Origin of the sequence: Pseudomonas sp. NS1(2017) (genome assembly GCF_002269425.1) — a bacterium.
In the GTDB taxonomy this organism is placed as follows: Bacteria; Pseudomonadota; Gammaproteobacteria; order Pseudomonadales; family Pseudomonadaceae; genus Aquipseudomonas; species Aquipseudomonas reactans.
The window spans coordinates 1099832-1215174 of sequence record NZ_CP022960.1; the positions used below are offsets into that span (position 1 = coordinate 1099832).

Genomic DNA, 115343 nt, shown 5'->3' on the forward strand with positions numbered 1-115343 from the left:
GGTTTTGCAGCAGCAGTTTTGGCAGCTGGCTTGGCGGCTGGTTTTGCAGCAGCAGTTTTGGCAACTGGCTTGGCAACCGCTTTTGCAGGTGTACGAGCGCCCAGCGCTTTAGCCACAGCTTCCTTCACACGACCAACGCCCTGGGCCAGTTTCAGGCTTTCCTGAGCATCTTTTTTCAGCTGGGAAATGTAGGCGCGTGTTTCAGCTTGGCGATCCTTGAGGGCGTCGAGCAAGTCCTCAAGTTCTTTGACAGCGTCTTTGGCTTTGGCTTGTGCCTTGGCCTTGCCGGCAGTGGCGGCGTCTTGCAGTTTGGTACGGGATTTGTGCAGCTTCTCTTGCGCTTTACCGCGTTGTTTTTCCAGCTTGGCGAGCAGTTTTTCTGCATCGGCCAGAGCTTGGGAACAAGCGCTTTCCAGATGTTCGAGCAAGCTGCCCGAGAGTTGTTGGAGTAAATGCAACGGGGTATTAACAGGCTTCTGTTTGGCCGACATGGTTTACCTCCTGGCTGACGTGGGTGCGGCTCATACTAGCCCTCTGCTCTTACCGCCGCTAGGGCATGTTGACAGTATCGTTTGCCTTGCGTTGCACCGTGTGAAAATTCTTATCGATATAACGAAAATGCGCGGCACTTTTTACCCTTTCACACTGGCATAATCCGTCGCACTTTCGGCGGGAGAATGCCCATGTCGCGTTACCTTTTTCTTGTGCTGGGCTTGGCGGTTTCGGTGGCCAATGCGAGCGATCAATCGCCGGCAAAAAACACTGAGCAGAATCAGCACGACCTCGCCTACAGCCTCGGCGCCAGTCTCGGTGAGCGCCTGCGCCAGGAAGTCCCCGACCTGCAGATCCAGGCGTTGATCGATGGTCTCAAGCAAGCCTATCAAGGCAAACCCCTGGCGCTGGACAACGCGCGCATCGAACAAATTCTTGCCCAGCATGAAGCACAAACCGAAACCGACGTGCAGGCCCCTCAAAGCGAAAAAGCGCTCGCGGCCGAACAACAATTCCTGAGCAAAGAAAAAGCGGTAAAAGGCGTGCGTGAATTGGCGGATGGAATCCTCCTCACCGAACTCACCTCTGGCACGGGTGAAAAACCCAAAGCCAGCGACCAGGTTCAAGTGAAATACGTGGGGCGGTTACCCGATGGCACGGTGTTCGACCAGAGCACACAACCGCAATGGTTTCGTCTGAACAGTGTGATCAGCGGTTGGAGCAGCGCCTTGCAGCAGATGCCCGTGGGAGCGAAATGGCGCCTGGTGATTCCATCAGCCCAGGCCTATGGCGCCGACGGCGCTGGCGAATTGATCCCACCTTACACGCCCCTGGTGTTCGAGATCGAGTTGCTCGGCACCCGTCCTTGAACCCATAAAAAACGGTGCGTCATGCGCACCGTTTTTCGTATATCGCTATCGAGGGTCAAGCCTGGGTAGCAGACTCTTCCTTGTGAGCGTTGTGCAGCACTTCAATCAAGCAGTCTTCCAGCTCGAATCGCTCGTGAAGCAACGCGCCCAACTCTTTGAATTTATCCGCCACGCAGTTACCGGCATCACACAGGTCGGTGAACTCAAGCAGTTTCTCGGTGATGACATCGATGCGCGGGTAAAGGGTCTCAGCCAAATCCAGGCCGCGCTGATCGTCGAAGGCCTCTGCCTCCTTGGTCAGTTGTTCGTAGACACCGAAATGGCCGGCTGACACGTAATCCACCAGCACACCACAGAAATCCTGCAACGGTTCACGGTTCTGCGCCAGTGCCTCGGGCTTGGCGCCGAGCGCATCAAAGGCCCGAACCAGTTCATGACGTGCCTTCAGCCAGCTGTCGATCAGCTTGTGCACCCCACCCCAGCGTTCCTGAGCATTCTGACAACTTTCCAGCATGATGATCTCTCTTCCCTATAGGGGCGCTGCCGCCTGGTGCCCGCGCAACACTTCAAGGATAAAGCAGCAGCCGGACAAGGCCGCATCTGACAAACGGTTTCAATCATACGTGCGGGCCAGATTATGCCCGCATGACTGTGGCTTCAAGGTACGCAGGAGAGAAAGTTCATACAAGTGTTTAATCCCGTCCTACGAACCGCAACTGACCTTCAGCGTCTCGCCGGACGCAGGCGGTGGCTTAAAAGCAGTCGTGAAAACTGCATGGCACCGAGGATCAACATCCCGACGAAGAACAACAGGCTCCATTCCGGCAGGCTCAAATCAAACAGCGTCCAGTTGATCTCCACGCAGTCGACGGTACCTTTGACAGTCAATTGCAGGGCCTGCCAAAACGACAGGTTTTCGATCATATAGTGCAGGCTAGGCCAGCAATTAGCCGCCTGCTCCGGTGCGGCGTTTTGTAGCAGCACCTGACGCACAGCGGTAATGGCGCCGAGTAATGCAAAGGCCATGCTTGCCAACCCGTACAGGTAGGTCACGGAGCGTTTGGGGTTATGGATCACGGCGACCAGATTGTTCAATGTAAAGGCAGCCAGGAACCCCCTTTGCATCTGGCATAGAAAGCAAGGGCGCAAGGAGACACCGAACTCGAGATAAAAGGACGCGCCCAATGTCAGCGCACCGGCCAGGAACGCGAGGAAAAACAAGGGGCGTGAAGGGGCCAAAAACATGCTTTATCCGCACCGCGAAAGATAGGTCGCTACGGTAGAGTAAAGGCCTGACCCCTTTCAATACGTGCAGGAGCAGACAATTCCGCGAGAGGGTAAGGACTTTGCGCCTGAACATGGAAGAGATTGCCCCGCAGGGCGTCGGACTTTGCTCACAAACACGCTACCTGCACGCCAGTCCAGCGTCATCAAGGGTTGGCTACAGGGCTTCTGGGCCAACCCTCGTGCATCAAACCCGGGCCGGGACAGGCAGCGGTGATGCCAGCAAACGGTTATCCAGCAACCCCAGCCCCTCTTGGAACAGCTGGTTACTGCGCTCGGTGTCACCCAGTTGCGCCAACAACCGCGCCAACTCGGCACAGGCCTCGGGATTGCGCTGCACCTGCAGGCTGCTTTCCAGATAGTCCCGCGCTTTGCCCCACAGGCTATTTTGCAGGCACAGGCGGCCCAGCGTCAGCAGCAGGCTGGCGTCACCTGGATGGTCCTTGAGCCAACCTTCGGCAAACTTCAATTGCTTGGCGGGGTCGCTGCCACGCAGCAAGCCGTAGAGCCGAATCAGATGGCTGTCGTAACCGCGCTTGATCGCGCCGCGCAGCGCTTCCTCGGCTTTGGCATCGGCGCCCAGCTGGCGCAGTTGCTCGGCGTAAGCCAGTACCAGTTGCGGCTCCTGGCGCTGGGCGGAAGTGAGTTGCTGCCAGGCGCGCTCAAGGGACTGCAAGCCGGCCTCGCCCTGCTCTTCACGCTGGGCCGCGAGGCTCAGGTTCTCACCCCAAGCGCGACGCTCAAGCTCGGCGAGCTCACTGGCGGGCAGCACTTTATCCTTGCGCAGTTCCGGCAGCAGGCGGATCACAGACGACCAATCGCCCCGCTGCTGATGCAGACGCTGCAGTTGACGCAGGACCTGGGCGTTATGGGGATGGCGTTCGTGCATGGCCTGCAAAGTGGTCAGTGCGCCGTCAGTATCGCCGCGATCCTGTTGCAGTTGCGCATGGCTCAAGGCAACCGCCAACTCGGCCTGGGGCTGACGCTCAAGGGCGCGCTCCAACAAACCATCGGACTCTTCGTAACGTCCCTGTTCATTCGCCGCACGGGCCGCGCCGAGGTAATACAGCAGTGGCTGACGTTCCGCTTCGGCAGCACGGTGCAAGTGGCGCTCGGCACTGGCCCAGCGGCCTTCGGCGAGGTCCATCTGGCCCTGCTCGATGGCAATCTGCACGCGACGACTGCGGTTACGCCGCGACCACGGGTTGACCACGCCACCGGAGGTGGTGACCAGGCTCAGCAGCACACGGATCAGGTAGATCGCCAGGCCGATGGCAAACACCGCTACCAGGGTCGCCCACAAGCTCGACTCGTAATGCAGCACATGAGGGTAGGTAATCAGCACGTAGCCAGTGTGTTTCGAAATGCCCACTGCCAGTGCCAGCGCGATGGCAATCGCCAGCACCAGGATCACATAGAAACGTTTCATCGGCTCTACTCCTGCTTCGCCGGCGTGGCCGCCGCCTTGGCTTCGTCGGCAGACAGATGTCGACGTTCAAGGTACGCCTGCACGGCAGCAAGGCTCGCGGCCAGGTCCGGCGTCACCACCGATACCGCCTTGGGCTCAAGCTCGGCGATACGCGCCAGCATCGCCTTGCTCTGCGGGTTGTCCTGGTTGAAGTTGTCCTGTAACACGCTGCGCGCCTCGCCCAGCGAGCGACTGTAGACCGCCGACTCACCGTTGAGCGCTGCCCATTGCGCCTGCTCCAGTGCCAGGCTCAGGGCCAGGCGCACCTGGTTCAGACCTTGGCCGGCCAGCAGCGGACGGATATTGTCGTCCGGGTTGAAGTCGATGCGGAAGTAACGGGAAATCTGCTCCCACCATTGGCTCCAGCGGCTTTCCGTATCGGTGGTCGGACGCCCCTGGGAAGCAGGTTCGGTCAGCTGATATTCAGGTGCGATAGCCGCCAGTTGCACGACCTGATCACGCAAGGCCGCCAATTGCAGGTACAGCCCGGTGCGGTCCGGCTGCTCGGTGCTGCGCAGCGCGGCAAGGCTCTTGGCCAATTGCTCGCGGGCGGCATAGGAGCCCGGATCGCTTTGCTCGCGAAGAATCTCGTCGGCACCCTGGACCAACGCCTGGGCGCTGTTGATATCTTGAAGGGCAGAAAGGCGCAGGCTCGCCAGGCGGATCAAGTGTTCCGCCTCAGCCAGGCGCCAGTCCTTGCGGCTGGACCCCAGCACAGTTTCCAGACGTTGGTTCAGGCGCTGCTGATCACCCTGCAACTGGGCCACCAGGCGACGGCGCTCCTCCAGCTCATCCGCACCCGGCAACTGCGCCAGCCGCGCGGCCAGTTGTTGCTGGCTTTGCTTGAGGGACTGGGATTGGTCATCGAGGGTCTGCACCTGGCCCAGTTGCTGCTGGCTGCTGGCTTGCAGCGCGCGGACCTGCCAGATCCCCCAACCGCCGGCGGCAACACCGGCAGCGCCGAGCAGCAGGGCGACGATGGCCAGGCCATTGCCACGGCGCGGCGCGGAGACCGGTGACTCAACCGGCGCATCAACTGCGGGTTGGGTTTCATCTTTAGGCAAGGCTGTTTCGCTCACGTATCCGTCCTTTGCGTTTCAGAGAGTGGGAACGGGATAGCTCCGTATCGCCACTAACAAAGCCGCGGCACTCGCACCGCGACAATCCACAACTTTTTCTGCGCCAGCGGCCCGCGCCATCTCTTGGACTCGTGGGCTTGGCACGAACAACGGCAGCTGTGCCACCTGGGGCCAATCGGCTCCGGCCAGGGCTTGCAGGTGTAAAAAACCCTGCCCACTGCTGACCACCAGGCCGTTCAAGCGTTCCAACTGGATGCGTTGCATCAGTGCACCGGCCTCATAGGCCGGCAAGAAACGGCGATACAACTCCAGATAGTCGACACTAGCACCTTGTTCACGCAAACGCTCCGCCAGCAGCTCGCGACCGCCCTCACCGCGCAGGATCAACACCTGGGCATCCGGACGGGCGATAGCCTCGCGCAGCGCGGGCAATTGAAGCAAAGCCTCGCTGTCGTCGCCAGTCGGTGGATACTTAACATTCAGGCCCTGTTCGGCCAATACCTGCGCCGTGGCAGCGCCGACACTGAACCACGTCAACTGCGGCCATGCGCGATCCAGCTGCGCCACGGCAAGGCGCGCCGCAGGCTTGCTGACGACGATCACTGCGCAGTAGCGCCCCAGGTCATGGAAGACGGCTTGCTGCTCAGGTGTTACGGGGAGCGGCTCGATATCCAGCAAAGGCAGGCTGCTGCTGAAAATACCCGCTTCGGACAACGAGGCCGCCAAGGCCATCGACTCCTCGGCAGGCCGCGTCAGCAGCACGCGCCATTCGGTCACTGCGGGCCGGCCTCGCCATAGACCTTCTGCAGGATGGCGCCAGCGCCCTTCTCCAGCAGCTCTTCGGCTACCTGGATACCCAAGGCCGTGGCGTCACGCTGCGGGCCTCGCACCTCGGCGGTCAGCAGCGTGCCGCCTTCCGGGTCGCCCACCAGGCCACGCAGCCACAGGTTTTCACCTTCGAGCACGGCGTAGCAGGCGATAGGCACCTGGCAACCACCGTTGAGGTGCTTGTTAAGGGCTCGTTCGGCGGTGACGCGCACTTCGGTGTCGTGGTGATCAAGGGGCTTGAGCAGGGCGTGGATTTCACTGTCCGCAGTGCGGCACTCGATACCCACGGCGCCCTGGCCACCGGCTGGCAAGCTGTCTTCGACGCTGATGGCCGAGGTGATGCGGTCTTCAAAACCCAGGCGAATCAGGCCGGCCGCTGCGAGGATGATCGCGTCATATTCACCGGCGTCCAGCTTGGCCAGGCGAGTGTTGACGTTGCCGCGCAGAAAGCGGATCTGCAAGTCCGGACGACGGGTCAGCAGTTGGGCCTGGCGACGCAGGCTGGACGTGCCAACAATGCTGCCCAAAGGCAATTCGTCCAGGGAAGCGTAGGTGTTGGAAACGAAGGCATCACGCGGGTCTTCGCGCTCGCAGATGCAAAACAGACCCAGGCCTTCAGGGAAGTCCATAGGTACGTCTTTCATCGAATGCACGGCGATGTCGGCTTCGTTTTCCAACAGCGCGGTTTCCAGTTCCTTGACGAACAGGCCCTTGCCGCCGATCTTCGACAGTGGCGAGTCGAGCAGCTTGTCGCCGCGACTGACCATGGGCACCAGGGACACCACGAGGCCTGGGTGGGCCTGTTCAAGGCGTGCTTTGACGTATTCGGCCTGCCACAAGGCCAGGGCGCTTTTACGGGTGGCGATGCGGATTTCGCGAGAGGACATGGATCAATCCGTACTGAATAGATACGGCAGATAATAACAGCTCAGGCAAATACGCTTTGATTTGAATCAGCAAGTGCGGGGCCTCCCTGGCCGCGTCGCACCGGGATATGAATTGCAGGCCTCGCCACAGCCCTCGGGCTAAAGCTGCTGCATCATCTTGCGCACACCGGCCACATGCCGTCGGCTGACGATCAGCGCGTCGCCATTAAGGCCTTTCAGGAACAACTGAAAGTGCCCCAGCGGCGTGCGCTGCAGGCGTTCGATGCGCTCCCGGGCCACCAGTGCATTGCGGTGGATCCGCACGAAGCGGTCGCCGAATTCATCTTCAAGCGCCTTGAGGGGCTCATCGAGCAGCACTTCGCCGCCCTGGTGGCGCAGGGTTACGTACTTGTGATCGGCGATAAAATAGACCACCTCGCCCAAGGGGATCAGTTCGATGCCTTTGCGGGTGCGTGCGCTGATATGGCTGCGCGGCCCGTTACCACTCTGGGCGGCCGGCTGAGTCAGGGCGGCGAGTTGAACGCGGGTTGGGCGTTCGGCCTTTTTCAACGCCTTGAGCAAGGCTTCGCCAGCCACCGGCTTGGTGAGGAAGCTGACTCCGCTGGCTTCCAGCGTCTGCGCGGCAAACTCATCGCCTGTTGCGCAAAACACCACGGCGGGTGGCGACTCTCGCTCGCTCAGTCGGGCGGCAACTTGCAGGCCATCAAGACCCGGCATACGGATATCGAGCAACACCACATCCGGCTTGAGACTGTCGATCAGCGTCAACGCCTCTTCGCCCGTGGTGGCGCTCGGTTCGAGTACTGCGTAACCCTCGAGATCACTGACCAAACGGCTCAGTCGCTCGCGGGCTTGGGGTTCGTCATCAACGATCAGGACATTCATATTGCGCTGGATTCCTGCGTGAGTCTCGCACAAGGATAGCGTAGACAGGTGCGGTGACTTGCGTCACAGCGATCCACGCTAAGACTAGCGCGAGCGGCAAAAAGTGCCCTGAGAGTGGCACCCATATTTACCCGGACCTGTTCAATAGCGCCCAAGACCTGCTGCCTTCGGGCATCGTCGTAGGGTTTGCTGATACACAATCCGAATACCCCCCTTTTTAAATGGATAGTCTGGGCTCTGACCGCAGCACCCGACTTTGGTGCATTCACACACTATCAGTCCAACTGTAGACGCTCACTGAGACGACATTGCTCAATCGTCAAATATCGTTTCAATAAGTACCTGTACCCAGTCTCGTCCTGGACGCGTTCGGCGGCAAGGCACTTAGCCATCCTTTGCGCAAATAAAAATGCCGACGACCCGCAGCACCGCGTCCACGGGCAACCCTGTTATTATCGCCGGCACACTTCCATGCCTCTTTATTAAGCAGATTACGAGCGAATCCATGAGCACCGACAAGACCAACCAGTCCTGGGGCGGCCGCTTCAGTGAACCCGTCGACGCCTTCGTCGCCCGCTTCACCGCCTCCGTCACCTTCGACCAACGCCTGTACCGCCACGACATCATGGGCTCCATCGCCCACGCGACGATGCTGGCCAAGGTCGGCGTGCTGACCGACGCCGAGCGCGACAGCATCATCGACGGCCTGACCACCATCCGTGGCGAGATCGAAGCCGGCACGTTCGACTGGCACGTCGACCTGGAAGACGTGCACATGAACATCGAGGCCCGCCTCACCGACCGCATCGGTGTGACCGGCAAGAAGCTGCACACTGGCCGCAGCCGGAATGACCAGGTGGCCACCGATATCCGCCTGTGGCTGCGTGACGAAATCGACCTGATCCTGGGCGAGATCACCCGCTTGCAAAAAGGTCTGCTGGAACAGGCCGAGCGCGAGTCGGACACCATCATGCCGGGCTTCACTCACCTGCAGACCGCACAGCCTGTGACCTTCGGCCACCACCTGCTGGCCTGGTTCGAAATGCTCAGCCGCGACTACGAGCGTCTGGTTGATTGCCGCAAGCGTGCCAACCGCATGCCTTTGGGCAGCGCTGCACTGGCCGGCACCACCTACCCGATCGATCGCGAATACACCGCGCAGTTGCTGGGCTTTGACGCCGTGGGCGGCAACTCCCTGGATGGCGTGTCGGACCGTGACTTCGCGATCGAATTCTGCGCCGCCGCGAGCATCGCGATGATGCACCTGTCGCGTTTCTCCGAAGAGCTGGTGCTGTGGACCAGCGCGCAATTCCAGTTCATCGACCTGCCGGACCGTTTCTGTACCGGCAGCTCGATCATGCCGCAAAAGAAAAACCCGGACGTGCCTGAGCTGGTGCGTGGCAAGAGTGGCCGCGTGTTCGGCGCCTTGATGGGCCTGCTGACCCTGATGAAAGGCCAGCCCCTGGCCTACAACAAGGACAACCAGGAAGACAAGGAACCGCTGTTCGACGCCGCCGACACCCTGCGCGACTCGCTGCGCGCGTTTGCCGACATGATCCCGGCGATCAAGCCCAAGCACGCGATCATGCGTGAAGCGGCGTTGCGCGGGTTCTCCACCGCGACCGACCTGGCGGACTACCTCGTACGCCGTGGCCTGCCGTTCCGCGACTGCCACGAAATCGTCGGCCACGCGGTTAAGTACGGCGTGGACACCGGCAAGGACCTGGCGGAAATGAGCCTGGAAGAACTGCGTCAGTTCAGCGACCAAATCGAGCAGGACGTGTTTGCCGTGCTGACCCTGGAAGGCTCGGTGAATGCCCGTAACCACGTGGGCGGGACTGCGCCGGCGCAGGTAAAGGCAGCCGTCGCACGCGGCCAGGCCCTCCTCGCCAGTCGCTGATCCCCTTGTAGGAGCCGGCTTGCCGGCGATGAGGCCCTTGAGATCTCACCTGATCGTGAGGACGTCATCGCCGGCAAGCCGGCTCCTACAGGTTTGATTGTCGCTATTTTTTTGCCGCAATCATCGCCATGAAGGCCGGCATCGCCGCTTCCCTGTCCGCTGCCACCTTCTGGGCATTTGGCATGGCATGCAGCTTGTCCAGCAACGCCTTGGCCTTCGGCATTTCAGCCAGCATATCCAGCCCAAACAGCTTCTCGCCCACCGCGCAGGCGAGGTTCACGCTGTACATGAAATACAAATCGGCAATCGTAAAGCTCTCCCCCGCGACATACGGCGCGAACTTGCCGTGCCTGCCCAACGAACCAAAACCCAACAGCAACTCGGCCTTGGACTTCTCCTTGATCGCCTCCGGCACCGGCATGCCAAAGAAGGCTTCTGCAAAACACGCACGGGCAGGTAACTCGATGTACAACTCGATTTCCCGGCACAGCGCCAGCACCTGAGCACGCTGGAACGGCTCGGCCGGCAGCAGCGCGGGTCCTTCCTGGGTATGCTCGATGTACTCAAGGATCACGCTGGTTTCGTTGATGAAACCCTGTTTCACGCCCAGCACCGGCACCTTGCCCCGCGGGCTCACGGCCAGGGCTTCAGGGGTTTGGCCGGCGTAAAAAGCTACCTCTTTGAAAGGCAGCCCTTTCTCCAGCAGCGCCAGCTTGACCATGTTGTAGTAGTTGCTGACCGAAAATCCGTAAAGCTTGAGCATGTCTGTGCCTCCAGGCCGGGAATGGGGTTGGCTGCACTGTTATAGATCCCGGCGCCCACCCTGACCAGCAGCATCACCCACCTGAATGGGGGTAGACTGGCGCCCTTTCCTTGAGGAGCCTGCCATGAGCGAGCCGACCGATATCGACAACGACGAAGAAGCATTCGCCGAAACCACCCTGATCGAAGCGATCGAGAACCAGATCGAGAGCGAAAACCCACCGGCCGCCAAGGCCACGTTCAACAAGCTGACCCTGGTGGGCTACGAGCGTGAAGAAATCCTGCAACTGATGGCCCACGTGCTCGCGGTCGAGATCGACGCGCTGCTGGAAGAGGACCGCGCCTTCAATACCGAATGGTATGAAACTGCACTGCGTGCCCTGCCGGAATTGCCGCCCGAAAAGCAATAAATCCAACACGCGGCAACACACTGGACAGTTCGGCAAAGTGCGTTCACCTTATGGCCTGCTAGCCTCTAATAAATTCTTAGAAAGTCTGGAGTCCTTATGTCGTATACCCCTGAGTTGGTTGCCGAACTGGAAATCCTTGTACTCTTCCCCCTGGACAGCACCAAAGAAGGTCTGAAAGTCCACCAGACCGCTGCGCCTACTGCCATCGCCGCTGCCAAACGCCTTCACGCGAAAGGACTTATCGACCAGCCGGACGGGGGCTACCTGACCAGCCTTGGCCGGGACGCCGCAGAGCAGGCCCAGACCCTGCTGACTATCTTGACCACTGCCACCACCAAAGAAGCCGCCTGATACCGGATACCGCCCATGGAGTCCGCCCTTTGCGGATTCCGAGGGCGTTGCTGTGCACGTGCAAAAATTCTGACGTCAAAAACCATTTCCCTCTAAACCTCCTACGCTACTGGCTGTAAACTCCTACACGGCCGCCCACGTCGGGCCCTGCGAGCCACCGAGTTCGACATGACCCGCACCCATGAAATCCGCCCCGACCTGGACGAAGGCATCGACCGCAAGGTGCTGGCCCAGTTGCGCGCGCGGTTCATGGCCCTCAATGAAGGCCGTATGGCCCGGGCCATCGAGGGGCTGACGCCGCGCCAGCAAAGCGTGCTGAACCTGTTGCCGCTGTTTTTCCACGTCAACCATCCGCTGCTGCCGGGCTATGTGTCAGGCAGTACGCCGGCGGGTCTGTCGAATTACGAACCGGACGCCCAAGCCCTCACCGAAGCCCAGCGCCTGACACGCTCTTTCTCCTACAAGACACGCCACGGCAACCCGCCGCGACCGATCCACGGCCTGTTCCTGATGGGCAGCCTGGGCACCCTGGCCCAGGCCGACCAGAGCGATATGGATGTGTGGGTGTGTCACGCCGCCGACCTGAGCGAGACTGAGCTGGCCGAACTGCGCAAAAAGTGCCAGTTGCTGGAGGCCTGGGCCCTGACCATGGGCGCCGAGGCGCACTTCTTTCTGATCGAGCCGACACGCTTCGTGCTCGGTGAACGCGACACGCAACTGAGCTCCGACGACTGCGGCACCACCCAGCATTACCTGCTGCTGGATGAGTTCTACCGCACCGCCATCTGGCTGGCCGGACGCACACCGATCTGGTGGCTGGTGCCGGTGTATGAAGAAACCCGTTATGCCGAGTTCACCCACACGCTGATTTCCAAACGCTTTATCCGCGCCGATGAAACCCTCGACCTGGGTCACCTGGCGCGCATTCCCCCAGGCGAATTCATTGGTGCCGGGCTGTGGCAACTGTTCAAGGGCATCGAGTCGCCCTACAAGTCCGTGCTCAAGCTATTGCTGACCGAGGTCTACGCCAGCGAACACCCGAACGTGCACTGCCTGAGCCTGCGCTTCAAGCGTGCGGTGTTCGCCAACCAGATGGACCTGGATGAGTTGGACCCGTACATCGTGGTATACCGCCGCATCGAGGAATATCTCAAGGCCCGCAACGAACCCGAGCGCCTGGAACTGGTGCGGCGCGCGCTGTACCTGAAGGTCAACCGCAAGCTCAGCGCGGGCCAGCGCACCACCAGTTGGCAACGCCTGCTGCTGGAGCGCCTGGCTCATGAATGGGGTTGGGACCAGCGCCAATTGGCGTTGCTCGACAGCCGCAGTCAATGGAAAGTGCGCCAGGTCGCTTCCGAACGCCGCGCCTTGGTGAACGAGCTCAATTACAGTTACCGCTTCCTGACCCAATTTACCCGCACCGAACAAACGGTCAGCCTGATCAACAAGCGCGACCTCAATGTACTGGGCCGGCGCCTGTACGCCGCCTTTGAACGCAAGGCCGGCAAGGTCGAGTTCATCAACCCCGGCATTGCCCCGGACTTGGCCGAAGACACCCTGACCCTGGTGCAATCGCCCAACCGCAAGGAGCCGGGCCAGCACCACTGGGGCCTTTACAACGGTAACCTCACGGCGCTGGAATGGGAGCATTTTGCGCCGATCAAGCGCAGCCGCGACCTACTGGAAATGCTCACTTGGTGCCATCGAAACGGCGTGATCGACAGCAGCACGCGCCTGGCGCTGCACCCCGGCACCAGCGACATGACCGAATTCGAGCTGTTCAACCTGCTGGGAAGCCTGCAACAGACCATCGCCCTGCCCCTGGCCAGCGTGGACGAAGAGCGCCTGCTGCGCTCGGCAGTGCCCGAGGAAGTGTTGCTGCTGATCAACGTCGGCGTCGACCCGCTCAAGCATCACCGCGACCTGAATATCCTCATGACTACCGAGCGCACCGACTCCCTGAGCTATGCCGGTGTGCGCGAAAATCTGGTGCTGACGCTGGACCAGGTCACGCTTAACAGCTGGAACGAGGTGATGGTCAGCCGCTACGACGGCCCCCACGCGCTGCTCGACTGCCTGCGCGACTACCTCAACCAGCTGCCGTCGGACCACCTGCCACGCCTGCGGGTGCGCTGCTTCTGTCACAACCGTGCGCAATTTATTGCCCAGCGCGTGGAGGAAATCTTCGACACCGCGCAGAACCTGCTGCTCGGCCAGGGCAATCACCGCTATTTGCTCCAAGTGCAGCAGCATTATCACGTGATGGAGTTGATGCCGGGTCAGGCCAATCATGTATCGCTGGCGACCCAGGATGCGCTGATCGCCTACCTCAGCGAAGAATTGGCCAGCTACAGCCCGTTGCACCTGGATGCCATGGCCCTGGAAGACCACGACCTGGCGTTGCTGCTGCCGATGGGCATGGCCGATTGCGTGCAGGTGTTCTACCGGGCCAACGAAGGCTTCGCCGAGCTGTATGTGCTGGATGAATTCAACGCGCTCTGGCAACAGCGCCTGCCGTTTCACGATGAACAGAGCCTGTTGGCGCCGTTGCAGCGCTTCTTGCAGTCGATCATTTATCGCCGGGACGCGCTGTCGCCGCTGGACCCGCAAGAGCCGCTGGGCGCGGTGCAGGTCTTGTATTACCAGCTATTGCCCTCTGGCAACGGCCGCGCGCGCGGCATCGAACCTCGACCCGCACCGCTGAACCCGGCGAACAAACCGTTTTACGACGTGCAGGCGATTATCGGCAAGGCCGCGCCGGGCCAGGTGGGCATTACCTTGTACTGCAATCAGCGGGAGTTTTCCGAACTGGAATTTGGCGACCAACTGTTTGCAGTGGTCGCCCAGGAAATCGTCGGGCAACGCCGGGAGATCGAGCGTTACCGCTGCTACATCACCGACCTGGACCTGTCCGGCCTGCTCGGCGATGTGCAAAGCCCGAGCAACCTGTACCTGCGTTACAAGGCCGAGCTGGAGCTGTCGCTCAACGTGGCGCTGAGTCAGATTTAGAGAGGGAAGGCGCCGCCGTCTTTAGGTTGTCCTTCAACATTGAGCAGTTCCAGCTTGAGGGTCTTGCCGCCCGGTGCCGGCCAATCGATGTGCTGGCCAACCTGCAAACCGAGCAACGCGCTGCCCACCGGCGCCAGGATCGAGATCTTGCCTTCGTCCGCATTGGCGTCTTTCGGGTAGACCAGCGTCAGATGGTAGTCCTTGCCGCTGCTTTGCTCACGGCAATGCACGCTGGAGTTCATGGTCACGACACCCGCAGGCACTTCATCGTGGCCAACCACGTCTTCGGCGCGGTCGAGTTCGGCTTGCAACGCTTCGACGCCGGGAGATTCGTCGCCCAAGCGGTCGATCAGTTGCTCCAGACGCTGCACGTCAAGACGGGTGAGGATGATGGACGGTGCGGTGGTCATGATTCAGGCAGACTCCTTTTTTCTGCACAAAAAAGCAAAACCCCGCCAGGAAAAGGCGGGGTTCTCACGGGCCTCGATGAGTTGAGGCGTACCCGGACACTACCACAGCGTCACAAATAAACAAGACGACCTCAGGCGCGTGTCCTGCGCTGCTCGGCCTCGGCGCAGATCACCCGGCGGCGGGCATCGTCGGCAGAGCGCCATTCACGGATGTCTTCCACGTGGCGGAAGCAACCGAGGCAGACTTTTTGCTCATCCAGGCGACACAAACTGATACAAGGTGACGGCACCGCCGGGCTGATATTACTGAACAGCGGCTTCGGCGGACGGACAGGTGCAGGCTGGGTCACAGTCAGTTCTCGTCCTGCCCCAACTCATCAAAGTCCAGCGCTTCGCCGGTATATTCCTCGACCAGCCGCGCGAGCATTTCACCCAACAGCTCCTCACTTTTGTCGCACTGCCATTTGCCGCTTTCTTCGTCGTAGTCGAAGTGCACACCACCGGAGCGCGCCGCCAGCCACAGCTGACGCAACGGCTCCTGGCGGCTGAAGATCAGTTGCTGGCCGCTTTCGAACTTGACGGTCAGCACGCCGGCCGAGTTTTCCAGGTCCACGTCCAGGTCGCTGTCGTCGAAAATATCTTCCAGCGCCTGCTGGGTCGAATCCACCAGGTCGTGAAAACGGGCTTCGGTCAAACTCATTGTGGCAACCTCAAAAGTGTCTGGTTTTGCTCAAGCGCCGCACGATACGGGCGAGCCCCGCCGATTGCAAAGGATACCGATTTCAACACGATTGACGGTGTGAAAAATCCTCACGCAGCGTAGTACGCTTCCCAGCTGTGTCGGCAAACCCCCGCCGGACGGGTATTCCAGCGCATAGGCAAGCTGGCGGGTGGTCGGTATACTCGGGCGCAATTAATGCATATTCAAGGATTTCGCCATGAAGCGCCTGATCTCTTCCCTTGCTGCGCTCGTCGCGGTCGCTTGCCTCGTTAGTGCCTGTGGTCAAAAAGGCCCGCTGTACCTGCCCGATGACAGTAAAGACCCGAATGAACAGGCGCAATCGTCGCAAAAGCCTTCCAAAGCGCATAAGCACGACACCTACGAATAAGGGAATCCCATGGACGCTTTTAACTACCGGGACGGCGAGCTGTTCGCGGAAGGCGTGGCGTTGTCCGCGATTGCCCAGCGCTTTGGCACCCCGACCTATGTGTATTCCCGTGCACATATCGAAGCCCAATACCGCTCCTTCACCGACGCCCTCGACGGCGTGCCGCACTTGGTGTGCTACGCGGTCAAGGCCAACTCCAACCTCGGCGTACTGAATGTCCTGGCGCGTCTCGGCGCTGGTTTCGACATCGTGTCCCGTGGCGAGCTGGAACGCGTACTGGCCGCTGGTGGCAAGGCTGACAAGATCGTGTTCTCCGGCGTCGGCAAGACCCGCGATGACATGCGCCGTGCCCTGGAAGTTGGCGTGCATTGCTTCAACATCGAATCCACCGACGAGCTGGAACGCCTGCAGGTCGTGGCCGCCGAGATGGGCGTTCGCGCGCCGATCTCCCTGCGCGTCAACCCTGACGTCGATGCCGGCACCCACCCGTATATTTCCACCGGTCTCAAAGAGAACAAGTTCGGCATCGCCATTGCCGACGCCGAGGACGTATACATCCGCGCCGCGCAACTGCCGAACCTGGAAGTGCTGGGTGTCGACTGCCATATCGGCTCGCAACTGACCACATTGCCGCCGTTCCTGGATGCGCTCGACCGCCTGCTGGCGTTGATCGACCGTCTCGGTGAATGCGGCATCTACCTGCACCACATCGACCTCGGTGGTGGCGTGGGCGTGCGTTATCGCGACGAAGAGCCGCCGCTGATTGCCGACTATATCCAGGCGGTGCGCGAGCGCATCGAAGGCCGTGACCTGACGCTAATGTTCGAGCCTGGCCGCTATATCGTCGCCAATGCCGGCGTGCTGCTGACCCAGGTCGAGTACCTCAAGCACACGGAGCACAAGGATTTCGCCATCGTCGACGCGGCGATGAACGACCTGATCCGCCCGGCGCTGTACCAGGCCTGGATGAATGTCACCGCCGTGACGCCGCGCGCCAGCGAAGCCCGCGCCTACGACATCGTCGGTCCGATCTGCGAGACCGGCGACTTCCTGGCCAAGGACCGTCAGCTGGCCCTGGAAGAAGGCGATCTGCTGGCCGTGCATTCGGCCGGTGCCTACGGGTTTGTCATGAGTTCCAACTACAACACCCGCGGCCGTACCGCCGAGGTGCTGGTGGACGGTGATCAAGCGTTTGAAGTGCGTCGCCGCGAGACGGTAGCCGAGTTGTATGCTGGCGAAAGCCTGCTGCCGGAGTAAGCCATGCTGCTGCGTTTTACCAAGATGCACGGGCTGGGCAATGATTTCATGGTCCTCGACCTGGTCAGCCAGCACGCGCATATCCTGCCCAAGCACGCTAAACAGTGGGGCGACCGTCACACCGGCATTGGTTTCGACCAATTGCTGATCGTCGAAGCGCCTAGCAACCCGGAGGTGGATTTCCGTTATCGGATCTTCAACTCCGACGGTTCCGAAGTGGAGCAGTGCGGCAACGGTGCGCGCTGCTTCGCACGCTTTGTGTTGGACAAGCGCCTGACCGCCAAGCGGCAGATCCGCGTCGAGACCAAGAGCGGCGTGATCGAGCTGGATATCCGCAGCGACGGCCAGATCAGCGTCAACATGGGCGCGCCACGCCTGGTGCCGGCGGACATTCCGTTCCAGGCCACCGAGCAGGCCGTCAGCTATGCGCTGGACGTTGACGGCAAGACCGTCGACATCGCTGCCGTGTCCATGGGCAACCCCCATGCCGTGCTGCGGGTCAATGACATCAACAACGCCCCCGTGCATGAATTGGGGCCGAAGATCGAACACCACCCGCGCTTTCCGGCGCGGGTCAACGTGGGCTTCCTGCAGGTGATCGACCGTACCCGCGCGCAATTGCGCGTGTGGGAACGCGGCGCCGGCGAAACCCAGGCTTGCGGCACCGGTGCTTGCGCCGCTGCCGTAGCCGCGATCAGCCAGGGGTGGATGGATTCGCCGCTGTTGATCGACCTGCCCGGCGGACGCTTGTCCATCGAGTGGGCAGGCCCTGGCCACCCGGTGATGATGACCGGGCCGGCCTCGCGCGTATACGAAGGACAGGTCCGTCTATGAGTGAGCCAATCCAATGACCGATAAGCCTCAAGTACCCGCACAAGCATCCCCGAGCGAAAGTCTGGAGGCCGCTGCCGTCGCGGCGTACCTTGAGGCTAATCCGGACTTCTTCGTCGAGCACGAAGAACTGCTGCCGGGCCTGCGCATCCCCCACCAGCGCGGCGATACCGTGTCGCTGGTGGAGCGGCAGATGAAGATCCTGCGCGAGCGCAACATCGAGATGCGCCACAAGCTCTCGCACCTGATGGACGTCGCCCGCGACAACGACCGCCTGTTCGAGAAAACCCGCCGCCTGATCCTGACCCTGATGGACGCCACCAGCCTGGAAGAAACGGTGATCGCCGTGGAAGACAGCCTGCGCCAGGACTTCCAGGTGCCGTTCGTGAGCCTGATCCTGTTCAGCGACAACCCGATGCCGGTGGGTCGCTGGGTCAGCGGCAGCGACGCACAAACCGCCATCGGCGGCCTGCTATCCGAAGGCAAGACCATCAGTGGCACCTTGCGCGAGCATGAGCTGGACTTCCTGTTTGGTGCCGAACAGCGCCTGCAGATCGGTTCCACGGCGGTGGTCGCGCTCAGCCATCAAGGCCTGCACGGCGTGTTGGCCATCGCCAGCCGTGACCCTCAGCACTACAAGAGTTCAGTCGGCACCCTGTTCTTGACCTACATCGCCGAAGTACTGGGCCGCGTCCTGCCGCGCTTCACTACCGCCCTGCGCGCGGTGCGCTAGCCATGGAACGGCAACTGGACGCTTATTGCGCTCACCTGCGCAACGAGCGCCAGGTGTCGCCCCATACCCTGGAAGCCTACCGGCGGGACTTGAACAAGGTCCTGGCCTATTGCGCGAAACAACAGATCAACAGTTGGAAGGCCCTGGATATCCAGAGCCTGCGCAGCCTGATCGCACGCCTGCACCAGGCGGGTCAATCCTCGCGCAGCCTGTCGCGCCTGCTCTCGGCGGTGCGCGGGCTCTATCACTATTTGAACCGCGAAGGCTTGTGCGATCACGACCCGGCCAACGGCCTGTCACCGCCTAAGGGCGAACGGCGCCTGCCCAAGACCCTGGATACCGACCGCGCCCTGCAATTGCTGGATGGCGCCGTCGAGGATGACTTCCTGGCACATCGCGACCAGGCCATCCTTGAGCTGTTCTATTCATCGGGCCTGCGCCTGTCGGAGCTGACCGGCCTGAATCTCGACCAATTGGACCTGGCGGACGGCCTGGTGCAAGTGCTCGGCAAGGGCAGCAAGACGCGCGTCCTGCCGGTAGGCCGCAAAGCCCGGGAAGCCTTGCAACTGTGGCTGCCGCTGCGCCTGCTGACCAACCCCGCAGATGACGCGGTGTTTGTCAGCCAGCAAGGCCGACGCCTGGGGCCACGGGCGATTCAGGTGCGCGTCAAGGCCGCCGGTGAACGCGAGCTGGGCCAGAACCTGCATCCACACATGCTGCGACACTCCTTTGCCAGCCATATGCTGGAATCGTCCCAGGACCTGCGCGCGGTTCAGGAGCTGCTCGGCCACTCCGACATCAAGACCACACAGATCTACACCCATCTGGACTTCCAACACCTGGCAACGGTGTACGACAGCGCCCATCCACGGGCTAAACGAATCAAGGGCGGCGACTCATGAGTATCAAGCTGATCACCTTCGACCTGGACGACACACTCTGGGACAACGTACCCGTCATCATCAGCGCCGAAGCGTCGATGCGTGAATGGCTGGCGATCAACGCCGCCAAGGTTGGTGACTTGCCGCTGGAGCACTTCGCCAGTCTTCGCCTGCAGGTGCTGGAGCGTTATCCCGAGCTGAAACACCGGATCAGCATCCTGCGCCACCGGGTGTTGATGCATGCATTTGAAGAAGCCGGCTATCCACAGCCTGAAGCTACGGAAATGGCGGATGTGTGCTTCGAAGCGTTCATTCACGCGCGGCACCAACTTACCCCCTTCCCCGAAGCGGAGCCCATGCTCCGGGCGCTGCGCCAGCACTTCCTGCTGGGGGTGATCACCAACGGCAATGCCGACGTGCAGCGTGTGGGCCTGGCGGACTACTTCCACTTTGCCCTGCGCGCTGAAGACATCGGCATCGCCAAGCCGGATGCGCGATTGTTTCAGGAAGCCTTACAACGCGGTGGCGTGGACGCCAGCGCGGCTGTGCACATTGGCGATCATCCCGGGGATGACATTGCCGGGGCACAGCAGGCGGGGCTTCGGGCGGTGTGGTTCAACCCGACGGGTAAGGTGTGGGAAGCCGACAAGCGCCCGGATGCGGAGATTCGCAGCCTGACAGAACTGCCGCCGCTGCTCGCAAGCTGGAACACATAAACCTGTAGGAGCGAACTTGCTCGCGAAGAACGCCCAGGCACTGCATTCATTCATTCAGAATGCCCGCGTTATCGTTGACGTTTTTCGCGAGCAAGCTCGCTCCTACAGACACCCATGAAAAAGCCCGCAGCGACGGCGGGCTTTTTCTTACAAGCGGGTGCTGACCTCAGATAGGTCGGCTGCCGTACTTGTTATCCGGCTTCTTCGGTGGGTCTGCCACCACGTTGGCCTCGACTTCCTGCACTTTGCCGCCTTTAGCGAGGAACTCTTCCATCGCACGGGCCAGGGCATCACGCTCTTTGTTCTTGGCTTCAACGCTTGGCAATTCATCTACCGACACAGCAGCCTTGGCTTTGCCTTTGGCAGCCGGGGCAGGTGCATCATCGCCACCGTCGTCGTCAGCAACGTCTTCCGCCGCCGCTTCCAGACCTTCTTCGGTGTCGTCTTCGTCACCTACTTCGAGTTCGTCGTTTTCCAGATCATCGTCGCTCATGTTCTACCTCATGACTTGCGAAAAGCAGATTAGTTATAGCCCAGCTTCATCCTCTGTCGAGGCCGCCGAGGAAAAATCAACATCCACTGGATAACCAGTGGCTTATGCCCCATCACCGTGCAAAGCGACGAGGACTTTACGAGCACCGCCATGATCACGGTGCTCGCCCAGATAAATACAGTTCTGCGCCCATCGGCGCGCATTCTAGCGCGCTCTGGGAAAAAACAAAGTGTCGAATACGCCTACATGCCTGTAAGACATTCGCACGCTGAAAAGTGCCGTGTGCATCCCATCACAAACCCGGCGTAAAAACCGTTACACATTGGTATGACTGACAAACGCCAGGCAAAAAAATGCCCGGCAAGCCGGGCATCTTTTTTTCACGCTATTACAAGTTGTAGCCGCGTTCGTTGTGTTGCGCCAGGTCGAGGCCGACCGCCTCTTCCTCTTCGGTCACCCGCAGGCCCATGACCATGTCCAGCACCTTGAGGATGATGTAGGTCACGATCGCCGTGTAGATCACAGTGAAGCCAACGCCTTTGCACTGGATCCAGACTTGCGCAGCGATGTCAGTCACCGTGCCGAAGCCGCCCAGCGCAGGGGCTGCGAACACACCGGTGAGGATCGCACCCACGATACCGCCGATACCGTGCACGCCGAAGGCGTCCAGGGAGTCGTCGTAGCCCAGCTTGCGCTTGAGGCTGGTGGCGCAGAAGAAGCAGATCACACCGGCAACCAAGCCGATCACCAGGGCGCCCATCGGGCCCACGGTGCCTGCGGCTGGGGTGATTGCAACCAGGCCAGCGACCACGCCCGAGGCAATGCCCAGTGCGCTTGGCTTACCGTGGGTGATCCACTCGGCGAACATCCAGCCCAGTGCAGCAGCAGCGGTAGCGATCTGGGTGACCAGCATCGCCATGCCCGCAGTGCCGTTGGCCGCAGCCGCGGAGCCGGCGTTGAAGCCGAACCAGCCGATCCACAGCATCGCCGCGCCGATCAGGGTGTAACCCAGGTTATGCGGAGCCATCGGGGTGGTCGGGAAGCCTTTACGCTTGCCGAGCACGATGCACGCCACCAGGCCAGCCACACCGGCGTTGATATGCACCACGGTGCCGCCGGCGAAGTCCAGCACGCCCCAGTCCCACATCAGGCCACCGTTGCCGCTCCACACCATGTGCGCGATCGGCGCGTAGACCAGGGTGAACCAGATCGCCATGAAGATCAGCATCGCAGAGAACTTCATACGCTCGGCAAAGGCACCGACGATCAGCGCCGGGGTGATGATGGCGAAGGTCATCTGGAAGGTGATGAACACGGCTTCCGGGAACAATGCCGCAGGGCCGGTGATGCTGGCCGGGGTCACGCCCGCCAGGAACGCCTTGCCCATGCCGCCGAAGAAGGAGTTGAAGTTGACCACACCCTGTTCCATACCGGTGGTATCGAACGCGATGCTGTAGCCGTAGACGACCCACAGGATGCTGATCAGGCCGGTGATCGCGAAGCACTGCATCATCACCGACAGAATATTCTTGGAACGGACCATGCCGCCGTAGAACAGCGCCAGGCCAGGGATAGTCATGAACAGCACCAAAGCGGTGGCGGTCAGCATCCAGGCGGTGTCGCCGGAATTGAGGACTGGAGCAGCCACTTCGTCTGCCGCCATGGCCAGGCTTGGCATTACGATGGACAACAGGGCTCCGAGCCCTGCGAATTTACGCAGAGTCATATTGTTTTCTCCTGGGGCGTTGGGGTTTGGCGGCTTAGATTGCGTCGGTATCGGTTTCGCCGGTACGGATGCGAATAGCCTGTTCCAGATTGACCACGAAGATCTTGCCGTCACCGATCTTGCCGGTGTTGGCGGCCTTGGTTATCGCCTCGATAACCCGGTCAAGATCCTTGTCGTCAATGGCGACATCAATCTTCACCTTCGGCAGGAAATCGACCACGTATTCCGCGCCGCGATACAGCTCGGTGTGACCCTTCTGCCGACCGAAGCCTTTGACCTCAGTAACGGTAATGCCCTGCACGCCGATCTCGGACAACGACTCGCGTACATCGTCCAACTTGAACGGCTTGATGATGGCAGTGACTAGCTTCATGAAAACTCTCTCCCGAATTGGTGGACTTGCCCCAGGAAAACAAACCCGTCTCAAGTCTAAGCGCAGTGCCTGGCTTTGTAACGCGTCGTCGCCTCGGCATTTGCCTTTGCGACGCCAGCGAACCACTGGTGACGAAACCTGTACCCCTGATCCGTCGGCGCACTGCATTCGTCACAGCGACTGCATCAGTGCATGGGTCATGATCGTCTAAGCAGAAACCTTGCCAGCTCCGTAAAAATCACTGAAATCAGTCCTTTGCCCACTTATGCCCACCTGCGAGCCTCTTCGGCGGTTGCGATGCGCACAAAAACAGTGCGCCGCCGCCCGGCCCTCTGCGCGAAAAGCGTGCGCCCGCTGTCGTGAAAAAGACTATAGACGCTGCGTGATACACTGCCGGCCAACAGTTTTCCGGAATATTTCCCATGCTCGCGCCCAAAGACCTCCTCGACGCCCTGAGCGGCCACGCCTCTCGCCTGTTCAGCGGTGACACGCCGTTGCCCCGCAATGAAATCGAAAGCCAATTCAAGGCATTGCTGCAAAGTGGGTTCAGCAAACTCGACCTGGTGAGCCGGGAAGAGTTTGATAGCCAAATGGTAGTGCTGGCCCGAACGCGTGCGCGGTTGGAAAGCCTGGAGGCCAAAGTGGCCGAGCTGGAAGCGCGGTTGACGCCAGCCGGCGAATAACCGGCATCAATCGGTCCATGTGGGGCTTGCCGGCCCTCGACCGGCGCCTGCTGAAAATACAATTCAGCTTTTTGCTGGTGGTACTCGGTGGCCGCTGCAACCAACTCGCCGTGGCGTGGTGGGCCTTGCAGGAATCCGGTTCCGCCCTCGCCTTCGCCAACATGATCGCCTGCTCCATCGCGGCAGAGGTGCTGGCTCGCCCACTGTTGGGATGGCTGGGCGACAAGTACAACAAGATCCTGATCCTCAGGCTGGCCTCCCTGACCAGCGTGCTGACCGCGCTGTGGATGGTTTTTCTGTCTGCGACGCAGCTGTTCAACCCCTGGAGCGTCGGCGCCCTGATGCTGGTCAGCAGTACCGTCGCCGGTATGCGTGACCCGTTGCAGTCATCGATCATTCCCTTGTTTGCGCGTGACGATCAGGTCTCACTGGCCATGCGCACCAAAAGCATGCTCTCGTCCATTTCCAACCTGCTTGGACCAGTCATGGCCAGCGCGTTGATTTTCAGCTTCGGCACCACGCTGGCGTTTACCGTCGACTTCTTTGCGATGCTTGGCGCGGCAGTGTTGATTGCCTCGATCCCACTCCGGCTCGACGGCAGCGCCCCCGATGAGCAAACCCCGGCTGCCAGCGGCTGGCGCATGATTTACTCGGGCTTCAAGGCGGTCTATCAGGTGAAGGTCGAGTTCTACCTGGCCCTTGTGGCGATGCTCATCAACTTTGCCCTGTTTCCGTTTTTTACCATCCTGCTGCCGCTCTACGTGAAGACGGTTATCCACTTCCCGATCACTTACCTCGGCCTGCTGGATGCGTGCTTCGGCCTGGGCATCCTGGCGGGCAGCTACAAGATCACCGGTTGGTTGACCTATCGGGTGTCCCGCGACCTGTGTGTCGCTGCAGGCTTTGCGCTGTTGGGCGGCAATATGTGGCTGGCCGGCACGCTCTCATCGATAGTCGTCGTGCCCCTGGCGTTTTTCTGCGGTGGGGTGGGCCTGATGCTGATCAACATTCCGACCTCTGCGGTGAGGCTGCTGGCGACCCCCAAGCAACATCGCAACCGGATGTTCGCCACCGTGTCCTTCCTGTCCGCGGCAGCCAGCCCGTTGGGCAGTTTCGCCATGAATGGCTTGATCGCTTACCTCGGCGTCGCCCTGACCATCGCGTCGCTGGGGGCGATGGTGCTGGGGTTGTCACTGCTGGTGTTCCTGATTCCCGATTTCCGCACCTTTATGCGCACCCCAGACACTCAACTCAACAGCGCTTACCTGGATAAGTATCCCGGCGCCTTTGCACGTTGATACGTCCTGTAAAAGTCTGATTCGTTGTACTTCCGTTCCCTCGACTACCTTTGAGAAACCGCAGGAAGCGGTCTCCATTGTTCAAGGAACGAGCATGTCCCTCGCCATCGTCCACAGCCGCGCCCAGATCGGCGTCGAAGCCCCTGCCGTCACCGTCGAGGTGCATATGGCCAATGGTTTGCCGTCCCTGACGTTGGTGGGCCTGCCGGAAACGGCGGTCAAGGAAAGCAAGGACCGGGTGCGCAGCGCCATTCTCAATTCTGCGCTGCAATACCCTGCCCGCCGCATCACGCTGAACCTGGCGCCCGCCGACCTGCCCAAGGACGGCGGGCGTTTTGACCTGGCGATTGCCCTGGGAATCCTGGCGGCCAGCGTGCAGGTGCCGGCGTTGATGCTCGACGACGTGGAATGCCTGGGAGAACTGGCACTGTCCGGTGAAGTGCGGGCAGTGAAAGGCGTGTTGCCGGCGGCCTTGGCGGCACGCAAGGCCGGGCGCACCGTGATAGTGCCGCGGGCGAATGCCGAGGAGGCTTGCCTGGCGTCGGGGTTGAAAGTGATCGCGGTGGATCATTTGCTGCAGGTGGTGGCGCACCTGAATGGGCATCAGCCTATCGAGCCCTACAAATCCGACGGTTTGTTGTACCTGAACAAGCCTTACCCGGACTTGAGCGAAGTACAGGGTCAGCTCGCTGCCAAGCGCGCACTGCTGATTGCGGCGGCGGGGGCGCACAACCTGCTGTTCAGCGGCCCGCCCGGCACCGGCAAGACCTTGCTCGCCAGCCGACTCCCGGGTTTGTTGCCACCGCTGAGTGAACAGGAAGCCCTGGAAGTGGCGGCGATTCAGTCGGTCGTCAGCCTCGCGCCGCTGAGCCATTGGCCGCATCGACCGTTTCGCCAGCCGCATCACTCTGCATCGGGTCCGGCATTAGTAGGCGGAGGGTCGAAGCCGCAACCGGGAGAAATCACCCTGGCCCATCACGGCGTGCTGTTCCTGGATGAGCTACCAGAGTTCGACCGCAAAGTGTTGGAGGTGCTGCGCGAGCCACTGGAATCAGGGCACATCGTGATTTCCCGTGCCCGCGACCGCGTGAGCTTCCCGGCCCGCTTCCAACTGGTCGCCGCCATGAACCCCTGCCCTTGCGGGTACCTGGGTGAACCCAGCGGGCGTTGTCGCTGTACACCGGAGCAGATCCAGCGTTACCGCAACAAGCTATCTGGGCCCTTGTTGGACCGCATCGACTTGCACCTCACTGTGGCACGAGAAACCACCGCGTTGAATCCTGCCCGGCAGGCGGGCGATAACACGGCCGAGGCGTCGGCACGGGTCGCCCAGGCCCGCGATCGCCAACAACAACGCCAAGGCTGTGCGAATGCTTTCCTTGATCTGCCGGGGCTACGCAAGCACTGCACGCTGGCGAAGGTCGACGAATGCTGGCTGGAAAACGCCTGTGAACGGCTGACGCTTTCCCTGCGCGCAGCCCATCGGCTGCTCAAAGTGGCACGCACCCTAGCCGACCTTGAGCACGCCGATAGCATCACCCGGGCGCATCTGGCGGAAGCGTTGCAGTATCGGCCCGCGGCCGTTGGCTAGGGTGATTCGGGGAAGTCCAGCAGCAACCGCGCCACTTCCATCACTTCATCCAAGGCCGCTTCGGCCGACTCCGTGGAGGGCTTTAGCATCAGGTCGTCGGCGTAGCCCATCGCCACGGCAAAGATCTGGCGGGCAGCACGTTGTGGCGAATCACAACGCAGGACATTGGCAGCGACACCTCGCTCGATCACTTCGGCGAGCATGCCTTGCCATTGAGCATTGATTACCAGGTAAGCCTGGGCCATTTGCGGGTCTTGCATCGCTTCGTCCCAGGCATCCAGCCACAGCGCCCAGCCTGCATCGGCTGTACTCGGAAGGCAGTCACGCAAAAAACCCACGAAGGCTTCCAGAGGTGGCGCTTCTGCCAGAGGCGCACGCACTTCGTCCAACTGTTCGTTGGCAAACCGCACAAAGGCTTCGCGGCGCAGCTCTTTCCAGTCGCTGAAGTAGTGATAGACGTGGCTACGGGACAGCCCGGCATGTTCGGCCAGGTCGCGGGTGGACACATCGGCAAACCCCTTGCTGCGAAACAGCTCCAAGGCGGCGGCGATGATCTGGTCTTTGCGGTCGATACGCGACATAGGCAATTCCTTTCGGCGCCAGCAGATAAGCGGCGCTTGCTTTTTGAGCGATCGCTCAAGGATACTTGAGCAGTCGCTCAATAATAGCGTCTATCATCCCTTTGGTGCACCCATGACATCCGTCACCCCTCAAATCCTGATCGAAGAAAGCAAGAAAATCGGCCAGCAATCCGCCGGCCAGACCCTCAAGGCGATCGCCAAAGCCTATCCCGGCAAGCTGTTCAGCACGCTGTCATTGGTCGCACTGGAAAATGCCCTGCTGCTGGCATACCCGTTGTTTGCCGGGTTTGCGGTGGATGCAATCATCCGTGGCGATGCCAGCAACGCGCTGTTCTATGCCGCCGTGGTCCTAGCGTTCTGGGTCGTCGGTGCGGCACGCCGGGCGCTGGATACACGGACTTTTACCCGAATCTACGCGGACCTGGCGGTGCCGGTGATTCTGAACCAGCGCCTACAGAACCACAGCACCTCCAAGTCAGCGGCACGGGTGGTGCTCGCACGGGAATTCGTCGACTTCTTTGAGAAGCACGTGCCGATCATCGCCACGGCGCTGGTATCGATTATTGGCGCGGCGGTGATGCTGATCGTGATCGAGCCCTGGGTCGGCCTCGCGTGCCTGGGCGCACTGCTGCTGTGCATCACGCTGTTGCCGCGCTTTGCCCAACGTAACCAAGCGCTCCATGAGCGCCTGAACAACCGTTTGGAAAAGGAAATCGGCCTGGTGGAAAAAGTCGGTGCGCCGACCTTGCGCCGCCACTATCAGGTGCTGTCGCGCCTGCGAATCTGGCTGTCAGACCGCGAGGCCGCTGCGTACCTGTTTCTCGGTACGCTGGCCGCCTTGCTCTTTGTGGTCGCCATCAGCCAGTTGGCCTTGTCCCCCGCCGTCAAGGCCGGCCATGTGTACGCGGTCATGACTTACCTGTGGACCTTCGTCACCAGCATGGACGAAGCCCCAGGCATGGTCGACCAACTGGCGCGCCTCAAGGACATCGGCAAGCGCGTGGACCCAGGGCTGGGCGACCGCTAGGTCTCAACGAAACCGATCCACCTCATGCCGCAAGCCTGCCGCCAGTGTCTCCAGTTCCTTGGCGGTGATCGCCAGGTTCGACACCACTTCGCGCTGCTCGCTGTTGGCCAGCGCGATGCTTTGCAGGTTGCTGCTGAGCAAGGTCGCGGTGCTGCTCTGCTCTTGGGTGGCGGTGGTGATCGCCGCGAACTGCTGACCGGCCGAGCGGCTTTGCTCGTCGATACGCGCCAGGGCCGACGCCACGTCGGCGTTACGCGACAGGCCTTCCTGCATCAACACATTGCCGCGCTCCATGGTGCTGATGGCGTTGCCGGTTTCCTGCTGGATACTCTGGATCATCCCGGAGATCTCGTCAGTGGCCTCTCGAGTACGCGACGCCAGGTTGCGCACCTCGTCGGCGACCACGGCAAAGCCACGGCCTTGCTCACCCGCGCGTGCAGCCTCGATGGCGGCGTTGAGTGCCAGCAGGTTGGTTTGCTCGGCAATCGAAGTGATCACGCCGACGATCCCGCCGATTTCCTGGGAGCGCTGGCCGAGGGTGTTGATCACCGTGGCTGTACTGTTCAGGGCGGTTGCGATGTGTTCCAGGGACGAAGACGCCTCTTGCATCGAGTTGCGACCGATACGGGTTTGCTGGGCGTTTTCCTGGGCGAGACGTTCGGTGCTGCCCATGTTGTCGGCGATGTTCAGCGAGGTGGCGCTGAACTCTTCTACCGCGCCGGCCATGCTGGTGATCTCGCCGGACTGCTGCTCCATGCCTTCATACGCGCCACCGGACAACCCGGACAACGCCTGGGCGCGGCTGTTGACCTCTTCGGCCGCCTTGCGGATATGCGAGACCATGGTCGACAGCGCTTCACCCATCTGGTTGAAGCTGCGCGCCAGTTGGCCGATTTCGTCATGGCTGGACACATTCAGGCGTGCGCTCAAGTCGCCCGCACCCAGGGCTTCGGCCTGGCGCACCAGGTCGCCCAATGGCGCTAATTTGCTACGCAGCAGCCACACCGTTGCGCCGACCGCCAGCAACATGGCCAGGACGCTGCCGATCACCAGGCGGATGCCGACGTCCCAGGTCACCGAGCGAATCTCGGCCTTGGGCATGCTCGCAACCACCGCCCACGGCCCGCCATCGAAGGGCACCGAGACGCTGTAGAAATCTTCGTTCTTGTCCGCCCAGAAGCGGCCCGCACCTGGCATTTTGGCCAGGTCCAGCATCACTGGGATCGCCTGGTCCAGCGCCTGCACGCCCGCCGGCGGCACCAGCCAGCGCTTCTGCTCGTCCAGCAACGCCAGGGAACCGGTCTGGCCGATACGGAAGCGCTTGAGGTTATCGAACTGGGCATTCTGCGCATCGGTGTAGTCAAACCCGATGAACAGCACGGCGATGAGCTGGCCGCTGCTGTCACGCACCGGACTGTACTGGGTCATGTAGGAGCGGTCGAACAATACTGCACGGCCGATGTAGGTCTGGCCGCTGAGCACGCGTTGATAGGCCGGGCCCTGACGATCCAGCACCGTACCGATGGCACGGTTGCCGTCCTGCTTGGTCAACGAGGTGCTGATGCGGATGAAGTCTTCGCCGCTGCGCACAAACACCGTGGCCACGCCGCCGGACATCTGCTTGAACTCATCCACTTCATCGAAGTTGTTGTTCAACACTTCACTGCCCAGGTACAGGCTAGGGGTCTGTACCCCAGCCACAGTCACCGGCTGGTCTGCATGCACACTCAAGCCCGCGCCGAAGCGCTTTTCAAACAGCCCGCTCAAACGCTGGGTGCTTTCGCGCAAGGTGCTGTGGAAGGTATTGAGTTGGTCGGCGAGCAAGCGCGCCTCACTGGCCAGGTGTTCCTCACGGGTCGCGAGGTTGGCGGAGTCGAGAGAACGCAAGGCAAACACCGTACTGCCGCTGATGACGACAGCCAGAATCACGGCTAACGCGAGGCCTAACTGGGAGGCAATCCGAGCACGAGGTTGAGACATGACAGCTCCTGGCCGAGGCCAGGATCATCCTGATCTCATAGCGCTGCTCGGCAAATTATCTAGTGGGAAGCGTTGGTGCACGATGGTTCCAACACACCTACTTCGGCGGGCCGAGGCAATACTTGAGCGAATCACAGGGGTATCGCGCAAACGATTGCACGAACGGTCTGTCGCCGCTCAGTCGAGACGTTCGACCTGGGGCAATTCCATGGCCTTGACCTCTGCCTGCAGAAACTCCGCCAAACGCCGTAATCGCTCGCCGCCGGGGCGGGTTTTCGGCCACACCAGGTAATAATTTTCGCGACTGGCGACCGCCGTCGGCCAGGGCAGGCTCAGCCGCCCCTGGGCCACATCTTCGGCCACCATCAGCAAGTCGCCCATGGAGACGCCGTAACCTCGCGCGGCGGCGATCATGCCCAGTTCGAGGGTGTCGAACACCTGTCCGCCCTTGAGCGATACCTGGGATGACAAGCCCATGCGCTCCAGCCAGTTGCGCCAGTCACGACGGTCAGGCGTGGGGTGCAGCAACTCGGCGGTGGCCAGGCGCGCGGCATCCCAGGGCCCATCCTCCAGCAGATTTGGCGCACCGACCGGAATCAGCAATTCCGGGAACAGATAACTGGCCTCCCAATCCGCCGGAAAATGCCCGTAGCTCAGCAGCACCGCACAGTCGAACGGCTCCTGGTTGAAGTCCACCTCGTCCACGCTCATCCACGCGCTGGTCAGTTGCACTTCGTTGCCTGGCTGCAACGCCCGGAAGCGGCTGAGCCGCGCCAACAGCCAACGCATGGTCAGGGTGGACGGCGCCTTCATGCGCAGGATGTCGTCTTCGGCATTCAAGGTATGGCAGGCCCGCTCCAGCGCGGCGAAACCCTCGCGCACGCCGGGCAATAGCAGGCGCGCCGCTTCGGTGAGCTGCAAAGTGCGACCACTGCGCTGGAACAGGCGGCAGGCGAAGTGCTCTTCCAACGTGCGGATATGTCGGCTCACCGCACTTTGCGTAATCGACAACTCCTCCGCCGCGCGGGTGAAGGAGTTGTGCCGGGAAGCGGCCTCAAAGGCCCGCAAAGCGTAAAGAGGAGGAAGACGACGAGACATTGGGAAGGCTCCGACAGCGCAATGCGCAAACCCTACCAGAATCGAACCGGCATGAGTTTTAATCATGTGAACGATCGCATTTATCCCTTTGTGCAATCAGCTGAGAGCGCCGAGAATCAACCCTTCCCCAATCCTCCGATTTCTCGAGTGTGATGATCATGCAACATCCAGCACGTACCGAACTCTGGGCCATTCTGCGGCTGTCAGGGCCGTTGATTGCCTCACAGTTGGCGCACATGCTGATGGTGCTGACCGACACCCTGATGATGGCGCGCCTGAGCCCCGAAGCCCTGGCCGGTGGCGGCCTGGGCGCGGCAAGCTATTCGTTCGTGTCGATCTTCTGCATCGGCGTGATTGCCGCCGTGGGCACGCTTGTCGCCATCCGTCACGGCGCCGGTGATATCGAAGGCGCCACCCGCCTGACCCAGGCCGGGCTGTGGCTCGCCTGGCTGATGGCCTTGGCGGCCGGCTTGCTGCTGTGGAACCTCAAGCCGCTGCTGCTGATGTTCGGCCAGACGGAAACCAACGTGCAGTCGGCCGGGCAATTCCTGACGATCCTGCCGTTCGCGCTGCCCGGTTACCTGAGCTTCATGGCCTTGCGCGGCTTTACCAGCGCCATCGGCAAAGCCACTCCGGTGATGGTCATCAGCCTCGGCGGCACAGTACTGAATTATCTGCTCAACCACGCACTGATCGAGGGCATGTTCGGCCTGCCCAAGCTCGGCCTGATGGGCATCGGCTTGGTCACCGCCATCGTCGCGAACGGCATGGCACTGGCGCTGATGTGGTACATCCGCAGCAACCGCGCCTATGCCGCCTACCCACTGGCCCCCGGCCTGATGCGCCTCAATACCCAGTACCTGCGCGAGTTGTGGCGCCTGGGCCTGCCGATTGGCGGCACCTACGCGGTGGAAGTCGGGCTGTTTGCGTTCGCGGCGCTGTGCATGGGCACCATGGGCAGCACGCAGTTGGCGGCGCACCAGATCGCGTTGCAGATTGTGTCGGTGGCGTTCATGGTGCCGGCGGGGATGTCCTACGCGGTGACCATGCGCATCGGCCAGCATTACGGCGCCGGGCAGTTGCTGCAGGCGCGCCTGGCCGGGCGTGTCGGCATAGGATTTGGTGCAGCGGTGATGTTGGGATTTGCCGCCGTGCTGTGGCTTTATTCCGACCCGTTGATCGGACTGCTCATTGACCATAACGACCCGGCGTTCCACGACGTGATCGTCCTGGCCGTCAGCCTGCTGGCCGTGGCGGCGTGGTTCGAGTTGTTCGACGGCGTGCAAACCATCGCCATGGGCTGCATTCGCGGACTCAAGGACGCCAAGACCACCTTCCTGATCGGGGCGGGCTGCTATTGGCTGATTGGGGCACCGTCGGCCTGGCTGATGGCCTTCACCCTAGGCTGGGGGCCGACCGGCGTATGGTGGGGCTTGGCCCTGGGCCTGGCGTGCGCCGCAGTCAGCCTGACCTGGGCGTTTGAAGCGAAGATGAAGCGGATGATTCGGCAGGAAGGCGCCGAGCCCGCAACCCGTGGTGGGTTCCAGGCTGCACAGCCAGATTAAAGGCCCTCGCCCACGCGGGCTTGCTGGCCATTGCCGAAGGTCAGGTATTCCACCAACTCCGGCAACGGCAGCGGCTTGCTGATCAGGTATCCCTGGGCCTGGTCGCAGCCAAACAACCTCAACAACGCCAACTGCTCCGGCGTTTCCACGCCTTCGGCAACCACTTCCAGATTGAGGTTGTGCGCCAGGTTGATCATGGCGTGCACCAGCTTGCGGTTCTCTTCGCGCTCTTCCATGCCACCAACGAAGCTTTTGTCGATCTTCAACAAGGCGATCGGCAGGCTGTTGAGGTGCACGAACGACGAAAAGCCGGTGCCAAAGTCATCCAGGGAAAACCGCACACCCAGGCGGCCGAGGGCGTCCATGGTCTGCTTGACCAGGTCGCTGCGGCGCATCACGGCGGTTTCGGTGAGTTCAAACTCCAGCCACTGCGCCTCCACGCCCCGCTCGGCAATCAGCCGACTGAGGGTGGAGAGCAACTGGCTGTCCTGGAACTGGCGGAACGACAGGTTGACCGCCATGTGCAGCGGCGGCAGGCCGCGTTCGCGCAGGTCCTGCATGTCGCGCAGGGCGCGGGAGATCACCCAGTAACCCAACGGCACGATCAGGCCGCTTTGCTCGGCCAGGGGCACGAACTCACTCGGCGGCAACAGGCCGCGCTCGCCATGCCGCCAGCGCACCAGGGCTTCAAGGCCGACGATATGCCCGTCGTCCAGGTCCAGGCGCGGCTGGTAATGCAGCTCCAGTTCATCACGACGCAGGGCACGGCGCAGCTCACTTTCCAGGTCGGCCAGGCTGCGTGCGTTGCGGTTGATGCGTTCGTTGAAAATATGAAAGGTGCAGCCCTGGGTGCTCTTCGCCTGCTGCATGGCGATATGCGCGTGCCACATCAGCGGGTCGGCGCCAGCACGTGCGCGGGCATGGGCCACGCCCAGGCTGCAGCCGATCAGCAGGCTTTCGCCATCCACCCAGTAGGGTTCGGCCATGACTTCGGTGATGCGCTCGGCCATCCACTCGGCACGCTGAGGTGCGCGACGGGTGTCGATCAATAGCGCGAATTCGTCGCTGCCCAGGCGCGCCAATTGGTCCCCGACCTCAAGCTGGCTCTTGAGCCGCGAGACCACTTGCAGGATCAGCCGGTCGCCGGCCTGGTGGCCGAGGGCATCGTTGGCGTGACGAAAATTGTCGAGGTCCAAATGGCCGAGGGCCAGGCCACGGCCTTCATTCTCGGCCAGGCGCGCGGTCAGCAGGGTCTGGAAGCCCTGGCGGTTGGCGATCCCGGTGAGCGGGTCCTGTTCGGCCAGGCGTTGCAGGGTGTTTTCCAATACACCGCGCTCGCGGACGTGGCGCAGGCAGCGGCGCACTGTATCGGCATCCAATACATCCCGTACCAGCCAATCGCTGACGCCAAGCGGCGAGACCAACGGTTCCTGCTCCAGCAGCAATACACACGGCAGGCTGCAGCGGCCAGGGCCGGGTTGCAGGCTGGGCGTGGTCAACAGCACGGCGCTGTGGTCGTCATCGAACAGACGGCTCACGGACTCCCAATTTGGCGCGCTGATCAGCACAGCCCCATCGCCCATCGGCGCCAGGCACTCGCGCAACAACGCTGCCCACGCCGGCTCATCGGCCAGCAGCAGCAAACGCAAGGGTTCGACAGGCGTAGACAAGCTAGCTCCCTAGACTCTGCAAAATTTCGTGGCGGCGGGCATTATGACGTGCGGCCAGATAATCACCAATGATAGGGGTTATCAAACACGCGAACTGTAAACATTAGTCGCAAATAACCCCGACATCCTGCGGCAAAGTATCAAAACCGGCAAATTTAGATCGAGTGGTACGTCACACTGTCGTTCTGACAGAGCAGAATCCTGCGAGCCTGTTAAAATGCCCGCCCTTTTGAACAACGACTCCTGAAATTCTGTATGTCCCGACTCAATCCCCGGCAGCAAGAAGCCGTGAACTACGTCGGCGGCCCTCTATTGGTGCTCGCCGGTGCAGGCTCCGGCAAGACCAGCGTGATCACCCGCAAGATCGCGCACCTGATCCAGCAGTGCGGCATCCGCGCCCAGTACATCGTCGCCATGACGTTTACCAACAAGGCGGCGCGGGAAATGAAGGAGCGCGTCGGTACCCTGCTCAAGGGTGGCGAAGGCCGCGGCCTCACCGTGTGCACCTTCCACAACCTGGGCCTGAACATCATCCGCAAGGAGCATGTACGCCTTGGCTATAAGCCCGGCTTCTCGATCTTCGACGAAACCGACGTGAAGTCGCTGATGACCGACATCATGCAAAAGGAATACGCAGGCGACGACGGCGTGGACGAGATCAAGAACATGATCGGCGCCTGGAAAAACGACCTGATCCTGCCCGCCCAAGCCCTGGAAAACGCACGCAATCCCAAGGAGCAGACCGCCGCCATCGTCTACACCCACTACCAACGCACGCTCAAGGCGTTCAACGCGGTGGACTTCGACGACCTGATCCTGCTGCCGGTGAAGCTGTTCGAAGAACACGCCGACATCCTCGAAAAATGGCAGAACAAGGTGCGCTACCTGCTGGTAGACGAATACCAGGACACCAACGCCAGCCAATACCTGCTGGTGAAAATGCTGATCGGCAAGCGCAACCAGTTCACCGTGGTCGGCGACGATGACCAGTCGATCTACGCCTGGCGCGGTGCCCGCCCGGAAAACCTGATGCTGCTCAAGGACGATTACCCGTCCCTGAAAGTGGTGATGCTGGAGCAGAACTACCGCTCCACCAGCCGCATCCTGCGCTGCGCCAACGTGCTGATCTCGAACAACCCCCACGAGTTTGAAAAACAACTGTGGAGTGAGATGGGCCACGGCGACGAGATCCGCGTGATCCGCTGCCGCAACGAAGACGCCGAAGCCGAGCGCGTGGCCGTGGAGATCCTCAGCCTGCACTTGCGCACCGACCGCCCCTACAGCGATTTTGCGATCCTGTACCGCGGCAACTACCAGGCCAAGTTGATCGAGCTGAAGTTACAGCATCACCAGGTGCCGTATCGCCTGTCGGGCGGCAACAGCTTTTTCGGACGCCAGGAAGTGAAAGACCTGATGGCCTACTTCCGCCTGATCGTAAACCCGGACGACGACAACGCCTTCCTGCGCGTGATCAACGTGCCGCGCCGCGAGATCGGCTCTACCACCCTGGAAAAACTCGGTAACTACGCCACCGAACGCAAGATCTCGATGTACGCCGCCACCGACGAAATCGGCTTGGGCGAACACCTGGACTCGCGCTTCACCGATCGCCTGTCGCGCTTCAAACGCTTCATGGACAAGGTGCGCGAGCAGTGCGCCGGCGAAGACCCGATCAGCGCCCTGCGCAGCATGGTCATGGACATCGACTACGAAAACTGGCTGCGCACCAACAGTTCCAGCGACAAGGCGGCGGACTACCGCATGAGCAACGTCTGGTTCCTGATCGAAGCACTGAAGAACACCCTGGAAAAAGACGAAGACGGCGAAATGACCGTCGAAGACGCCATCGGCAAGCTGGTGCTGCGCGACATGCTCGAGCGCCAGCAGGAAGAGGAAGACGGCGCCGAAGGCGTGCAGATGATGACCTTGCATGCGTCCAAGGGCCTGGAATTCCCCTACGTGTTCATCATGGGCATGGAAGAGGAAATCCTCCCGCACCGCTCCAGCATCGAAGCCGACACCATCGAAGAAGAACGCCGCCTGGCCTACGTGGGAATTACCCGCGCGCGTCAGACGCTGGCCTTCACCTTTGCCGCCAAGCGCAAGCAATACGGCGAAATCATCGATTGTGCCCCCAGCCGGTTCCTGGATGAACTGCCGCCGGACGACCTGGCCTGGGAAGGCAATGACGACACCCCGACCGAGGTGAAGGCCGTTCGCGGCAACACCGCCTTGGCGGATATACGCGCGATGTTAAAGCGCTAGAATCGACTACTTTTTAATCTACTTTCGGCGCGCACCGCGCCATTAGAGGAAGCTTTCCGTGGAAGCACTGCACAAGAAAATTCGCGAAGAAGGCATCGTGCTTTCCGATCAGGTACTCAAGGTCGACGCCTTTCTGAACCACCAGATCGACCCGGCACTGATGAAACTGATCGGCGACGAATTCGCCGCACTGTTCAAGGATTCGGGCATCACCAAGATCGTCACCATCGAAGCCTCCGGCATCGCCCCAGCGATCATGACCGGCCTGAACCTGGGCGTACCGGTGATCTTTGCACGCAAGCAGCAATCCCTGACCCTCACGGAAAACCTGCTGTCGGCGACGGTGTATTCCTTCACCAAGAAGGTCGAAAGCACCGTGGCGATCTCCCCGCGTCACCTGACCAGCAGCGACCGCGTGCTGGTGATCGATGACTTCCTGGCCAATGGCAAGGCGTCCCAGGCGCTGATCTCGATCATCAAGCAGGCTGGCGCGACCGTCGCCGGTTTGGGGATTGTGATTGAGAAGTCATTCCAGGGTGGCCGTGCAGAGTTGGACGCGCAGGGTTATCGGGTTGAGTCGCTGGCGCGGGTGAAGTCGTTGGAAGGCGGCGTAGTGACCTTCATCGAATAATCAACGCCGCGCCCGTAGGAGCGAGCTTGCTCGCGAAAAACGCCCAGACGACGCGTTCATCCAGAATGCCCGCATCATCGTTGACGTCCTTCGCGAGCAAGCGCGCTCCTACAATGCAGAGGCTTGAAGTCCTGCGAGCAAAAGCCGCTGATACAGATCCTCTTTCAGCCCCTCCGGCTTATCCAACCGCATCCGCTCCAGATGCTTGGGAAACGCCTCCGGCTCCGGCGCATCCAACGCCGCCTTGCCCAGCTCCAGCATCTCCGTCAGCTTGAATTTGCTCTTGAGCCAGTTCAACGCCCGCAACAAATCGCGCTCTTCCTCCGTGAAATCGCTGCCCAGCGGATACTCCGGGAACAGCCGGCGATGCCGCGCTTGAATACCTTGCAGCCGCTCCGGCGTGTTGTCGGCAAAACGCGGATCCAACCGGAAATCCTTCGGCAACTTGCCGGCCTTCTGTGCCTGTTCGATCAAATCGTCCTGGAAGCGTGAGTCGGTGATATTGAGCAACGCCTCGATCACCTTGGCATCTGTCTGCCCGCGCAAATCAGCAATGCCGTACTCGGTAATGACGATATCCCGCAGATGTCGAGGAATCGTGCAGTGGCCATAATCCCAGACGATATTGGAACTCACCTCACCCGCCGACTCGCGCCAGCTGCGCAGGATCAGGATCGAACGCGCACCTTCCAGCGCATGCCCTTGGGCAACAAAGTTGTACTGCCCGCCCACGCCGCTGAGCACGCGACCGTCCTCCAACTGATCGGCCACGCCCGCGCCGAGCAACGTCACCATGATCGCGCTGTTGATAAACCGCGCATCCAGGCGTTGCAGGCGCTTGAGTTCTTCCTGGCCGTACAGTTCGTTGATGTAGCTGATGCGGGTCATGTTGAATTCGAGGCGTTTGGCGTGGGTCATTTCCTGCAGGCGCTGATAGAAACTTCTCGGGCCGAGGAAAAAACCACCGTGGATCGAAATGCCATCCGGCTGTGCGGCGTCATCCAGTAAGCCGGCATTGGCCTGTTCCTGTGTCGCCACGTCGGGGTAGACCTTGCGGCGGATAATCCCTGCGTCCGCCAGCACCAGCAGGCCGTTGACGAACATTTCGCTGCAACCGTAAAGGCCACGGGCGAAGGGGTCGACGCCGCCTTCGTGACTAATCAGCGGCGCCCACTGGTAAACGTCCAAGTCCGTCAGCAGCAATCGGTAGCCCTCGTTATCCGCCTGGCGTGCCAGCAGTGCGGCGGTCAGCGCGTCGCCCATGGAGCCGATGCCGATCTGTAAGGTGCCGCCATCGCGCACCAGGGTGCTGGCATGCAGGCCGATAAAGTGGTCCTGGAAACCGACGGGCATGTTCGGCGTGGAGAACAGCGTGGTGCTGTCTTTTTCATCGATCAGGTAATCGAAGGCGTCCATACCCAGTTCGGCATCGCCGGGCATGTAGGGCAAGTCGCTGTGGACCTGGCCGACGATCAGCACAGTTTCACCGGCATCGCGGCGTTTGGCGATCATTGGCAGCAGGTCGAGGGTGATATCCGGGTTGCAGCTCAGGCTCAGGCGATCCGGATGCTCACTGCTGCTGGCGACCAATTGCGCCACCAGGTTCAAGCCCGCTGCGTTGATATCGCGGGCGGCGTGGCTGTAGTTGCTGCTCACGTAGTCCTGCTGCGCCGACTCGCTGTGCAGCAAGCTGCCAGGCTGCATGAAGAACTGCTGCACATGGATATTTTTCGGAAGGCTGTCTTTGTGCAGGTCGGCCAGGAAATCCAGCTCGGGATAATCGCCAAACACCCGCTCGATAAAGGGTTCGAGAAAGCGCTTCTGCAAACCATCGCCCATCGTCGGCCGGCCCAGGCTCAGCGCGGTGTAGATCGTCAGTGCCCGCTGCGGCAACTTGGCGACGCGCCGGTACAGCGCGTTGGCAAACAGGTTCGGCTTGCCCAAGCCCAACGGCATGCCCATGTGGATATGCGCCGGCAACCGCTCCAGCACATCGTCAACTGCTTGCTCGATTGAACACAACTGCACCATCCGACCCTCCTGAACATTCCATGATTAGGGGTTGGACCGAGCTTGCCGGGTCTTTGCTGCAAAGAACAGCGCTGAAACATAAATCACAGATACAAAAAAGCCGCTCGTAAGCGGCTTTTTGACGAAGATCGGTTTATTTCAACCCGGACATCTTCTCGATCGCACCCTTGAGGTCATCATCCGAGCAATCGGCGCAGGTGCCTTTGGGTGGCATGGCGTTGATACCGGTGATTGCCTTGGCCAGGATGCCATCCAGGCCGCCCTGATGGTCGGCGCGTTCTTTCCAGGCGGCGGTATCGCCGATTTTCGGCGCGCCCAACAGGCCGGTGCCGTGGCAAGCGTTGCAATGCTTGGCGATGATGTCATCCGGCGTCTTCGCAGCGCCACCGCCTGCGGCAACCGCCACTTCCATGCCCTTGCACTCCTGGCCCTGGACACACACCTGGCCGACAGGCTCCAGGCGCTTGGCAATGTCATCATTGGTCGCAGCTTGAGCGCTGACAGCCCATAGGGCCAGTACGGTTGCTGGTGCAGCCAGCATTTTCATAATTAGGTTCACGCGTTCACCCTCAATGGTGGCTATTCACGCCTGCGGCCACGGTTTCGCAGGCGGCGAAAGTATAACGGTTAGCCCGCCCGGCCGAAACAACCCTATTAAATAAAGGGAGATTCGGCTTCACGGATACAGCTACGGGAGTCTCTGCAACGCTGGCAGGACGCCTCTTTTCTTAAAAGTTCGCGGGTGTGGCTGCGCTGATTAGTCGCGCCGGCACGTCGAACGGATTGCGAAAACGATGAGGCTTGGTGCTTTCAAAGTAGTAGCTATCGCCCGCTTCGAGCACAAAAGTTTCAAGACCGACCACCAACTCCAGGCGACCTTCCACCAGAATCCCGGTTTCTTCGCCTTCGTGGGTGAGCATTTCTTCGCCCGTGTCGGCGCCCGGTGGGTAGATTTCGTTGAGAAATGCAATCGCCCGGCTGGGGTGCGCCCGGCCTACCAGTTTCATGGTGACGGCGCCGTCAGAGATGTCGATCAGCTCATTGGCTTTATAGACGATCTGCGTCGGTATTTCCTGGAGGATCTCCTCGGAAAAGAACTCGACCATGGACATGGGGATGCCGCCCAGCACCTTGCGCAAGGAGCTGATCGAGGGGCTGACGCTGTTTTTTTCGATCATCGAAATGGTGCTGTTGGTGACACCCGCGCGCTTGGCGAGCTCGCGCTGGGAAAGACCCTTCAGTTTACGGATGGATTGCAGTCGTTCGCCGACGTCCAATGCAGGAGCCTCCTAGGATTCAGGCTTTGTTGTAATTGAGCGTTATCATGGCGACAGCGTTCAGTATTTACAACACTTGGGCCTAAATCCCGGGCGGTTGTGTTCGTACCGGACGATCAAGCGCCGGAATAGAGCCTTGGCACGCGGCGCAGGTTGCAGAACAGTTGGTAGGGAATGGTCTCGGCGGCCACCGCGACATCACTGGCAAGGATGTTTTTACCCCACAGTTCCACGGTGGAACCGAGCCCGGCCTGCGGCACGTCCGTCAGGTCGATGCACAGCATGTCCATCGACACACGCCCCAACAGTTGGCTGCGCTGCCCCGCCACCAACACCGGCGTGCCGGTCGGCGCGTGACGCGGGTAGCCATCGGCATAACCCATGGCAACCACGCCGACGCGCATCGGCTTGGGCGTGATGAATTTGGCGCCGTAACCCACCGGCTCACCAGCCGGCAGTTCACGCACGCAGATCACCTTGGATTCCAGGGTCATTACGGGCTGCAAACGGGCCGCCACGGCCTGGTCTTCGCCAAACGGCGTGGCACCGTAAAGCATGATGCCGGGGCGCACCCAGTCGCTGGACACATTTGGCCAGCCCATCACCGATGGCGAATTGCGCAGGCTGACCTCAGCCGACAAGCCCTGGCGCGCCGCCTCGAACACCGCTAACTGTTCATCGCTGCGCACACAGTCGAGTTCATCGGCGCGCGCGAAGTGGCTCATCAACACGATCTTGGCGACTTTGCCACTGGCCAGCAGGCGTTGGTACGCCTCGTGATAATCCTTCGGATGCAGGCCAACGCGGTGCATGCCGGAATCGAGTTTGAGCCAGATAGTCAGCGGCTTGCTCAGCTTGGCCTGTTCGATCGCATCCAACTGCCACAGCGAATGCACCACGCACCAGAAGTCATGCTCGATGATCAGCGGCAGCTCGTCGGCTTCAAAAAAACCTTCCAGCAACAGCACCGGCGCACGAATTCCGGCGGCACGCAGCTCCAGGGCTTCCTCGATACACGCCACGGCAAACCCATCTGCTTCGCCTTCCAGCGCCTGGGCCACGCGCACGGCGCCATGTCCGTAGGCATCGGCCTTGATCACGGCAAGGGCCTTGGCCCCCGTGACTTCACGGGCCAATTGGTAGTTGTGGCGCAGGGCTTGGAGGTCGATCAAGGCACGGGCAGGACGCATGGCGGCAGGCTTCTAGGCGGCAGAGTGAAGAAAAACCGGCACCGACCAACAGCATCGGCACCGGGAGAGGGATCGTTGTTTAAGGCAGGGCCGCCACGACGGACAGCTCTACCAGGATTTCCGGTTCGCACAGCTTGGCTTCAACCGTGGCGCGGGCAGGTGCAACACCCTTGGGCAGCCACTTGTCCCACACTGAATTCATGCCAGCGAAATCCGCGTCGATGTCTTTCAGGTAGATCGTCACCGACAGCAGCTTGCTCTTGTCAGTGCCGGCCAGGTCGAGCAAACGCTCGATATTGGCCAGGGTTTCACGGGTCTGCTGTTCAATCCCAGCGTTCATGTCGTCGCCGACTTGCCCGGCCAGATACACGGTACCGCTGTGGACAACGATCTGGCTCATGCGCTCATTGGTGAGCTGGCGCTGGATTGACATGTTGTGCGGACTCCTGGTGGTTGCCATAACGGGAAATATCGAGGCCTTCGGCGCTGATCTGCGGGGTTTTCTTCGCCATCAGGTCGGCGAGCAAGCGGCCGGAGCCACAGGCCATGGTCCAACCGAGGGTGCCGTGGCCGGTATTCAGGAACAGGTTCTTGAACGGCGTGGCACCGACAATCGGCGTGCCGTCGGGGGTGGTCGGGCGCAAGCCGGTCCAGAAACTGGCTTCGGTCAAATCGCCGCCCTGAGGATAAAGGTCGTTGACGATCATCTCCAGGGTTTCGCGCCGACGTGGATTCAGCGATAGGTCAAAACCAGCGATTTCAGCCATGCCACCGACACGGATGCGGTTGTCGAAACGGGTGATCGCGACCTTGTAGGTCTCGTCGAGAATGGTCGAAGTCGGCGCCATCGCTGGGTTGGTGATTGGCACGGTCAACGAGTAACCCTTGAGCGGGTACACCGGCGCCTTGATCCCCAGCGGCTTGAGCAATTTCGGCGAGTAACTCCCAAGGGCCAGCACGTAGCGATCGGCGGTTTCCAGCTTGCCATCGATCCACACGCCGTTGATGCGGTCACCGGCGTAGTCGAGGCGCTGGATGTCTTGTTCGAAGCGGAACTCCACGCCCAGTTGCTTGCACATGTCGACCAGGCGGGTGGTGAACATCTGACAGTCGCCAGTCTGGTCGTTCGGCAGGCGCAGGGCACCGGCGAGGATATCGGTGACGCTGGCCAGGGCCGGCTCAACGCGGGCGATGCCGGCGCGGTCGAGCACTTCAAACGGCACGCCGGACTCCTTCAGCACGGCGATGTCCTTGGCCGCGCCATCCAGTTGTGCCTGGGTACGGAACAGTTGGGTCGTGCCGAGGCTACGGCCTTCGTAGGCAATGCCGGTTTCTGCGCGCAGTTCGTCGAGGCAGTCGCGGCTGTACTCGGACAGGCGCACCATGCGCTCCTTGTTCACCGCATAACGGTTGGCGGTGCAGTTGCGCAGCATCTGCGCCATCCACAGGTATTGGTCGATATCGGCGGTGGCCTTGATCGCCAGCGGCGCGTGGCGCTGCAACAGCCATTTGATGGCCTTGAGCGGCACGCCCGGCGCAGCCCATGGCGACGCATAACCTGGGGACACCTGGCCGGCGTTGGCGAAACTGGTTTCCATGGCAGCGGCGGGCTGACGGTCGACGACCACCACTTCAAAGCCGGCCCGCGCCAAATAGTAGGCACTGGTCACACCAATGACGCCGCTACCCAAGACCAGAACGCGCATTTTTATATCCTCATCGCGGGCATGGCCGCTGACGTGTGTTATTCGAGCAATGATGAGCGCAGTTTAAAAAACAATTGCCAGTGCATTTCACTATATAACTGCCTATATTTGGCGACAATTCTCGGCAAAAACCCTTTTCACAGAGGCGTATCCCCTATGCGAACCAACACCCAGACCAAGCGGGAGCTGGACAAGATCGACCGCAACATCCTGCGCATCCTGCAAACCGACGGGCGTATTTCGTTCACGGAGTTGGGGGAAAAGGTTGGGTTGTCGACTACGCCCTGCACCGAGCGCGTGCGCCGGCTGGAGCGTGAAGGGATCATCATGGGCTACAACGCGCGGCTCAACCCGCAGCATTTGAAGGGCAGTTTGCTGGTATTTGTCGAGATCAGCCTGGATTACAAGTCTGGCGACACCTTTGAGGAGTTCCGCCGCGCGGTGCTGAAACTGCCCCATGTGCTGGAGTGTCACTTGGTCTCAGGCGACTTCGATTACCTGGTAAAGGCACGGATTTCCGAGATGGCGTCGTACCGCAAACTGCTGGGGGATATCCTGCTCAAGCTGCCTCATGTAAGGGAGTCCAAGAGCTATATCGTGATGGAAGAGGTGAAGGAAAGCCTTAACCTGCCGATCCCGGACTGAAGAGCGGGCTAAACCAAAACCTGCCGTGTGCTCGCCATGTACTCATGGATCTGTTTCTCCACCCGCGGATGAATCAGCTCTACCGGGCGCCGCCCATTCGGGCACGGCAAGGTCTTGGTGGTGCCGAACAGCCGGCAGATCAACGGCCGCTCGTCGTAGACCGTGCAGCCGTTGGGCCCCAGGTGCACGCAGTTCAGTTCATCCATGGCCGCATCCTGCTCGGCGGCGGTCTTGCGCGGCAGACGCGACATTTCCTCGGGCGAGGTGGTCACCGGCCCACAGCAGTCGTGGCAACCGGGGACGCACTCGAACGAAGGAATCTGACGACGCAGCGCGCTGATTTTCTGACTGTTGCAACTCATCGAAACACATACCGAACGGCGAATAGGCGTGGATTCTGCCGCAAAGCGCCCTGCGCAGACAGCTTCATCCGACCGCTGTATCCTGCGTCAAATTTTCCAAACAGGGAGGCTCCCCATGACTGCCAGCGCCCGGCACACCACTTCCTATTACGCCGCCAGCAGCGTGCCGCAACCCGATTACCCGGTGCTGACAGGCGAAGTGACAGCCGATGTGTGCGTGGTGGGCGGCGGTTTTTCCGGGCTGAACACGGCGTTGGAGCTGGCCGAGCGGGGGTTCAGCGTGGTGCTGCTGGAGGCACGCAAGATCGCCTGGGGCGCCAGCGGACGTAACGGCGGTCAGTTGATCCGTGGCGTCGGCCATGGCCTGGATCAGTTCACCAATGTGATCGGCACCGATGGCGTGCGCCAGATGAAGCTGATGGGGCTGGAAGCCGTGGAGATCGTGCGTGAGCGCGTCGAACGCTTCCAGATCCCCTGCGACCTGACCTGGGGTTACTGCGACCTCGCCAACAAGCCGCGCGACCTGCAAGGCCTGGCCGAAGATGCCGAAGAGCTGCGTGGCCTGGGTTACCGCCACGAAGTACGCCTGCTGCAAGCTAACCAGATGAGCAGCGTAATCGGTTCGGAGCGCTACGTGGGCGGCATGATCGATATGGGTTCCGGTCACCTGCACCCGCTGAACCTGGCCCTTGGCGAAGCCGCCGCCGCGCAGCAACTGGGCGTGAAGCTGTTCGAGCAGTCTGAAGTCACCCGTATCGACTACGGCCCCGAAGTCAACGTGCACACCGCCCAGGGCAACGTGCGCGCCAAGACCCTGGTGCTGGCGTGCAATGCTTACCTCAATGGCCTCAACCCACACCTGAGCGGCAAAGTGTTGCCCGCCGGCAGCTACATCATCGCCACCGAGCCGTTGAGCGAAGTGCAGGCCGCCCACCTGCTGCCGCAAAACATGGCGGTGTGCGACCAACGCGTCACCGTGGATTACTTCCGGCTGTCCGCCGACCGTCGCCTGCTGTTCGGCGGCGCCTGTCACTACTCCGGGCGCGATCCGAAGGACATCGGCGCCTACATGCGTCCGAAAATGCTCCAGGTTTTCCCGCAATTGGCTGACGTTAAAATCGATTATCAATGGGGCGGCATGATCGGCATCGGCGCCAACCGCTTGCCGCAGATTGGCCGCCTGGCCGACCAACCCAACGTGTATTACGCCCAGGCCTACGCCGGCCATGGCCTCAACGCCACCCACCTGGCGGGCAAGTTGCTGGCCGAAGCTATCAGTGGCCAGCAACAGGGGCGCTTCGACCTGTTCGCCCAGGTGCCGCACATCACCTTCCCCGGCGGCAAGCACCTGCGCTCGCCGCTGTTGGCCCTGGGGATGCTGTGGCATCGCCTCAAAGAGCTGGTGTGATTCAGTCGCGCCAGAAGGGTTTCAGACCTTCCTGGCGCGCCTGTTCGGCGGTCAACCCGACATCGCGCAGTTGTTCGCGGGTCAGATGCAGCAATGCCTTGCGCGTGTGACGACGGTGCCAGAACAGACCCCAGCGGCTGATATCGCGCGGCGCCGTCGCCCGCTCTTGCCCTGCCTGCAGTTCCTGACCGTGTAGCGCCAGCCGCACATCGCTCATGCCGTTCATTTTTCTGCCCCTCATTTGCCTTGTTGCCTTGAGTGACAAGGATGGGCGCAAGGCGAAAACCATTACAGATCCAACCCGACCTTATTAAATCCATACAGATACTGCCTATGGGCGGCTGAATCCTGTATTTTCGGGCTATCTGTAATGGTTTCTCGGGAGCGACCGCCATGACCCTGTACATGAACCTCGCCGAATTACTGGGCACCCGTATCGAACAGGGCTTCTATCGCCCTGGAGACAGGCTGCCTTCTGTACGGGCTTTAAGCGTGGAACACGGGGTCAGCCTGAGCACCGTGCAACAGGCCTATCGCTTGCTGGAAGACAACGGCCTGGCAATGCCGAAGCCGAAATCCGGCTACTTCGTGCCAGTCGGTCGCGAGTTGCCAGCCCTGCCCGAAGTTGGCCGTCCGGCACAGCGGCCTGTGGAGATATCCCAGTGGGACCAGGTACTGGAGCTGGTTCGCGCAGTCCCGCGCAAAGATGTCATACAGATGGGGCGCGGCATGCCGGACGTATTGTCGCCGACCATGAAGCCGCTGCTGCGTAGCCTTGCTCGCGTAAGCCGCCGCCAGGATCTGCCGGGCCTGTATTACGACAACATCCTCGGCTGTATGGAGTTGCGCGAGCAGGTCGCGCGACTGTCACTGGATTCCGGCTGCCAACTGACGGCCGAGGACATCGTGATCACCACCGGTTGCCATGAGGCGCTGTCCGCCAGCATCCATGCGATCTGCGAGCCTGGCGACATCGTCGCGGTGGACTCGCCGAGCTTCCACGGCGCCATGCAGACCCTCAAGGGCCTGGGCATGAAAGCCCTGGAAATCCCCACCGACCCGATCACCGGCATCAGCCTCGAAGCCCTGGAATTGGCGCTGGAACAGTGGCCGATCAAGGCCATCCAGCTGACCCCCAACTGCAACAATCCCCTCGGCTACATCATGCCCGAGGCACGTAAAAAAGCACTGCTGACCCTGGCCCAGCGCTTTGACGTGGCGATCATCGAGGACGATGTGTATGGCGAGCTGGCCTACAGTTACCCACGCCCGCGCACCATCAAGTCCTTCGATGAGGATGGCCGTGTCTTGTTGTGCAGCTCGTTTTCGAAAACCCTGGCGCCGGGTTTGCGCATCGGCTGGGTCGCGCCGGGTCGCTATCTGGAACGGGTGCTGCACATGAAATACATCAGCACCGGCTGCACCGCGACACAACCGCAGATCGCCATTGCCGAATTCCTCAAAGGTGGCCACTTCGAACCGCATTTGCGGCGGATGCGCACCCAATACCAGCGCAATCGTGACTTGATGATCGACTGGGTCAGCCGTTATTTCCCAGCAGGCACCCGCGCCAGTCGCCCCCAAGGCAGTTTCATGCTCTGGGTCGAACTGCCGGAAGGCTTCGATACGCTGAAACTCAACCGAATCCTGATTGAACAAGGCGTACAGGTGGCCGTCGGCAGCATCTTTTCGGCGTCGGGCAAGTACCGGAACTGCCTGCGCATGAACTACGGTGCCAAGCCCACGCCGCAGATTGAAGAAGCCGTGCGCAAGGTGGGTGCTGCCGCCATCAAGATGCTGGCCGAGGCCGCCGACTGACCTTTCGCGGGAATTTGCCGTCATATGCCGACAACCGCCCTGATCTGGAAGCAACTCCCTTGATGACTCAACGGCTATTACCGTTTTTCCTGTTGGGAGCCCTGGCTCTGGGCGGCTGCGCGACGGTGAGTACTCCGCGCATCCCCAGCGACGCCCTGCCCGCCGCGCAATCGTCGTTCGGCCGCTCGATCCAGGCCCAGGCCGCGCCCTATCAAGGCCGCTCCGGCTTTCGCCTGCTGCCCAACAGCAGCGAGGCGTTCATGGCCCGCGCCGAGCTGATCCGCAACGCCCAGACCAGCCTCGACCTGCAGTACTACATCGTGCACGACGGCATCAGCACGCGCATGCTGGTGGACGAACTGCTCAAGGCCGCCGACCGCGGCGTGCGCGTGCGCATCCTGCTGGACGACACCACCAGCGACGGCCTCGACCAGATCATCGCCACCCTTGCCGCCCATCCCAAGATCGAGATCCGTCTGTTCAACCCGTTACACCTAGGGCGCAGCACAGGCGTTACGCGGGCCATGGGCCGGCTGTTCAACCTCTCGCTGCAACACCGGCGCATGCACAACAAGTTGTGGCTGGCGGACAACAGCGTGGCCATCGTCGGCGGGCGCAACCTGGGGGATGAGTATTTCGACGCGGAACCCAACCTGAACTTCACCGACATCGACATGCTCAGCGTGGGCCCGGTGGCCGAACAGCTGGGTCACAGTTTCGACCAGTACTGGAACAGCGCGCTGAGCAAGCCGATTGATGACTTCGTCTCCAATACGCCCTCCAAAGGCGACTTGGCCGCTGCGCGCGTGCGCCTGGAAGCGTCCCTGGCCGAATCACGCCAGCAGAACCACGCGCTGTACAACCGCTTGCGCACCTACCAAACCCAGCCGCGTATGGACACCTGGCGCCGTGAGCTGATCTGGGCCTGGAACCAGGCGCTGTGGGACGCGCCGAGCAAGGTGCTGGCCAAGGCCGACCCGGATCCCCGCCTGTTGCTCACTACCCAACTGGCGCCGGAGCTGGAAGGCGTCAATCACGAGCTGATGATGATTTCGGCTTATTTCGTGCCAGGGCAACCGGGGCTGGTGTACCTGACCGGGCGTGCCGATGCGGGCGTGGCGGTGAGCCTGCTGACCAATTCCCTGGAAGCCACCGACGTGCCTGCCGTGCACGGCGGTTATGCACCCTATCGCAAGGCGCTGCTGGAGCATGGCGTGAAGCTCTATGAGCTGCGCCGCCAACCGGGCGATCCCAGTGGCGGCAGCGGCCCACATTTGTTTCGCCGGGGCACCTTCCGCGGTTCGGATTCGAGCCTGCACAGCAAGGCGATGATCTTTGATCGGGAGAAGTCGTTTATCGGCTCATTCAACTTCGACCCGCGCTCGGTGCTGTGGAACACCGAAGTCGGGGTGCTGGTCGATAGCCCAGAGCTGGCAGAGCACGTGCGCAACCTGGCACTGCAAGGCATGGCGCCGCCCTTGAGCTATGAGGCGAAACTGCAGGATGGCCAAGTGGTGTGGGTGACCGAAGATAATGGCCAACTGCACACCCTGACCCACGAACCGGGCAGTTGGTGGCGACGCTTCAATGCCTGGTTTGCCACCAGCGTCGGCCTGGAGCGCATGTTGTAGGAGCGAGCTCGCTCGCGAAAAACGTTAACGATAACGCCTGCCGTCTGGTTTACCGCGGCGTCCTTGAGTTCTTCGCGAGCAAGCTCGCTCCTACACCGGCTGCGCCGCTCCAAATGCACCCTGGCGCAGCAACAACAGCACAAGCCCCAGCGCCCCGGCCGCCATCAGCAACGGCAATGCATGCCCACTGATCCACTGGCTGCCGGCTCCCGCCACCAGTGGGCCGATCAGGCAACCGATCCCCCACAACTGCGCCACATGCGCATTGGCACGCACCAGCGCATCGTCGCGGTAGCGCTCGCCGATCAGGATCAACGACAGGGTAAACAAGCCTCCAGCACTCGCGCCGAACAACACCCAGATCGGCCAGATCAACAGTGTGTGCATCAACAGCGGAACCGCCAGGCTCGACACCAGCAACAACACCGCACAGCTCAGGAACAGCGTACGTCGCGGCAGGTAGTCGGCCAGCGCACCGATGGGCAACTGCAGCAGTGCATCGCCGACCACCACCGTGCTGACCATGGCCAGGGCGATCTCGGCGGTAAAGCCTTGTTGCAGGCAATACACCGGCAACAACGTCAGAATCATCGCCTCGAAGGCGGCGAATAACGCCACCGCCCAGGCAATCGCCGGCAGGCTCAGGCAGAAGCGCCACAGGTCGGCGAAGGTCACGCTGAAGGACTCGGCGGTCGGCGCGCCGGATCGCCCCAGCAACAGGAATGGCGCCACCACCAACAAGCCCACGCCGACCCAGAAACCGTAGTCATGATCGGTGCCGATCAAGCCCAGCAGCAACGGGCCTGACAGTTGGCTCAAGGCATAACTGCAGCCATACAGCGCCACCAGCCGGCCGCGCCACTGCTCCACCACCAACTGGTTGATCCAGCTTTCGCCGAGGATAAACACGATGGTCAGAATCACCCCGATCATCAGGCGCAGCACCAGCCAGACCGGGTAACTGGGCAGGATCGCCAGCAAGCCGATGGACACCGCGCCCGCCCACAGGCACAGGCGCATGAGGTTGGCGGTGCCCAGCCATGAGGCCATGCGGCTGGAGACCTTCGCGCCGAGCAGTACGCCAAAGGCCGGCATGGCTGCCATCACGCCGATGGCGAAACTGCCGTAGCCCCAGCTTTCGAGGCGCAGGGACACCAGCGGCATGCTGACGCCCAGGGCCAGGCCGACGCTGAGTACCGAGGCCAGGACGGCGAAATAAGTCGCCCAACGCATGTCCACGCTCCTGTGGATAATTTTCAGGGAGTGCAAAACGAACTGTAGGAGCGAGCTTGCTCGCGAAAAACGTTAACGATGACGCGCCTATCCTGGATAAACGCGGCGCCTTCTAGTTCTTCGCGAGCACGCTCGCTCCTACAGGGATCAGCGATGTTGCTTAGAGCTTGATCCAGGTCGCCTTCAGCTCGGTGTACTTGTCGAATGCGTGCAGCGACTTGTCGCGACCGTTGCCCGATTGCTTGAAGCCACCAAACGGCGCGGTCATGTCGCCGCCATCGTACTGGTTGACCCACACACTACCGGCGCGCAGGGCTTTGGCGGTGAGGTGTGCCTTGGAGATATCCGCCGTCCACACCGCTGCGGCCAGGCCGTAGATGGTGTCGTTGGCAATGGCGACCGCTTCTTCGGCGCTGTCGAAGGTGATCACCGACAGGACCGGACCAAAGATCTCTTCTTTGGCGATCTTCATGGCGTTGGTCACGCCATCAAAAATCGTCGGCTCCACATAAGTGCCGCCGGTTTCTTCCAGCGTGCGCTTGCCACCGGCGACCAACTTGGCGCCATCGGCATGGCCGGCTTCGATGTAGGACAGCACGGTGTTCATCTGCTGGGTGTCCACCAGTGCGCCGACGTTGGTGGCTGGGTCCAGTGGGTTGCCAGGCTTCCAGCCCTTGAGGGCTTCGATCACCAGCGGCAGGAATGTGTCCTTGATGGAGCGTTCGACCAGCAGGCGCGAACCGGCGGTGCAGACTTCGCCCTGGTTGAAGGCGATGGCGCCGGCGGCGGATTCGGCGGCGGCTTGCAGGTCGGGCGCATCGGCAAACACAATGTTTGGGCTCTTGCCACCGGCTTCCAGCCACACGCGCTTCATGTTCGATTCGCCGGAGCGGATCAACAGTTGCTTGGCGATCTTGGTCGAACCGGTGAACACCAGGGTGTCGACGTCCATGTGCAGCGCCAGCGCGTTGCCGACCGTGTGGCCATAACCTGGCAGCACGTTGAACACACCTTTTGGAATACCGGCTTCAACGGCCAGGGCCGCGATGCGAATGGCAGTCAGCGGGGATTTTTCGGACGGCTTGAGGATCACCGAGTTACCGGTGGACAGCGCCGGGCCAAGCTTCCAGCAGGCCATCATCAGCGGGAAGTTCCACGGCACGATCGCGCCGACCACACCAACGGGCTCACGAGTCACCAGACCCAGTTGGTCGTGCGGAGTGGCGGCAACTTCGTCGTAGATCTTGTCGATGGCCTCGCCGCTCCAGCTCAGGGCATTCGCCGCGCCGGGTACGTCAATGTTCAGGGAGTCGCTGATCGGCTTGCCCATGTCCAGGGTTTCGAGCAGCGCCAGCTCTTCGGCATTGGCCTTGAGCAATGCTGCGAAACGCAGCATGGCGGATTTGCGTTTGGCCGGCGCCAGGCGCGACCACACACCGGAATTGAAGGTGGCGCGGGCGTTTTCGACGGCGCGCTGGGCGTCGGCCACGTCACAGCTGGCAACGGTGGCCAGCAGGCGGCCGTCGACCGGGCTGATGCATTCGAAGGTGTCACCGGAAACGGCGGCGGTGTACTCGCCATTGATGTAGGCGCGGCCTTCGATCTTCAGATCCTTGGCGCGTTGTTCCCAGTCGGCACGGGTCAGGGTGGTCATGCGAGTGTCCTCCTCTTATTGAATACAAGGGCCAGGGGATGTCCCACGGCAGCCTCAAAGAATTCTTGCCCGCCAGCCAATGGTTCGGCGCAAGGCAGCTGCCACCCTAAACCAGCGGCTGGGGATGTTTCAATATATTTGACATAACGCCGGTAAACGCCCTTGCGATGTTCATTTTAATAAACATAGACTTTGGGCTCTCCAACCGCAGGCCAGACGGGACACGCACATGAGCATCCAGGACATCGTCGACTTCAGCCAAGCCAAGACCGCCGCCGAGCGCTACCGCCCTGCCGCCGAAAAAATCCTCAAGGGTGATCCCCAGCAAACGATCTACAACCACTACAACAGCCCCTGCGGACAGATGAGCGCAGGTGTGTGGGAAGGTGAAGTCGGCCACTGGAAGGTCAACTACACCGAGCATGAATACTGCGAAATTGTGCAGGGCGTTTCAGTACTGCGTGATGCCGATGGCAACGCCAAGACCCTGCGCGCCGGCGACCGCTTCGTGATCCCGGCCGGGTTCAGCGGCACCTGGGAAGTGCTGGAGCCGTGCCGCAAGATCTACGTGGTGTTCGAACAGAAAGCCTGACTGGCAAATCGCAGGCAAAAAAAAGCCCGGATCGTGAGATACGGGCTTTTTTTCACAAGGAGGAAAATCAATTACTTGATTTTGCCTTCTTTGTAGATCACGTGCTTGCGAACGCGCGGGTCGAACATTTTCTTTTCGAGCTTGTCCGGGGTAGTACGCTTGTTCTTGTCGGTAGTGTAGAAGTGACCAGTACCGGCGCTAGAGATCATTCGAATCAATTCACGCATGATATAGCTCCTTAGATTGTGCCAGCGCGGCGCAATTCAGCCAGCACGACAGTGATGCCACGCTTGTCGATGATGCGCATGCCTTTAGCAGATACGCGCAGACGGACGAAACGTTTCTCTTCTTCAACCCAGAAGCGGTGATGCTGCAGGTTCGGCAGGAAACGACGACGGGTTTTGTTATTTGCGTGGGAAATGTTATTCCCAGTCACCGGACCCTTACCGGTAACTTGACAGACTCTCGACATGCCTCAGCCCTCTAAAACCACATGCCCAACCCGGCATGGGTTGGCCGCTTAATCTCTCAGTCATTTGGCGCCAGGCGCCGCGTTTCTTTAGGGTCTTACCGGCTACACCTACAAGCGAAGGAACCGGGCCCCTAGAAAAGAGCGCTGCTTTATACCAGAAAGACCCAGGTGCAACAACAGCCCGAGTGTTTTTACTGGCGTAAATCTTGGCGGCAGACGCCTGAACCGTTGCCAGGAGGGGCCGCTGTCACAGCCGACCGCTCGTCGCACAGAATGATTTACAGCGCCCGCGCGCACGATGCAGTGCTCGGCAAAACGCGCTGAGGTGCCATCAAAACAGCATTTGGGGCAAAAGCACAGGCAAAAATGGGCTAGTCATTTACCAATCAGACCACTACGGTAGGACTTTTCCAGACTGCACTCGCAGATGGGCCTTCGATCTGCAAAGGAAACCGAACATGCGCCTCGCTGCCCTACCGCTATTGCTCGCCCCTCTCTTTATCGCGCCGCTGGCCTCTGCCGCCAGTAACTTGAGCGTCTGCACCGAGGCCAGCCCCGAAGGGTTCGATGTGGTGCAATACAACTCGCTGACCACCACCAACGCCTCGGCCGATGTGCTGATGAACCGCCTGGTGGACTACGACGCGGCCAGCGGGAAACTGGTGCCTAGCCTGGCGGACAGCTGGGAGGTCTCACCAGATGGCCTGACCTATACCTTCAAGCTGCACCCGAATGTGAAATTCCACCGCACCGAATACTTCACCCCCAGCCGCACCCTGACCGCCGAAGACGTGCGCTTCAGCTTCGAGCGCATGCTTGACCCGGCCAACCCCTGGCACAAGATCGCCCAGAGTGGCTTCCCCCATGCGCAATCGTTGCAACTGCCAACGCTGGTCAAGAAAATCGACGCCCTCGACCCGCTGACCGTGCGCTTCACCCTGGATCACGCCGACTCCACCTTCATCGCCGCCCTGAGCATGGGTTTTGCCTCGATCTACCCGGCGGAATACGCCGACAAATTGCTCAAGGCGGGCACGCCGGAGAAGCTCAACAGCCAGCCGATCGGCACTGGGCCGTTCATCTTCAGCCGGTTCCAGAAAGATGCCGTGGTGCGCTACAAGGCCAACCCGGATTACTTTGCCGGCAAACCGTCTGTGGATAACTTGATCTTCGCCATCACTCCCGACGCCAACGTGCGCCTGCAGAAATTGCATCGCGACGAGTGCCAGATTGCCCTGTCACCCAAGCCACTGGATGTGGGCGAAGCCGAAAAAGACCCGGCGCTGAAAGTGGAGAAAACGGCGGCCTTCATGACCGCCTTCGTGGCTATCAACAGCCAGCACCCACCCTTGGACAAGCCGGAAGTGCGCCAGGCGATCAACCTGGCGTTCGACAAGAACAGCTACCTCAAGGCCGTATTTGAAGGCACCGCCGAAGCCGCCAACGGCCCCTACCCGCCTAACACCTGGAGCTACGCCAAGGAACTGCCGGGTTATCCACAGGACCTCGCCAAGGCCAAGGCACTGCTGGACCGCGCCGGGCTCAAGGACGGTTTCAAGACCACTATCTGGACCCGTCCCACCGGCAGCCTGCTGAACCCTAATCCGAACCTTGGCGCACAGCTGTTACAGGCTGACCTGGCCAAGGTCGGCATCCAGGCCGAGATCCGCGTGATCGAATGGGGCGAGCTGATCCGCCGCGCCAAGGCCGGCGAGCACGACCTGCTGTTCATGGGCTGGGCCGGCGACAACGGCGACCCGGATAACTTCCTGACCCCGCAGTTCTCCTGCGCAGCGGTGAAATCCGGCACCAACTTCGCGCGCTACTGCGACCCCGCATTGGACAAGCTGATCAGTGCCGGCAAAACCACCAGCGAGCAAGGCGTGCGCAGCAAGCTCTACCAGCAGGCTCAGGCGCAGATCCAGCAACAGGCGCTGTGGTTGCCGCTCGCGCACCCCACCGCGTTTGCCCTGGCCCGCAAGAGTGTCGAGGGCTACCAAGTGAGCCCGTTCGGGCGCCAGGATTTCTCGAAGGTCAGCGTCAAGCCCTGAGCACCGGCCCGCCCCGATGGGGCGGGCTTACATCCACCCATACTCCGCCATCGACAACGGGTCGCCATCCCCCACGATGATGTGATCCAGCACCCGCACATCCACCACTTCCAAGGCTTTTTGCAGCAGCTTGGTCAATTTTCGATCAGCCGCACTCGGTTCAAGGCTGCCCGAAGGATGGTTGTGGCACAGGATCAGTGCCGCCGCGTTGTACGCGAGGGCGCGCTTGACCACTTGCCGGGGGTAGACCATCGCCGCATCGATGGTGCCCTGGGACAACGCCTCGAAACCCAGCACCCGGTGCTTTGAATCGAGAAACAGACACCCGAAGGTCTCATGAGGCTCATGGCGCAACAACGCCTTGAGATAATCACGCACGGCCACCGGGCTTTCCAGCACCGAGTCTTTGCGCAGGCGCTCGGCCATGTGGCGACGGGCCATTTCCAGCACCGCCTGCAACTGGGCGAACTTCGCCGGCCCCAACCCCAATTGCTGGCTGAACAGCGCCTGGCTGGCCTCCAGCAACGGGCGCAAACCACCAAATTGCGCCAACAGGTGGCGCGCCAGGTCCACCGCGCTGCGACCGGATACCCCGGTACGCAGGAATATCGCGAGCAGTTCGGCATCCGACAGGCTCGCCGCGCCCCCCTCCAAAAGCTTTTCCCGGGGCCGCTCTGCCACCGGCCAATCGCGAATACTCATTCCACCTCCCTCTCCATACGCGCCGTGGCATGTGCGCCGCTGTTGCCCAGCGGACGCTGTGTTATCGTAGGCCCTCTTTTTTGCATGTGATTTCCCCTGGGGAGGGGGCATCGCAGGCGTCACTGAACTGGCATCACTGAACTGGAAAGGCAAACCAATGCAGCGTCTGTATCGGAAACGCATCGTTCTCGGCGTTGGCGGCGGCATTGCCGCCTACAAGAGCGCAGAACTGGTTCGCAGGCTCCTGGACCAAGGCGCCGAAGTGCGCGTGGTCATGACCCGCGGTGGCAGTGAGTTCATCACCCCACTGACCATGCAGGCGCTCTCCGGCCACCCGGTTCACCTGGACCTGTTGGACCCTGCAGCCGAAGCCGCCATGGGCCATATCGAGCTGGCCAAATGGGCCGACCTGGTGCTGATCGCCCCGGCCACCGCCGACCTGATCGCCCGCCTGGCCCAAGGCATTGCCGATGACCTGCTGACCACCCTGGTACTGGCCACCGACGCCACCGTCGCCATCGCTCCGGCCATGAACCAGGCCATGTGGCGCGACCCGGCGACCCAGGCCAACACCCAGCTCCTGCAAAGCCGTGGCCTCAAGGTGTTCGGCCCGGCGTCTGGCAGCCAGGCCTGCGGCGACGTCGGCATGGGGCGCATGCTTGAAGCCACCGACCTGGCGCTGTGCGCCGCCGAGTGTTTCCAGCACCTGGCCCTGACCGGCAAGCACGTGCTGATCACCGCTGGCCCGACCCAGGAAAACATCGACCCGGTGCGCTACATCACCAACCATAGCTCAGGAAAAATGGGCTTTGCCTTGGCTGAAGCGGCGGTCGAGGCAGGCGCACGTGTCACCCTGATCACCGGCCCGGTGCATTTGCCGACCCCGGATCGGGTCACGCGAATCGACGTAGTCAGCGCCCGCGATATGCTGGCGGCCTGTGAGGCGGCCATTCCGTGCGACCTGTTCATCGCCTCGGCAGCGGTTGCGGACTACCGCCCGGAAGTGGTCGCCCCGCAAAAACTCAAGAAAGACCCTACAAGCGGCGACGGCCTGCTCCTGCAAATGGTGCGCAACCCAGACATCCTGGCCACCATCGCCACGCGCCCGGACCGTCCGTTCAGCGTCGGCTTCGCCGCCGAGACCGAGCATTTGCTGGACTACGCCGCACGCAAATTGAAAGACAAAAACCTCGACCTGATCGTTGCCAACGATGTCGCCAACCCGAGCATCGGCTTCAACAGCGAGGAAAACGCCTGCAGCGTGATCGACCGCGACTTGCACGCCACCCTTTTCGCCCAGACCAGCAAGGGCAAGATTGCCCGCCAACTGATCTCTTTTATCGCCCAACGGCTGAACCAGGTTTAATTTCCATGCACGCTTTGCAAGCCAAGATCCTCGACCCACGCATCGGCAACGAATTCCCACTGCCGGCCTACGCCACCCCAGGCTCCGCCGGCCTCGACCTGCGCGCCATGCTCAAGCAAGACACCGTCCTTGAGCCGGGCCAGACCATTCTGATTCCGACCGGCCTGTCGATTTACGTGGGCGACCCTGGCCTGGCAGCGCTGATCCTGCCGCGCTCCGGCCTGGGCCACAAACACGGCATCGTGCTGGGCAACCTGGTGGGCCTGATCGACTCGGACTACCAGGGCGAACTGATGGTGTCGTGCTGGAACCGTGGCCAGACCGCGTTCAACATCGCCGTCGGCGAACGCATTGCCCAGTTGGTACTTGTTCCGGTGGTGCAGGCGCACTTCGAACTGGTACAGGAGTTTGATGAAACCCAACGCGGCGCAGGCGGTTTTGGGCATTCCGGCAGTCACTGACTAAGCTAATTCTGGCTGGGCGCTGTTGCCCGGCCCGACGCCACCGCAAGGCTTTTCAGGACGCAGAATGCGCGGATTTTATCAGCGAGATTTCCTTATAGAAATCAAAGCATTACGCAAGCATAAACACGGAGCCAGCGCTCCGATGGCATTTTTGCACCACGAACTCTCTGCCGAAAACACCGTCATACCCTTCAGTTTGAGCCTGCCGGTCAGCCACATTAAGGCCAGCTTTGCCCCCTTCAGATGGAGTTTCCCCCCGCGATGAGTACCGCAGCCCGCGTAGCCCCAGCATTTCCCGACAGTATCTTTCGCGCCTATGACATCCGTGGCGTGGTGCCCAAGACCCTGACGGCCGAAACCGCCTACTGGATTGGCCGCGCCATCGGCTCCCAGAGCCTGGCCCAGGATGAACCCAACGTTTCGGTCGGCCGTGACGGTCGCCTGTCCGGCCCGGAGCTGGTGGAGCAACTGATCCAGGGCTTGGCCGACAGTGGTTGCCATGTCAGCGACGTGGGCCTGGTGCCAACGCCCGCGCTGTACTACGCCGCCAACGTATTGGCCGGCAAGTCCGGGGTGATGCTCACCGGTAGCCACAACCCGTCGGACTACAACGGTTTCAAGATCGTCATCGCTGGCGACACCCTGGCCAACGAACAGATCCAGGCCCTGCACGATCGCCTGAAAAACAACGATCTGACCAGCGGCAAGGGCACCATCACCAAAGTCGACATCCTGCAACGCTACTCTGATGAAATCACCCGTGACGTCAAACTCGCGCGCCGCCTCAAAGTGGTGGTGGATTGCGGCAACGGCGCGGCTGGCGTGATCGCCCCGCAACTGCTCGAAGCCCTGAACTGTGAAGTGATCCCGTTGTTCTGCGAGGTCGACGGCAACTTCCCCAACCACCACCCAGACCCGGGCAAGCCTGAGAACCTGGTGGACCTGATCGCCAAGGTCAAGGAAACCGGGGCTGACGTCGGCCTGGCCTTCGACGGCGACGGCGACCGCGTCGGCGTGGTGACCGAAACCGGCGAGATCGTGTTCCCCGATCGCCTGTTGATGCTGTTTGCCCGCGACGTGGTGGCACGCAATGCCAACGCCGAGATCATCTTCGACGTGAAGTGCACCCGCCGCCTCACGCCGCTGATCAAGGAATATGGCGGTCGCCCGCTAATGTGGAAGACCGGTCACTCGTTGATCAAAAAGAAAATGAAGGAAACCGGCGCGCTGTTGGCCGGCGAAATGAGCGGCCACGTGTTCTTCAAGGAGCGTTGGTTCGGCTTCGACGACGGGATTTACAGCGCTGCGCGCCTGCTGGAGATCCTCAGCAAGGAAAAATCCACCGCCGAAGAGTTGTTCCAGACCTTCCCGAACGATATTTCTACGCCAGAGATCAATATCCATGTGACCGAGGAGAGCAAATTCAGCATCATTGACGCACTGCACGATGCGCAATGGGGCGAAGGCGCCAACCTGACCACCATTGATGGTGTGCGAGTCGATTACGCCAAAGGCTGGGGCCTGGTTCGCGCGTCCAACACCACACCGGTGCTGGTCCTGCGTTTCGAGGCGGATACCGAGGCTGAGTTGCAGCGCATCAAGGACGTGTTCCACGCCCAGTTGAAACGTGTTGCCCCTGATCTCCAATTACCGTTCTGATTTTTTACCGGAGCCCTGAATGACCCTCGAACGCGAAGCCGCTGCCAACACTGCCAAGGTCCTGTCCGAAGCGTTGCCTTATATCCGACGCTATGTCGGCAAGACGCTGGTGATCAAGTACGGCGGCAATGCCATGGAAAGCGACGAGTTGAAAACCGGCTTTGCCCGCGACATCGTGTTGATGAAAGCCGTGGGGATCAACCCGGTCGTGGTGCACGGCGGCGGCCCGCAAATCGGCGACCTGCTCAAGCGCTTGTCGATCGAGAGTCACTTCATCGATGGCATGCGCGTCACTGACGCGCAGACCATGGACGTGGTGGAGATGGTCCTCGGCGGCCAGGTCAACAAAGACATCGTCAACCTGATCAACCGTCATGGCGGCAGCGCCATCGGCCTGACCGGCAAGGACGCGGAGCTGATCCGCGCGAAAAAACTGACCGTGACCCGTCAGACGCCGGAAATGACCCAGCCGGAAATCATCGATATCGGCCAAGTGGGCGAAGTGGTTGGCGTGAACACCGACCTGCTGAACCTGCTGGTGAAAGGCGACTTCATTCCGGTGATCGCGCCGATCGGCGTGGGTGCCAATGGCGAGTCCTACAACATCAACGCCGACCTGGTGGCCGGCAAGGTGGCCGAAGCGCTGAAAGCTGAAAAGCTGATGCTGCTCACCAACATCGCCGGCCTGATGGACAAGGAAGGCAAGGTATTGACCGGCTTGACCACGCAACAAGTGGACGAGTTGATCGCCGACGGCACCATCTACGGCGGCATGCTGCCGAAGATCCGTTGCGCGCTGGAAGCGGTGCAAGGCGGCGTTGGCAGCTCGCTGATCATCGATGGCCGGGTACCGAATGCGGTACTGCTGGAGATCTTCACGGATACCGGCATGGGCACGCTCATCAGTAACCGCAAGCGGCCTTAAGCATCAAAAAAGCCCCACCTCCTGTAGGAGCGAGCTTGCTCGCGAAAAACCTGAAGGCGCCGCGTCATCGTTAACGTTCTTCGCGAGCAAGCTCGCTCCTACAGGGGTGAGGCTTTTTGTTGGGCGGTGATTACTGAACGCCGAACTGCTCGCGATACGCCTTCACCGCCGGCAAATGTTGCTTGAGCTGCGGGTCATCTTCCAGGAACTGCAGCACCTGGTTCAGCGACACGATGCTCACTACAGGAATGCCAAAATCGCGTTCCACTTCCTGGATCGCCGACAATTCACCGTTGCCACGCTCCTGACGGTTCAGCGCGATCAGCACGCCGGCAGCCTTGGCGCCGTCCTGGGAAGCGATGATCTGCATCACTTCGCGAATTGCAGTACCAGCGGTGATCACGTCGTCGATGATCAGCACGTCGCCCTTGAGCGGAGCCCCGACCAGGCTGCCGCCTTCACCGTGGGCCTTGGCCTCTTTGCGGTTGAAACACCATGGCAGGTCCTGGCCATGATGCTCAGCCAAAGCCACGGCCGTTGCCGCCGCCAGGGGGATACCCTTGTAGGCTGGGCCGAACAGCACGTCGAAGGAAATACCGCTTTCAACGATGGCTGCCGCGTAGAAACGACCCAGTTGGGCCAGGGCCGAACCCGAGTTGAACAAGCCTGCATTGAAGAAATACGGGCTGGTGCGCCCGGACTTCAGAGTGAACTCACCGAAGCGCAAAACGCCGCGATCGATAGCAAAACGAATGAAATCGCGTTGATACGCCTGCATGAAAAAAGCCTCAGATACCACGGATTTAGCTAATTGGGTGGACGGCGTGTATCATACACGCACGCGATTTTTGGGGCCATTTATGCGGATCATCAGTGTGAACGTTAATGGTATTCAGGCTGCAGTCGAGCGTGGTTTGCTCAGTTGGCTGCAAGCCCAGAATGCCGACGTCATCTGCCTGCAGGATACCCGTGCCTCCGCCTTTGAACTGGACGACCCAGCCTTCCAACTGGATGGCTACTTCCTTTATGCCTGCGATGCCGAAGTGCCCACCCAAGGTGGCGTGGCTTTGTATTCGCGGTTGCAACCCAAGGCGGTCATCAGCGGCCTCGGCTTCGAGACAGCCGACCGCTACGGGCGCTACCTGCAAGCCGATTTCGATAAGGTCAGCATCGCGACCTTGCTGCTCCCTTCGGGGCAGAACGGCGATGAAGACTTGAACCAGAAGTTCAAGCTAATGGACGATTTCGCCCGTTACCTGGATAAACAGCGACGCAAACGTCGCGAGTACATTTATTGTGGCTCGCTGTACGTGGCGCAACAGAAGCTGGATATCAAGAACTGGCGCGACAGCCAGCAATCTCCGGGCTTCCTGGCGCCGGAACGCGCCTGGATGGACGAGATTGTCGGCAACATGGGTTATGTGGATGCCCTGCGGGAAGTCAGCCGCGAAGGCGACCAGTACAGTTGGTGGCCGGACAACGAACAGGCTGAGATGCTCAACCTGGGCTGGCGTTTCGACTACCAGTTGCTGACCCCGGGTCTGCGCCGGTTCGTGCGCAGTGCACGCCTGCCGCGCCAGCCACGTTTCTCGCAGCACGCGCCGCTGATCGTGGACTACGACTGGACACTGACCATCTGAGGTCTTTTTCCAGGCACAAAAAAACCGACATCGCTGTCGGTTTTTTTGTGGGCGCTCATTATTTGATCACGCGCCAGGTCAACGGGTAGCGATAGGCAATCCCTTTGTTGGCCTTGATGCTGCCGATGATGGTCAGCACGACCGTGGCGATCGCCAGGGCAAACATCAGGAAAAACCCAACTATCGTGAACGCCAGTACGATGCAGGCTATCCAGGCGATGGCCACGGTGATCTGGAAGTTCAAGGCTTCCTTGCCCTGGTCATCAATGAACGCATCCTTTTCCTTCTTCATCTGCCACAGGATCAGCGGGCCCACGACACTGCCGAAGGGGAACACAAACCCGAGAAAGGCCGCGAGATGGCACAACATCGCCCCCTGCCGCGCTTCGTAGGAAGGCATCGGCACAAGTTCCTGGTTGTCATTCATGGCGTTTCTCCTTGAGGCGGGCTCAGTCAGCCAGTGCGGCGTTCTGCAGCTCGAAGATTTCAGTCATGCCTTTCTGGGCCAGGGCCAGCATGGCGTTCAGCTCGGCCGGCTGGAATGGCGCGCCTTCGGCGGTACCCTGTACTTCGATGAAACCACCGGTGCTGGTCATGACCACGTTCAGATCGGTCTCGGCAGCCGAGTCTTCCAGGTAGTCCAGGTCCAGCACAGGCTCACCCTGGTACATGCCCACCGACACAGCGGCGATCATTTGCTTGAGCGGGTCACCGCCTTTCAGGCCGCCACGCTTCTTGATCACTTTGAGTGCATCAACCAGGGCCACCATGGCGCCGGTGATGGACGCGGTGCGGGTGCCGCCGTCGGCCTGGATCACGTCGCAGTCGACGTACAGGGTCACGTCGCCCAGCTTGGACATGTCCAGGGCTGCGCGCAGGGAGCGACCGATCAGGCGCTGGATTTCCAGGGTACGGCCGCCCTGCTTGCCACGGCTGGCTTCACGCTGGTTACGCTCACCGGTGGCGCGCGGCAGCATGCCGTACTCGGCGGTCAACCAACCCTGGCCCTGGCCCTTGAGGAAACGCGGCACGCCGTTCTCGACGCTGACGGTGCAGATGACCTTGGTATCGCCAAACTCGACCAGTACAGAACCCTCGGCGTGTTTGGTGTAGTTGCGGGTGATGCGGATCGAGCGGAGCTGATCGGCAGCGCGACCACTTGGACGTTTCATAGGGAGACACCTGTACTGAGGACGAAAAACTGCCGAGCATTATAGAGCCGCGAGCCGTTTCGGGGCACTGCTAAAAAATTCGGTTACGAATGCTCGGGTTTGGGCGTGTCCGCCCCACTGCGCTACAATCCTGCGCCTTCAGACTGTAGGAGCGAGCTTGCTCGCGAAAAACGTCAACGATAACGCGCCCTTCCAGATTTAACGCGGCGCACTTGGGTTCTTCGCGAGCAAGCTCGCTCCTACAAAAAGCCCAATCATCGGCCCGTGTTTGCGGGCTGCAACGCGAGGTACCTCCATGGTGCACAGCATGACCGCCTTCGCCCGCGTCGAAAAAGCCGGCGTCCAAGGCACCCTGAGCTGGGAACTGCGCTCGGTCAACAGCCGTTACCTGGAGCCGCACCTGCGCCTGCCGGAGTCGTTCCGCGATCTCGAAGGCGCCGTGCGTGAAGCGCTGCGCCAGGGTATATCCCGCGGCAAGCTGGAATGCACCCTGCGGTTTACCGAAGAAACCACCGGCAAAGCCTTGCAGATTGACCGCGACCGCGCCGCGCAACTGGTCGCCGCCGCCGAAACCATCGCCGGCCTGATCAAGCAGCCGGCCGCGCTCAACCCGCTGGAAGTGCTGGCCTGGCCCGGTGTACTGGTGGCCGATGCCACCGACCCGCAAGCCCTTAACGCCGAAGCCCTCGCCCTGTTCAACCAAGGCCTCAAGGAGCTGAAAGCCGGCCGCGAGCGCGAGGGTGCCGAGCTGGCGCGCTTGATCAGCGAGCGCCTGACCGCCATTGAAGAAGACGTGGTCACGCTGCGTGAACTGGTCCCGCAGATGCTCGCCACCCAGCGCCAGAAGGTGCTCGACCGCTTCACCGACATGAAGGCCGACCTCGACCCGACGCGCCTGGAACAGGAAATGGTCCTGCTCGCGCAGAAGAGCGACGTCGCCGAAGAACTCGACCGCCTGAGCACCCACATCCTCGAAGTGCGCCGCGTGCTCAAGTCCGGCGGTGCCGCCGGTCGGCGCCTGGACTTCCTGATGCAGGAACTCAATCGCGAAGCCAATACACTGGGCTCCAAGGCGTTCGACCCGCGCAGCACCACGGCGGCGGTCAACCTCAAAGTGTTGATCGAGCAGATGCGCGAACAAGTACAGAATATTGAGTAAGGCAACCTCCATGACCCACAGCACCGGCACCCTGTACATCATTTCCGCCCCTTCGGGCGCGGGCAAAAGCAGCCTGGTCAAGGCCCTGACCGACGCTGACGAGCAGATCCGCATCTCGGTTTCCCACACCACCCGCGCCATGCGTCCGGGCGAGGTGAACGGCGTGCACTATCACTTCGTCGAGCGCACCGAGTTCGTCAAGATGATCGAACACGGCGACTTCCTGGAGCGTGCCGAAGTGTTCGGCAACCTCTACGGCACGTCGCAAAGTCACCTGCAGCAGACCCTGGACGAAGGCCACGACCTGATCCTGGAAATCGACTGGCAGGGCGCCGAGCAAGTCCGCAAGCTGATGCCCCAGGCGCGCTCGATCTTCATCCTGCCGCCTTCGCTGGAAGCCTTGCACCAGCGTCTGACCAACCGTGGCCAGGACAGTGACGAGATCATCGAGGGCCGCATGCGTGAAGCCGTCAGCGAAATGAGCCACTACGTCGACTACGACTACCTGATCATCAACGACGATTTTGCCCACGCACTGGACGATTTGAAGGCGATTTTCCGCACCAATCAGCTCCAGCAAAAGCGCCAGCAACAGCGTTTCGGCAAATTACTGGCCGAACTGCTCGGTTGATTGGCTCTTCCCAAAACCGCTGCAAGGGCTTTACATTGGCACTTGTAGCGGTTTTGCGAGGGCCTGCGAAAAATCAGCGCTTCCCTAAACGCTGGTGATTTTTTAAACTGTTTAGTCCGCTCGCCCAACCGGGCAGCGCGCATCTTGCATTCGCTCCGAGGAATACCATGGCCCGCGTAACCGTTGAAGACTGCCTAGAACACGTGGATAACCGCTTTGAGCTGGTCATGCTCTCTACCAAGCGTGCCCGTCAACTGGCCACTGGCGGCAAAGAGCCCCTGGTCCAGTGGGAAAACGACAAGCCTACCGTTGTAGCCCTGCGTGAAATCGCGGAAGGCCTGATGAGCTACGAGTTCATCGCCAACGCTGAAATCGTTGAAGACGAACCGCTGTTTGCAGCGTTCGAGGACGAGTCCAACGAGGCCGTCTAAGCCTATGCCTGGTCGACGTAGCACGGCGCGGGGTCACAGCCAACGGCAGGAGTTCACACTTTGCCGAGCATAGACGCCCTCGCCGATCGCTTATCGGCCTACCTCGGCCCAGACCAGGTCAACCTAGTCCGCCGAGCGTATTTCTACGCCGAACAAGCCCACGACGGCCAACGCCGCCGTAGCGGCGAGGCGTATGTCACCCATCCTCTTGCGGTGGCAAATATTCTTGCCGACATGCACATGGACCATCAGAGCCTGATGGCCGCGATGCTGCATGACGTGATCGAAGACACCGGCATCGCCAAGGAAGCGCTCAGCGCACAATTTGGCGAAACCGTGGCCGAACTGGTCGATGGGGTCAGCAAATTGACCCAGATGAACTTCGAGACCAAGGCCGAAGCCCAGGCGGAAAACTTCCAGAAGATGGCCATGGCCATGGCCCGCGATATCCGGGTGATTCTGGTCAAGCTGGCCGACCGGCTGCACAACATGCGCACGCTGGAAGTGCTGTCCGGCGAAAAACGCCGGCGCATCGCCAAGGAAACCCTGGAAATCTACGCGCCCATCGCCAACCGGCTGGGCATGCATGCCATTCGTATCGAATTCGAAGACCTCGGCTTCAAAGCCATGCACCCGATGCGTTCGGCGCGCATCTACCAGGCGGTCAAGCGCGCCCGGGGCAACCGCAAGGAAATCGTCAACAAGATCGAAGAGTCCCTGAGCCATTGCCTGGCGATCGACGAGATCGAAGGCGAGGTCAGCGGCCGGCAGAAACACATCTACGGCATCTACAAGAAGATGCGCGGCAAGCGTCGGGCCTTCAACGAGATCATGGACGTGTATGCGTTCCGGATCATCGTCGACAAGGTCGACACCTGCTACCGCGTGCTGGGCGCTGTACATAATTTGTACAAACCGCTGCCGGGGCGCTTCAAGGATTACATCGCGATTCCCAAGGCCAACGGCTATCAGTCGCTGCATACCACGTTGTTTGGTATGCACGGGGTGCCGATCGAGATCCAGATCCGCACCCGCGAAATGGAAGAGATGGCCAACAACGGCATCGCCGCCCATTGGCTGTACAAATCCAGTGGCGACGAACAGCCAAAAGGCACCCATGCCCGCGCCCGCCAGTGGGTCAAGGGCGTGCTGGAAATGCAGCAACGTGCCGGCAACTCCCTCGAATTTATCGAAAGCGTGAAGATCGACCTGTTTCCGGACGAGGTCTACGTGTTCACGCCCAAAGGCCGGATCATGGAGCTGCCCAAAGGCTCCACCGCGGTCGATTTTGCCTACGCCGTGCACACCGACGTGGGCAACAGCTGCATCGCCTGTCGGATCAATCGTCGTCTCGCACCGCTGTCCGAGCCGCTGCAAAGTGGCTCCACGGTCGAGATCGTCAGCGCACCGGGCGCACGCCCGAACCCGGCGTGGCTAAACTTTGTGGTCACCGGCAAGGCGCGTACGCACATCCGTCACGCCCTGAAACTGCAACGCCGCTCCGAATCCATCAGCCTGGGCGAACGCCTGCTGAACAAGGTGCTCAACGGTTTCGACAGCGCCCTGGACAAGATCCCGCAAGAGCGCGTGCAAGCGATGCTCCACGAGTATCGCCAGGAAACCATCGAAGACCTGTTGGAAGATATCGGCCTGGGCAACCGCATGGCCTACGTGGTCGCCCGCCGCCTGCTCGGCGAAGGCGAACAATTGCCAAGCCCCGAAGGTCCGCTGGCGATTCGCGGCACCGAGGGCCTGGTGCTCAGCTACGCCAAGTGCTGCACGCCGATCCCGGGCGACCCGATTGTCGGCCACTTGTCGGCGGGCAAAGGCATGGTGGTGCACCTGGACAACTGCCGCAACATCACCGAAATCCGCCACAACCCGGAAAAATGCATCCAGCTCTCCTGGGCCAAGGATGTCACCGGCGAATTCAACGTCGAGCTGCGGGTGGAGCTGGAACACCAGCGCGGCCTGATCGCCCTGCTCGCCAGCAGCGTCAACGCAGCCGACGGCAATATCGAGAAAATCAGCATGGACGAGCGCGATGGTCGCATCAGCGTGGTCCAGTTGGTGGTCAGCGTTCACGACCGCGTGCACCTGGCCCGCGTGATCAAGAAACTGCGCGCCTTGACCGGGGTCATCCGCATCACCCGTATGCGTGCCTAATAAACCTCCCACAAGGAGTCACACATGACCAAGACCGTTATCACCAGCGACAAAGCCCCAGCCGCCATCGGCACTTACTCCCAGGCGATCAAGGCAGGCAACACCGTCTACATGTCCGGCCAGATTCCACTGGACCCAAAGACCATGGAACTGGTTGAAGGCTTCGAAGCACAGACCGTGCAGGTCTTCGAAAACCTCAAGTCGGTGGCCGAGGCTGCCGGCGGCTCGTTCAAAGACATCGTCAAGCTGAACATCTTCCTCACTGACCTGAGCCACTTCGCCAAGGTCAACGAGATCATGGGCAAGTACTTCGAACAGCCGTACCCAGCCCGCGCCGCCATCGGCGTTGCCGCCCTGCCAAAGGGTGCGCAGGTTGAGATGGACGCGATTCTGGTCATCGAGTAAAACACCCGGCGCAGCCCCCATAGGCTGCGCCGACTTCGTTTTAAAAGGATTTCATGATGCGCAAAGCGCTTGTAGCCTCATCACTGCTCGCCCTGTTGCTCGGCGGCTGCGCCAGCAACCCTGCCGACCGGGATGTGAGCGGCACCTGGATCAACCAGGTCGCCATCGATGCGGCAGCCAAAGGCGGCCCTTTGCGTGAAGCCCTGCAGAGCTTTGGCCCGAACCTCGAATGGGAGGTCAATACCAAGGCCTCGCAGGCACGCTACTACAACGGTTTTGAAGTAGCGGAAGGCAAATTGCTGGGTGAAAAGTCCGGTGCGTGGAGCGTGGATTTCTACGGCAGCTCCGCCACCGAACTCAAGCGCAAAGGCAAACAGCTGCTGCAAGGGGCCAACGACAACGAGCCTGAACAGCTGTTCGCCCGCCCCAAAGAGCCCGCACCGGAAGGCGCGCCACTGGGCGCAAACTTCGAGCGTGCGCTGTACGCCGCTTACATGGGGGGTGACTGGAAGATCCTCGACGGCTTCGGAAGCGGCGCCATCGTACAATTCCAGGCTAACGGCAAGGTCGCCGGCCTGCCGAATGTCGATCAGTACTCGCTGTGCCTGGCGGGCGATTGCGCGTCCATGAGCGGTGGCTACGACAGCATCTGGCTGCAACTGAACGGCCAGGGCAACCCGTGGATTTTTGTGCGCAAGGGTAAGCAACTGGAGATCTTCCAGGCGATCAATACCGCACAGGCGGATGAGGTGCCTCAGTTCACCCCTGGCCCTCGCCAATGGCTGCTGGAAAAACAGTGATAAAAAAGGAGCCCTTGGGCTCCTTTTTCATTTAACGCTGGCCTTCGAGGATCGCCGCGTAACCTTCCCGGTAACTCGGGTAGGTCGGCGTCCAGCCCAACGCCTTGGCTCGGGCATTGCTGCATTGCTTGCTGCCGGCGCGGCGCACGCTCGCATCATCAGCCCATTCGGTCACACCCAAGTACTCACGCAACCAATCCACCACCTCGGCCAGCGGCGCAGGCGCATCGTCGACACCGATGTATACCTTCTCCAACGAGCCGCCTTTTTCCACATGATGCAACAAAAACGCCAGCAAACCCGCTGCGTCATCTGCGTGAATACGGTTGCCATATAATGGTGGGTCGATTGCCACGCGGTAGCCTTGGCGAACCTGGGTCAACAGCCATTCGCGGCCCGGTCCATAGATACCCGTCAGACGCACAATGCTGGCGGGGATGCCACTGTCGAGCGCAACTTGCTCAGCCTCCAGCATGACTTGCCCGGAATATCCCTTCGCCTGCGTCTCCGACGTTTCGTCGACCCACTCGCCATTCTGCTGCCCGTAAACGCTGCTGCTGGACACAAACAGCAGGTGCTTAGGCGCCTGGCCGTAATCGCCCAGCCACTCCAGCACATGTTTCAGCCCTTCTACATAAGCGGCGCGATAGCCGGCTTCGTCGTGGTCTGTCGCAGCGGCGCAGTACACCAGGTAATCCACCCCGCCGATCGGCCAGGTGTCGGGGCAGTCCTTGTTGAACAGGTCCCCGGCGATGCCGATCACCCCGTCGGGCAGCCGCGAAATATCGCGGCGCAGGCCATGGACCTCCCATTCCGAGGCGAGCAACTGGCTGGCCAGCCGGCTCCCCACATCGCCACATCCGGCAATCACAACAGAAGGCGCAGACATCACAAAACTCCGTACTGAAAGGTCTAGGTTAGCCTTCGCAGATGACAGACGGCCAGAAAAAGCACAAATAAAGTTACTGTATTACTTCTGTTAACAAGAATTACTTGCAATAATAACCGCCCATTTGTCCTCGACCCCTTGGGTCTGGAAGGACGATCACTCATTTTTTCTCTCAGGTCCGGCCAGCATGACACGTAATACAACCCCCGCTTCGCCAACCAAGCTTCACAGCCCATCCCGCGCCTGGCGCGCGATTGCTGCGCTGCTGTTCAGCGTACTGCTGGCACCGACCGCCGCATTCGCTGATGCCTCCGCACCCGCTACCCCAGCTGCCGCTGAGCAAAACGCCGCGGCACCGGCCGCAGCGCCCGCCGCCACCGACCCGGCCCTGGCAGCGGACCCAGCCGCCGCCGACGACACCGGTGTGGTGCTGGAAGAAGACAACACCCTGGGCATGGCCCATGACCTGTCGCCGTGGGGCATGTATCAGAATGCTGACGTGGTGGTGAAAGCCGTCATGATCGGCCTGGCCATCGCGTCGATCATCACCTGGACCATCTGGATCGCCAAGGGCTTCGAGCTGCTGGGCGCCAAACGTCGTCTGCGTACTGAAATCGTCCACCTGAAAAAGGCCACCACCCTCAAGGAAGCCAGCGAAAGCGCGACCAAGAAGGGCACCCTGGCCAATACCCTGGTGCACGACGCGCTGGAAGAAATGCGCCTGTCCGCCAACACCCGCGAAAAAGAAGGTATCAAGGAACGTGTTGCCTTCCGCCTGGAGCGCCTGGTGGCGGCCTGCGGTCGCAACATGAGCAGCGGCACCGGCGTGCTGGCAACCATCGGTTCCACCGCGCCGTTCGTCGGCTTGTTCGGTACCGTGTGGGGCATCATGAACAGCTTCATCGGCATCGCCAAAACCCAGACCACCAACCTTGCCGTCGTTGCCCCTGGCATCGCCGAAGCCCTGCTGGCGACCGCCCTGGGCCTGGTTGCCGCAATTCCTGCGGTGGTGATCTACAACGTCTTCGCCCGTTCGATTGCCGGCTACAAGGCCCAGGTATCGGACGCGTCGGCAGAAGTCCTGCTGCTGGTCAGCCGCGACCTCGATCACCTGCCTACCGAGCGCAGCTCGCAACCGCACATGGTGAAAGTGGGGTAATCGGCCATGGGCCTGCATTTGAATCAAGGCGACGACGAACTCGTCGAGAACCACGAAATCAACGTCACGCCGTTTATCGACGTGATGCTGGTGCTGCTGATCATCTTCATGGTGGCGGCACCGTTGGCGACCGTGGACATCAAGGTCGACCTACCCGCGTCCAGCGCCAAACCTGCGCCACGGCCAGAGAAACCGATCTTCCTCAGCGTCAAGGCGGACCAACGCCTGTTCCTGGGCGAAGAAGAAGTCAAAGCTGAAACCCTGGGCCCGGTGCTCGACGCCAAGACCCAAGGCAAGAAAGACACGACGATCTTCTTCCAGGCCGACAAGGGCGTGGACTACGGCGACCTGATGAGTGTGATGGATGCCCTGCGGGCAGCCGGCTACCTCAAGGTCGGCCTGGTCGGACTTGAGACGGCAGCCAAGAAATGATCACGACGCGCCACAAACTGACGCGTTATGGCACCAGCCTCGCCGTCGTACTGGGCGTGCATGCCGTCGCGATCGCTATCGCGCTTCATTGGTCCGCGCCGCGCACGGTGCAGTTGCCACCGGCTGCCATGGTCATCGACCTGGCACCGATGCCAGCCCCGCCGCCGCCAGCGCCGCCCAAGGTGGTAACGCCGCCGCAACCGCCTGCACCGGTGGAAGAGCTGCCCCTGCCGAAACTGGCCGAGGCACCCAAGCCAACGATCCAGGTGCCCAAGCCGGTCAAGCCCAAGCCTAAACCGCAGCCGCCCAAGCCCGTGGAGAAGAAGATCGAGCCGCCCAAGGAGAAACCCTCCGAGGATCCGCCGAGCGACGCTCCGCCGACCCAGGCACCGGCTGAGAAATCGGCCCAGCCTGTACCAGGCCCTTCTCCGCAGCAAATCGCAGCGAAGGCTTCCTGGGAAGGCACGCTGCTGGCGCACCTGCAGAAGTACAAAAAGTATCCGCCAGGCGCCCAGGCCCGTGGCAAGGAAGGCTTGAACCGCCTGAAGTTCGTGGTGGATGCCGAAGGCAACGTGCTGTCCTACGAGTTGGTGGGCCGCTCCGGCAACGCCGACCTGGACCGCGCCACCCTGGACATGATCCGTCGTGCCCAGCCGCTGCCCAAGCCGCCGGCGGACATGCTCAAAGGCGGCAGCATCGAGATCGTTGCACCGTTCGTGTACAACATCGAGAAGCGTCGTCGCTGAAAATGATGGTGGTGAGGGGCAATCCTCACCACCTTCAGCAAAATCTGCGTAACTCCCCGCTCAATCCCCAGCAAAGTTCTGATAACGTGCGTCTATCGATTGCAGCCGGTATGCTTGGCCCGCAACCTCATGGACGCCCGCTATGACTCTTACAGAATTACGCTACATCGTTACCCTCGCCCAAGAGCAGCACTTCGGCCATGCGGCCGAGCGTTGCCATGTCAGCCAGCCGACGCTGTCGGTGGGCGTGAAAAAGCTTGAAGACGAACTCGGTGTGCTGATTTTCGAGCGCAGCAAGAGCGCCGTGCGCCTAACGCCTGTGGGCGAAGGCATTGTGGCCCAGGCCCAGAAGGTGCTGGAGCAGGCGCAGAGCATTCGCGAACTGGCCCAGGCCGGCAAGAACCAGCTGACCGCACCGCTGAAAGTCGGCGCCATCTACACCGTCGGCCCGTACCTCTTCCCGCACCTGATCCCGCAACTGCACCGCGTCGCGCCGCAGATGCCGTTGTATATCGAAGAAAACTTCACCCACGTGCTGCGCGACAAACTGCGCAACGGCGAGCTGGACGCGATCATCATCGCCCTGCCGTTCAACGAAGCGGACGTGTTGACACTGCCGCTCTACGACGAGCCGTTCCAGGTGCTGATGCCGGCCGACCACCCGTGGACCAAAAAAGACACCATTGACGCCGCCCTGCTCAACGACAAGAGCCTGCTGCTGCTGGGCGAAGGCCACTGCTTCCGTGACCAGGTATTGGAAGCCTGCCCGACCCTGACCAAGGGCAACGACGGCGCCAAGCACACCACCGTGGAATCCAGCTCCCTGGAAACCATCCGGCACATGGTCGCCTCCGGCCTGGGCATTTCGATCCTGCCGCTATCGGCGGTAGACAGCCACCACTACGCCCCCGGCGTGATCGAAGTGCGCCCACTGACGCCGCCGGTGCCGTTCCGCACCGTGGCGATCGCCTGGCGCGCCAGCTTCCCACGACCGAAAGCGATTGAGATCCTCGCCGATTCTATCCGCCTGTGCTCGGTGGCCAAGCCGACGGCTGCGAGCTAAGCAACGGTATGACTGAGCTGTCGCAGGTGTCGGTGACGGCACTCAAGGGTGTCGGTGAAGCCATGGCCGAGAAGTTGGCCAAGGTCGGCCTGGAAAACCTCCAGGACGTGTTGTTCCACCTGCCCCTGCGCTATCAGGACCGCACCCGCGTGGTGCCCATCGGCCAGTTGCGCCCTGGGCAGGACGCGGTGGTCGAAGGCACGGTCAGCGGCGCCGACGTGGTGATGGGCAAGCGTCGCAGCCTGGTGGTGCGCCTGCAGGACGGCACCGGTGGCCTGAGCCTGCGCTTCTACCATTTCAGCAACGCGCAGAAAGAAGGCCTAAAACGCGGCACCCGCGTACGCTGCTACGGCGAAGCGCGGCCTGGTGCATCGGGCCTGGAGATCTATCACCCGGAATACCGCGCCATCACCGGCGACGAACCGCCGCCAGTCGACACCACGCTCACACCGATCTACCCGCTCACCGAAGGTCTGACCCAGCAACGCCTGCGCCAACTGTGCATGCAGACCCTGACGATGCTCGGCCCGAAAAGCCTGCCCGACTGGCTGCCGCTGGAGCTGGCTCGCGACTATCAGCTGGCGTCGCTGGACGATGCGATTCGCTACTTGCATCACCCGCCTGCCGATGCCGATGTCGACGAGCTGGCTCTGGGTCATCACTGGGCCCAGCACCGTCTGGCGTTTGAAGAACTGCTGACCCACCAACTGTCCCAGCAGCGCCTGCGCGAAAGCATGCGTTCCCTGCGTGCGCCGGCGATGCCCAAGGCCACGCGTTTGCCCGCGCAATACCTGGCCAACCTGGGCTTTGCGCCGACCGGCGCCCAACAACGCGTCGGTAATGAAATCGCCTACGACTTAAGCCAGCAGGAACCCATGCTGCGCCTGATCCAGGGCGATGTGGGCGCAGGCAAGACCGTGGTCGCCGCTCTCGCCGCCTTGCAAGCGCTGGAAGCCGGCTACCAAGTGGCGTTGATGGCGCCCACCGAAATTCTTGCCGAGCAGCACTTCATCACCTTCAAACGCTGGCTCGAGCCGCTGGGCCTGGAAGTGGCGTGGCTGGCCGGCAAGCTCAAGGGCAAGGTACGCGCAGCGGCACTGGAGCAGATTGCCGGTGGTGCACCCATGGTGGTGGGCACCCATGCACTGTTTCAGGATGAAGTGCAATTCAAGAATCTGGCGCTGGTGATCATCGACGAACAACATCGATTCGGCGTGCAACAACGCCTGGCCCTGCGCCAGAAAGGCGTGGGCGGGCGCATGAACCCACACCAGTTGATCATGACCGCCACGCCGATCCCGCGCACCCTGGCCATGAGCGCCTACGCCGACCTCGACACCTCGATCCTCGACGAACTGCCGCCCGGCCGGACGCCGGTCAACACCGTGTTGGTCACCGACACCCGACGTGTCGAAGTGATCGAGCGCGTACGCGGCGCCTGTGCCGAAGGGCGCCAGGCGTACTGGGTGTGCACGCTGATCGAAGAGTCCGAAGAGCTGACGTGCCAGGCCGCCGAGACTACTTTTGAAGACCTCACCAGTGCTCTGGGCGAGCTTAAGGTCGGTTTGATCCATGGCCGCATGAAGCCCGCAGAAAAAGCCGCCGTGATGGCCGAATTCAAGGCCGGCAACCTGCAACTGTTGGTGGCTACCACGGTGATCGAGGTCGGTGTGGACGTGCCCAACGCCAGCTTGATGATTATCGAGAACCCCGAGCGCCTTGGCCTGGCGCAACTGCACCAGTTGCGCGGCCGGGTCGGCCGGGGCAGCGCCGCCAGCCATTGCGTGCTGCTCTACCACCCGCCGCTGTCACAGATTGGTCGCCAGCGCCTGGGCATCATGCGTGAAACCAACGACGGTTTTATCATTGCCGAAAAAGACCTCGAGCTGCGCGGCCCCGGTGAAATGCTTGGCACCCGCCAGACCGGCCTGCTGCAATTCAAGGTCGCCGACCTGATGCGCGATGCCGACCTGCTGCCGGCCGTGCGCGATGCGGCGCAAGCGCTGCTCGAACGTTGGCCGGATCATGTCAGCCCATTGCTGGACCGCTGGCTACGCCATGGGCAGCAATACGGCCAAGTGTGACGCCTGACTCACTTAACCGACCAACACTTGTATCAAGCTGGTTATACTTCGTGGACTGTAAGAAATTGGATCAGGCCATGTCAGAAGTTGCCCTCGCCACAGCCCCACTGACCGCCCCGCCGGTCATTCGGGCTCTGCTCGCAAAACTCGCCATCCCCTACACGGAAGTCACCGACCTACCGGGCCTGAATCCTGCGCGAAAGGTCCAGGCCGTGCTGCTGGAAGACGCGGTGGGCGCACTGATGGTGCTGTTCCCGCAGAACCAATTGCTCGACCTCAACCGCCTCGCCGAACTCACCGGTCGCCGCCTCACGGCGGTGTCGCCGGATCGCGTCGAACGCATGCTGGGCAAGCACGAACTGAGCTTGCTGCCAGGCCTGCCGCCGCTCACCAGTTCGCCGTGTCTGTATGAAGGCAGCCTGCTCAACGAGCCGAGCCTGCTGGTGCATTCAGGTGAAGCAGGCCTGTTGCTGGAGATCTCCAGCGACGCCTTCAAGACGATGCTCACCAAGGCCAGCGCCGGCCACTTCGGCGAGCCGCTGAGCAACATCCGCCCCAACCTTGACCGCCCGAATGATGACCGTGAGGAAATCACCCAGGCGATGCAGGCGTTCACCGCCCGCCGCATCCAGCAACGCCTGGAAGCGACCATCGAGATTCCACCGCTGGCCGACACGGCGCAGAAGATCATCAAGCTGCGTGTCGACCCGAATGCCACCATTGACGACATCACCGGCGTGGTCGAAACCGACCCGGCGCTGGCCGCGCAGGTCGTGAGCTGGGCCGCGTCGCCCTACTACGCGTCGCCGGGCAAGATCCGCTCCGTGGAAGACGCCATCGTGCGCGTGCTGGGTTTTGACCTGGTGATCAACCTGGCGCTGGGCCTGGCCCTGGGCAAGACCCTGAGCCTGCCCAAGGATCACCCGCACCAGTCCACACCGTACTGGCACCAGTCGATCTACACCGCCGCCGTGATCGAAGGCCTGACCCGCGCCATGCCGCGCGCACAGCGCCCGGAAGCCGGCCTGACCTACCTCGCGGGCCTGCTACACAACTTCGGTTACCTGCTGCTGGCTCACGTGTTCCCGCCGCACTTTTCGCTGATCTGCCGTCACCTGGAGGTCAACCCGCACCTGTGCCACAGCTATGTCGAGCAACACTTGCTGGGTATCAGCCGCGAGCAGATCGGTGCCTGGCTGATGCGCTATTGGGACATGCCGGACGAACTGTCCACCGCCCTGCGCTTCCAGCACGACCCGACCTACGATGGTCAGTACGCTGAATACCCGAACCTGGTGTGTCTGGCGGTACGCTTGTTGCGCAGCCGTGGGATTGGCTCCGGGCCGGATGAGGCGATTCCGGATGCGCTGCTTGAGCGTCTGGGCTTGAGCCGTGACAAAGCAGAGGAAGTGGTGGGCAAAGTGCTGGATGCCGAGGTGTTGTTGCGCGAATTGGCCTCTCAGTTCAGCCAGAACTGAGCCACCCACTCCCTGTAGGAGCGAGCTTGCTCGCGAAAAACCTGAGAACACCGCGGGGCTCCAGACACCCCGCGTCATCGTTCACGGTCTTCGCGAGCAAACTCGCTCCTACAGTAGTTACTTCTTTTTCTTCGGTTTCAAATATTTGGTCAACCCCTGGAACCAGATCACCAGCGCCGGGTTGCCCTTGATCTGGATCGACTTGTCCTGAATCCCCGTCATGAACGCCAATTGCTTGTTCTTCGCCTGCATCGTGGCGAAGCCGTAGGCGGCATCTTTGAAGGCGATGGCGAACGCCGGCGACGGGTGAACACCCGAGCGGCTGGTGATGCGCTGGTCTTTGACGATGAAGTGACGGGCAACCTTGCCGTCGAGGGTCTGCAACTGGAACGCCAGGTCTTTATCGCCCAACTGTTGCTGGAAGGCAGGATTGGTGCGGCTGGCTTTGCCCATCATCAGGCCCAGCACCCACAGGAGAAGACGAAATTTCATGCACACGGCCTCGGTGTATTTATTGAGTGGCCGCAGCAGTTTAACGATTTGCAAAAAGAACGCCACCGATCTTGCGCATTAGCGGAAGATCGGCTGGCGTTTGACGCTTATAGCAGCATGTTGCTTAAACGTTCGGGCACGGCACTGGCGCCCAGTCGGCCAGGTTAGGATCGCGGCAGGTGCCTTCGATCTGCGCCTTACCGGCGCTGGCGACCTGCTTGCTTTCAGCTTGCTTGGCCTGCACGGTCTGGATGCTCTTCTCAGTGGTTACCGCTTCTTTCGGCACAACCGGCAGGTCCTTCTTCTTCGCGACTTTCGGTGGTGTCTTGCCACCCTTCTTGGCCGGGACGACCGCAGGGGCTACATCTGCCTGGGCCACGGTCACTACGTCGTTACGCTGCACACCCACTTGCTGCAGGTCTTTTTCGTAGGCCTGGGTGTAGTTGTTCAGGTCTTCGCTGGCTTTGCCGTTGACCGCGACGATCAGGTCATTGGATTCCTTCAGGCCCGCCACGATTTCCGCCAGGCGCTTGCGGCCTTCGGTGTCGTTGACGGTCTTGGCCTTGCGGTCGGCCACCAGCTTGGTGAACGCGCTCTGGTAGCACTGTTGCGACGCTTTGGCGTAGGCGGTGCTGCGGTCGATGTCGGAGGCGCTTTTGTTGAAGTCGGTGGAGTAGGAGGCAATGCGCTGGTTGTCATCGCTGATCTGCTTCTGACGCTCGGTGTAGTAACCCGCCGCGCCGCCGGCCAATGCGCCGCCCGCAGCACCGATGGCCGCGTTACGGCCGCGCTTGTCGGAGTCGCCGGTCAGGGCGCCCAGCAGTGCACCGCCAGCAGCGCCGATGGCCGCGCCGGTCACGACCGACTTGGTCATGTTCGAATCGGTCGCGCGCAGGTGCTGCACCGGCTCATAGCAGTTCGGGTAGTACTCGACCTTGGTGCTCGACGCGACCTTGGAGGCCGGCGACGTGGCACAACCGGTCAACACAGTGCTGAAACCGGCCGCGATCAGCAGCAAGTGACGCTTGGAAACCGCCTTACGGGAAAAAAGCATAGGTGTGTTCTCGTTTAAGTTTGACTTGCCCAGCACGGCCCACCGCCGCCTGAGTCCCTTCCAAGCTCGCCATACAGCCAGCGCTCATCGCTGACCGCTCGCTGCGAGCAATTCCTTCAAGATCGTTGCCGGGTCGGCCCGCTGTTGCTTGCGGTAGTTGCCGACATGGCGAACGAACAGTGTTGCGCGCGTCACCAGGCTCTTGCCGAGCACTGGCTTGCGATCCAACTCTTCCTTGATCCGTTGAAACTGCGCCTGGATCACCGCATCGGTGTAACGCGTGCCGGTGGCCAGGTTGTCGATATAGATCGCCACCGCGCCATCGAGCGCGCTACGCCCATTGGCAATCGCCATGTCGAACAGCTGCGCGCTGGCCTCGTCCTTGTTGTCCAGGGACTGTTGGCGGCTCTTCTGCAGGTTGGCCAGGCGGATGTTGTAGTTGGCGATGGTTTCGGCCACCAACGCGGCCGACTGGATCAGGTTGCCCGCCGCCTCTTCGCGTTGCTGGGCGATCAACGAGACGTTGCGCTTGAGCTCTTCGTTGACCAGCCCCAGCTCGGCTTGCAGCTTGGGGTCGGCACTGGCGGCGATGATGCTGTCCAGGCGTTTGGTCGGGTCCTGGGCGTCGTCGATGGCGTCGGTCAGCGAGGCCAGACGGCCTTCTTTCTGCCACTGGGCGAACAGCTCCTTGTAACGCGAGCGCGGCGCCGACAAAGCGCCGATCGCCACGCGGAAACCAGTGGTCTCGTTGCTTTGCTCGGTGCCGTCGGCGGCGAACAGCGGGTACTCGCGGCGCATGCCGGTGAACAGCGTGCCCTCGCCTTCCAGGTAGTTGCCACCCTTGACCACAAAGCCGCCGTAGGTGCCCTGGCGACGCCCGGCGTGCACCAGTTGGAAGGATTCCTGGACCATTTCCGCCGCGTTGCCGATCACATCGAACAGACCGATCGGGTTGGGCAACTTGGTGCCGATAGGCATCAGGCGCGCGGCCTGGCCGGTACCGCCGGCGACCTGGTTGAACACGGCGTAATCGCCGAGCGGGCCGTCGCTGTCACTGCCTTCAGTACGGCGCGGGAACAGCCGCGCTTCCAAGTCCTGGCGGCTGACGGCATGACCGCCACGCGCGGCGAATTCCCACTCCACTTCGGTGGGCAGGCGCACAAAACCCAAGCCGCCGTCGTCCGCCGAAGAGCCGCGCCCGCTGACCGGCAGCAACTCACGGTGGTATTTCATCAGCCAGGCGCTGTACACCGCCGAAAAACGCTCGGCCTCAAAGCGCGACAGCTTCACCTTGGGCAAGCGCCCGGCCATGCCGGTGGGTGCGTCGCACGCAGGCGCGGGCTCACCACTGGCCAACGACTGCGCCTGGGACATCACCTGGGCGTACTGGCGTGCGGTCACTTCGTACTTGCCGATGAAGTACAGCATAGGCTTGAGCGGGGTCTTGGCGTCGGTCTTCGGCATCAACGGCGCGATGACTTTGTTCCAGTCTTTGGGCAGGTCCTTGAGGGTGAACTGGCCATTGATGAAGTCGCGGCGGTAGCCGGAAATGAATGACTGCTGATAGCCCGCCTCGCCTTCGGCAAAGGGGTAGCCGAGGCTGATCTCGCGGTCATCCAGGGTGCCTTGGGCCAGCACGTAGGCGTAGCGGAACACCATGTTGCCTTCGCACGGCAGCGGTAGGCTGACGTCGCCCTCCAGCGGTTTGGGGTTGTCGAGTTTGTCACTCGCCTCATCGGCCCAGGCCATCGAGGCCAAGGTCAGCGCCACAGAGGCGCCCAGTAACTTATACATCTCTGATTCCTTCAGAAGCCTGGATCCGCGCCACTCGCCAACCACCACAGGCCGCCGCCACGGCGCTGACGCCCATGACTGCAACCAGGGCCAGGCCGTAATGACGCGCCAACAGGTGGCTGGCGTGTTCGCCCGGCACCTGCACAAATAACCTGTTCAACGCCGCCTCGGCCATGCCATACAGGCCGGCACTGAGCACAGCGGCGAAACCTGCGCTGTACAGCGCCTGCACCACCACAAACAGCAACAGCCCACCGGTGGAAAACCCCAACAGGCGCAACACCGACAATTCCCGACGCTTGCGCGCCACCGCGGCCAACGCCCCAGCAAAGATCGCCGCAAACGCGCCCGCCAACGCCAACCCGCAGATCACCCAGAACACGATCGACAGGTTGCGGCTCAACGACTGCACCTGCGCGATGGTCTGCGCCTGGGTCGATACCAGCAGGTTCTGCCCGGCGAAAAACACCCGCAACGGTTCTACGTCGGTGAGGTTGCGCGCATACAGGCGGAATGCCGGGTACACGCGTTGTTCACTCACACCGACCGCTTCACCCTCCCAGCCCAACGCCGGTACTGCACGGCCATCACGGTAATCTTCTGCGGCTTCCAGCACTTTCAAATCGGCAAACAACCCGTCACGGGTGAAAGCTTCCAGCGGCAATACCGCCAGCACCTGCAAGCGCGTGCGCTGGGCCTCGAAGCGCCCTGCTACTTGCCGCGCAAAACTGGCTTCCAGCCAATCCCCCGGCCGCGCCGCCAGCTTCTCGGCAGCGGTGTGGCTCAGCACGATCTGGTCCAGGCCCTTGGGCACCGGCAGACCCGTCAGCAAGGGATCACCCGAGGCGGTCGGCAGCATTTCCAGGGCCAAGGTGCCCACCTGCGCGGTCGCCGCAATTTGTCGCGTACGCGGCAGTGCAAACGCCACATCGCTGCGCTGGCCGAGTTGCTCGATAAAGGCGCTGCTGAATCGACCACCGCCCAACGGAATAATTTCACGGGTGGCGGGGTCGGTCTGCAAACGTTCGGTCAAACTGCTAACCAGTCCAAATTTCAGGCCGAATAACACCAGCAACGGTGCGATGACGGCGACCAGCGCCAGCACCGAACAGGCCGACAGCCAGGCATCGTTGCGATAGTCCTGCCAGGCCAGCGACGCCACCAGACCGAGGCGCATCAGCACACCTCCCCTAGGGTCGCGGTGACGCCGCCGTCGGTGTCGCGACGGCAACTGATGCGCCGCACCTGCAAGCCACTGGCGCGGGCCAGGGGTTCGTCATGGGTGGCGATCACACAGGCGGCACGGTGCTCGCGCGCCTGGGCCAGCAGCGCCTGCATCACGCGCTCGGCATTCAAGGGGTCGAGGGACGCCGTCGGTTCATCCGCCAACACCAGTTGCGGCGCATGGGCCAGGGCGCGGGCACAACTGACGCGCTGGCGCTGGCCCACCGAGAGCGTCGCCGGTTTCTTGGCCAACTGGTCGCCGATCTCCAATTGCTCGGCCAGGCGCGCCACGCTGCCGTCGTCTTTCAAGCCCAGCAGTTGCCGTGACAAGGCGATATTGCCGCGCACATCGAGAAACCCCAGCAAGCCGCCGGTTTGCAGCACGTAACCCAGATGCTGGCTACGCAGCGCAGCCAGCGTGGATTGCTGATCACCGCGCCACAATCCGGCAATGTCCTGCTGATGAAATTCAAACTGCCCGACCTGATCCGGCGCCAATACCAACGCCAGCAAATCCAGCAAGGTGCTTTTGCCACAACCGCTGGGCCCGACAATCGCCAATTGCTCACCCGCACGCAGCGTCAGCGCCGGAATCACCAGGCTGTAGCGCTGACTGCCGACACCCCGGCTCTTGTGCACCGCGTTCAGGTTCAGCATCACGGCAACGTCGACAACGGCACGCGGTACAACGCGTCACCCGGCTCGGCATCGCCGAAACGGACCCAGTTGGCCAGGTCATTGTGGAAGGTTTCGTAGAGGCGGATCTTCGAGTCCAGCTCGTCGATAAAGTCTTCCTGCTCGGCCACGCTCAACGACAACCACAGGTCCTGGGTCATGTTCAGCGACTTGCTGCGGTACGGCAGGCCTTCCAGGTATTCGCCGAGGATGCCGCCGTCGGCCAGGTTGCCGCCCTTGCGCAGGGCTTGTGGGTCGCGGCTCATGTAGGCCGAGGCGCTGGCGATTTCCTGGAAGAAATCCCTGGGTGAAGTCTGGGTCTTGCGCGCTGCATCGACGATGAGTTTCAGCGACTGCTGCAGGTCGTTGAGCTGCAGCTTGGTCAGCATCACGCACACCTGGAACGCCGGCAGCGCCGGGTTGGTCAGGTCACGGTCGGCGGTCCAGGCGCTGACCAATTGTGGCGCCTGGCTTGCAGTTTTGCGCCCGAGGAAATCCATGTGCATGGCATAACCGACGGCTGCGGATTTGTCCGCCAGGCTCGGTGCGCTGTTCAGCAACGGCACCGGCTGCGGCGTGTTGCTGCGCACCTGGTGCACGAGGTTGGCGAACACCGTGCCGATCTCATCCACACGCTCTCCGAGCTTGCGCACATCACCACCGGGCACCGCCGTGTAGAGGTCGCCGATCTGCGGGTTGGCATCAGCGGTAAGGATGCGGTACTGGCTCTCGGCACCGGCATGGGTTTTCTTGCCGGCGTCGGTACGCAGGTGCAGGGCGTAGATCTTGATCTGTTTGCCCAGCGCGGCCTGGCGTACCTCGGCTTCGTTCATCTGGGTGGCGGCAAACGGGTCGTTCTTGCGCAGCGCGCCGGCGTCGGTGACCAGCAGGATGATGCGTCCGCCATAGCCGGACCAATCCATGCCATCCACTGCCTGCATCACGCCGGCGAACGCATCTTCGTTGAACGAATGGCTGGACACGGTGGACGCCCTGACCTGGCGCGCCATGTCGAGGAAACGTTGCGGGTCGCGGCCCTGATCGAGGGTGATCAAGGTCTTGGCGACGTATTCCAAGCCAGGGGTTTTCTTGATGCTGCTGCGAAAGCCGACCATACCGAAGCTCACGCTGTCCAACTCGCCGCGTTCGCCGATGCGCGTTTGCAGTTCGTGCACCACGTCGCGGACCTGGTCGATGTAGGGCTGCATGGAAACGGTGGTATCCACCACCAGCACAACAGCCGTGCGGAAGGCGTCGGCATTGGCGTTGATCACCGGCGTGGCCGGTTTAGCGGCGCTGCTGCCTGGGTCGATGGAGGCCACATTGAGCAACTGCACCGGCTGGCCGTTTTCGTCGAAGCTCTCTTTGGAATCGAAGATCGGCAGCAGGTAGAACTGGTTTTGCGGCACTGCACTGGCGGTCGGTTCCAGGGCCAGGATCTGGCTGTTGTCCTCACTGTTTTTCTGCGCCTTGGCCAGTGCGCCTTTGGCGGCGGCCGGGTCAGCCAGCAACTTTTCCACTTCAGCGGATTGGCGCAGGAACATCACCGGCGCGCGGCCTGAACGCTCGGTGAACTTCAAGACCAGGCTCTGCTTCCAGTCGCTGACCTGGGACGCAGGCAACCAACCATCACTGCGGCCATCGGTGGCGGCGCCGACGCGCACCCACGGTCTGCCGTCAACGTCCTTGCGCTGGTAGACATAGAGCACGGAAAACGCCGGCAAGGCCTTGCCCGGCGCACTGGCGGCGTCGGTTGAAAGCTTGGCGCCGGGTTTGCTGAGGACGCGCTGGAACAGGGTTTTCTTGCCCGCCATCAGCAACGGACGCTGGCCGCCATCCACTTCTGCCACAGGCGGCGCCACTGGCGGCACAACCACCGCAGCCGGGGGTTTGGCCACAGGTTCATCGCTGCCGCTCAACCACCAATAACTGGCACCGCCAATCGCCAACGCAACCGCCACTGCAACAGCGGCGAGTGCCAACACCGGCCCACGGCGCTGCTCGCTGTGCTGGGACGGCGGCACCACCGGTTGGCGCACCGGCTGGGGTTTCTCGGTGGGGATCTCGATGGATTCCGGGGTGATGCCAGCCAGATCAAAACTCATCGGGATCGGCAACGGCCGCACCAACGTAGCCTCTGGCGATTCCGACGGCAGGTTATCCAACGCCCGCAACAACGCCGCCGCATCCGCGAAACGCTCCGCCGGATCCTTGGCCAACAGCTTGCGCAGCACCTCCTGATAACGACCGTGGTGCACCGGCAATTCGGGCAGCGGTTCAGTCAGGTGCGCGAGCGCCGTGGAGAGTGCATCAGTGCCGGTGTACGGCAGCTTGCCGACGAGAATCTCGTACAGCACCACACCCAACGCGTACAGGTCGGCGCGACCATCAATCTCTTGGCCCCGCGCCTGTTCTGGGCTCATATAGCTCGGCGTGCCCACGGCAAACCCGGCCTGGGTGAACTGAGTGCGATCATCCAGCGACTTGGCGATTCCGAAGTCCGACAGCACCGCAGTACCATCGGCACGGAACAGAATGTTCGCCGGTTTCACATCGCGGTGCACCAGGCCCTGGGCGTGGGCATAGCCCAGCGCCGAGGCGATCTGGCGGATCAGCGTCACGCCCTGCTCCGGCGCCATGCCGGCGGCGATGCGCTCCTTGAGCGTGCCGTTGGGCAGGTATTCCATGGCCATGTAATACAGCTCACCGACGTTGCCGATGTCATGGATGGTCACCGTGTGCGGATGCGACAAGCGCGCCAGGGTCTTGCCCTCACGCAGGAAGCGTTCGCAGAAGCTCGGGTCAGCCGCCAATGCCGCCGCCATTACCTTCAACGCCACTTTGCGCTCCAGGGAGCGCTGGGTCGCCAGGTACACGCTGGCCATGGCGCCTTCGCCGATCTCGCCTTCGATGTCATAACCGGGAATGACGATGTTCATGCCGATACCTTCACAACGATGGCGGTGATGTTGTCCGGCGCACCCCGGTTGAGCCCCAGGTGCACTAGGCTGCGCACGATTTCATCCGGCGTGTCGTGGCCGAGGACTTCGCGGATCTCATGGTCTTCGACGGTCTTGTTCAGGCCATCGCTGCACAGCAAATAGCTGTCACCGGGGGCAATCAGCAGGTCAACCACCGCCAGTTCCAGGTGCGCTTCCACGCCAATCGCACGGGTGACGATATTGGCGCGTGGATGCGTGCGGGCGTCGGCTTCGCTGAGCAGGCCGCTGTCTTGCAGGTCTTGCACGTAGCTGTGGTCGCGGGAGATGCCTTCCAGCACGCCGTCGCGCAGGCGGTACAAGCGGCTGTCGCCAGCCCACAGGCAAACGCCGCGCAGGCCACGGGCGGCCAACAGCACCACGGTGCTGCCCATCATGGTCACGCCACGGTGGGCGGTTTCTTCGCGCACGGCGGCGTTGATGCGCAGCAGGTCGTTGCGCAGCGCCGCCGTGTATTCATCCAGCGAGCGCCCCACCGGCACGCTGCGCAGGCTGTCGACGATCAGGCTGCTCACGTAGTCCCCCGCCGCGTGCCCGCCCATGCCGTCGGCCACCACCCACAGGCGGTTTTCCGGCAGGTCCAGGCAGGCGTCTTCGTTGACCTGGCGGACCATGCCCACATGGCTTTTGCTCGCGGATTTGTACGTCGACCCCATCTACACCACACCTTCTTGTCCGAGCAAAAACTGCGCAAAATCGCCGGCGGCAGGCAGGCCCTGACACCGCAACAAACCAGGGGAAATCGTCTGCGAGCCACGGCCCCACCACAGGCTCGCGCCTTCGCAGGCCTGTTCGGCCAGGGCGGTCATGCGCCCGTGAGGCACGGTGGCGGCCACCCGTTGCAAGCCGGCGAAACGGCCACCCACCGCGCGCGGCTCGCCCGCCGGAAAGCCCAGGCTGTCGAGGCCGTCATTAAAACTTTCGAAGGTGGCGCCGGCATCCAGGGTGCTGAGCAGCAACGCTTCGGCCTGCTCAAACCAGGTGTCCGGCCCGCCCACCAGGGACGCAGGATTGGTGTCGTGGTCGAGCAAGGTCACCACCGCCAGCGGGAAGTAACGCCCGACCCGGTCGATGCTCGGCATCACCACACCCGCCGCCGCGTCCGGTCCGCATACACCCGGCGCCAGCACAAAGCGCCACAACGGGCTGACCAGGTAGGTGTTGAGCCAGTCGCCGCCCAGGCTGCTCTGGCTGGCGAGCAGACCCGCCGCCAACCAGCTGTCCCACGGGCCGATAAAACTCTGGGGTAGTGCGCGGCTGACAAAGTCACCACGACTGGCCAACTTGCCGTAGAAACCCAGCGTCGTCATAGCCGCTCCGGCAGGCTGAAGCCACTGAGCACGCGGCTCTTGAACGGGTTGAAGGCGCTGTTGGCGCGCAGTTCATAGGCAATGCTCGCACCGTCGACACGCAGGCGCAGGTTGAACCGGTCCGGGGAATTACCAGCGGTGAGGTCCGACTGTTCCAGCAAGCGGAACCAGGCCCACGGCCCGTCCAGGGTCACGCCGGAACGGCCACTGGCCGACGGCGGCATGATGGAGAGACGCACCACGCCAATGCTGCCGGGGTTTGGCCATTGCATCGCCACTGGGCGGCTTGGGCCGTGGTCGTAGCTCAGTTGCTGACCGTCCAGGTCCAGCAGGAACTGGGTGATGGTCGGGTCCATCGACACCGGCTTGAGTTCGAACCGCACAATCGGCTGGGTGCCGCCAGCGCGGAAGAACGCATCGCGGATCGTCGCTGCGCGCTGGAAGGTTTGCAGCACGCCCGGAGCAATGCCGAGCTTCTGCGCCGCGCCCGGCTGCCAGCGCCAGGTCTGCGCGGAAGTGTCTACGTAAGGCTGCAGGTATTTGCGGAAGTAGTTGTCCATCACCCCGCCGACGCCGAAGAACATGCCGAAATCATCCAGCGTCGCGTCTCGCGCACTGCCCGGCGACATCGGGTAGCGGCCGGCCAGGGACTGGCGATACACGTTGACCACTTCGCTGAGCCAGGCCGCGTTCAGTTGATTGCGCACCCCGCCCATCATGCTGTTGGTGGTGGAATTGACCACCGACTTGACCATGCCCTGCACCAGCGGCGGCTGGCGTTCGGCATTCAGGCTGACCCGCGTGGCCGCCGCTGCCGCCTGGTTCTTCGCCTCACCGAGCAACGCATCGCCGCTGGCGCCGACCATGGCGCTGACCTGCACGTACAGCGCGTTCATGTCGGTGAGCAGGCCATCGATGGCCGCTGGCTCGCCTTCATTCTTGCTGACGATGCTGTTGAGTTCGGCAAAGTGTGCGGTCACCGGATCATCCGCAGCAGCAGGTGCATTGGCGGTCGATTGTTCCTGGCCGAGCAGGCTGCCCAGGCGCTCCTTGAGCTTGTCGACGCCGCCTTCCACCGGCACGCCTTTAGCGGCCAATTGGCGCTCTTCGGCTTGCAGATCGGTTTCCTTGGCCACCGCCACCAGCAGTTTTTTCAGCGGCGAGCTCGGGCCGGATATCACCCGCAATACGTCGGCCGCCTGGGCCACGCTGGTGATCGGCACAAAGTCGATGTCCGCCAGCAACGCATCCCACTGGCGCTGGTAATCCTGGAAATACAGGCGGCGTACGTCGGCGGCGAGGCTCACCACGTTCTGCTGGTCGGCCTGTTCGTGCCCCAACACCCACTGCTCTTCAGCCAGGGTGCCGGTCTGGTTCAGGCTGCTCAGCAAAAACGCCTGGCGATAGCCCTTGGCGGTGAAGAACCCACTCAACGGCTCGCCCAGCGGTTTGCCACTTTTGCGGCTAAACACCAGCGCCGCGTCACGGCCGGCAGCTTCGTTGATGCGAAAGTCCGGGATGCCTTCTGGCAGTTTCTGGCGCTTGACCCGGTCATACACCCGCTGGGCCACCGGCAGTTGTTGCAACTGACGGCGCAGGTCATCGATCAAGCGCGGGTCGAGGCGTGCATTCGGCGGATGGCGTTCGAACAGCGACTGCAAGTGCCCGGCCAATGCCTGGCGTTGGTCCGCCGGCAAGTCGCGCGGCAGGTTACGGTCCCAGTCGAGGGCGATCCAAGCCTTGATGAAGTCCGGGTCGTAATGCTCGGCATCGGCGAGCATCAGGTAGGCCTTGAGGCCTTCGTAGAGGAAGTCGGAATTGCCACCGCCATGCAGTTGTTCTTCGATGCGCGTCACCAGGCGTGGCGCGAACACGGCGATCAACAGCTTGCGGTAGACGCTGGCGGACTCGGCTTCAAGCATGTCGCCCTGGTACAGCCCGAGGCCTTCGGACCAGCTCGGCGAGTCGCCGGCCAGGTTCTTCACGGCGTTGAGCAATGGCAGCACCGCGAGGATGTCACGCTGCGCGGGGCTCAGGTTCTGCACGGACTGGCCCAGCGGTGCGACCTTCTGGTCGACCTGGGCGATATACGCCTGGTTGGCGCGGTAACTCACCCACCACAAACCGCTGACCACCACGACAGTCGCCACGGTGGCGGCCAGCACGCCGCGTGCAATCCACTTGCGTCGGCGCTCGACCTTGGGGTTCACCCCGACCAGTCCACGCTCGGCAAACGCCACGGCGGTGAAGAGTTTTTCGATGAAGTAACTGCGCCCTGTGCCGCTCTGACGCGCCAGGTGCTGGCGGTCCAGGTTCATGCTTTGAGCCATGGCGCCGATCAGGCGGTCGATCGGGCTGCCTTCCTGGGTGCCGCTGGTGAAATACACACCGCGCAGCAACACGCGCTCTTCAAAGGCATTGGGCTTGAACACGCCTTCGAGGAAGCTTTGCAGGCAATCCTTCAACGCACCGAACTGCTGCGAGAAGCCGTAGATCAGGTCGCGGCGCGCCGGGTCGCGTTCCTGTTGCAGGCGTTCGACCAGACGTTCGTTGAGGCGCTGTTCCAGGCCGGCGAACTCGCTTTGCAGATGTGCCAGCGGGCTGTCGCTGTTCTTGCCGTCGTCCAGGGCAAAGGTCATACCCCACACCTGCGCGCGCTCTTCCTTGCTCAGGTTGTCGAAGAACTCCATGAAGCCCGGCACCAGGTCGAGCTTGGTCAGCATCAGGTAGATCGGAAAGCGCACGCCCAACTGGGTGTACAACTCCTGGATCCGCAGGCGGATGGCGGCGGCATGGGCGGCGCGCTCGGCGTCGGTGCCGAGCAACAGGTCCGACAGGCTGATGGCGATAAAGGCGCCATCGATCGGGCGACGTGAGCGCTGTTTTTTCAGCAGGTCGAGGAAGCCCAGCCACGCGGCTTTATCCACCGTGGAGTTGCTGTCCTGGGTGGTGTAGCGCCCGGCGGTGTCGAGCAACACAGCCTGATCGGTAAACCACCAGTCGCAGTTGCGCGTGCCGCCAACACCCCGCACGGCACCGGCGCCCAACTGTGCCGCCAGCGGGAAATGCAGTCCGGAGTTGACCAGCGCCGTGGTCTTGCCCGAGCCCGGTGGGCCGATGATCACGTACCACGGCAGTTCGTAGAGATTGCGGCGCTCATCGCCGCCCAGCTTGGCCTTTTTCAGCAGCGCCAGGGCCTCGTCCATGCGCTGGCGAAGGGTGGTGAGTTCTTCGGCGGTGGCAACGCTGTTCGGGTCAGCCGGGGTTTCGGCGGCCAGGCTGCGCATCACTTCGGCGGCCTGACGCCGCGCCTGGATAATGCGGAACACGCGGTAGGCAATCCACACCGCGAACACCAGGATAATCAGCGCCCAGCGGCGCCCTTCCGGCACCAGCAAGTCGAGCAACGGCCCGACAAACCAGATGATCAGGCTCAGGGCGATCAGGCCCAGCACGGGGATCACCCAGCGAATCATGAAACTGAAAAACGCCTTCACTCGACGCCCTCCGCCAATACGGTGATTTCAACCCGACGATTGCGGGCGCGGCCTTCTGCGGTGGCGTTGGTCGCCACTGGCTCGGTGTCGCTTCGGCCCTCGGCGCTGAAGCGCTCCGCCTGGCCGGTCTTGGCCGCGAGGATTTCCAGCACAGACTTGGCCCGCGCTTCCGACAGCGCCCAGTTGGACGGGAAGCGCAGCGTGGCAATCGGGCGGTTGTCGCTGTGCCCGGTCACGCGCACCTGGCCTTTGACTTTGCGGATGGCATCGGCGATGCGCAGCATCAGGGGCTGGTAGTCATCGACGATGCTGGAGCTGGCGGACGCAAACAGCTCGTCGCCACGAATAGTCACCACCGAACGGTCGACCGCATCTTCCACGGCAACGCGCCCGGCCTTGATGTCTTCCACCAGGAAACCGGCCAGGCGTGGGCGCTCGATCACTTTGGGTTGTGCCACCGGGCGGTCGATGGCCTGCACCGGGATTTCGCCCAATGCGTGAATGTTCTTGAACACCGGCTCGGCATCCGACGCCAGCTTCATGCGCAAGCCAAACAGCAGCGCCAGCAGCAACGCCAGGCCGATGGCCACGGCGATCCACGGCGGCATGAATTGCGCCAGGCGATTCCGCGCCACGGTCACGCCCCGCCAGTGTGGCGACAGTTCACGTTCGTGTTCGCCACGGGCGCTGCGAATGGCGGCAGCCGTGCGTTCACGCAGGGTTTCCAACTGACTGCGGCCGTCGTTCATTACGCGATAACGGCCTTCAAAACCCAGGCACATGCACAGGTACAGCAGCTCCAGCAGGTACAGGCGTTCCCTTGGACTTTGCAGGCAATGGTCGAGCAACTGAAAGACTTTCTCACCGCCCCAAGCTTCGTTATGCACGGTGATCAGCAGGCTCTGTTTGCCCCAGTCGCTGGTGCTGCCCCAAGGCGTGCTCAACACCGCTTCATCCAGCGCGGTGCACAGCGCGTAACGCGCCAGCAGCACTTCGTTGCGGGCGATACCGGCCGCTTCGGCGCGTTCTTCGAACTGGCGCAGATACGCCAGCAACTGTGCGCGCAGGCTGGCCGGCGCCGGGTGGGCGATGGTGTTACGCAGGCGCGTCAGCAGGGCCAACAACGGGCCGGCGGCGCTTTCCAGCGGGTTGAGGCCCTGGCTCTTGCCGGTGAGCATCGGCGCGGCCGGCATGGCCAGAGGTGAAGGTTCGGCACGCGCAGGCTCCGGCGCCCGGCCGCCCGGACGCGGCATGAACTGGGTGCGGTCATCATCATTGGGATGCATCGCGGATTATCCTCGGATCGCCCAAAAGGCCAGGTTCAAGCCCGGGAACTGCCCGGCGATGTGGAAGGCAAAACCACCGGAGTTGCCCAGCTGTTGCCAGGCCTCGCTGCCGCGATCCAGCTCGTAGTAGGTGGACCCTGCGTGGTACGGCAATTGGCGCGGCGCCACGGGCAGAGGCAACAGGGTGATGCCCGGCAGTTGCAGGTTGACCAGGTCGCGGATGTGCTCCACCGAGCCAACCTTGCTCTGCTGGCCGAAGCGCGCGCGCAGGGTTTCGCCGGGAACATCGGCACGCACCACGAGGATGAAGCTGGCGTTGTCGAGCAGGGTCTTGTCGGCCAGCATCGCCACATGGACGCCGTAGGCTTTCTCCACAATCGGGATCGGCGTGGCCTTGCTGTCGATCAGCATCGACAGCGCTTCACGCAGGGCGGCCATCACCGGAGCAAAGCTCAGCGCCAGGTCGTCGTGCTGGTACTGCGGGTACTCCTGGGGACGGCGGCCCGAGGTCGAGAAGGTCGAGAACTCACCGGCCAAGCTCACCAATTCACTGAAGAAACGCTCCGGGTGCAGCGGGCTCAACTGGCTCAAATGCTGGATCAGCGGTTGGGCGCGGTTGACCAGTTGCAGCAGCATGAAATCGGCAATCTCCGACGCGCCACCGGCGCCCGAAGCGACCACGCGCCCCGCCAGGGCTTCGCCGCGCTGATGCAGCAGGCCAAGCAGCTCGCTGCGAAATGCCGTCAGCGGTTTGCTCGCCGCCACGTCCAGCACGGGCGGGATGTAGGTGTCGTCGATGACCAGCGCGCGGTCGGCGCGTTTTTCCTTGATGCGCACCAGGCCGATGGCGGCGTAATCGCTGATGCCATCCTGGGCGGTCAGCAGGCGCAGAGCCCGGGAGCCCAAGGCCACCGGTGCGCGGTTTTCGAAGGGTGCATTATCGTCACGCACTTCGCGGACCTGGCTCACATAACGCGCCGCCTCCAGGGCTTCGCCTTCCTCCACAGTATCGCGGGCACCGGCACGCTTGAGCGGCAGCGCCAGGTACACCAGGCCATCGCGCAGGTTGTCATCGACGTTCAGCGGGCTCGGCGCCAGATCGTCCTGGGGAATGTTGAACGGCGTGCCGTCGGGCAACAGGCCACGCGCCGAGACGATCGCCAGCTTGCCCTGGGCCAGCAGGCCCTGGTCGATCAGCAGCTCGGAAAAACCCCAGGCCCCGGCCGACAAAGGGCGACTGCGGGCGTCGATCAGGTTTTCCAGGTAACGGTCATGCTGCTGGAAGTGCTGCGTTCCGATGAACATGCCTTCCGACCAGACCACGCGATTGTTCCAGGACATGGGGGCTCCGATTGCTTCTTATTGGGCTGGGCTGGATGGGGTGACCACGACGTCGGCGCGCACGGCACGCACATCGAGGCTGATCTGGTATTCGGTGTATTGGCGCGCGGGCACGTTGATCACCGTGCGCCACTGCGCGCGGTCCAGCTCGCGATAGCCCACCAGCAAGCCGATCTGGCGTGTGGACGGGTCGAGGTCGCGCTGGATGCTCAGTTGCTCGCCGGGCTGCACCATCACTTCGTCCTGGTCCAGCAGGTCCAGGCCCAGGGTGGATTGGGCACGGTCGGCCAATGCGAAGTAATCGGAGCGGGCGAAGGTGGCGGCGTTTTTCAGTTCGAAGATGCGCACCCGCACTGGCGCGGCCTGGCCGTTGGCGCCGGGGTTGAGCCCGTTGATCGCATGAAAGTGCAGCTCGACGGCGGCCGTCTCCGCTTCGGTCTCAGCGCTGGTTTCGGGTTTGGCGGCGTCTTTGGCACACGCCGTCAGCAGCAGCAAAGTGGCGGCTGCGAGTAAAAACCTGGGAATCATCCTGCGTCCTCAATGACGTGTTTAGCTATCCGTTTATCCATGTGTTGCGGCGCGGTTTTATCGACGCTGTCGTGCGCTGTGCTCTTCGTAGGCCCGGCTGAACTCGCGGCCGAACAGGTCCTGGAAATCTTCCTGGGCCTCGCGGGAAATATTGCTGTAGAGCTCGGTGAACTGCTGCCAGTACTGGGCTTGGCGTGAGCCGTTGAAAATACTTGAGAGCCCGCCGGGCTTGCCCATGCGCTCTTCCAATTGCGCCGGTTCAAAGCGCGTGAGCAGGTGTTTGATCGCCGCTTCCACACCGGCCATCACCGCCAGTTGGTGGGCGCGCAGGTCGTTGAAACTGTCACGCACGGCGGCATCCGGCGCCATAAACGCCTGGTTGCCGTGGCGAAGCAAAAGCAGTAACGCTTCGTCAGCATTCGGGGCGAATTTCAACGGATTGTTTTCAGCGGGCTGGATCATGGTCTGCTGCATGCGGAACTCGCCCTTGAGGCTGGCGCGGGCACGCAACACGTCGATCAGGCCTTCGACCATCAGGCGGTAGCTGCGGCCGATATTTTCCATCTGGGCCTCGGCCTGGGCTTTGTCCAGGCGCAGTTGATCGAGGCCAGCGCCGCGCAGAAAGGCTTGCAGGAGGTCGGTTTGCTGAGTGTTTGCCACAGGCTCGACCGCAGGTGGCGGTTGAATGACAGGAGCAGGCGGTGGCGCAACGGGCGCAGGTGCATCGCCAAACAGGTCCCAATCTTCGGGAATCACCGAGCCCGAAACCGCGGGTTTCTCGAGCGCAACCGGCGTCGGCGGACGGAAGTCATGCTGCTCGGAAGGTACATGGTCCGCCACGGTCGGCGGCGGCACGGCGGTGGGGCTGAGGAAGTCGAACAGGTCCGGCAGCGTGTCCATCGACGAAGCGCCCTGGAACTGCGGCGCGATCACCGGCACTGGAGCAGGCTTGTTCGCCACGGCGCCCATCAGCGCTTCAAAGCTGCTCGGTGAATCGCCGGCAAACGGCTGGCTGTCGACGGCCTGCACGTTGAAATCGATGCGCGCCTGGATCTCGTAATCACCGATGCGGATCAACTCGCCATCTTGCAACAGTTCGCTATTACCTCTACGCAAACGAATACCGGCGTGAACTAACTCCACTCCGTTTGTACTGTTATCGGTTAAGTAGTAACGGCCATCTTTGTATTGAATAACGCAATGTTGCGAAGAGACCAGACGCTCTGGATCAGGCAATACCCAGTCATTATCCAAGCTGCGGCCGATAGCCATCGAGCCCTGATTGATGGACTTTTCGGAGCACTGCCCAGGGGTAATCTTGTGATAACTAGTGATAGTCAAACACAGCGACATCTTGCCTCCTTGCTGATACTTCGCGCGCGGTCGATTCCCAGGACAGCGCCTCCCGGGATATCGCCATCAGGTCGAGCAATCGACCGTCTAAAACCAGCCAATGCCAGCATGATCGCTGATCTTAACTGGGCTCTATGACAAAAATCCTGTCCCGGTGCGTCGTTCGACCCACCAGTCGCGCAGGTTGTTAAGCACCGCACATCTGTCACAGAGGGCGAATAGCTTACCTTGACAAGGCATAAGTACTACACCAAAAATGCACAACTTCTTGAATACCAGTGATGGCACATTAGTGGCATCTTGCTTATATGACCAAGAAAACATGCAAAGTTCCTCGCGCAACTAATGCATGAATTGCCCGCCATCTAACGGGCTGATAGGGAGATCAAATTCAGTGGATGTGCCGTTGCTGCTCACCGCCGTTTCCGCGACTTCGCCCTGTGGCGAAGACATGGAATATGACGCGCAATTTCTGCAATTGGAGCGTGATGCCAAGGGCCAACCCGAGCGCAGCATGGGCGACTCCATCCTGCCCGCTGAACCGCCGGAATGGCGCAGCATCCAGCAGCAAAGCCTCGACTTGCTCGCGCGCAGCAAAGACCTGCGCATCACCCATTTCCTGCTGCAAAGCGCCCTCGCCCTCCAGGGTGTGGTGGGCCTTGCAGAAGCACTGACGCTGATCGACGCGTTGCTGCGCGATTACTGGGCCGACCTGCACCCGCGCCTGGATGCCGACGATGACAACGACCCCACCGTGCGCATCAACGCCCTCACCGGCCTGACCTGCGACACCAACATTCGCTTGCTGCGCGAAAGCATCCTGACACGCTCGCGCACTTTCGGGCCCGTGAGCCTGCGCGCGGCGCTCAACGCCAGTGGCCTGCTGAGCTTCCCCGACGAGCAACTCGGCGCCCAGCAGCTTAACGCCGCGTTCCTCGACAGCGACCCCGAGCACCTGCAAGCCACCCGCGACTCGCTGATTGCGGCGCGTGCGGCGTGTGAAGCCATCGAACGGCAGGTCAATGATCAGGTCGGCTCCGCCCAGGGCGTGGACCTCAGTGCCCTGAAGCAACCGCTCAAACAAGCGTTGCAGATCCTCAATCAAGCGGTGCCCGGCACCGACAGCAACAGCGAACCCGAGGCCGTCAGTGACGACAATGCCCCCTCGGCCGACTTCGCCGCTGCGCCCGCAGCACCGCGCCCGGTTGGCGATATCGCCAGCCGCGACGACGTGCTGCGCAGCCTCGACAAGATCCTTGCGTACTACACCCGGCACGAGCCTTCGAGCCCGCTGCCGGTGCTGTTGAACCGGGCCAAGAATCTGGTGCACGCCGACTTCGCGGCCATCGTGCGCAATCTGATTCCCGACGGCATGTCCCAATTTGAAAACCTGCGCGGCCCGGACGGCGAGTAAGCCGCCCGACTGTGCAGTAACAACACCGTCGCTCAAGCGACCAGGAGCAGCAACGTGGCGAAGCAAAGTTCTCAGAAATTCATCGCGCGCAACCGCGCGCCTCGAGTGCAGATCGAGTACGACGTCGAGCTTTACGGCGCCGAGAAAAAGGTCCAGCTGCCCTTCGTGATGGGCGTGATGGCCGACCTCGCTGGCAAGCCCGCCGAGCCTCTGGCGCCGGTGGCCGACCGCAAGTTCCTTGAAGTGGACGTCGACAATTTCGACTCTCGCCTCAAGGCCATGCAGCCGCGCGTGGCGTTCCACGTACCGAACGAGCTGACCGGCGAAGGCAACCTGAGCCTGGACATCACCTTCGAAAGCATGGACGACTTCAGCCCGGCCGCCGTGGCCCGCAAGGTCGACTCGCTGAACCAACTGCTCGAAGCCCGCACCCAGCTGGCCAACCTGCTGACCTACATGGACGGCAAGACCGGCGCTGAAGAAATCATCATGAAGGCGATCAAGGACCCGGCACTGCTCCAGGCACTTGCCAGCGCGCCGAAGCCTGCAGGGGATCAGTAATCATGACCGACAATACCGCCCGCGAAGGCAGCCAGATCCTGGGTGCCACCGAAGAAGCCAGCGAGTTCGCCAACCTGCTGCTGCAAGAGTTCAAGCCCAAGACCGAGCGCGCCCGCGAAGCCGTGGAAACCGCCGTGCGCACCTTGGCCGAACAGGCCCTGGCGCAGACCGACCTGGTGTCCAATGACGCGATCAAGTCGATCGAATCGATCATCGCTGCCATCGACGCCAAGCTGACCGCACAGGTCAACCAGATCATCCACCACCAGGATTTCCAGCAGTTGGAAAGCGCCTGGCGTGGCCTGCACTACCTGGTCAACAACACCGAGAGCGATGAGCAACTGAAGATCCGCGTGCTCAACATCTCCAAGCCGGACCTGCACAAGACCCTGAAGAAATTCAAAGGCACCGCGTGGGACCAGAGCCCGATCTTCAAGAAGATGTACGAAGAAGAATACGGCCAGTTCGGCGGCGAACCTTACGGCTGCCTGGTGGGCGACTACTACTTCGACCAGTCGCCACCGGACGTGGAACTGCTGGGCGAATTGTCGAAAGTCTGCGCCGCCATGCACTCCCCGTTCATCGCTGCGGCCTCGCCGACTGTGATGGGCATGGGTTCGTGGCAAGAACTGTCGAACCCGCGCGACCTGACCAAGATCTTCACCACCCCGGAATACGCCGGCTGGCGTTCCCTGCGTGAATCGGAAGACTCGCGCTACATCGGCCTGACCATGCCGCGTTTCCTGGCGCGCCTGCCGTACGGCGCCAAGACCGACCCGGTGGAAGCCTTCGCCTTCGAAGAAAACACCGACGGTGCCGACAGCTCCAAGTACACCTGGGCCAACGCCGCGTACGCGATGGCGGTGAACATCAACCGTTCGTTCAAGCACTACGGCTGGTGCTCGCGCATCCGTGGCATCGAGTCTGGCGGTGAAGTGGAAAACCTGCCGGCGCACACGTTCCCGACCGATGACGGTGGCGTGGACATGAAGTGCCCGACTGAAATCGCCATCAGCGACCGCCGTGAAGCGGAGCTGGCGAAGAACGGTTTCATGCCGCTGCTGCACAAGAAAAACACCGACTTCGCCGCGTTCATTGGCGCCCAGTCGCTGCAGAAACCGGCCGAATACGATGACCCGGACGCCACCGCCAACGCCAACCTGGCCGCGCGCCTGCCGTACCTGTTCGCCACCTGCCGTTTCGCCCACTACTTGAAGTGCATCGTGCGCGACAAGATCGGCTCCTTCAAAGAGAAGGACGAAATGCAGCGCTGGTTGCAGGACTGGATCCTCAACTACGTGGACGGTGACCCTGCGCACTCCACTGAAACCACCAAGGCCCAGCACCCATTGGCGGCTGCCGAAGTGATCGTGGAAGAAGTGGAAGGCAACCCGGGGTACTACAACTCCAAGTTCTACCTGCGCCCGCACTACCAGCTTGAAGGGCTGACGGTGTCGTTGCGCCTGGTATCGAAGCTGCCTTCGGCGAAAAGCGCGTAAACATTCGGGACCGGCTCGCTCCCTGTAGGAGCGAGCTTGCTCGCGAAAAACTTAAAGACGCCGCGTTCATTCAGGATGCCAGCGTCAGCGTTAACGACCTTCGCGAGCAAGCTCGCTCCTACAGGGGTCGGGGACGTCAACACATTCTGTGGCTGAGACCACACAGGGAGAAAACATGGCTGTTGATATTTTCATCAAGATCGGCGACATCAAGGGCGAGTCCATGGACAAGGCCCACAAGGACGAAATCGACGTGCTGAACTGGAGCTGGGGCATGGCCCAGTCCGGCAACATGCACGTGGGCGGTGGCGGCGGCGCGGGCAAGGTGAATATCCAGGACCTGTCGCTGACCAAATACGTCGACAAGGCGTCGCCGAACCTGATGATGCACTGCGCCAGCGGCAAGCACATCGACAAGGTCAAGCTGACCGTGCGCAAGGCCGGCGGCGAAAGCCAGGTCGAGTACATGGTGATCAACCTGGAAGAAGTGCTGGTGACCTCCCTCAGCACCGGCGGTTCGGGCACCGATGACCGCCTGACCGAGAACGTCACCCTGAACTTCGCCCAAGTGATGGTCGACTACCAGCCGCAGAAAGCCGACGGCACCAAAGATGGCGGCGCGATCAAGTTTGGCTGGAACATCCGTTCCAACACCAAGCGCTGATAGCCCTTGAGGCCGTGGCTTCGCGCCACGGCCACAGCCCACTTGTCCCTCTCACAACCCGTCCGTGGAGCCGCTTTGGTGGTCACTGAAATCGCTTCCCGCGACCGTCTGCAACCGTCCCTGTTGGACCGGCTGACTGACGACGATCCAACCAACCCCAAGGAAAGCGCCGACAAACGCGTGCTGTCCCTGACCCAATTGAAAGCCTCGGTGCTGCGCGACCTGGCGTGGCTGCTCAACACCACGTCGTTGCTCGACGCCGATGCCACGTTGCACACACCGGCCGGTACGTCAGTGGTCAACTACGGCCTGCCGGCGCTGGCGGGCAACAGTGTTTCCAGTGTGGACATCAAGGCGCTTGAAGCCCTGATCTACCAGGCCATCGCCAACTTCGAACCGCGCATTCTGCGCCACACCCTGCGCGTCAAAGCTCGTGTCGGCCATGGCGAGATGAACCATAACGCGCTGAGTTTCGAGATTGAAGGCGACCTGTGGGCACAGCCCGTGCCGTTGCGCCTGCTGCTGCAAACCGACCTCGACCTGGAATCCGGCCACGTACGCGTGGTCAACGCTGACCAGCGGAGACGCCCATGAACCCGCGTCTGCTGGAGCTGTACAACCAGGAACTGCACCACGTGCGCGAAAGCGCCGCCGAGTTCGCCAAGGAATACCCGAAGATCGCCAGTCGGCTGACCCTGTCCGGTATGGACTGCGCCGACCCGTACGTCGAACGTTTGCTCGAAGGCTTTGCCTACCTCACGGCCCGCGTGCAGCTCAAGCTCGACGCCGAGTACCCGACCTTCACCCACAACCTGCTGGAAATCGCCTACCCGCATTACCTGGCACCCACGCCGTCGATGACCGTGGTGCAATTGCAGACCGACCCGGATGAAGGTTCGCTGGCCAGTGGTTTCCCGCTGCCTCGCGACACCGTATTGCGCGCTGCGCTGGGCCGCGAAACCCAGACCTGCTGCGAGTACCGCACCGCGCACCCGGTGACGCTGTGGCCGTTGCAGGTGAGCAACGCCGAATACTTCGGCAACCCTGCCGCCGTGTTGGGGCGCCTGGCCGCCAGTGAGCCGAAGGCCAAGGCCGGTCTGCGCCTGACCCTGCGCACCGGCGCCGAATTGCCCTTCAACAGCCTCGACCTGGATAACCTGCCGCTCTACCTCAGCGGTGCCGACGAGCAACCGTTCCGCCTTTACGAGCAACTGCTGGGCAATGCCTGCGCGGTGTTTGCACGCAAGCCGGGGGGCGATTGGGTCGAGCGCCTGCCGCAGGATGCACTGCGCTCCCGTGGTTTTGACGATGCCGACGCCGCCATGCCGGTGGTCGCACGCGCGTTCCAGGGCTATCGCTTGTTGCAGGAATACTTCGCCCTGCCCCACCGTTACCTGTTCGTCGAGTTCGCCGAGCTGAGCCGTGCGGTCAAGCGTTGCGACGGCCAGGAGCTGGAGCTGATCGTGTTGTTCGACCGTCATGAGCCCAGCCTGGAAGGCAGCGTCGGCGCGGGGCAGTTCCTGCCGTTCTGCACGCCAGCGATCAACCTGTTCCCCAAGCGCGTCGACCGTATCCACTTGTCCGACCGGGTCAACGAACACCATGTGATCGCCGACCGCACACGGCCGATGGATTTCGAGATTCACTCGTTGAGCGGCATCACCGGTCACGGTACCGGGCCGGAGCAGCCGTTTTTGCCGTTCTATGCGGTGCGCGATCCGTCACGCTATGGCCGTGATCAGGCGTATTACACGGTGCGCCGCGAGCCTCGCGTCTTATCCAGCGACCAGCGCCGCAACGGCCCGCGCTCCACCTATGTGGGCAGCGAGACCTTTGTCAGCCTGGTGGACAGCCGCCAAGCGCCCTACGGCCATGACTTGCGCCAACTCGGCGTGACTGCGCTGTGCACTAACCGCGACTTGCCCCTGTTCATGAGCATCGGCAACGGCAAGACCGACTTCACCCTGGCCGACAGCGCCCCGGTGCTGTCCGTGCGTTGCGTGGCTGGCCCGAGCCGCCCGCGCGCCAGCCATGCCCATGACGCCAAGGCCTGGCGTTTGATCAGCCAGTTGTCGCTCAACTACCTGTCCCTGAGCGAACAGGGCCAAGGCGCCGCGGCCTTGCGCGAACTGCTGCGCCTGTACGGCGACAGCAACGACGCCGCCCTGCAATTGCAGATCGAAGGCCTGCGCGAGGTCAGCAGCAAAGCCGTGACCCGACGTTTGCCGATGCCCGGCCCGATCGTGTTTGGCCGTGGCCTGGAAATCACCTTGGAATTCGATGAAAACGCGTTTCGCGGCACCGGCGTGTTCCTGCTCGGTGCGGTGCTGGAGCGCTTCCTGGCACGTTACGTGTCGATCAACAGTTTTACCGAGACGGTGATCCGTACCACCGAACGCGGCGAGATCATGCGATGGAAAGCCAAGCCCGGACGTCGTCCGACCCTGTGAGTACCCTGGATGCGATGCATCAGGAGCCCTGGGAATACGATTTCTTCCAGGCGCTGCGCCGTATCGAGTGCGAATCGCCAGAACTGCCGCGGCTGGGCCATTCCCTGCGCCTGGCGGATGACCCGCTGCGCCTGGGGCAACAGGCTGATTGCACCTTTGCGCCGGCCACCCTGGCCTCGGTCGATCCCGGTGGCGACGGCAAGCCGGCGCGGCTGGAGCAATTCTTCTTCGGCCTTGGCGGCCCCAATGGCCCGCTGCCGCTGCACATCACCGAGTACGTGCGCGAGCGTCAGCGCAACAACGCCGACAGCACCAGCAAACAGTTCCTCGATGTGTTCCACCATCGCCTGCTCAGCCTGTTTTACCGGGCCTGGGCCGAGGCGCGGCCGACCGTCAGCCACGACCGACCGGATGATGATTACTGGTCCGCGCGCCTCGCTGCTTTGAGTGGACGGGGCATGCCAAGCCTGCTGAATCAGGGGCTCATCCCGGACACCGCGAAGCTGCATTACAGCGGCCACCTGTCGGCGCAAACCCGCTATCCAGACGGTCTGAAAGCGATTCTCAGCGAGTACTTCGGCCTGCCGGTGGAGATTGAAGAGTACGTCGGCCAATGGTTGGAACTGCCCGAGCGCAGCCGCGTCAGCGTGAGCGCCAACCGCCTGGGCGTGGACTTTTGCCTGGGCAGTTTCGTGTGGGACCGCCAGCACAAGTTCCGCATCCGCCTGGGCCCGCTCACGCTGGATGACTACATGGGCATGCTGCCTGGGCACCAGCCGTTCAACGAGCTGGTGGCGTGGGTGGCCGAGTACCTGGGCCATGAACTGGACTGGGACCTCAACCTGGTTTTGCAACAACCCGAAGTGCCGGCGCTGCAACTCAATGGTCAGTTCCGCCTGGGCTTCAACACCTGGCTCGGCAAGCCCGAGCATGACGCCAACGACCTAATCCTGGCCCGGCATTACGCCGATCACGCCACCACCTCAAGGAATCCAGAGCATGGGTGAAATCAGTCGCGCCGCACTGTTCGGCAAACTCAACAGCGTGGCCTACAAGGCCATCGAAGCCGCCACCGTGTTCTGCAAACTGCGGGGCAACCCGTATGTGGAACTGGCCCACTGGTTCCACCAGTTGCTGCAATTGCAGGACTCGGACCTGCACCGCATCATCCGTCAGTTCAACGTGGAGCCGGCGCGCCTGGCCCGTGACCTGACCGAAGCGCTGGACCGTTTGCCGCGTGGCTCGACGTCGATCACCGACCTCTCCTCCCATGTGGAAGAAGCCGTGGAACGCGGTTGGGTCTACGGCAGCCTGATGTTTGGTGAAAGCCAGGTGCGTACCGGCTACCTGGTGCTGGGCATCCTGAAGACGCCTAGCCTGCGTCATGCGCTGTTGGGCTTGTCTGCCGAGTTCGACAAGATCAAGGCCGAGGCCCTGAGCGAGCGTTTCGACGAGTACGTCGGTGATTCGCCGGAGAACGCGCTGAGCGCCAGTGATGGTTTCAATGCCGGTGCCGTGCCCGGTGAAGCCAGCGGTGCCATGGCGCCGAGCGCGATGGGCAAGCAGGAAGCCCTCAAGCGCTTCACCGTCGACCTGACCGAACAGGCGCGCAGCGGCAAGCTCGACCCGATTGTAGGCCGTGACGAAGAGATCCGCCAACTGGTCGACATTCTCATGCGCCGCCGCCAGAACAACCCGATCCTCACCGGTGAAGCCGGCGTGGGCAAGACCGCTGTGGTCGAAGGTTTCGCCCTGCGCATCGTCGCCGGTGACGTGCCGCCAGCCCTGAAAGACGTGGAAATGCGCAGCCTTGACGTGGGCCTGCTGCAAGCTGGTGCGAGCATGAAAGGCGAGTTCGAACAGCGTCTGCGCCAGGTCATCGAAGACGTGCAGGCGTCGCCCAAGCCGATCATCCTGTTCATCGACGAAGCGCACACGCTGGTCGGTGCTGGCGGCGCCGCCGGCACCGGTGACGCGGCCAACCTGCTCAAGCCAGCCCTGGCCCGCGGCACCTTGCGTACTGTGGCCGCCACCACCTGGGCCGAGTACAAGAAGCACATTGAGAAAGACCCGGCCCTGACCCGCCGTTTCCAAGTGGTGCAGGTGGCCGAACCGTCGGAAGACAAAGCGCTGCTGATGATGCGTGGCGTGGCGTCGACCATGGAAAAACACCATCAGGTGCAGATCCTCGATGAAGCGCTGGAAGCTTCGGTGAAGCTGTCCCACCGCTACATCCCGGCGCGCCAGTTGCCGGACAAATCCGTGAGCCTGCTGGACACCGCCTGCGCCCGCGTCGCCATCAGTCTGCACGCGGTGCCTGCGGAGGTGGACGACAGCCGCCGTCGCATCGAGGCACTGGAAACCGAGTTGCAAATCATCGCCCGTGAGCATGCCATCGGCATTGCGATTGGTGCGCGCCAAACCAACACCGAGGCGCTGTTGAGCGCTGAGCGTGAGCGTCTGGCGACCTTGGAAAGCCGTTGGGCTGAAGAGAAAACCTTGGTGGACGAGTTGCTAGCCACCCGTGCAACGCTGCGTGAAAAGGCGGGCGTGGTGGACAGTGGCAACGATGAATTGCGCGCTCAGCTGGTCGACCTGCAACAGCGCCTGAGTACCCTGCAAGGCGAAACCCCGCTGATCCTGCCCACCGTGGATTACCAGGCCGTGGCCTCGGTGGTCGCTGACTGGACCGGCATCCCAGTGGGCCGCATGGCGCGCAATGAATTGGAGACGGTGCTCAACCTCGACCAGCACCTGAAAAAACGCATCATCGGCCAGGACCATGCCTTGCAGATGATCGCCAAGCGCATCCAGACCTCCCGCGCCGGCCTCGACAACCCCGGAAAACCGGTGGGCGTGTTCATGCTGGCCGGCACCTCCGGTGTGGGCAAGACCGAAACCGCCCTGGCCCTGGCCGAAGCTATGTACGGCGGCGAGCAGAACGTCATCACCATCAACATGAGCGAATTCCAGGAAGCCCACACAGTGTCGACCCTCAAGGGCGCTCCACCGGGTTATATCGGCTACGGCGAAGGCGGTGTGCTGACCGAAGCCGTGCGGCGCAAGCCCTACAGTGTGGTGCTGCTGGACGAGGTGGAAAAAGCCCACCCGGACGTGCATGAGATCTTCTTCCAGGTGTTCGACAAGGGCGTGATGGAGGACGGCGAAGGCCGGGTGATCGACTTCAAGAACACCCTGATCCTGCTGACCACCAACGCCGGTACCGAGCTGATTTCCCACGTGTGCAAAGACCCGGCGAACGTACCGGAGCCGGAAGAAATCGCCAAGGCCCTGCGCCAGCCGCTGCTGGAAATCTTCCCGCCGGCGCTGCTCGGCCGTCTGGTGACCATCCCTTACTACCCGCTCAGCGACGAGATGCTCAAGGCGATCACCCGCCTGCAACTGGGCCGCATCAAGAAACGCGTAGAGAGCACCCACAAGGTGGCGTTCGATTACGACGACGCGGTGGTCGACCTGATCGTCTCGCGTTGCACCGAGACCGAAAGTGGCGGGCGCATGATCGACACCATTCTGACCAATAGCCTGCTGCCGGACATGAGCCGTGAGTTCCTCACGCGCATGCTCGAAGGCAAGCCGCTGGCGGGTGTGCGCATCAGCAGCCGGGATAATGAATTGCACTACGACTTCAGCGACGCGGCCTAAACGCCGCACACCTGACACCTGTAGGAGCGAGCTTGCTCGCGAAGAACCCGAGAGCGCCGCGGTCATTCAGAATGCCCGCGTCATCGTTGACCACCTTCGCGAGCAAGCTCGCTCCTACAGTTGAAATTGAACGGAAGAAACGATGCTATTCAACCAAGCCTCACGCCTGGCCAAAATCACCAGTCCCCTCGGGCCGGATGTGCTGCTGCTCAATGAAATGGGCGGCGGCGAGGAGCTGGGCAGGCTGTTCAATTACGAGCTGCAACTGACGTCCGTGGACGCCAACATCGATCTCAACCAGTTGCTCGGCAAACCCATGAGCGTGGGCCTGCAATTGGCGGACGGTGGCGAGCGGCACTTCCACGGCATCGTCGCGCGGTGCAGCCAGAATATCGACCAAGGCCAGTTCGCCAGTTATCAGGTGACGCTGCGCCCATGGTTTTGGCTGCTCAGCCGCACCTCCGACTGCCGGATTTTCCAGAACCTGAGCATCCCGCAGATCATCAAGCAGGTGTTTCGCGACCTGGGCTTTTCCGACTTCGAAGACGCCCTGAGCCGGCCGTACCGCGAGTGGGAATACTGCGTGCAGTACCGCGAGACCAGCTTCGACTTCGTCAGCCGTTTGATGGAACAGGAAGGCATCTACTACTTCTTCCGCCATGAGCAGGACCGCCATGTACTCGTGCTGGCCGACGCCTACGGCGCCCACACCACGGTGCCCGGCTACGCGTCGATTCCGTACTACCCCAAGGACGAGCAGCAGCGCGAACGCGACCATATGCACAACTGGCACTTGGCGCACGAAGTACAATCGGGTTCGCTGGAGCTCAACGACTACGATTTCCAGCGCCCCAGCGCCAGCATCGACGTGCGCTCGGCCATGCCGCGCCCGCACACCGCCGGCGACTATCCGCTGTACGACTACCCCGGCACCTATGTGCAAAGCGAAGACGGCGAGCACTATGCGCGGACCCGCATCGAAGCGCTGCAAACCCTGCATGAGCAGATCGAGTTCAGCGGCAATGCTCGCGGCCTGGGCTCGGGGCATTTATTCAGCCTGACCGGCTTCAGTCGTCAGGACCAGAACCGTGAATACCTGATCGTCGGCTGCCGCTACTACATCGTCCAGGAAAGCCTGGAAAGCGGCGGCGGTTCGGGCTCGGCACAGTTCGAAAGCAGCCTCACCTGCATCGACGCCCAGCAGAGCTTCCGCCCGCTGGCCAACACCCATCGGCCCATCGTCAAAGGCCCGCAGACCGCGCTGGTAGTCGGCCCCAAGGGCGAGGAAATCTGGACCGACCAGTACGGCCGCGTGAAGGTGCATTTCTACTGGGACCGTCATGACCAATCCAACGAGAACAGCTCGTGCTGGATTCGTGTGTCGCAATCCTGGGCCGGCAAGAACTGGGGCTCGATGCAGATCCCACGGATCGGCCAGGAAGTGATCGTGAGCTTCCTTGAGGGCGACCCCGACCGGCCGATCATCACCGGGCGGGTCTACAACGCCGAGCAGACCGTGCCTTACGACCTGCCGGAAAACGCGACCCAGAGCGGCATGAAAAGCCGTTCGAGCAAGGGCGGCACGCCGGCCAACTTCAATGAAATCCGCATGGAGGACAAGAAGGGGTTGGAGCAGTTGTACATCCATGCCGAGCGCAACCAAGACATCGTGGTCGAGGTGGATGAAAGCCATTCGGTGGGGCATGACCGCAACAAGAGCATCGGCCATAACGAGACGGTGACCATCGGCAACAACCGCCTGCGCATCGTCAAGCAGGAAGACATCCTCTCGGTGGGCCAGAGGAAGACCGACAGCATCAGCCAGAGCTATGTCATCGAAGTCGGTGAAAACCTGCGCCTGGTCTGCGGCGAAAGCATCCTGGAGTTGAACGCCAGCGGGCAGATCAACCTCACCGGCGTGCAAATCAGCTTCTATGCCAGCGGCGATGCCGAGTTCAACACCGGCGGCGTGCTGCACCTGAACAACGGCGGCGGCCCCGGCGCGACTCCGGACGGCCAGGGCCAGAAAGCCGCCATCGACGCCAATATCAAAGCCGCGTTCCCCGCGCCCAAAAGCTCCTGACGAGACCTGTTTGCCATGACGTACCGGATCAACGAATTCCAGTTTCAACTACCCGCCAGTGAGCTGCAGGACGCAACGATCAATATCCTCAAGTTTCCTGAATTGGGCACCTCCCTGATCGTCAGCCGCAGCCTGCTCGCCGAGGGTGAAACCCTGCACAGCAACTTCAATGACCAACTCCAGCGCCTGGAAAAACAGGTGCAGGACCTGCGTTATCAACCGGGCGTGGACGTGCGCCTGGGCGCGGCCCAAGAGGTGGAAGGCATCGAGCTGCGCAGCCAATTCAACAAGGGCAATGACAAGGTGTTCCAGTACCAGCTGGCGTTGGTACTGCCGGGTACGCGCAAGATGCTCGCGTTGAGTTACGTGAAGGCGGACACGCTTGGGGATGCCGAGGCGGCGCACTGGGCGTTGATCAAAAACTCGCTGTCGTTCGACGCTATTTCTTGATGAGCGGCCTGCATGTCTGACGCGTTATGGGCGGCCCGGATGGGCGATGCGCTCTCCCACACCTCAATGATGGCGGACATCCTTGGCGGCGTGCTGGAGGTAGCGGCCAATATCGCGATCACCGCCGTGGCGACCGCCGCCGTGGTTGCCGCCACCGGGATTACCGTCGCGACCGGAGGGCTTGGCTGCTTCCTGCTGGGTGCCGTAGTGGGCACGATTGTCGGCCTGGCCATGAGCAAGACCGGGGCGGACAAGGGCCTGACGAATTTATGCGATACCTTCGCCAACGCACTGTTCCCGCCCACGGTGCAGGCCAATATTCTCACCGGCGCCACCGACACTCTCACCAACAACATCCCGGCCGCCCGCGCCGCCGGGGCGATCAGTTCCCATGTCGCGCCAGCCGGCACCGAGCTGGAAGAACCCACGCCTGAAGCAGAAGCCAGCTATCTGGACATGGCCGAGAGTTTCTTCTCGCAGATGTGGCGTCCCACGGTTGCGACACCCGCTCCCGGCGCCGTGCCCAAGCCGCTGGACCTGGTGGTGTGCATGAAGCACCCGCCTATGCCGCCGCAATTCCTGGCCGAGGGCTCGGATAAGGTCACGATCAACGGCCAACCGGCAGTGCGCAGCGGTGATCGCAGCACCTGCGATGCAACGGTGGTGTCGTCCGGCCTGATTTCCTCCAACGTGACCATTGGCGGCGGCTCGGTGGTGGTGCGCGAGATTCGCAGTGGCAAGACGCCGGGCGTGGGGCTGGCGGTCACGGCGCTGTTGATGCTCAAGGGTGGCAAGGGCAAGTTCTTCAGCAAGTTGCCGTGCATGCTGATCGGCGGGGCCACGTCGATGGCCGTCAGCAGCGCGATGGGGGCCGTGGCGAACGCAGCGATGGGCTCGTCGAACCCGGTGCATGCGGCCACAGGCGCGAAGGTGCTAGGCGATGCCGAGGAGCTGGATTTCGTACTGCCCGGCATCCTACCGATCGACTGGCAGCGCTTCTACAACAGCCGCGATGAGCGCTCGGGTGGAATGTTCGGTGCAGGCTGGAGCGTGCCCTATGAAGTGTGCGTCGAGATCCTGCCCCATTCAGAGGGCGGTGAAACGCTGATTTATACCGACGAGCAAGGTCGACCTATCGACATGGGCTCCATCCCCCTGGGCGGTGCCGTGTTCAGCGCGGGTGAAGGGCTGGCCGTGCGGCGGCATCTCAATGGGCAGCTGTTGATCGAGAGCGATGAGGGCTTGTATCGCTTGTTCGAGCCCACTGCCGACCCATCGCTGCTGCGCCTGACTCAACTGGGCGACCGTAACGACAACCGCATCCATGTCGACTACGACGAAGCCGGTCGCCTGGTGCGGCTGCGTGATACGTTCGATCTCGTGCAGGTTGAGTTGATCCATGATCAAGGCCAGTTAGCGCGCATCGAACGTCTATACCCCGACCAGCGCCGAGAAGTGCTCGTCAGCTACGGCTTCGACACAGCGGGGAACCTGGCTGAAGTGCGTGATGCAACGGGCCAGGTTCAGCGTCGTTTCGCCTACGACAGTGGTCGCAGGATGGTGGAGCACCAACTGCCGACCGGGCTTCGTTGCTTCTACGAATGGTCTTTGGTTGAAGGTTTGGAATGGCGCGTGGTCCGGCACTGGACCGATGAGGGCGACGCTTACCAGTTCGACTATGACTTGCAGGCCGGTATCACCCGTATTACCGACGGCTTGCAACGCGTTAGTACCCGGCATTGGAACACCCAACACCAGATCATTCGGTACAGCGACAACCTTGACCACACCTGGCTGTTCGAATGGAACGACGAGCGCCAGTTGCTGAGCGCCACCGACCCTCAGGGCGGGCGCTTTGAGTACAGCTACGATGAGGCCGGCAACCTGATCGGCGAAACCGACCCGCTGGGCCGCAGCGATTCGACTTTATGGCTGGAGCATTGGGCGCTGCCACTGGTGGAAACCGATGCCGCCGACAACAGCTGGCACTATCGCTATGACTCACGCGGCAACTGCATCGCCGAAACCGATCCGCTGGGCTATATCACCCGTTACCGCTACGACGCCCACGGCCAGCCCGTGGAAATCATCGACGCCACCGGCAAAAGCAAAAAACTGCGCTGGAACCCTTTCGGGCAATTGGCCGAGCACATCGACTGCTCGGGTTACCCCAGCCGGTTCAGCTACGACGAGCGCGGCTATCTGCAGGTCATCACCGATGCCCTGGGTGAGCGTACCCAATTCAGCTATGACGCCCAGGGGCGTTTGCTCACCACCCAATTGCCAGACGGCCGTACCGAGCACTATCAGCGTGATGTCAGCGGTCATCTGGTGGGTTACACCGACCCAGCCGGACACACCACGCTCTATCAACACAACCGCCGTGGCCAAGTCCGCCAACGCACCGACGCCCATGGCCGGCAGGTGCAGTTCGGCTATGACAGCTATGGACGGCTGCAAGCGCTGATCAACGAAAACGGCGAGCGTTATCGTTTTGCCTGGGATGCCGGCGACCGTCTGGTTGAACAGCAGGACCTCGACGGCAGTGCCAAGCTCTACAGCTATGACCCGCTGGATAACGTCGCGGCGGTGACTGCCGTGCCGGCGCCTTACGGAAACGGTCTGGCCCTGGTGCCCGAAACGCCGCCCGCGCCTATCGTCCATCGATTGGAACGCGATGCAGTGGGCCGGCTGATTGCCAAGACCACCGACGATGGCCGCACCGACTACAGCTACGACGCAGTGGACCAGCTCACGGCTGTCACCTTCACCGACTCGCAGGGCAACGCCCAAGCCCTGGGTTTTGCCTACGACGCCCTCGGCCAACTGCTTTGCGAGCAGAGTTCAGCGGGCAACCTGCAACATCATTACGACGAGCTCGGCAACCTGATCCAGACCCAACTGCCGGACGGCCGCTGGCTCAATCGCCTGCACTACGGCGGTGGCCATCTGCACCAGATCAACCTCGACGGCCAGGTCATCAGCGACTTCGAACGCGACCGCCTGCACCGCGAAGTACTGCGCACCCAGGGCCAGCTCACCACTCGCAGCGAATATGACCGAAGTGGCCGCCTGCGTTCGCGCCAACGCCGCTTGGCAAGTCAGCCCTCGTTGATGCCAGCGGCCGCGCAAAAGCAGTTCGAATACGACCCCGCCGACAACCTGATCGGCAAACTCGACCAACAACCCGCCGCGCAGCACCGCCAACTGCTGCACTACGACGCCACCGGTCGCATCATCGCCAGCCAGGACAGCCTGCACGGCCAGCGTGAAACCTTCGCCTACGACGCCGCCGCCAACCTGCTCGACGGCCCGCAGGCGGGTGCCGGGTTGGTGGTGCATAACAAGTTGCTGACCTATCAGGACAAGCGTTATCGCTATGATGCGTTTGGGCGGATTATCGAAAAGCGCAGCGCGAAACGGGGTGTGCAGCGGTTTGCCTACGATGCTGAAAGCCGCTTGATTGAAGTGCGTAACGATGACGGCAGCGTCGTGCGAATGACCTACGACCCGCTGGGCCGACGCATCGAAAAAACCGAGCATGGCAGTGACGGGTATCCGCTGGGAGAAACGCAGTTTGTGTGGGATGGACTGCGGTTGTTGCAGGAGCATAAACACAGCCAGACCAGCCTCTATGTTTATGACGATGACGGCTATGAACCGCTGGCCCGCGTCGACGGCATGGGCCCGTTGCAGAAGATTCGCTACTACCACAACGACCTGAATGGGTTGCCGGAACAACTGACCGAGACCGATGGGCACAGCGTCTGGCAGGCGACTTATCGGGTGTGGGGCAACACGCTGGAGGAAGTGCGCGAGCCTTATTACATTGAAGAGCAGAATCTGCGGTTCCAGGGGCAGTATCTGGACCGGGAGACGGGGCTGCATTTCAATACGTTCAGGTTTTATGATCCGGATGTGGGGCGGTTTACTACGCCGGATCCGATTGGGTTGCTGGGTGGCCTGAACCTCTACTCGTACGGTGCAAACCCTATTACCTGGCTGGATCCACTAGGCTGGACCCCAACGCCCCTAAACAAACCTGGTTTCTATGTTTACGGGCTCTACGCCCCCGGTGCTAAAACGCCTTACTACATCGGTCACACCGAGCAGGATCCTGCGGCGCGTGAAAGTCAGCACGACAGGTCCACGCGGCTTGGAAAAGGAGAGCTGCGTGTGTTGAAAGGTCAGGACGGCAAGATGACTTACTCTCAAGCCAAAGGTTACGAACAGGCCTACCGAGAGAAATACAAAACAAAAGGCAAATTCCCCGGCAATGTCATCGAACCCATCAATAAAAGCCGCACTGATGCACGGGGCAAAAGTCACTATAAAAACTACAGGGCTGCGGCCAAAGCGCTGGGCATCAAGCCGAGCAAAATCAAATCTTGTACCTAAAAGAGGCTGCTGTATGAAAACCCTCAAGGCACCCAAACCGGGTGATCTTTTCTACATCCCAGCCCTCAACGATTCAGATGAGCCTGGCTTTGTGATTGCACGCTATATCGAGCTGATTCCTCCTGCGCTGGGACATCTGATTGAGGTTTTTGAGAAATTCTATACACAAATCCCAACCTCGATCAGCGAGGTGGACACCTCAAAACATTTGTTTCGACCGATTTTCTGCAGCATGCATTTTTCAGATATCCCTCGCTGGAAGATTCTTTTCAGTGACCCGGACTACACGAAATCGACCTCTGGTTATGACAGAATTCAATTCGCGTTTGAGTCAGAAATCTGGACTGGCGGCGTAAGCACGCCCGCATCTGAGGAACAGCTGGTAAATATTGAACCCTCAATTTGCTGGCGTATGCATCACATTATTTTCAGAGTAATTGCTCATCTGCGTGGAGCGCTTACAGAGGGTGAGGCTATGGACTATGAGCACATACCCGACGACTTACGCATTGATAGCGTTACCGCTTCAGAGCGAGTAAACAAGGCAGTCCTGCATACGCAAGAATTATTTGACTCCAAATAAGAGTAGACCGCTTACTCAACGATAAAGGCGATGGCGATAAAGGGAACAGATCTATTTAATCCGGATAGGAACTGTAAATAAATCTGCCCCCTTTGTCGTACTCTGCAACAACAAAGTCGGCTGACATCGAAGGCCACAGATCAACTTTTAAACTTTGACGCTGTGGCCTGAGATTGTTGATTGGCACTGCCGACGTGTTACTCTTCGTCTTCTACAATTGCGTTCCTCGATGCAATCAACACCTTGGTCATCTTGTTCATATAAGCGTAACGCTCTTCAATATTTTTTATACGAGACTCATCAGTCGGCGCTTGCGACGAGTCGGACGCAACATAAGGTTTATAAATAATCCCGTAGCGTTCACCAATGTCTTCCATCTGTTCTTCTATGGCGTCCATTCTTTTCTCAAGTGCCGCAAGCCTTGAGGGAGTATCAGTGGGCGCACTGGGGTCTTTACCCATAGCCTTCGCGTCTTTCCCTTCGTTGATGGAAAGAATATTGTTGACCATCAGCTCGGTTTTTATTTCGGCGCCCTCAAGACGCGCGTCCAATTTTTGCTGTTGCGTCGCGGACGGGTCTACCGTAGTGACAGTGCCATCCGCGTTCTTTTTTTCTGCACCCGGCATTTCAGCTTGCGCATCAATTCTGTCCGCGATGGCTTTAGAGCCTACATGCTCTGCCACACTGAAGGGCAAATGAATCAATGTACCTACGGTTGCACTTATTAAGGCGTTACGCGCGCTGTACGCCAATTGACTGGATAATGGCGTAAATGCATTTGCGTTGTGCAAGTTGCCAATGGCTTTCGAGTTATTGGCGGCGCCCTGCACACCATTTGGCCCACCTATTGGCTTCTTGGGTGGCACGGCGACTTTAGGGGGCTTGGGGGGCTTGGGTGCCGCGGGTGGCTTAGGTGGTTTGGGGCGCTTTGGGGCCCTGAAAAACTTTAACCTAGAACCTGCTCGCTTATATCGGGCTTGATTCTCTTGATCACTCGCGACGGGGTACTGGGACGAGCGACCACCTCCGTTATTCAGGCTCCGTTCAACGTCAGAACTGTCTGGAGCTGTCAGATGATTGCCTGAAACTGCTGGAGTCGTAACACCATGAGTTTTTGGCTGAATCATTGGAGCAAGTAGTGGAATGTATGACTTTTCGGACACGTTCATAAATAGACCTCTTAACAATTATTAGAGAGGGCTCCCTGCAACCTCGAAATTTAAGTGACGCTCTGCACAAACAAGTTCCAAAACACTATAACTATTTAAATGACAAAAACATTCGAAAATGCACATCGCAACTTGCGCAGCAAGTTCCGAAAACACATAAAATGAAACCCTATCAACAGTTCGCCCACTTTTCTTCTTCCCACAAAAAATGGGCACCCAACCTCGTCGGCGTGCCCATTTTTCCTACCGCCCCGCCCCCTTTCGAGACGGTACTGCCGGTTACTCGTTAACGGTATCTTTCAGCGATTTGCCCGGTTTGAACGCAACCGTGTTGCTGGCCTTGATTTTCACCGGTTCACCGGTTTGCGGGTTTTTGCCAGTGCGGGCGCCGCGATGGCGTTGCAGGAAGGTGCCGAAGCCAACCAGGGTGACGCTGTCCTTGCGGTGCAGGGCGCCGGTGATTTCTTCGAGAACGGCGTTGAGGACGCGGTTGGCCTGTTCTTTGGTGAGATCCGCTTTTTCAGCGATGGCGGCTGCGAGTTCTGGTTTACGCATAAGTGAAGCCTCTTTGACGGTTTTTTGTTGTTATGTCCGTGCTGCTCTCTTCTGGAGCAGCGCCCAAAGCGCCGCAGGCTCTACTCTGCGGCAGACGGGAGTGAGGATGGCATGCCATCGCACGCTCCGCCAGTCTTGCGGCGACCTTTCTAGGGTGAAAAACGCGGTTATTCCGACAGAACGACCGGTATTTACGCCAGCAACGGCGGAAGCTCTTTATTGAGGGCGAGTTTTTCCATCACAGCGCTGCCGGTCAGGGCATAGCCCAGCAGGCGGCCGCTGGCGTCGCGGCACAGGGCCTTGATATCGGCGCCCTCGCCTTCAACGCTCCACACGCCTTCGGTACCCCGTGGCGGTGGCGAGACCACCAGCGGGCACACCGGCGTCTTGACGGTCACCGGCATCGGGCCGTAGCTGACTGCCGTGGCGTTGCCGGCCAGGGTCTGGGCCAGCGCGCGGGCGCAGCTCATCAGCGGCATCACGTACAGCAGGTTCAGTCCGTCGACTTCGGCGCAATCGCCCAGGGCGTAGATGTTGGCGTGTGAGGTCTTGAGGTGGCGGTCCACCATGATCCCGCGATTGGTCTGCAGGCCGGCGGCGGCGGCCAGATCCACCCGTGGGCGCAGGCCGATGGCTGAGACCACCAGGTCGCAGGCGATCACTTCACCGTCCGACAGGTGGGCTTCCAGGCCGTCAGCGGTGCGCAGCAGGCGATTGAGCACTGGACCGAGATGGAAACGCGCGCCGAGACTTTGCAGTCCGGCCTGGACCGCTGCGGCGGCGGCCGGGTGCAGCAGGGTCGGCATGACTTGCTCGCACGGCGCCACCAGGTCGATTTCATAACCGCCCAGGATCAGGTCGTTGGCAAATTCACAGCCAATCAAGCCGGCGCCGAGCAGCAGCACACGGCGCTTACCGGCAGCCGCGGTACGGAAGCGTGCGTAATCTTCGAGGTCATTGATCGGGAAAATCAGCTCAGCCGCATCGCCTTCCACCGGTACACGCACGGTTTCGGCGCCCCAGGCCAGGATCAGGTCGCGGTAAGCCACCGCTTCCTCACCAATCCACAAGCGCTTGTGGCCAGGGTCGATGCCGCTGACGCGAGTGTGGGTGCGCACTTCGGCCTTGAGTTGTTCGGCCATTGCGCCAGGTTCAGCCATGCTCAGGCCATCGGCTTCCTTGTTCTTGCCAAAACCAGTGGAGAGCATGGGCTTGGAGTAGGAGCGCCCGTCATCGGCGGTGATCAGCAACAAGGGGGTCTCGCTGTCGAGCTTGCGAAACTCCCGGGCCACGTTGTAACCGGCCAATCCTGTGCCGATGATCACGACAGGTGCGCTCATTCCCTTCTCCTTGTAGTACTTATCTGAAAACCAAAAATCAGCCGATTTCGATCATTTCGAAATCCATTTTGCCCACGCCGCAGTCCGGGCACAGCCAGTCTTCCGGGACGTCTTCCCAACGGGTGCCAGGCAGAATTCCGTCATCCGGCCAGCCGTCTTTCTCGTCATAGATCAGGCCACAGACTACACATTGCCACTTCTTCATCACTTGCTTCCTCAGGGTCAGGCATCTTGGCCGACGGTCGATAGACCCGCGTTGCCGTGCGGCTCAGGGCGTTTTGTACTGATCGGGGCCGGCAGATGCAAGCACGATCGACGCAAACAGCCGGTTCGGTCCGGCAAAAACCAGAGGCGTCATGGTAAGCTCGCCGCCTCTTT

104 protein-coding genes and 3 pseudogenes are annotated in these 115343 nt (G+C 61.5%); 53 read left to right on the top strand and 54 right to left on the bottom strand.

The annotated features are described in order from the left end of the window. Positions 1-491: pseudogene (locus CI807_RS31560) on the bottom strand (AlgP family protein); the annotation flags it as partial. A 192-nt stretch (positions 492-683) separates the two neighbouring features. Between CI807_RS31560 and CI807_RS05350 the strand changes: the two are divergent. Continuing rightward, a complete protein-coding gene (locus tag CI807_RS05350) occupies positions 684-1361 on the top strand; it encodes an FKBP-type peptidyl-prolyl cis-trans isomerase (protein ID WP_095013967.1) in 678 nt (225 codons plus the stop codon). Positions 1362-1416: 55 nt separating this feature from the next. Here CI807_RS05350 and CI807_RS05355 read toward each other — a convergent pair whose 3' ends face one another. From CI807_RS05355 to CI807_RS05380, 7 genes are all read right to left on the bottom strand, one after another. Next, complete coding sequence (locus CI807_RS05355; RefSeq protein ID WP_016975860.1) at positions 1417-1875, bottom strand: Rsd/AlgQ family anti-sigma factor; 459 nt, start codon at positions 1873-1875, stop codon at positions 1417-1419. A 209-nt stretch (positions 1876-2084) separates the two neighbouring features. Beyond that, entirely contained in the window at positions 2085-2606 is a 522-nt protein-coding gene (locus CI807_RS05360) for a disulfide bond formation protein B (RefSeq protein ID WP_095013968.1), read from the bottom strand. 226 nt (positions 2607-2832) lie between these two features. Continuing rightward, positions 2833-4074: a heme biosynthesis protein HemY gene (locus tag CI807_RS05365; RefSeq protein WP_095013969.1), complete on the bottom strand. Its 1242-nt coding sequence runs from the start codon at positions 4072-4074 to the stop codon at positions 2833-2835. Positions 4075-4079: 5 nt separating this feature from the next. After that, positions 4080-5192, bottom strand: coding sequence for a uroporphyrinogen-III C-methyltransferase (locus CI807_RS31690; protein ID WP_256578714.1), 1113 nt, complete (start codon positions 5190-5192; stop codon positions 4080-4082). Positions 5193-5210: 18 nt separating this feature from the next. Further along, on the bottom strand, positions 5211-5969 hold the full coding sequence (locus CI807_RS31695; protein ID WP_016975864.1) for a uroporphyrinogen-III synthase: 759 nt from the start codon (positions 5967-5969) through the stop codon (positions 5211-5213). Continuing rightward, a complete protein-coding gene (hemC, locus tag CI807_RS05375) occupies positions 5966-6907 on the bottom strand; it encodes a hydroxymethylbilane synthase (RefSeq protein WP_095013970.1) in 942 nt (313 codons plus the stop codon). Before hemC ends, CI807_RS31695 begins: the two co-directional genes overlap by 4 nt. A 138-nt stretch (positions 6908-7045) precedes the next feature. Further along, positions 7046-7792: a LytTR family DNA-binding domain-containing protein gene (locus CI807_RS05380; protein ID WP_095013971.1), complete on the bottom strand. Its 747-nt coding sequence runs from the start codon at positions 7790-7792 to the stop codon at positions 7046-7048. A 505-nt stretch (positions 7793-8297) separates the two neighbouring features. Between CI807_RS05380 and argH the strand changes: the two genes are divergently transcribed. Beyond that, complete coding sequence (gene argH / locus CI807_RS05385; protein ID WP_095013972.1) at positions 8298-9692, top strand: argininosuccinate lyase; 1395 nt, start codon at positions 8298-8300, stop codon at positions 9690-9692. A 103-nt stretch (positions 9693-9795) separates the two neighbouring features. Here argH and CI807_RS05390 read toward each other — a convergent pair whose 3' ends face one another. Next, positions 9796-10455: a glutathione S-transferase family protein gene (locus CI807_RS05390; protein WP_095013973.1), complete on the bottom strand. Its 660-nt coding sequence runs from the start codon at positions 10453-10455 to the stop codon at positions 9796-9798. 124 nt (positions 10456-10579) lie between these two features. Between CI807_RS05390 and CI807_RS05395 the strand changes: the two genes are divergently transcribed. From CI807_RS05395 to CI807_RS05405, 3 genes are all read left to right on the top strand, one after another. After that, a complete protein-coding gene (locus tag CI807_RS05395) occupies positions 10580-10864 on the top strand; it encodes a hypothetical protein (RefSeq protein WP_016975869.1) in 285 nt (94 codons plus the stop codon). A 96-nt stretch (positions 10865-10960) separates the two neighbouring features. Then, a complete protein-coding gene (locus tag CI807_RS05400) occupies positions 10961-11215 on the top strand; it encodes a TIGR02647 family protein (RefSeq protein WP_010207442.1) in 255 nt (84 codons plus the stop codon). 168 nt (positions 11216-11383) lie between these two features. Beyond that, positions 11384-14224 carry a class I adenylate cyclase gene (locus tag CI807_RS05405; RefSeq protein WP_095013974.1) on the top strand — a complete coding sequence of 947 codons (2841 nt, stop codon included), beginning with the start codon at positions 11384-11386 and terminating at the stop codon, positions 14222-14224. On the opposite strand, the gene rnk is transcribed toward CI807_RS05405, so the two are convergent. The 3 genes from rnk to cyaY form a co-directional block, all read right to left on the bottom strand. Next, positions 14221-14634: a nucleoside diphosphate kinase regulator gene (gene rnk, locus CI807_RS05410; RefSeq protein ID WP_095013975.1), complete on the bottom strand. Its 414-nt coding sequence runs from the start codon at positions 14632-14634 to the stop codon at positions 14221-14223. The two genes, CI807_RS05405 and rnk, sit on opposite strands and share 4 nt — an antisense overlap. A gap of 131 nt (positions 14635-14765) precedes the next feature. After that, on the bottom strand, positions 14766-14984 hold the full coding sequence (locus CI807_RS05415) for a DUF1289 domain-containing protein (RefSeq protein WP_095013976.1): 219 nt from the start codon (positions 14982-14984) through the stop codon (positions 14766-14768). 2 nt (positions 14985-14986) lie between these two features. Next, positions 14987-15334, bottom strand: a complete 348-nt coding sequence (cyaY, locus tag CI807_RS05420) for an iron donor protein CyaY (RefSeq protein ID WP_095013977.1) — start codon at positions 15332-15334, stop codon at positions 14987-14989. A gap of 238 nt (positions 15335-15572) precedes the next feature. Here cyaY and CI807_RS05425 point away from each other — a divergent pair, with 238 nt between their 5' ends. From CI807_RS05425 to CI807_RS05450, 6 genes are read left to right on the top strand one after another with little or no spacing between them, the layout of a single operon-like run. Then, positions 15573-15743, top strand: coding sequence for a lipoprotein (locus CI807_RS05425; RefSeq protein WP_010207449.1), 171 nt, complete (start codon positions 15573-15575; stop codon positions 15741-15743). Positions 15744-15752: 9 nt separating this feature from the next. Next, positions 15753-17000, top strand: a complete 1248-nt coding sequence (lysA, locus tag CI807_RS05430; RefSeq protein WP_068935427.1) for a diaminopimelate decarboxylase — start codon at positions 15753-15755, stop codon at positions 16998-17000. Between the two features lie 3 nt (positions 17001-17003). Then, complete coding sequence (gene dapF, locus CI807_RS05435; RefSeq protein ID WP_038843551.1) at positions 17004-17834, top strand: diaminopimelate epimerase; 831 nt, start codon at positions 17004-17006, stop codon at positions 17832-17834. Positions 17835-17847: 13 nt separating this feature from the next. Next, positions 17848-18564: a DUF484 family protein gene (locus CI807_RS05440; RefSeq protein ID WP_095013978.1), complete on the top strand. Its 717-nt coding sequence runs from the start codon at positions 17848-17850 to the stop codon at positions 18562-18564. A 2-nt stretch (positions 18565-18566) separates the two neighbouring features. After that, on the top strand, positions 18567-19466 hold the full coding sequence (xerC, locus tag CI807_RS05445) for a tyrosine recombinase XerC (protein WP_016975877.1): 900 nt from the start codon (positions 18567-18569) through the stop codon (positions 19464-19466). Then, positions 19463-20161: an HAD family hydrolase gene (locus CI807_RS05450; RefSeq protein ID WP_095013979.1), complete on the top strand. Its 699-nt coding sequence runs from the start codon at positions 19463-19465 to the stop codon at positions 20159-20161. Before xerC ends, CI807_RS05450 begins: the two co-directional genes overlap by 4 nt. A gap of 166 nt (positions 20162-20327) precedes the next feature. On the opposite strand, the gene sutA is transcribed toward CI807_RS05450, so the two are convergent. From sutA to glnK, 4 genes and pseudogenes are all read right to left on the bottom strand, one after another. Further along, positions 20328-20654 (bottom strand): transcriptional regulator SutA, encoded by a 327-nt coding sequence (gene sutA, locus CI807_RS05455; RefSeq protein WP_016975879.1) that lies wholly within the window; start codon positions 20652-20654, stop codon positions 20328-20330. Between the two features lie 102 nt (positions 20655-20756). Then, a pseudogene (locus CI807_RS05460) lies at positions 20757-20831 on the bottom strand (YjbQ family protein); the annotation flags it as partial. Positions 20832-21042: 211 nt separating this feature from the next. Next, positions 21043-22380: an ammonium transporter gene (locus CI807_RS05465; RefSeq protein ID WP_016975881.1), complete on the bottom strand. Its 1338-nt coding sequence runs from the start codon at positions 22378-22380 to the stop codon at positions 21043-21045. A gap of 34 nt (positions 22381-22414) precedes the next feature. Further along, entirely contained in the window at positions 22415-22753 is a 339-nt protein-coding gene (gene glnK, locus CI807_RS05470) for a P-II family nitrogen regulator (protein WP_002555808.1), read from the bottom strand. 422 nt (positions 22754-23175) lie between these two features. Between glnK and CI807_RS05475 the strand changes: the two genes are divergently transcribed. The 3 genes from CI807_RS05475 to CI807_RS05485 all read left to right on the top strand — a co-directional run bounded on the left by CI807_RS05475 (position 23176) and on the right by CI807_RS05485 (position 26325). Further along, positions 23176-23436: an accessory factor UbiK family protein gene (locus CI807_RS05475; protein ID WP_010207460.1), complete on the top strand. Its 261-nt coding sequence runs from the start codon at positions 23176-23178 to the stop codon at positions 23434-23436. 17 nt (positions 23437-23453) lie between these two features. Further along, positions 23454-24734 (top strand): MFS transporter, encoded by a 1281-nt coding sequence (locus tag CI807_RS05480; RefSeq protein WP_095013980.1) that lies wholly within the window; start codon positions 23454-23456, stop codon positions 24732-24734. Positions 24735-24828: 94 nt separating this feature from the next. Then, a complete protein-coding gene (locus CI807_RS05485; protein ID WP_095013981.1) occupies positions 24829-26325 on the top strand; it encodes a YifB family Mg chelatase-like AAA ATPase in 1497 nt (498 codons plus the stop codon). Here CI807_RS05485 and CI807_RS05490 read toward each other — a convergent pair. After that, entirely contained in the window at positions 26322-26906 is a 585-nt protein-coding gene (locus CI807_RS05490) for a TetR/AcrR family transcriptional regulator (RefSeq protein WP_068935988.1), read from the bottom strand. The genes CI807_RS05485 and CI807_RS05490 overlap by 4 nt on opposite strands. Before the next feature lie 112 nt (positions 26907-27018). Here CI807_RS05490 and CI807_RS05495 point away from each other — a divergent pair, with 112 nt between their 5' ends. Further along, the gene (locus tag CI807_RS05495) at positions 27019-27933 is read left to right on the top strand and encodes an ABC transporter six-transmembrane domain-containing protein (protein ID WP_177409562.1); all 915 of its coding nucleotides are present in this window, start codon (positions 27019-27021) and stop codon (positions 27931-27933) included. Between the two features lie 3 nt (positions 27934-27936). Here CI807_RS05495 and CI807_RS05500 read toward each other — a convergent pair whose 3' ends face one another. Together CI807_RS05500 and CI807_RS05505 are read right to left on the bottom strand one after the other, a co-directional pair. Beyond that, complete coding sequence (locus tag CI807_RS05500) at positions 27937-29913, bottom strand: methyl-accepting chemotaxis protein (protein WP_095013982.1); 1977 nt, start codon at positions 29911-29913, stop codon at positions 27937-27939. Positions 29914-30090: 177 nt separating this feature from the next. Next, the gene (locus CI807_RS05505) at positions 30091-31011 is read right to left on the bottom strand and encodes a LysR substrate-binding domain-containing protein (RefSeq protein WP_016975905.1); all 921 of its coding nucleotides are present in this window, start codon (positions 31009-31011) and stop codon (positions 30091-30093) included. A gap of 152 nt (positions 31012-31163) precedes the next feature. On the opposite strand from CI807_RS05505, the gene CI807_RS05510 reads away from it, so the two are divergent. Continuing rightward, positions 31164-32576 carry a NorM family multidrug efflux MATE transporter gene (locus tag CI807_RS05510; protein ID WP_095013983.1) on the top strand — a complete coding sequence of 471 codons (1413 nt, stop codon included), beginning with the start codon at positions 31164-31166 and terminating at the stop codon, positions 32574-32576. On the opposite strand, the gene CI807_RS05515 is transcribed toward CI807_RS05510, so the two are convergent. Further along, positions 32573-34246: a bifunctional diguanylate cyclase/phosphodiesterase gene (locus CI807_RS05515; RefSeq protein WP_095013984.1), complete on the bottom strand. Its 1674-nt coding sequence runs from the start codon at positions 34244-34246 to the stop codon at positions 32573-32575. The genes CI807_RS05510 and CI807_RS05515 overlap by 4 nt on opposite strands. 255 nt (positions 34247-34501) lie before the next feature. Between CI807_RS05515 and rep the strand changes: the two genes are divergently transcribed. Together rep and CI807_RS05525 are read left to right on the top strand one after the other, a co-directional pair. After that, the gene (gene rep / locus CI807_RS05520; RefSeq protein WP_016975907.1) at positions 34502-36511 is read left to right on the top strand and encodes a DNA helicase Rep; all 2010 of its coding nucleotides are present in this window, start codon (positions 34502-34504) and stop codon (positions 36509-36511) included. Positions 36512-36569: 58 nt separating this feature from the next. Next, a complete protein-coding gene (locus CI807_RS05525; RefSeq protein WP_025856334.1) occupies positions 36570-37142 on the top strand; it encodes a xanthine phosphoribosyltransferase in 573 nt (190 codons plus the stop codon). A gap of 108 nt (positions 37143-37250) precedes the next feature. Here CI807_RS05525 and CI807_RS05530 read toward each other — a convergent pair whose 3' ends face one another. The 6 genes from CI807_RS05530 to dadA form a co-directional block, all read right to left on the bottom strand. After that, positions 37251-39173: an acetyl-CoA hydrolase/transferase C-terminal domain-containing protein gene (locus CI807_RS05530; protein WP_095013985.1), complete on the bottom strand. Its 1923-nt coding sequence runs from the start codon at positions 39171-39173 to the stop codon at positions 37251-37253. Between the two features lie 133 nt (positions 39174-39306). After that, positions 39307-39720: a cytochrome c5 family protein gene (locus tag CI807_RS05535; RefSeq protein ID WP_095013986.1), complete on the bottom strand. Its 414-nt coding sequence runs from the start codon at positions 39718-39720 to the stop codon at positions 39307-39309. Between the two features lie 181 nt (positions 39721-39901). Then, positions 39902-40450, bottom strand: a complete 549-nt coding sequence (locus CI807_RS05540) for a cupin domain-containing protein (RefSeq protein ID WP_003176893.1) — start codon at positions 40448-40450, stop codon at positions 39902-39904. Between the two features lie 116 nt (positions 40451-40566). After that, positions 40567-41640, bottom strand: a complete 1074-nt coding sequence (gene alr / locus CI807_RS05545) for an alanine racemase (RefSeq protein ID WP_095013987.1) — start codon at positions 41638-41640, stop codon at positions 40567-40569. 79 nt (positions 41641-41719) lie between these two features. Beyond that, positions 41720-42073, bottom strand: a complete 354-nt coding sequence (locus CI807_RS05550) for a RidA family protein (RefSeq protein ID WP_038843532.1) — start codon at positions 42071-42073, stop codon at positions 41720-41722. Next, positions 42045-43346, bottom strand: a complete 1302-nt coding sequence (gene dadA, locus CI807_RS05555; protein WP_016975912.1) for a D-amino acid dehydrogenase — start codon at positions 43344-43346, stop codon at positions 42045-42047. Before dadA ends, CI807_RS05550 begins: the two co-directional genes overlap by 29 nt. Before the next feature lie 156 nt (positions 43347-43502). Between dadA and CI807_RS05560 the strand changes: the two genes are divergently transcribed. Then, on the top strand, positions 43503-43991 hold the full coding sequence (locus tag CI807_RS05560; protein ID WP_003176896.1) for an Lrp/AsnC ligand binding domain-containing protein: 489 nt from the start codon (positions 43503-43505) through the stop codon (positions 43989-43991). A gap of 8 nt (positions 43992-43999) precedes the next feature. Here the strand turns inward: CI807_RS05560 and CI807_RS05565 are convergent, their stop codons facing one another. Further along, positions 44000-44353 carry a YkgJ family cysteine cluster protein gene (locus CI807_RS05565; RefSeq protein ID WP_016975913.1) on the bottom strand — a complete coding sequence of 118 codons (354 nt, stop codon included), beginning with the start codon at positions 44351-44353 and terminating at the stop codon, positions 44000-44002. A 115-nt stretch (positions 44354-44468) separates the two neighbouring features. Between CI807_RS05565 and CI807_RS05570 the strand changes: the two genes are divergently transcribed. Then, on the top strand, positions 44469-45761 hold the full coding sequence (locus CI807_RS05570) for an FAD-binding oxidoreductase (protein WP_095013988.1): 1293 nt from the start codon (positions 44469-44471) through the stop codon (positions 45759-45761). A gap of 1 nt (position 45762) precedes the next feature. On the opposite strand, the gene CI807_RS05575 is transcribed toward CI807_RS05570, so the two are convergent. Next, positions 45763-45987: a DUF1127 domain-containing protein gene (locus tag CI807_RS05575; RefSeq protein WP_016975915.1), complete on the bottom strand. Its 225-nt coding sequence runs from the start codon at positions 45985-45987 to the stop codon at positions 45763-45765. A 167-nt stretch (positions 45988-46154) separates the two neighbouring features. Here CI807_RS05575 and CI807_RS05580 point away from each other — a divergent pair, with 167 nt between their 5' ends. Both CI807_RS05580 and CI807_RS05585 read left to right on the top strand, forming a co-directional pair. Next, positions 46155-47579 carry a PLP-dependent aminotransferase family protein gene (locus CI807_RS05580; protein WP_095013989.1) on the top strand — a complete coding sequence of 475 codons (1425 nt, stop codon included), beginning with the start codon at positions 46155-46157 and terminating at the stop codon, positions 47577-47579. 62 nt (positions 47580-47641) lie between these two features. Next, positions 47642-49210 (top strand): phospholipase D family protein, encoded by a 1569-nt coding sequence (locus CI807_RS05585; protein ID WP_095013990.1) that lies wholly within the window; start codon positions 47642-47644, stop codon positions 49208-49210. 90 nt (positions 49211-49300) lie between these two features. Here the strand turns inward: CI807_RS05585 and CI807_RS05595 are convergent, their stop codons facing one another. Further along, on the bottom strand, positions 49301-50443 hold the full coding sequence (locus CI807_RS05595; protein ID WP_095013992.1) for an MFS transporter: 1143 nt from the start codon (positions 50441-50443) through the stop codon (positions 49301-49303). 160 nt (positions 50444-50603) lie between these two features. Continuing rightward, positions 50604-52097, bottom strand: coding sequence for an aldehyde dehydrogenase (locus tag CI807_RS05600; RefSeq protein ID WP_095013993.1), 1494 nt, complete (start codon positions 52095-52097; stop codon positions 50604-50606). Positions 52098-52326: 229 nt separating this feature from the next. Here CI807_RS05600 and CI807_RS05605 point away from each other — a divergent pair, with 229 nt between their 5' ends. Beyond that, positions 52327-52689: a cupin domain-containing protein gene (locus CI807_RS05605; RefSeq protein ID WP_095013994.1), complete on the top strand. Its 363-nt coding sequence runs from the start codon at positions 52327-52329 to the stop codon at positions 52687-52689. A 71-nt stretch (positions 52690-52760) separates the two neighbouring features. Here the strand turns inward: CI807_RS05605 and rpmG are convergent, their stop codons facing one another. Both rpmG and rpmB read right to left on the bottom strand, forming a co-directional pair. After that, a complete protein-coding gene (gene rpmG, locus CI807_RS05610) occupies positions 52761-52916 on the bottom strand; it encodes a 50S ribosomal protein L33 (protein ID WP_003176906.1) in 156 nt (51 codons plus the stop codon). Positions 52917-52927: 11 nt separating this feature from the next. Beyond that, positions 52928-53161 carry a 50S ribosomal protein L28 gene (gene rpmB / locus CI807_RS05615; RefSeq protein WP_010207494.1) on the bottom strand — a complete coding sequence of 78 codons (234 nt, stop codon included), beginning with the start codon at positions 53159-53161 and terminating at the stop codon, positions 52928-52930. A 458-nt stretch (positions 53162-53619) separates the two neighbouring features. On the opposite strand from rpmB, the gene CI807_RS05620 reads away from it, so the two are divergent. Further along, positions 53620-55212: an ABC transporter substrate-binding protein gene (locus CI807_RS05620; protein WP_095013995.1), complete on the top strand. Its 1593-nt coding sequence runs from the start codon at positions 53620-53622 to the stop codon at positions 55210-55212. A gap of 27 nt (positions 55213-55239) precedes the next feature. Here CI807_RS05620 and radC read toward each other — a convergent pair whose 3' ends face one another. Next, positions 55240-55914, bottom strand: coding sequence for a DNA repair protein RadC (radC, locus tag CI807_RS05625; protein WP_095013996.1), 675 nt, complete (start codon positions 55912-55914; stop codon positions 55240-55242). A gap of 157 nt (positions 55915-56071) precedes the next feature. On the opposite strand from radC, the gene coaBC reads away from it, so the two are divergent. The 4 genes and pseudogenes from coaBC (at position 56072) to argB (ending at position 60328) form a co-directional block, all read left to right on the top strand. Continuing rightward, positions 56072-57280 carry a bifunctional phosphopantothenoylcysteine decarboxylase/phosphopantothenate--cysteine ligase CoaBC gene (coaBC, locus tag CI807_RS05630; RefSeq protein ID WP_016970585.1) on the top strand — a complete coding sequence of 403 codons (1209 nt, stop codon included), beginning with the start codon at positions 56072-56074 and terminating at the stop codon, positions 57278-57280. A 5-nt stretch (positions 57281-57285) separates the two neighbouring features. Beyond that, positions 57286-57741, top strand: coding sequence for a dUTP diphosphatase (gene dut / locus CI807_RS05635; protein WP_095013997.1), 456 nt, complete (start codon positions 57286-57288; stop codon positions 57739-57741). Positions 57742-57981: 240 nt separating this feature from the next. Then, positions 57982-59403, top strand: a pseudogene (locus CI807_RS05645) (phosphomannomutase/phosphoglucomutase); the annotation flags it as partial. A gap of 19 nt (positions 59404-59422) precedes the next feature. Next, entirely contained in the window at positions 59423-60328 is a 906-nt protein-coding gene (gene argB / locus CI807_RS05650) for an acetylglutamate kinase (RefSeq protein ID WP_016975925.1), read from the top strand. 130 nt (positions 60329-60458) lie between these two features. On the opposite strand, the gene pyrE is transcribed toward argB, so the two are convergent. Continuing rightward, a complete protein-coding gene (pyrE, locus tag CI807_RS05655) occupies positions 60459-61106 on the bottom strand; it encodes an orotate phosphoribosyltransferase (protein WP_092241670.1) in 648 nt (215 codons plus the stop codon). 82 nt (positions 61107-61188) lie between these two features. Between pyrE and CI807_RS05660 the strand changes: the two genes are divergently transcribed. Next, the gene (locus tag CI807_RS05660) at positions 61189-61968 is read left to right on the top strand and encodes an exodeoxyribonuclease III (RefSeq protein WP_003195493.1); all 780 of its coding nucleotides are present in this window, start codon (positions 61189-61191) and stop codon (positions 61966-61968) included. Between the two features lie 58 nt (positions 61969-62026). Here CI807_RS05660 and CI807_RS05665 read toward each other — a convergent pair whose 3' ends face one another. Both CI807_RS05665 and rph read right to left on the bottom strand, forming a co-directional pair. After that, positions 62027-62395: a DUF4870 domain-containing protein gene (locus CI807_RS05665; RefSeq protein ID WP_095013999.1), complete on the bottom strand. Its 369-nt coding sequence runs from the start codon at positions 62393-62395 to the stop codon at positions 62027-62029. A gap of 22 nt (positions 62396-62417) precedes the next feature. Beyond that, positions 62418-63140 carry a ribonuclease PH gene (rph, locus tag CI807_RS05670; RefSeq protein WP_016975928.1) on the bottom strand — a complete coding sequence of 241 codons (723 nt, stop codon included), beginning with the start codon at positions 63138-63140 and terminating at the stop codon, positions 62418-62420. 295 nt (positions 63141-63435) lie between these two features. Between rph and CI807_RS05675 the strand changes: the two genes are divergently transcribed. From CI807_RS05675 to CI807_RS05700, 6 genes are all read left to right on the top strand, one after another. Next, on the top strand, positions 63436-64299 hold the full coding sequence (locus CI807_RS05675; RefSeq protein ID WP_016975929.1) for a YicC/YloC family endoribonuclease: 864 nt from the start codon (positions 63436-63438) through the stop codon (positions 64297-64299). Positions 64300-64309: 10 nt separating this feature from the next. Then, positions 64310-64930: a guanylate kinase gene (gmk, locus tag CI807_RS05680; protein WP_016975930.1), complete on the top strand. Its 621-nt coding sequence runs from the start codon at positions 64310-64312 to the stop codon at positions 64928-64930. A 167-nt stretch (positions 64931-65097) separates the two neighbouring features. Beyond that, positions 65098-65361, top strand: a complete 264-nt coding sequence (rpoZ, locus tag CI807_RS05685) for a DNA-directed RNA polymerase subunit omega (RefSeq protein WP_003176920.1) — start codon at positions 65098-65100, stop codon at positions 65359-65361. 60 nt (positions 65362-65421) lie between these two features. Next, entirely contained in the window at positions 65422-67527 is a 2106-nt protein-coding gene (gene spoT / locus CI807_RS05690; RefSeq protein ID WP_058424246.1) for a bifunctional GTP diphosphokinase/guanosine-3',5'-bis pyrophosphate 3'-pyrophosphohydrolase, read from the top strand. 24 nt (positions 67528-67551) lie between these two features. Beyond that, positions 67552-67932: a RidA family protein gene (locus CI807_RS05695; RefSeq protein ID WP_003176922.1), complete on the top strand. Its 381-nt coding sequence runs from the start codon at positions 67552-67554 to the stop codon at positions 67930-67932. Positions 67933-67988: 56 nt separating this feature from the next. Then, entirely contained in the window at positions 67989-68732 is a 744-nt protein-coding gene (locus CI807_RS05700; RefSeq protein WP_095014000.1) for a hypothetical protein, read from the top strand. Between the two features lie 31 nt (positions 68733-68763). On the opposite strand, the gene CI807_RS05705 is transcribed toward CI807_RS05700, so the two are convergent. Next, positions 68764-69621: an SDR family oxidoreductase gene (locus CI807_RS05705; RefSeq protein WP_095014001.1), complete on the bottom strand. Its 858-nt coding sequence runs from the start codon at positions 69619-69621 to the stop codon at positions 68764-68766. A gap of 187 nt (positions 69622-69808) precedes the next feature. On the opposite strand from CI807_RS05705, the gene exbB reads away from it, so the two are divergent. The 6 genes from exbB to CI807_RS05735 all read left to right on the top strand — a co-directional run bounded on the left by exbB (position 69809) and on the right by CI807_RS05735 (position 76583). Next, positions 69809-70780 carry a tonB-system energizer ExbB gene (gene exbB, locus CI807_RS05710; RefSeq protein WP_038843510.1) on the top strand — a complete coding sequence of 324 codons (972 nt, stop codon included), beginning with the start codon at positions 69809-69811 and terminating at the stop codon, positions 70778-70780. Positions 70781-70786: 6 nt separating this feature from the next. Further along, entirely contained in the window at positions 70787-71212 is a 426-nt protein-coding gene (gene exbD / locus CI807_RS05715) for a TonB system transport protein ExbD (RefSeq protein ID WP_003195519.1), read from the top strand. Then, positions 71209-71958 carry an energy transducer TonB gene (locus CI807_RS05720; RefSeq protein ID WP_016975935.1) on the top strand — a complete coding sequence of 250 codons (750 nt, stop codon included), beginning with the start codon at positions 71209-71211 and terminating at the stop codon, positions 71956-71958. Before exbD ends, CI807_RS05720 begins: the two co-directional genes overlap by 4 nt. A gap of 142 nt (positions 71959-72100) precedes the next feature. Next, positions 72101-73021, top strand: coding sequence for a hydrogen peroxide-inducible genes activator (locus tag CI807_RS05725; protein ID WP_010207523.1), 921 nt, complete (start codon positions 72101-72103; stop codon positions 73019-73021). Between the two features lie 8 nt (positions 73022-73029). Further along, positions 73030-75105, top strand: a complete 2076-nt coding sequence (recG, locus tag CI807_RS05730; RefSeq protein ID WP_025999713.1) for an ATP-dependent DNA helicase RecG — start codon at positions 73030-73032, stop codon at positions 75103-75105. Between the two features lie 77 nt (positions 75106-75182). Beyond that, positions 75183-76583: an aminoacyl-tRNA deacylase and HDOD domain-containing protein gene (locus tag CI807_RS05735; RefSeq protein WP_095014002.1), complete on the top strand. Its 1401-nt coding sequence runs from the start codon at positions 75183-75185 to the stop codon at positions 76581-76583. Between the two features lie 117 nt (positions 76584-76700). Here the strand turns inward: CI807_RS05735 and CI807_RS05740 are convergent, their stop codons facing one another. From CI807_RS05740 to tagH, 13 genes are all read right to left on the bottom strand, one after another. Next, on the bottom strand, positions 76701-77075 hold the full coding sequence (locus tag CI807_RS05740) for a hypothetical protein (protein ID WP_010207528.1): 375 nt from the start codon (positions 77073-77075) through the stop codon (positions 76701-76703). A gap of 124 nt (positions 77076-77199) precedes the next feature. Continuing rightward, entirely contained in the window at positions 77200-78129 is a 930-nt protein-coding gene (gene tagQ, locus CI807_RS05745; protein WP_016975940.1) for a type VI secretion system-associated lipoprotein TagQ, read from the bottom strand. Positions 78130-78213: 84 nt separating this feature from the next. Continuing rightward, positions 78214-79923: an SUMF1/EgtB/PvdO family nonheme iron enzyme gene (locus tag CI807_RS05750; protein ID WP_095014003.1), complete on the bottom strand. Its 1710-nt coding sequence runs from the start codon at positions 79921-79923 to the stop codon at positions 78214-78216. Beyond that, positions 79916-81100 (bottom strand): ABC transporter permease, encoded by a 1185-nt coding sequence (locus CI807_RS05755; protein ID WP_095014004.1) that lies wholly within the window; start codon positions 81098-81100, stop codon positions 79916-79918. The genes CI807_RS05750 and CI807_RS05755 overlap by 8 nt, the downstream gene beginning before the upstream one ends. Continuing rightward, complete coding sequence (locus CI807_RS05760; RefSeq protein WP_095014005.1) at positions 81100-81804, bottom strand: ABC transporter ATP-binding protein; 705 nt, start codon at positions 81802-81804, stop codon at positions 81100-81102. The genes CI807_RS05755 and CI807_RS05760 overlap by 1 nt, the downstream gene beginning before the upstream one ends. Further along, positions 81804-84761: a serine/threonine-protein kinase gene (locus CI807_RS05765; RefSeq protein WP_095014006.1), complete on the bottom strand. Its 2958-nt coding sequence runs from the start codon at positions 84759-84761 to the stop codon at positions 81804-81806. The genes CI807_RS05760 and CI807_RS05765 overlap by 1 nt, the downstream gene beginning before the upstream one ends. Then, positions 84758-85477 (bottom strand): PP2C family serine/threonine-protein phosphatase, encoded by a 720-nt coding sequence (locus CI807_RS05770; protein ID WP_028618488.1) that lies wholly within the window; start codon positions 85475-85477, stop codon positions 84758-84760. The genes CI807_RS05765 and CI807_RS05770 overlap by 4 nt, the downstream gene beginning before the upstream one ends. Then, on the bottom strand, positions 85478-86131 hold the full coding sequence (gene tagF / locus CI807_RS05775) for a type VI secretion system-associated protein TagF (protein ID WP_095014007.1): 654 nt from the start codon (positions 86129-86131) through the stop codon (positions 85478-85480). After that, a complete protein-coding gene (gene tssM / locus CI807_RS05780) occupies positions 86128-89628 on the bottom strand; it encodes a type VI secretion system membrane subunit TssM (RefSeq protein WP_095014008.1) in 3501 nt (1166 codons plus the stop codon). Before tssM ends, tagF begins: the two co-directional genes overlap by 4 nt. Further along, on the bottom strand, positions 89625-90914 hold the full coding sequence (locus CI807_RS05785) for a DotU family type VI secretion system protein (RefSeq protein WP_095014009.1): 1290 nt from the start codon (positions 90912-90914) through the stop codon (positions 89625-89627). Before CI807_RS05785 ends, tssM begins: the two co-directional genes overlap by 4 nt. Positions 90915-90920: 6 nt before the next feature. Continuing rightward, positions 90921-92255, bottom strand: coding sequence for a type VI secretion system baseplate subunit TssK (gene tssK / locus CI807_RS05790; RefSeq protein WP_095014010.1), 1335 nt, complete (start codon positions 92253-92255; stop codon positions 90921-90923). A gap of 18 nt (positions 92256-92273) precedes the next feature. Next, on the bottom strand, positions 92274-92783 hold the full coding sequence (tssJ, locus tag CI807_RS05795) for a type VI secretion system lipoprotein TssJ (RefSeq protein WP_016975950.1): 510 nt from the start codon (positions 92781-92783) through the stop codon (positions 92274-92276). Positions 92784-92840: 57 nt separating this feature from the next. After that, complete coding sequence (tagH, locus tag CI807_RS05800; RefSeq protein ID WP_095014011.1) at positions 92841-94136, bottom strand: type VI secretion system-associated FHA domain protein TagH; 1296 nt, start codon at positions 94134-94136, stop codon at positions 92841-92843. 394 nt (positions 94137-94530) lie between these two features. Between tagH and tssA the strand changes: the two genes are divergently transcribed. From tssA to CI807_RS05865, 12 genes are all read left to right on the top strand, one after another. Continuing rightward, positions 94531-95550, top strand: coding sequence for a type VI secretion system protein TssA (gene tssA, locus CI807_RS05805; protein WP_095014012.1), 1020 nt, complete (start codon positions 94531-94533; stop codon positions 95548-95550). Between the two features lie 54 nt (positions 95551-95604). Continuing rightward, positions 95605-96111: a type VI secretion system contractile sheath small subunit gene (gene tssB, locus CI807_RS05810; RefSeq protein ID WP_010207547.1), complete on the top strand. Its 507-nt coding sequence runs from the start codon at positions 95605-95607 to the stop codon at positions 96109-96111. A 2-nt stretch (positions 96112-96113) separates the two neighbouring features. Next, positions 96114-97610 (top strand): type VI secretion system contractile sheath large subunit, encoded by a 1497-nt coding sequence (gene tssC, locus CI807_RS05815; protein ID WP_010207548.1) that lies wholly within the window; start codon positions 96114-96116, stop codon positions 97608-97610. 175 nt (positions 97611-97785) lie between these two features. Further along, entirely contained in the window at positions 97786-98274 is a 489-nt protein-coding gene (locus CI807_RS05825; RefSeq protein WP_005792512.1) for a type VI secretion system tube protein Hcp, read from the top strand. A 78-nt stretch (positions 98275-98352) separates the two neighbouring features. Then, positions 98353-98868, top strand: coding sequence for a type VI secretion system baseplate subunit TssE (tssE, locus tag CI807_RS05830; RefSeq protein WP_095017508.1), 516 nt, complete (start codon positions 98353-98355; stop codon positions 98866-98868). After that, on the top strand, positions 98865-100724 hold the full coding sequence (gene tssF / locus CI807_RS05835; RefSeq protein WP_095014014.1) for a type VI secretion system baseplate subunit TssF: 1860 nt from the start codon (positions 98865-98867) through the stop codon (positions 100722-100724). The genes tssE and tssF overlap by 4 nt, the downstream gene beginning before the upstream one ends. Beyond that, positions 100688-101731, top strand: a complete 1044-nt coding sequence (gene tssG / locus CI807_RS05840; RefSeq protein ID WP_058424270.1) for a type VI secretion system baseplate subunit TssG — start codon at positions 100688-100690, stop codon at positions 101729-101731. Before tssF ends, tssG begins: the two co-directional genes overlap by 37 nt. Continuing rightward, the gene (tssH, locus tag CI807_RS05845) at positions 101724-104387 is read left to right on the top strand and encodes a type VI secretion system ATPase TssH (RefSeq protein WP_095014015.1); all 2664 of its coding nucleotides are present in this window, start codon (positions 101724-101726) and stop codon (positions 104385-104387) included. The genes tssG and tssH overlap by 8 nt, the downstream gene beginning before the upstream one ends. A gap of 142 nt (positions 104388-104529) precedes the next feature. Continuing rightward, positions 104530-106470, top strand: a complete 1941-nt coding sequence (locus CI807_RS05850) for a type VI secretion system Vgr family protein (protein ID WP_095014016.1) — start codon at positions 104530-104532, stop codon at positions 106468-106470. A 15-nt stretch (positions 106471-106485) separates the two neighbouring features. Further along, positions 106486-106920, top strand: a complete 435-nt coding sequence (locus CI807_RS05855) for a DcrB-related protein (RefSeq protein ID WP_095014017.1) — start codon at positions 106486-106488, stop codon at positions 106918-106920. 12 nt (positions 106921-106932) lie between these two features. Then, on the top strand, positions 106933-111318 hold the full coding sequence (locus CI807_RS05860) for an RHS repeat-associated core domain-containing protein (protein ID WP_095014018.1): 4386 nt from the start codon (positions 106933-106935) through the stop codon (positions 111316-111318). A gap of 13 nt (positions 111319-111331) precedes the next feature. After that, positions 111332-111901 carry a hypothetical protein gene (locus tag CI807_RS05865; protein WP_095014019.1) on the top strand — a complete coding sequence of 190 codons (570 nt, stop codon included), beginning with the start codon at positions 111332-111334 and terminating at the stop codon, positions 111899-111901. Between the two features lie 197 nt (positions 111902-112098). Here the strand turns inward: CI807_RS05865 and CI807_RS31710 are convergent, their stop codons facing one another. The 4 genes from CI807_RS31710 to CI807_RS05885 all read right to left on the bottom strand — a co-directional run bounded on the left by CI807_RS31710 (position 112099) and on the right by CI807_RS05885 (position 115170). Beyond that, positions 112099-113070 carry a hypothetical protein gene (locus CI807_RS31710; protein ID WP_256578716.1) on the bottom strand — a complete coding sequence of 324 codons (972 nt, stop codon included), beginning with the start codon at positions 113068-113070 and terminating at the stop codon, positions 112099-112101. Positions 113071-113349: 279 nt separating this feature from the next. Next, a complete protein-coding gene (locus CI807_RS05875) occupies positions 113350-113625 on the bottom strand; it encodes an HU family DNA-binding protein (RefSeq protein ID WP_095014020.1) in 276 nt (91 codons plus the stop codon). A 191-nt stretch (positions 113626-113816) separates the two neighbouring features. Then, positions 113817-114965: an NAD(P)/FAD-dependent oxidoreductase gene (locus CI807_RS05880; protein ID WP_095014021.1), complete on the bottom strand. Its 1149-nt coding sequence runs from the start codon at positions 114963-114965 to the stop codon at positions 113817-113819. Positions 114966-115002: 37 nt separating this feature from the next. Further along, positions 115003-115170, bottom strand: a complete 168-nt coding sequence (locus tag CI807_RS05885) for a rubredoxin (RefSeq protein WP_015886569.1) — start codon at positions 115168-115170, stop codon at positions 115003-115005. Positions 115171-115343 lie beyond the last annotated feature (173 nt).

Bases quoted from the DNA above. Each gene is read 5' to 3' on its own strand.
- tssK (WP_095014010.1), bottom strand. From the start codon at position 92,255: ATGTCCTGGAACAATCGCGTGGTCTGGTCGGAAGGCATGTTCATCGGA.
- CI807_RS05600 (WP_095013993.1), bottom strand. From the start codon at position 52,097: ATGACCACCCTGACCCGTGCCGACTGGGAACAACGCGCCAAGGATCTG.
- rph (WP_016975928.1), bottom strand. From the start codon at position 63,140: ATGAAACGTCCAAGTGGTCGCGCTGCCGATCAGCTCCGCTCGATCCGC.
- CI807_RS05695 (WP_003176922.1), top strand. From the start codon at position 67,552: ATGACCAAGACCGTTATCACCAGCGACAAAGCCCCAGCCGCCATCGGC.
- CI807_RS05485 (WP_095013981.1), top strand. From the start codon at position 24,829: ATGTCCCTCGCCATCGTCCACAGCCGCGCCCAGATCGGCGTCGAAGCC.
- xerC (WP_016975877.1), top strand. From the start codon at position 18,567: ATGGAACGGCAACTGGACGCTTATTGCGCTCACCTGCGCAACGAGCGC.
- CI807_RS05570 (WP_095013988.1), top strand. From the start codon at position 44,469: ATGACTGCCAGCGCCCGGCACACCACTTCCTATTACGCCGCCAGCAGC.
- CI807_RS05860 (WP_095014018.1), top strand. From the start codon at position 106,933: ATGTCTGACGCGTTATGGGCGGCCCGGATGGGCGATGCGCTCTCCCAC.
- CI807_RS05785 (WP_095014009.1), bottom strand. From the start codon at position 90,914: ATGCATCCCAATGATGATGACCGCACCCAGTTCATGCCGCGTCCGGGC.
- alr (WP_095013987.1), bottom strand. From the start codon at position 41,640: ATGCGTCCTGCCCGTGCCTTGATCGACCTCCAAGCCCTGCGCCACAAC.
- CI807_RS05855 (WP_095014017.1), top strand. From the start codon at position 106,486: ATGACGTACCGGATCAACGAATTCCAGTTTCAACTACCCGCCAGTGAG.
- CI807_RS05500 (WP_095013982.1), bottom strand. From the start codon at position 29,913: ATGTCTCAACCTCGTGCTCGGATTGCCTCCCAGTTAGGCCTCGCGTTA.
- CI807_RS05510 (WP_095013983.1), top strand. From the start codon at position 31,164: ATGATCATGCAACATCCAGCACGTACCGAACTCTGGGCCATTCTGCGG.
- CI807_RS05720 (WP_016975935.1), top strand. From the start codon at position 71,209: ATGATCACGACGCGCCACAAACTGACGCGTTATGGCACCAGCCTCGCC.
- CI807_RS05350 (WP_095013967.1), top strand. From the start codon at position 684: ATGTCGCGTTACCTTTTTCTTGTGCTGGGCTTGGCGGTTTCGGTGGCC.
- CI807_RS31710 (WP_256578716.1), bottom strand. From the start codon at position 113,070: ATGAACGTGTCCGAAAAGTCATACATTCCACTACTTGCTCCAATGATT.
- rpmB (WP_010207494.1), bottom strand. From the start codon at position 53,161: ATGTCGAGAGTCTGTCAAGTTACCGGTAAGGGTCCGGTGACTGGGAAT.
- rep (WP_016975907.1), top strand. From the start codon at position 34,502: ATGTCCCGACTCAATCCCCGGCAGCAAGAAGCCGTGAACTACGTCGGC.
- CI807_RS05850 (WP_095014016.1), top strand. From the start codon at position 104,530: ATGCTATTCAACCAAGCCTCACGCCTGGCCAAAATCACCAGTCCCCTC.
- CI807_RS05705 (WP_095014001.1), bottom strand. From the start codon at position 69,621: ATGTCTGCGCCTTCTGTTGTGATTGCCGGATGTGGCGATGTGGGGAGC.
- CI807_RS05865 (WP_095014019.1), top strand. From the start codon at position 111,332: ATGAAAACCCTCAAGGCACCCAAACCGGGTGATCTTTTCTACATCCCA.
- rnk (WP_095013975.1), bottom strand. From the start codon at position 14,634: ATGACCACCGCACCGTCCATCATCCTCACCCGTCTTGACGTGCAGCGT.
- CI807_RS05880 (WP_095014021.1), bottom strand. From the start codon at position 114,965: ATGAGCGCACCTGTCGTGATCATCGGCACAGGATTGGCCGGTTACAAC.
- hemC (WP_095013970.1), bottom strand. From the start codon at position 6,907: ATGTCCTCTCGCGAAATCCGCATCGCCACCCGTAAAAGCGCCCTGGCC.
- CI807_RS05755 (WP_095014004.1), bottom strand. From the start codon at position 81,100: ATGCGCCTCGGTCTGGTGGCGTCGCTGGCCTGGCAGGACTATCGCAAC.
- tssJ (WP_016975950.1), bottom strand. From the start codon at position 92,783: ATGATTCCCAGGTTTTTACTCGCAGCCGCCACTTTGCTGCTGCTGACG.
- exbB (WP_038843510.1), top strand. From the start codon at position 69,809: ATGACACGTAATACAACCCCCGCTTCGCCAACCAAGCTTCACAGCCCA.
- CI807_RS05390 (WP_095013973.1), bottom strand. From the start codon at position 10,455: ATGCTCAAGCTTTACGGATTTTCGGTCAGCAACTACTACAACATGGTC.
- CI807_RS05595 (WP_095013992.1), bottom strand. From the start codon at position 50,443: ATGCGTTGGGCGACTTATTTCGCCGTCCTGGCCTCGGTACTCAGCGTC.
- CI807_RS05565 (WP_016975913.1), bottom strand. From the start codon at position 44,353: ATGAGTTGCAACAGTCAGAAAATCAGCGCGCTGCGTCGTCAGATTCCT.
- tssH (WP_095014015.1), top strand. From the start codon at position 101,724: ATGGGTGAAATCAGTCGCGCCGCACTGTTCGGCAAACTCAACAGCGTG.
- tagH (WP_095014011.1), bottom strand. From the start codon at position 94,136: ATGTCGCTGTGTTTGACTATCACTAGTTATCACAAGATTACCCCTGGG.
- argB (WP_016975925.1), top strand. From the start codon at position 59,423: ATGACCCTCGAACGCGAAGCCGCTGCCAACACTGCCAAGGTCCTGTCC.
- CI807_RS05360 (WP_095013968.1), bottom strand. From the start codon at position 2,606: ATGTTTTTGGCCCCTTCACGCCCCTTGTTTTTCCTCGCGTTCCTGGCC.
- CI807_RS05725 (WP_010207523.1), top strand. From the start codon at position 72,101: ATGACTCTTACAGAATTACGCTACATCGTTACCCTCGCCCAAGAGCAG.
- dut (WP_095013997.1), top strand. From the start codon at position 57,286: ATGCACGCTTTGCAAGCCAAGATCCTCGACCCACGCATCGGCAACGAA.
- CI807_RS05665 (WP_095013999.1), bottom strand. From the start codon at position 62,395: ATGAATGACAACCAGGAACTTGTGCCGATGCCTTCCTACGAAGCGCGG.
- CI807_RS05560 (WP_003176896.1), top strand. From the start codon at position 43,503: ATGCGAACCAACACCCAGACCAAGCGGGAGCTGGACAAGATCGACCGC.
- CI807_RS05885 (WP_015886569.1), bottom strand. From the start codon at position 115,170: ATGAAGAAGTGGCAATGTGTAGTCTGTGGCCTGATCTATGACGAGAAA.
- CI807_RS05450 (WP_095013979.1), top strand. From the start codon at position 19,463: ATGAGTATCAAGCTGATCACCTTCGACCTGGACGACACACTCTGGGAC.
- CI807_RS05620 (WP_095013995.1), top strand. From the start codon at position 53,620: ATGCGCCTCGCTGCCCTACCGCTATTGCTCGCCCCTCTCTTTATCGCG.
- CI807_RS05465 (WP_016975881.1), bottom strand. From the start codon at position 22,380: ATGACTCTGCGTAAATTCGCAGGGCTCGGAGCCCTGTTGTCCATCGTA.
- tagF (WP_095014007.1), bottom strand. From the start codon at position 86,131: ATGACGACGCTGGGTTTCTACGGCAAGTTGGCCAGTCGTGGTGACTTT.
- CI807_RS05550 (WP_038843532.1), bottom strand. From the start codon at position 42,073: ATGTCAATCCAGCGCCAGCTCACCAATGAGCGCATGAGCCAGATCGTT.
- CI807_RS05580 (WP_095013989.1), top strand. From the start codon at position 46,155: ATGACCCTGTACATGAACCTCGCCGAATTACTGGGCACCCGTATCGAA.
- CI807_RS05585 (WP_095013990.1), top strand. From the start codon at position 47,642: ATGACTCAACGGCTATTACCGTTTTTCCTGTTGGGAGCCCTGGCTCTG.
- tssG (WP_058424270.1), top strand. From the start codon at position 100,688: ATGGAAAGCCAAGCCCGGACGTCGTCCGACCCTGTGAGTACCCTGGAT.
- sutA (WP_016975879.1), bottom strand. From the start codon at position 20,654: ATGAGCGACGATGATCTGGAAAACGACGAACTCGAAGTAGGTGACGAA.
- tssC (WP_010207548.1), top strand. From the start codon at position 96,114: ATGACCGACAATACCGCCCGCGAAGGCAGCCAGATCCTGGGTGCCACC.
- CI807_RS05480 (WP_095013980.1), top strand. From the start codon at position 23,454: ATGTGGGGCTTGCCGGCCCTCGACCGGCGCCTGCTGAAAATACAATTC.
- CI807_RS05425 (WP_010207449.1), top strand. From the start codon at position 15,573: ATGAAGCGCCTGATCTCTTCCCTTGCTGCGCTCGTCGCGGTCGCTTGC.
- CI807_RS05770 (WP_028618488.1), bottom strand. From the start codon at position 85,477: ATGGGGTCGACGTACAAATCCGCGAGCAAAAGCCATGTGGGCATGGTC.
- CI807_RS05675 (WP_016975929.1), top strand. From the start codon at position 63,436: ATGGTGCACAGCATGACCGCCTTCGCCCGCGTCGAAAAAGCCGGCGTC.
- CI807_RS05760 (WP_095014005.1), bottom strand. From the start codon at position 81,804: ATGCTGAACCTGAACGCGGTGCACAAGAGCCGGGGTGTCGGCAGTCAG.
- argH (WP_095013972.1), top strand. From the start codon at position 8,298: ATGAGCACCGACAAGACCAACCAGTCCTGGGGCGGCCGCTTCAGTGAA.
- CI807_RS05740 (WP_010207528.1), bottom strand. From the start codon at position 77,075: ATGAAATTTCGTCTTCTCCTGTGGGTGCTGGGCCTGATGATGGGCAAA.
- CI807_RS05765 (WP_095014006.1), bottom strand. From the start codon at position 84,761: ATGAACATCGTCATTCCCGGTTATGACATCGAAGGCGAGATCGGCGAA.
- exbD (WP_003195519.1), top strand. From the start codon at position 70,787: ATGGGCCTGCATTTGAATCAAGGCGACGACGAACTCGTCGAGAACCAC.
- CI807_RS05505 (WP_016975905.1), bottom strand. From the start codon at position 31,011: ATGTCTCGTCGTCTTCCTCCTCTTTACGCTTTGCGGGCCTTTGAGGCC.
- CI807_RS05495 (WP_177409562.1), top strand. From the start codon at position 27,019: ATGACATCCGTCACCCCTCAAATCCTGATCGAAGAAAGCAAGAAAATC.
- CI807_RS05875 (WP_095014020.1), bottom strand. From the start codon at position 113,625: ATGCGTAAACCAGAACTCGCAGCCGCCATCGCTGAAAAAGCGGATCTC.
- CI807_RS05355 (WP_016975860.1), bottom strand. From the start codon at position 1,875: ATGCTGGAAAGTTGTCAGAATGCTCAGGAACGCTGGGGTGGGGTGCAC.
- cyaY (WP_095013977.1), bottom strand. From the start codon at position 15,334: ATGAGTTTGACCGAAGCCCGTTTTCACGACCTGGTGGATTCGACCCAG.
- tagQ (WP_016975940.1), bottom strand. From the start codon at position 78,129: ATGCTTTTTTCCCGTAAGGCGGTTTCCAAGCGTCACTTGCTGCTGATC.
- recG (WP_025999713.1), top strand. From the start codon at position 73,030: ATGACTGAGCTGTCGCAGGTGTCGGTGACGGCACTCAAGGGTGTCGGT.
- CI807_RS05380 (WP_095013971.1), bottom strand. From the start codon at position 7,792: ATGAATGTCCTGATCGTTGATGACGAACCCCAAGCCCGCGAGCGACTG.
- glnK (WP_002555808.1), bottom strand. From the start codon at position 22,753: ATGAAGCTAGTCACTGCCATCATCAAGCCGTTCAAGTTGGACGATGTA.
- CI807_RS05750 (WP_095014003.1), bottom strand. From the start codon at position 79,923: ATGTATAAGTTACTGGGCGCCTCTGTGGCGCTGACCTTGGCCTCGATG.
- CI807_RS05365 (WP_095013969.1), bottom strand. From the start codon at position 4,074: ATGAAACGTTTCTATGTGATCCTGGTGCTGGCGATTGCCATCGCGCTG.
- CI807_RS05535 (WP_095013986.1), bottom strand. From the start codon at position 39,720: ATGAAAATGCTGGCTGCACCAGCAACCGTACTGGCCCTATGGGCTGTC.
- CI807_RS05405 (WP_095013974.1), top strand. From the start codon at position 11,384: ATGACCCGCACCCATGAAATCCGCCCCGACCTGGACGAAGGCATCGAC.
- CI807_RS05660 (WP_003195493.1), top strand. From the start codon at position 61,189: ATGCGGATCATCAGTGTGAACGTTAATGGTATTCAGGCTGCAGTCGAG.
- CI807_RS05735 (WP_095014002.1), top strand. From the start codon at position 75,183: ATGTCAGAAGTTGCCCTCGCCACAGCCCCACTGACCGCCCCGCCGGTC.
- CI807_RS05825 (WP_005792512.1), top strand. From the start codon at position 97,786: ATGGCTGTTGATATTTTCATCAAGATCGGCGACATCAAGGGCGAGTCC.
- pyrE (WP_092241670.1), bottom strand. From the start codon at position 61,106: ATGCAGGCGTATCAACGCGATTTCATTCGTTTTGCTATCGATCGCGGC.
- dadA (WP_016975912.1), bottom strand. From the start codon at position 43,346: ATGCGCGTTCTGGTCTTGGGTAGCGGCGTCATTGGTGTGACCAGTGCC.
- rpmG (WP_003176906.1), bottom strand. From the start codon at position 52,916: ATGCGTGAATTGATTCGAATGATCTCTAGCGCCGGTACTGGTCACTTC.
- rpoZ (WP_003176920.1), top strand. From the start codon at position 65,098: ATGGCCCGCGTAACCGTTGAAGACTGCCTAGAACACGTGGATAACCGC.
- radC (WP_095013996.1), bottom strand. From the start codon at position 55,914: ATGAGTATTCGCGATTGGCCGGTGGCAGAGCGGCCCCGGGAAAAGCTT.
- dapF (WP_038843551.1), top strand. From the start codon at position 17,004: ATGCTGCTGCGTTTTACCAAGATGCACGGGCTGGGCAATGATTTCATG.
- CI807_RS05605 (WP_095013994.1), top strand. From the start codon at position 52,327: ATGAGCATCCAGGACATCGTCGACTTCAGCCAAGCCAAGACCGCCGCC.
- CI807_RS05475 (WP_010207460.1), top strand. From the start codon at position 23,176: ATGCTCGCGCCCAAAGACCTCCTCGACGCCCTGAGCGGCCACGCCTCT.
- CI807_RS05530 (WP_095013985.1), bottom strand. From the start codon at position 39,173: ATGGTGCAGTTGTGTTCAATCGAGCAAGCAGTTGACGATGTGCTGGAG.
- CI807_RS05490 (WP_068935988.1), bottom strand. From the start codon at position 26,906: ATGTCGCGTATCGACCGCAAAGACCAGATCATCGCCGCCGCCTTGGAG.
- CI807_RS05575 (WP_016975915.1), bottom strand. From the start codon at position 45,987: ATGAACGGCATGAGCGATGTGCGGCTGGCGCTACACGGTCAGGAACTG.
- coaBC (WP_016970585.1), top strand. From the start codon at position 56,072: ATGCAGCGTCTGTATCGGAAACGCATCGTTCTCGGCGTTGGCGGCGGC.
- CI807_RS05400 (WP_010207442.1), top strand. From the start codon at position 10,961: ATGTCGTATACCCCTGAGTTGGTTGCCGAACTGGAAATCCTTGTACTC.
- CI807_RS05440 (WP_095013978.1), top strand. From the start codon at position 17,848: ATGACCGATAAGCCTCAAGTACCCGCACAAGCATCCCCGAGCGAAAGT.
- tssF (WP_095014014.1), top strand. From the start codon at position 98,865: ATGAACCCGCGTCTGCTGGAGCTGTACAACCAGGAACTGCACCACGTG.
- lysA (WP_068935427.1), top strand. From the start codon at position 15,753: ATGGACGCTTTTAACTACCGGGACGGCGAGCTGTTCGCGGAAGGCGTG.
- CI807_RS05395 (WP_016975869.1), top strand. From the start codon at position 10,580: ATGAGCGAGCCGACCGATATCGACAACGACGAAGAAGCATTCGCCGAA.
- gmk (WP_016975930.1), top strand. From the start codon at position 64,310: ATGACCCACAGCACCGGCACCCTGTACATCATTTCCGCCCCTTCGGGC.
- CI807_RS05700 (WP_095014000.1), top strand. From the start codon at position 67,989: ATGCGCAAAGCGCTTGTAGCCTCATCACTGCTCGCCCTGTTGCTCGGC.